Raw genomic sequence first — 113,677 nt, forward strand, 5'->3', positions numbered from 1 at the left:
GATCAAGAGGCCCAGCGACGGCTCGGTGATCGGTACGCCGACGCCCAGGAAGGACAGCGTGGCTTCCAGCGCGATGGCGGTGGCGATCTGAATGGTGGCGAACACCATGACGGGGCCCAGGCAGTTGGGCAGCAGGTGAAACGCCATGATGCGCCAGGCCGGAAAGCCCAGGTTGGCGGCGGCTTCCACGTATTCTTTGCGGCGCTCTTGCAGCGCGCGGCTGCGCATGATGCGGGCGTAGTGGCCCCATTGCACCAGCACCAGCGCCAGAATCACCTTGTCCACGCCCCGCCCCAGCACCACCAGCAGCACCAGCGCCACGAGAATGGTCGGGAAACCCAGGATGAAGTCGACGATGCGCATCAGCACGGTGTCGACCAGGCCGCCGACATAGGCGGCGATCAGGCCGACCGCGCCGCCGATGGCGGTGGCCAGCACGACGGCGGACAGGCCCACCATCAGGCTGATACGCAGGCCATACAGAATGGCGCTGAGCATGTCGCGGCCCTGGTCGTCGGTGCCGAGCCAGGCGATGCTGCCGTCCATAAAAGCTTGGCGCGGCGCCAGGCGGCCGTCCAGCAGCGACAGGTTGGCCAGGTCATACGGGTTTTGCGGCGCGAAAAAGGGTGCGAACACCACCAGCACCACCAGGATGGCCAGCGCGATTGCAGAGCCGCGCACCGTGGGGCGTGCACGCAGTTTCTTCAGGATGGAGGCGCGCTGCGGCGTCTCAGCCAGGGGCTGGACGGTGCGGGTGCGGCCGGGATTGGGAGAGTTAGCCATGGCGGATTATTGAGCGGGGGTCACGAGCTGCACGCGCGGGTCGAGCGCGGCGTACAGGATGTCCACAACCAGGTTGATGACCACGAAGATCAGGGTGACCAGCATCACGTACGCGACCACCACAGGGCGGTCCAGCTGGTAGATGCTATCGATCAGCAGCTTGCCCATACCGGGCCACGCGAACACGGTTTCGGTGATGGTGGAGTAGGCGATCAGGCTGCCGAACTCCATGCCGATCACGGTCACGACGGGGATCAGGATGTTGCGCAGGATGTGGCGGCGCACGATGCGTCCGGGCTTCACGCCCTTGGCGCGCGCGAATTTCACGTAGTCCTGGCTGCGCGCTTCAACCACACCCGAGGCCGTCAGCCGCAGCACCAGCGCAATGTTCGCCAGCGCCAGGTTGATGGCCGGCATGATCAGGTGCGACCAGCCGTTGGCGGTCAGGATGGACAGGCGCACGCCCAGCACGGTGACGGTGTCGCCGCGGCCCGTGGCGGGCAGCCATCCCAGCCAGACGGCGAACAACAGGATCAGCATCATGCCCTGCCAGAAGTTCGGCAGCGAAAAGCCCAGCACCGACGTCGACATGATGCCGCGGCCCAGGTAGTCATCGCGGTACAGGCCAGCGACCAGACCCAGCGGAATCCCGATCACACAGGTCAGCATGATGGCCACGAACACCAGTTCGAACGTGGCGGGAATGCGTTGCACGATCAGTTCAACGGCGGGGATGCCGTGCACGAAAGACGTGCCCAGGTCACCGTGCAGCGCGCGCCACAGGAACCCGGTGTATTGCTGCCACACGGGCAGATCCAGGCCCAGGCGGGCGATCATCGCCTCGCGCGCGGCCTGACTGGCTTCGGGGCTGACCAGCAGTTCAATCGGGTCGCCCACGGCATACACCGCGAAGAAGACCACGACCGAAACGGCCAGCAGTACGAACAGACTCTGGATCAGTCTGCGTAGGATGAACAAGGCCACGTGATGATTTCCTTGGTGGGCTCAGGGTTGCTTGGCGCCGAGTGCTTACTTGGCGGGTTTGGCCGACATGGCCAGGGTGTACTGATCGGCCCGGCCTTCGTAGACCAGCCCCTTCTTGAACGCCCAGATGCTGCTTTCGAAATGCAGGGGAATGCTGGGCAGGTCAGCCAGTGCAAGCGTCAGCGACTGTTGCAGCAGCTTTTCCCGTTCGGCGGGGTCCACGGTGACCAGGGCGCGCTTGAACACGGCATCGAACTCGGGGTTGTCGTAACCGCCGTAGTTGCTCGTGCCCAGGCCATGCTCTTTGTCGAACCGGGTAACCCAGTATTGTAGGAAAGACGAGGCCTCGCCGGTCTCGGACGACCAGCCGCCCATCGCGAAGCTGAATTCGCGCTTGGCGCGCTTGGGGAAATACACCGAGCGCGTCATTGCGTCCACGGTCGTCTTGATGCCCACGCGCGACAGGTATTGCGCCACGGCTTGCGAGATCTGGGCGTCGTTGATGTAGCGGTCGTTGGTGGACGAGATGGCCAGCTCAAAGCCGTTGGGGTAGCCGGCGTCCGCCAGCAGCTTCTTCGCGCCTTCGGGGTCGTACTTCAGTTCCGGCGGGTGCGGCAGCGTGCCGAACATGCCGTCGGGCAGGAACTGGTTGGCGGGCGTGGCGGCGCCGTCCATGATGCGGGCGGCGATGGTCTTGCGGTCGATCGCCATGGAAATGGCGCGGCGCACGCGCACATCCTGCAAGGGGTTTTTGCCGTCGGCGGCCTTGACCGTGGGGCTGGGGCTGCGGGCCACATCAAACTGGAAATACACCACGCGCACCGACGGCGTGATCACATGGCCGAAGCCCGGCGTTTCCGAAATACGCTTCACGTCGCGCGCGGCGGGGTTTTCGATCAGGTCGAAATCACCGGCCAACAGACCCGTCAGGCGCGGGCCGGCGGCCGGCACCGGGATCAGCTTGACCGTCTGCCAGGCGGGCTTGTCGCCCCAGTAGGCGTCGTTGCGGGTGAGCTCGATGCCCGTGCCCTTCACGTAGGACTTCAGCGTGTAGGGGCCGGTGCCGATGACGTCGCGGCCATTGTTGAAGTCGGCCACCGTGGGCCAGGGGCCGGTCACGCCGCACTTGTTCTTCAGGTCGAAGGTGATGGGGCCGTGCTCGACGATGCCGCTCCACAGCATGCCCGTGCGGGTCAGGTCGTTGGGCAACAGCGGGTAGGGCTTGTGCGTCTTGATGACCAGCTTGTTGCCGTCGCGTGCTTCAACATTGGCGAATTTCTGCACGATGGCCGGGTACGAACCGCCAATGGACTGCTCGTTGTTCATCACGCGGCAGAACGTGAAGATCACGTCCTGGGCGGTGAAGGGCTGGCCATTGGAGAATTTGGCGCCGTCGCGCAGCGTGAATTCCCAGGTGGTGTCGTCAACCGACTTCCAGGCGGTCGCCAGGCGCGGAATCAGGTCCATCTTGGCGTTCTGGCCGATCAGCGTTTCGAACATGTGCGAGGTCATCGCATCGTTCGGCGTCGCCTGGTGATAGTGCGGGTCCATCGAGGTCGGCTCGGACGACAAGCCGATCTTTAGCGTGGAGCCGGCTGCGGGCGCCTGCGCCTGGGCGACGGAGGCGGCCAGCGTACAGGCCAGTAATGCGCTGCGTAGGTAAACCTTGGCGGACATGCTTTTCCCGTTGTTATGGATGTTTCCGGCGGCGCCTCGTTGGTGGGCGCCGCTCGTTTGCTTGAATCAGACGATGGGTTGCGCCAGCCGGACAACGGTCACGCCGGGCCGCAGATTCGCAGTGGACGGCATGATCAGGACGCAGTTGTCATAGGGCGTGACGACGGGCTCGCCTTCGGACCAGCCGATGACGGTGCCGGCGGCGGCCAGCGTTTCCAGGCCCTTCCAGGGCTGGGCGAAACGGAAGTCGGCGCTTTTGGCGGCGACGGCATGCGTGACGCGCAAGGCGCGCTGGGTGGAGGCGGCGGGCACGAACCAGTCCGCGGGCAAGTCTTCGCTGTCCAACGTGCCAGCTTCCACCAGGAAGCGCGCCATCTGGTCGACCGCCACGCCGCGCGCTTCGGGCGCGCCGTGGAACCCGCATTCGATCAGCAGCGAACGCGTGCCGTTGTCGCCGGCTTCGCCAAAACGGCCGTAGTCGCGCATGCGCACGCCCGCAGCGTGGCCCGCGTCAGCAATGATGGTGGCGGGGTTGCCCAGCGCCAGGGCGAGGTCGATGTTGCGTTGTTCCATGCCGGTCAGTTGCAGCGGCACATCGGAATTGCTCATCGAATGAAAGTCCAGCAGCCAGTCGGCCTGTTCCACCCAGGGGCGAATTTCGGCGGCGCGGCGGCGTTCCTGGCTGATCGGCAGGCTGAGCTTGTCGTCGCTCCAGACGCGGTTCATGTCTTCGTCGACGAAGCGCGCGGGGGCGTAATTGGTGGAGTCAAAGCGGTCGAACGCCGCCAGGTTGCAGAACGCCAGGGTGAGCGCGCCGCGGCGCGGACGCAGCCCGGCGGTCAATGCTTCTTTCAGCGCCCAGGCGCCGCACAGTTCATTGCCATGAATCAGCGCGCTCAACATGACGCGCTTACCCGGCACGCCGGAGTCAAAATGCCAGACACCGGGGGTATCCGTATTGCCCGAGCGTTCTGCCGACAGATCCGGACAGGCAAGAAGAAAAGGGCGCGGATGGGCCGCGGGGGTCGACGTGGGCATGGGAACTCCGATGAAGCGAGGGGATTGTATAGGGGATAGACGTCTAGGGCTTCAATCGCGCGCCAGTAAGACGCGGTCCCGGCGAATTCTAGGAGCTTGGGAGCTTTCTCTACAATTAGAATATTTATCGGCGGCTTTGCATAAAAGGCAAAGCTTGAGCGTTGGATGACCTGCGTCGCAACCGAGGACGGAACGTGCACGGCATTGCCTTGAAGTATTTTCTGGAGGTGGCCCAGGCGGGCAGCCTGAGCGGGGCGTCCGAACGCCTGCATGTGGCGGTGTCGGCCATCAGCCGGCAGATCGCCAAGCTTGAGGAAGAGGCTGGCGCACCGTTGTTCGAGCGCGCCGCCCGGGGGATGGTGTTGAGCGAAGCGGGCCAACTGCTGCTGGTGCACGCCCGGCGCACCATGCTCGAGGCCGAGACGGTGCTGCAAGAGATAGCGGCGACCAAGGGCGTGGCCCGCAACGAAATCCGGGTGGCGGCGGTAGAAGGCGTGGCGCGTATTTTTGTGCCGTCGGTGATGGCGCGTTTCCGCCAGGAACGGCCCAACATCCGCTTCGACCTGTTCGTGGGGTCGCCCGCCGAAGTCAGCCGCAAGGTGGCCGAAGGCAGCGTCGAGCTGGGCATGACCTTCATCGCCGAGCGCACAGAAGGGGTCAGCGTCCGCTATTCGCGCCGCGCGCCGGTGCACGCGGTGATGGCGGCCGACCACCCGCTGGCGGGCCGGCGCAGCGTCAGCCTGCAAGATCTCAGCCAGTTTCCGCTGGCGCTCACCGGGCCAGGCACCACCACGCGGCAACTGTTCGACATGGGCTGCGCGCTGGAATCCGTGCAGATGGAGCCCGTGCTGACGTGCAACGATTCCTCGCCTTTGCACGGCTTCGTGTTCGGATCGGACGCCATCATGTTGAGCGGCTATATCTCGGTGGCGTGGAGCTTGCGGCGCGATGAGCTGGTGGCCGTGCCCATTTCCAACGCCGAATTGCAGTCGCGCACCTTGCAGATCCAGGTCATGCCGGGCCGCGTGCTGCCGCCGAAGGCGGAGGCGTTCATTGATCTGCTGTCACGCGAGCTGGACCAGGCCCTGGCGGCCGGCCCGGTAGCGGCGAAGGCATAAAAAAACGGCTGCCCGAAGGCAGCCGTTTTTCGTTCAGGCGGACCTGATTACTTCTTGTCGGGCGTCACCGAGGTGGCCAGCGTGTACTGGTCGCGGCGGCCTTCGTACGTGATGCCCTTGCGGAAAGCCCAGATGCTGCTTTCGAAGTGCAGCGGGATCAGCGGCACGTTGTCCAGGGCGATCTGCGTGGATTGCTGCAACAGCTTCTCGCGCTTGGGCGCGTCCACGGTCACGATGGCTTCCTTGTAGACCTTGTCGAAATCGGCATTGGAGAAGCCGCCATAGTTGCTGGTGCCCAGGCTGGCGGGCGAGTCGAGCGACGCCACCCACAGCTGGAACAGCGCCGAGGCTTCACCCGTTTCCGCCGGCCAGCCACCCATCGAGAAGCTGAACTCGCGCTTGGCGCGCTTGGGGAAATAGATGGAAGCCGTCATGGCGTCCACGTTGGTCTTGATGCCGACGCGGGCCAGGTACTGGGCCACGGCTTGGGCGACTTGGCCGTCGTTGACATAGCGGTCGTTGGTGGACGACAGCGTCAGTTCAAAGCCATTCGGGTAGCCGGCTTCGGCCAGCAGCTTCTTGGCGCCTTCCGGGTCGTACTTGATTTCCGGAGCCTTGGGCAGCGCGCCGAACATGCCGTCGGGCATGAACTGGTAGGCCGGGGTGGCCATGCCGTCCATGATGCGGGCGGTGATGGTCTTGCGGTCGATGGCCATGGAAATAGCCTTGCGCACACGCAGGTCCTGCAGCGGGTTCTTGCCGTCGGCGCTCTTGACGAATGGGCTCGGGTTGCGGCCCACGTCCGGCTGGAAGAACACCAGGCGGGTGGACGGCGTGGCCACGAAACCGAACTTCGGGTTGTCCTTCAGGCGCGGCAGGTCGCGGGCGGCGGGGTTTTCGATCATGTCGAAGTCACCGGACAAGAGGCCAGTCAGGCGCGGGCCGGCGGACGGCACCGGCACAAACTTCACTTCCTTCCAGTACGGCTTCTCGCCCCAGTATTGTTCATTGCGGACCAGCTCGATGCCGGTGCCCTTCACGTAGGACTTCAGGGTGTACGGGCCGGTGCCGATAGCGTCTTTGCCGTTGTTGAAGTCAGCCACGGTGGGCCAGGCGCCCGTCACGCCGCAACCCTTCTTCGGGTCGAACGTCAGCTTGCCGTGTTCGACGATGCCGTTCCACACGATGGGCAGCGAGCGGGCCAGCTCGGCGGGCATCAGCGGGAAGGGCTCGCCAGTCTTGATGATGACGGTGTGCGCGTCCGGCGTTTGCACGTCGGTGATGCGCTTGGTCATGTCCATATAGGACTGCGACACGTTGGTTTCGTTGTTCAGCGTGCGGCAGATCGTGAACAGCACGTCTTCGGACGTGAACGGCTTGCCGTTCGAGAACTTGACGTCATCACGCAGCTTGAATTCCCAGGTCAGGTCGTCCAGGTTTTTCCAGGACTTGGCCAGTTGGGGCGTCAGTTTCATGTCGGCGCTACGGCCCACCAGAGAACTGTAGACGTGCGCGGAGAACGCGTCGTTCTGCGTCATCTTGTGATAGTGGGGGTCTGCCGAAGTGGGTTCGGCCGACAGGCCGATCTTCAGCGTCTGGGCTTGGGCGGCAGCCAAGGGGATGGCGGCGGCCACAAGGGCCAGGGTGGTGCGCAACTTCATGGTGACAACTCCGGATGGATAACGAACCGGATCGTGCTTGCGGGAAAACCACCGGGGCCGGGCGGACAGCGGGTGTCGGCCACAGAGCTCAGGGTGTGTTGGCGCCAGGCACGACGGCAAGGGGCCGATTATCGGTAGGGGCTTCGCGCGCTGTCAATGAAGAATGGCAATCCGGGCGCTAGGGAAAACGCCGAGAGGATGCGGGGATTGCGGGGGAAGTGAGGGCGCCGCGGGGGCCTCGCAATGCTTCAAAGCGAGGCCGGCGCGGCGCGATGGCGCCAGGTGAGGGTCGGGCGCCGAAGGTTCGTTGCAAGGGGCGCTTGGGCCAGCAAGCGGGCGTTGCAACGGCAGCGCGCCGGGCGAAATCGCGGGAGATCGTTCGCGATTCAGCCCAGCGCAGCTGTGCTTACCACTGAGAGCCGGAGAAGCGCGAGCTGGCGGCGCGGGCCTTGTTCATCGATTCGTTCACTTCGTCGATGAAAGCAAAGACGCCAGCAACAGCGGCGATCACGGCTTGGCCAGCCTTCTTCAGGTTGGTCAGCGGGTGGGAATTCGGTTGATTTTCGAGGGCGCCGCGAAGCAGGTCACGTTCGAGGGCGTCGGTCAGGCGGGCAGTGTGGTTCAAGGTCAGTTCGCTCATGGTCTTCTCCAGTCCGTTTCGTCTTGGGGTAATCCATTATAGGGATAACCCTAAATAGAAAGCAACGACCATTTCAGGGAAAACCCTAGTATGTTGTAAAAATGTTTATTTGGCAGGGACTTAGCGCGGGTTCCGCAGGGCGCGGGCGGCATCTGCGAGCTCGCCTGCCGTCAAACCGATAGGGCCGATGCCTTGTGCGACCAGGGCGTCGGCGGCGGCGCCATGCAGCCAGACGGCGCCCGCGACCGCCTGATCCCAGGGCAGCTTTTGCCCAATCAACGAACCCAGCATGCCGGCCAATACGTCCCCGGTTCCGGCGGTGGCCAGGCCCGGGTTGCCACTGGTATTGATGCGCGTGGAGCCATCCGGCGCGCAGACGATCGTGCCCGCGCCCTTCAACACCACCCAGCACTGATAGCGCTGAGCCAGCTTCCACGCCGCGCCCGGCCGGTCGGCCTGGACGTCGGCGGTGCTGATACCTAATAGGCGGCCGGCTTCGGCAGGGTGGGGGGTGAGCACGACGGGGCCCTCGCCCCAGTTGGGCTGGACATCCCCCCAGGCCAGCAGGTTTAGCCCGTCGGCGTCCAGCACCAGCGGCGCCTCCCGGCGCAGCACGAACAGTTCGGACAGCGTGTTGGCCGCCAGCGCGCCCGTGCCGATGCCGCAGCCCGCGACCCAGGCGGTCACGCCCAGGTCTTCATCCAGCAATGAGCGCGCATCCCGCAGCATCAGCTCGGGCTGCTGCGGGTCGCAGGGCAGCGGGGATGTTTCCTGCGCAAAGCCGACCAGCACCTTGCCCGCACCGATCTTCAAGGCGGCGCGTGCCGCCAGCAACGCCGCGCCCGCCATGCCCGGCCCGCCGCCCACCACGCCAACCGTGCCAAAACTGCCCTTATGCGTGTCCGCCTCCCGGGGGGAGAACAGGGCAGAAAGCGCGGCGCGGTCGATGGGGGCGGGGGTGTTCATTGGCTGAGGCTCCGAAGGGACAACGGCAAGGTGGGGGCCGATCTATCCACTATAGTGCGCAAAAACACGCCGGCCTTCAGGCCCGCCCCACTGCGAAAGACAATGCGGAGAAGACAATGACAGATATCACGCTGCAACATTATTCGGCTTATGAATCCCTGAAGTTGCGCCGGCATCCCGGGGGCGTTCTGGAGCTGATCATGGGCGCCAAGGGCGGCCAGCCGGGCAAGTTGTCCACGGCCGATGACCGCATGCACCGCGAGCTGGCCGACATCTGGCGCGACATCGACACGGACCCGGACACCCGCGTGGTGGTGATCCGCGGCGAGGGCAAGGGCTTCTCGGGCGGGGGCGACCTGGACTTGGTGCAGCAGATGGCGGATGACTTCGACGTGCGCACCCGTGTCTGGCGCGAGGCCCGCGACCTGGTCTACAACATCATCAACTGCAACAAGCCCATCGTGTCCGCCATGCATGGCGCGGCCGTGGGGGCGGGGCTGGTGGCGGGCTTGCTGGCCGACATCTCGATTGCCGCACGCGACGCGCGCATCATCGACGGCCACACCCGCCTGGGCGTCACGGCAGGCGACCACGCCGCCATCGTCTGGCCGCTGCTGTGCGGCATGGCCAAAGCCAAGTACTACCTGATGCTGTGCGAAACCGTCACGGGCGAAGAGGCCGAGCGCATCGGCCTGGTGTCGCTGTGCGTGGACGAGGCCGAACTCATCACCCGCGCGTTCGAGGTGGCCAACAAGCTGGCCGCGGGTTCGCAGACGGCGATCCGCTGGACGAAGTATTCGCTGAATAACTGGTTGCGCATGGCCGGGCCGACGTTTGATACGTCGTTGGCGCTGGAATTCATGGGCTTTGGCGGGCCGGACGTGAAGGAAGGAGTGAAGTCCTTGCGCGAACGGCGTGCGCCGAATTTCCGGCCGGATTCGCCGTTTTAAGGTGATGGGTTGCGCGCCTCAGGCCGCGCGCAACCCATCATCACTTCGCCATCATCACTTCTTAAAGAACTTCGCAAACGCCGCTTGCGCTTCGTCCGTTTGCAAGCGGGCGCGGAATTGCTGGGCTTCGTAGTCCAGCGTTTCCTGAATCGCCTGGCGATCCGCCCGTTTCATCATGGCCTTGGTCAAGCGCAGCGCGGCGGGCGGTTGGCGGGCCAGATCCGCAGCGGTCGCCTGAGCGGCCGCCAGCGCCTGGCCTTTTTCCGTGACCGACGTGGCCAGCCCGGCCTCGTGCGCGTCTTGCGCGGTAAAGGCCTTGCCCTGCAACAGCCATTCGGCTGCGCGGCGGCCCACCAGTCGAGGCATCAGCAGGCTGGATGCGCCTTCCGGGCACAAGCCCAGCGCCACGAACGGCATGCGCAAGGTGGCGCCGTCGCCGATGTGAACAAAATCGCAGTGCTGCAATAAGGTCACGCCAATGCCGATCGCGTAGCCCTCGACCGCGGCGACGACCGGCACCTCGGCCGTGGTCAGTGCGCGCAGGAACGTCAGGCCGGCGCTGTCGCCCGCGCCGCGCTCCGCCTGGAAGTCGCGCAGGTCGTTGCCGGCCGTGAAGTGTTCGCCCGCGCCCGTCAGGATCACGGCGGATACGGACTGATCCGCCGATGCCTGCACGATCTGTTCTGTCAGCGCGGCGTAGGTCGCCGTGTCCAGCGCGTTACGGCGGTCCTGGCGGTCGATCGTGAGAGTCAGAACGGCGCCGTCGCGGGCAAGCTTCAGGCCCGCGCTCATGCGTACGTCCGGCTAGCCAGCCGGGCCTTTGCGTCGTCGTACTCGCGGCGCAGCGTGTCGACGATCTTGCGGGTGGGTTCCACGCTGGCGATGCCGCCCACGCCCTGGCCCGCGCCCCAGATGTCCTTCCAGGGCTTCACGCGCGAAGATCCGAAGTTGGACGCGCCGCTGTCCGGCTGCGGCAGGTTGGCCGGGTCCAGCCCCGATGCGGTTATGCTGGCCTTCAGGTAGTTGCCCGGGATGCCGGTGAAGAAGGGCGTGTACAGAACGTCGGACGCGCTGGCCTCGACGATGGCTGACTTATAGCCTTCGCTGGCGTTGGCTTCCTCGCTGGCGATGAAGCGCGTACCCATATAGGCGAAGTCCGCGCCCATGGCCTGCGCGGCCAGCACGTGCTCGCCGGTGGTGATGGCGCCCGACAGGATCAGCGGGCCGTCGTAGAAGCGGCGCACTTCGGACACCAGCGCGAACGGGCTCAGCGTGCCTGCGTGGCCGCCGGCGCCCGCGCACACCAGGATCAATCCGTCGACCCCCGCTTCCAGCGCCTTTTCGGCGTGGCGCAGGGTGGTGACGTCGTGGAATACCTTGCCGCCCCAATCGTGCACGCCTTTGACCAGGTCGCCGGGCGCGCGCAGGCTGGTGATGATCAGCGGCACGCGGTGGCTGGCGCACACGGCCAGGTCTTGCTCCAGGCGGTCGTTGGACTGGTGAATGATCTGGTTGACGGCAAACGGCGCCACAACGGCGCCGGGGTTGGCTTCGCGGTGCGAGGCCAGACCCGCCTGGACTTCATCCAGCCAGTCGGTCAGCAGGCTTTGCGGACGTGCGTTCAGCGCGGGAAATGACCCGACGATGCCGCTCGTGCACTGGGCGATGACCAGTTTCGGGTTGGAGACGATGAACATGGGGGCGCTGATGACCGGCAGGGACATCTGGCCATACAAATCTGTCACGAGAGAGTGGGGCATAGCGTCGTCGCGTTGTGTCCAGGTCAGTCCAGAAAAGGCGGGCCTGCATTCAGGCTTGAGCACCCAAGGCGGATGTGCCTATAATTACCTACCGACCGTCCGGTAATTAATTAATCTTTATTTAACGGCATGCGCCGAACCGCTGTCAATCCACGCCGTGTGCTGGTTGACCGCTTCCGTCGCAGCCCCCTGTAAAGGCTGTCATGGCGACCTCCGCCCCTCCCGCCCAGAAGCGCGCCCGCGCCGGCCGGCCCCCCACGCTGGTCGCGCCGCGCGAACGCATTCTGGAAGAAGCCGCCAAGCTGTTCGCCCAAAGCGGTTACGACGGCAGTTCCGTGTCGGACCTGGCCGCCGCCATTGGCGTGTCCAAGGCGGCCATCTATCACTACTACACCACCAAGCAGGACATTTACGACGCCATCATCCTGGGCGTGCTAAGTGGGCTGACGCAGAACGTGGGCCAGGATGTGGCCGCTGCCGACGGCGCCGCCGCGCGCTTGCGCGCCTTCATGGTGGGCCACGCCCGCTACTTCGAACAGCACCATGCTGAATTCGTCACGATGCTGATTGGTTATTCCGGCATGGCCCTGCCCGAACGCGAAGACGCGGCCCGGCTGCGCGACGGCTACGAAAAGCGCCTGCGCGAACTGATTGCGCAGGGCGTGGCCGACGGCGTATTCCGGCCGCTGGATGTGGCCGCCACGGGCCGCGCCGTGTTGTCCATGCTGAATTGGATGGTGCGCTGGTACAAGCCCGGCCAGGGCGACAGCGCCGAAACCATTGCTGCCGGTTATTTCGATTTATTGGTTGGCGGCATGCGCGCCTGACGCGCCGCCGCCCATGTTCCGTACTGAACCTTCCGTACCTGTCCCCCCAATTCGCTCCTCTTCCTGAGACTTCCATCATGGCCCTCGACACCGAAACCCTGAACCTGTTGCTGGACGCCGTGCGCCGCTTTGTGCACGAACGCCTGATCCCCGCCGAAGACGAGCTTGCCGAGAGCGGCCAGGTTCCGCCGGCCATCGTCAACGAAATGCGCGAACTGGGTTTGTTCGGCCTGTCGATCTCGCCTGACTTCGGCGGCCTGGGCCTGACGATGGAAGAGGAAGTACGCGTGGTGTTCGAACTGGGCCAGACCTCGCCCGCGTTCCGTTCGCTGGCCGGCACCAACATCGGCATCGGCTCGCAAGCCATCGTGCTGGCGGGCACCGACGAGCAACGCGCGCGCTACCTGCCCAAGCTGGCCAGCGGTGAACTGATTGGCTCGTTCGCCCTGACCGAGCCGGACGCCGGTTCCGACGCCATGGCGCTGCGCCTGTCCGCCGAACGCGACGGCGACAGCTACGTGCTGAACGGCACCAAGCGCTACATCACCAACGCGCCCATCGCGGGCTTGTTCTCGGTCATGGCGCGCACCGCACCCGAGCGCCGCGCCAATTCGATTTCCTGCTTCCTGGTTGAAGCGGGCACGCCCGGTCTCATCATCGGCAAGCCCGACAAGAAGATGGGCCAGGCCGGCGCCTTGACCAGCGACGTCGTGTTCGACAACTGCCGCGTGCCCGCCAGCGCGTTGTTGGGTGGCGAAGAAGGCAATGGCTTCAAGACGTCGATGCGCGTGCTGGACAAGGGCCGTCTGCATATCTCGGCGCTGTGCGTGGGCATTGCCGACCGCCTGCTGTCGGACGCCGTCAAATACGCCATGGACCGCAAGCAATTCGGCCAGCCCATTGCAGAATTCCAGCTGATCCAGGCGATGATCGCCGACAGCCAGGCCGAACTCTATGCCGCACGTTGCATGGTGCTGGACGCCGCCCGCATGCGTGACCGCGGCGAGAACACCACCATGCAAGCTGCATGCTGCAAGCTGTTCTCGACCGAAATGGTGGGCCGCGTGGCCGACCGCGCCGTGCAGATCCACGGCGGCGCGGGCTACATGTCCGAGTACGCCGTTGAACGTTTCTACCGCGATGTGCGCCTGTTCCGCATCTTTGAAGGCACCTCGCAAATTCAGCAGCTGGTGATCGCCCGCGAGACCATCAAGGCGCATTCCTGAGGCGGCAGCACGCGGAAATCCGGGTTTAGTGTCCAAACGGCTAATATCCGGATTGACGAATTGGTGCTCCGGGCGCGACCCTAGCGGTCCGCCGTTTTCATTTCTCATCTAGCGAAAAGAACACAGATGTCGCAACGTCCCGCTCCCCTTACCGGCATACGCGTGCTGGACCTGACCCGCGTGCTGGCGGGCCCCTGGTGCACTCAAAACCTGGCCGATCTTGGCGCCGAGGTGATCAAGATCGAACGCCCCGGCTCGGGTGACGACACGCGCGCCTGGGGGCCTCCGTACCTGAAGGACGAAGCGGGCAACGACACCACCGAAGCGGCGTACTACCTGTCGGCCAACCGCAACAAGATGTCGGTGGCGCTGGACATCGCATCGCCGCGTGGCGCCGAGCTGGTGCGCGAACTGGCGCTGCAAAGCGACATCCTTGTTGAGAACTTCAAAGTTGGCGGCCTGAAAAAATACGGGCTGGACTACGAAAGCCTGAAGGCCATCAACCCGCGCCTGATCTACTGCTCGATCACCGGCTTCGGCCAAACCGGCCCCTACGCCAGCCGCCCCGGCTATGACTTCATGATCCAGGGCATGGGCGGGTTGATGAGCATCACCGGCGAACGCGATGACCTGGCTGGCGGCGGCCCGCAAAAGGCGGGCGTGGCCGTGGCCGATCTGATGACCGGCATGTATTCCACCGTGGGCATTTTGGCTGCGCTGCTTGAGCGCGCCAACAGCGGCCAGGGTCAGCACATCGACATGGCTTTGCTGGACTGCCAGGTCACGATGCTGGCCAACCAGAATCTGAACTTCATGACGTCCGGCGTCGCGCCCAAGCGCGCGGGTAACGCGCATCAGAACCTGGTGCCGTATCAGGTGTTTGCGGCGGCCGATGGCCACCTGATTGTGGCGGTCGGCAACGACAGCCAATTCCGCAATTACTGCGGTGCGATCGGTCTGCCCGAGTTGTCGGCGGACCCGCGCTTTTCAACCAACCCGCAGCGCGTGAAGAACCGCGCCGAGCTCGTGCCGCTGTTGGCCGAGCGCATGGCCACAGGCGCGCGCGACCACTGGCTGGCTGCGCTGGAAGGCGTTGGCGTGCCGGCCGGCCCGATCAATACGCTGGACCAGGTCTATGAAGACCCGCACGTGCTGGCGCGCGGCATGAAGCGCGAGCTGGCGCATCCGGCCGCCGGCCGCGTGCCGATGGCGTCGAGCCCGCTGAAGTTCTCGGACAGCCCGGTGGAATACCGCCGTCCGCCGCCCATGCTGGGCGAACACACCGCACAGGTCCTGGCTGAAAAGCTGGGCCTGTCGGCCGAAGAAATCCAGGCGCTGGCGCAGACCCAGCCCTGACCGGAGACGGGGCGGCCAGACGCCGCCCCGTTTTCCTTGCGCCCCGCCACGGCGCGCACGATCCATTCCAATACAGGCAGGAGAGAGTTGATGACGGAGATTCAAACCATCGGCGTCGTAGGCGCCGGGGCCATGGGGCGCGGCATTGCGCAGATCGCGGCGCAAGCCGGCCTGCGCGTGCGCTTGTACGACACCAGCGCGGATGCGGTTGCCGCCGCGCGCGAGTCGTTGCGCCAGACCTGGGACAAGCTGGCTCAAAAGGGCAAGCTGACCGCCGCCGACGCGCAAGCCGCGTTGGAACGCGTGGAATCCGCCACGGCGCTGACCGACATGTCGGCGTGCCAGTTGGTGGTGGAAGCCATCGTCGAACGCCTGGACGTCAAGCGCGACTTGTTTGCCGCGCTGGAAGGCGTGGTGTCGGAAGACTGCATCCTGGCGTCGAATACGTCGTCGCTGTCCATCACCGCCATTGCCGCTGCCTGCAAGCATCCGCGCCGGGTGGCGGGCTACCACTTCTTCAACCCCGTGGCGTTGATGAAGGTGGTTGAGGTGATCGACGGCCTGCGCAGCGCGCCGGAAGTCGGCGACGCGTTGGCCGCGCTGGCCCGCCGTATGGGCCATACCCCCGTGCGCGCCAAAGACATGCCGGGCTTCATCGTCAACCACGCCGGCCGTGGCATGAATACCGAAGGCTTGCGCGTGGCGCAGGAATCGGTCGCGACCTTTGCGCAAGTGGATGCCGTCATGCGCGAGCAGGCGGGCTTTCGCATGGGCCCGTTCGAGCTGCTGGACCTGACGGCGCTTGACGTGTCGCACCCGGTGATGGAATCCATCTACCGCCAGTTCTTCGACGAGCCGCGTTTCCGCCCGTCGCCGATCACGACCGTGCGTCTGGCCGGTGGCCTGATCGGCCGCAAGGTGGGCGAAGGTTTCTACGTTTACGCTGACGGCCAGAAGCAGGTGCCGGCCGAGCCGCCCGTGCCGGCGCTGCCGGAAGGCCTGAAGGTCTGGGTCAGCCCCAAGCACGCGGAAGGGTATGCGCGTGCGTCGGCGCTGGTCGAAAAGCTGGGCGCAACGCTCGTCACCGGCGCCACGCCGGATGCCGACGCGCTGATCATCGTCACGCCGTTTGGCGACGACGTGTCGACGTCGGTGTCCGCACAAGGCTTGAACGCGGGCCGCACGGTGGGTCTGGACACGCTGTACGCATTCGATAGCGCCAAGCGCCGCACCATCATGGTGTCGCCCGCTACCGACGCCAAGTGGCGCGACGCCGCCCACGCGCTGCTGGCCGCCGATGGCGTGCCGGTGACGGTGATCGAGGACTCGCCGGGCTTTGTCGCACAGCGCATCGTGGCCATGATCGTCAACATCGCCAGCGACATCGCGCAGCAGCAGATCGCGACGCCGGAAGACATCGACCAGGCCGTGACGTTGGGCTTGGGCTATCCGGTTGGCCCGCTGGCCTTGGGCGACAAGCTGGGCGCCGAGCGCATTCTGGAAATCCTGAAGAGCATGCAGCGCGTGACGGGCGACCCCCGCTATCGCCCCAGCCTGTGGCTGCAACGCCGCGTGCAGTTGGGCATGTCGCTGCTGAAGTCGTCAGCGGAATAAGCGCTGAACATTCTGCGGTGATAAAAAAAGCCCCTTGAGCAATCAAGGGGCTTTTTGTTTGAGCGCCGGATTTATTTCGCGGCGTCCACCATGTATTGCACGGCGGCGCGGATGTCGTCTTCCGAGGCGTTGGCCGCGCCACCCTTCGGGGGCATCGGCGGCTTGCCTTGCATGGCGACCTTCACCATGGCGTCCATGCCGGTCTTGATGTACGGGTCCCACGCGGCCTTGTCGCCGAACTTGGGCGCGTTGGCCACGCCGGTTGCGTGACAGGCGAAGCAGACGCTCTTGTAGAGCTTTTCACCAGCCGGGTTGACGGCGGCGGCCTGTTGAGGCGCGGCGGCGGGCGCGGCAGGCGCGGCAGCAGCAGGAGCCGCCGCCGTGGGTGCTGCGGCGGCCGGTGCTGCGGCAGCCGGAGCAGTTGCAGCGGCAGGCGCGGCATCCGCTTCCTTCTTCGCGCCTTCTTCCGCGGGAGCGGCGGGTTCGGGCAGCGAGGCGCCGGACTTGTTGGCCATATAGACCACGGCGCGCGCGACTTCGTAGTCGGACAGCGTGGGGTTGCCGCCCTTGGCAGGCATGCCGCCCTTGCCGTGCAACGCCACGTTCAACATCGTGTCGTAACCGGACTTGATGAAGGGCGCCCAGGCCGCGTTGTCGCCCATCTTGGGTGCGCCGGCCACACCGGCGGTGTGACAGGCCGTACAGACCGCGGCAAAGACCTGCTCGCCCGTCTTGAAGACCTTGGGCGCGTTGGCGTCAACCAGTTCAAAACCCGCGACGGGTGCAATACGTTTGGTGATGGCTTCTTGCGTCAGCGTGTCAGAGCCGGCGCCGACCTTATTGCCGGAGACCACCATGTTCACCAGGAGGATGATGATGGCGATTGGGATCACGAAAGATAGAACGATCGTGACGACCAGTTGCTTGGGGGTCTTGATGGGGGAGGAGTGCTCTTCTATGTGTTCCTGCTCGTTGCTCATGACCAAATCCTGCTAACGGGTGGGGCGCCTGGCGGCGGCAACAGAAAATCAGTAACTGCACAAATCGGCGGACCATTGACGCATCCGCCTGCAAGCAAACGCTGGATTATATAACGGTGTCAGGGACGCACGTCCAATGCCTCTGCCGGGGTTTTCGATGAGATTGCAGGAGGTTTTGATCCACTTCATGCACGCTAGCGAAAACTAGGTACAATGTCGCCTCCTTGCGCTGCGCCCGTAGTTCAATGGATAGAATGAGAGTTTCCGAAGCTCTTGATACAGGTTCGATTCCTGTCGGGCGCGCCACTTGAAACCAGCCTCTGATGGTTTTACGCGCAACGGCCAGCCAGCCTCTTGGCAATATTTCCCGATATTCAAAAAGAAAAAATCACGCGCTGAGTTTTCTCATTGCGCAATAGCCGTGCGCGGTCGTGCGTGGTCGTGCGCGAAAATGACAACGCCCGCTTCCGGATTTGAACGGCAGCGGGCGTAATCCAAGCAAACAACGCAAACAACGCAAAAAGCACAACCAACGCAAACAGCACAACCAACGCAAACAGCACAACCAACGCCATCAGCGCAAAGATTGCCAATCAGCGATCAACGCAAACCCGGCAATCAACGCAACAGCAGATCAATCATCCAGCGACGGCACCGTGCCGATTTGCGTGAGGATGCGCGGCGACTCCATGTCGCCGGTTTCTTTGTCGATCCAGACTTCGTAAGCGGCGACGCCTGCGAATTTGGAGGCCATGGAATTGGCGATTCGGATGGCTCCGAATTCGCTGCTGGCCGGACGGATTTCCCCGGGCGCCACGCCATTGGCGGCGGCGCGATAGGGAACGACGATGTACTGAACGAGATGAGCGGCTTCGGACACAGGATTCTCCCTGGACGACAGTTTTTCGGGCGAGCGAAATGTATCACGTCGCACTGTGTTTTTGTACAGTATTTTTTGACGTTGCGCCAACAAAATCCTTCGCACGGGAAAACCCCTAGCGGGCAATCGTTGCTCAAATTCTGGCCCGCCTCTAATATTTTCGAAAATCCACAAAGTTTTATAAAAAACGAGGCAAGGGATGGAAGCGAACCGGTACGACGCCTATCGCGAGGACACCGCAGGCCGCGCCAATGTGGCCGACTCGCCTGAGCGCATCGCCTATTACCAGGAGCTTGCGCGCCTGGAAACGGGCGCCTTGTGGACGGTGGCGAACAAGATTGAGCCCTGGGCGCCGCGCTCGGCGTCGGTGCCAGTGGTGTGGCGCTACCAGGAGTTGCGCGGCCATGTGCTGCGCTCGGCCGAACTGGTGTCGCCCGAAGAGGCCGGCCGGCGCGTCATCTATCTGAACAACCCCGGCCGGCGTGATGTGGCTGCCGCCGTGGGTTGGCTGTATTCGGGCTTGCAGGTGATGCAGCCCGGCGAGCTGGCCTCGGCGCACAAGCATTCGCATTCGGCGTTGCGCTTCATCATGGAAGGCCAGGGCGCGTACACCGTCGTCGACGGCCACAAGATGACGCTGGGCGCGAACGATTTCGTGTTGACGCCCAACGGCACCTGGCACGAGCACGGCGTGGCCGAAGACGGCACCACCTGCATCTGGCAAGACGGGCTGGACATTCCGCTGGTCAACGCGCTGGAAGCGGGCTTCTACGCCGTGCATCCCGACCTGAACCAGACGGTGACTTATCCCGTGGATGACACCAGCGCCGCATGGGGCAACGCGGCATTGCGCCCGCAGGTGTCGGGCTGGACGAAGCCGTATTCGCCGCTCTTCAAGTACGAATGGGAACCCACCTACGACGCGCTGCGCCGTTACGCGCGCACCACCGCGGGCAGCCCCTTTGACGGCATCCTGCTGGAATACGTGAACCCGGCGACAGGCGGTTCGGTCATGCCGACCATCGGCGCCAGCATGCAGCTGTTGCGCCCCGGTGAACATACCAAGGCGCATCGGCACACCGGCAGCTTCATCTATCAAGTGGCCAAGGGCAGCGGCTTTTCCATCATTGATGGCAAGCGCTACGACTGGACCGAACGCGACATTTTCTGTGTGCCGTCGTGGGCCATCCACGAACACGTCAACCTGTCGTCCAACGACGACGCCTGCTTGTTCTGCTTCAACGATCTGCCCGTGATGCGTTCGCTGGCGCTATACCGCGAAGAAGCGGTCAAGGAAAACGACGGCCATCAAGTGCTGATCTAGCGTCGCCTGATTCCCCTTTCATTTTTATTCGCCGCGCGGGCCTGGCTCGCGCGTTGGCTCAACTCGTCCTGATTCAATGGAGTTCCTATGCGCTTGGTGACTTTTCGCGCTCATCCCACGGCCGCCGCAAGGCTTGGCGCGCTGGCCGAAGGCTATGTGATTGACCTGGCTTTGCTGGGGCAAGCGGGCGGCGTGGACCTGCCCGACGACATGCTGGCGTTCATCGACTTAGGCCCCGTGGCCGTTGCGCAAGCCACGCGCCTGATGGACGCGTATCGCGGCGAATGGCCCGTTGGCACGGCGCTGCCGCAGGAAAACGTGAAGCTGCTGGCGCCCATTCCGCGCCCGCGCAAGAACATCTTCGGCATCGGCCTGAACTATGTGGAGCACGTCGCGGAATCCAGCCGCACGCTGGACACGTCCGCCGACTTGCCCAAGCAGCCGGTGATTTTTTCCAAGCCGCCCACCACCGTCATCGGCCCGGGCGACGCCATCGAACACAACGCCAAGATCACGCAACAGCTGGACTGGGAAGTGGAACTGGCCGTGATCATGGGCCGGCGCGCGTCCCGCGTGGCCGAGGCCGACGCCTTGTCTTATGTGTTCGGCTACAGCGTCATGCTGGACATGAGCGCGCGCGATTGCCGCCGCGCGGGCCAGTGGATTTATTCCAAGGGCCAGGACACGTACGCGCCGTTCGGCCCGTGCATCGTCACCGCCGACGAAATCCCGGACCCGCAGGTGCTGGACTTGTGGCTCACCGTCAACGGTGAGAAGAAGCAGGGCTCCAACACGCGCCACATGCTGTTCAAGGTGCCGTTCCTGATTTCGGACATCAGCGCCGGCATCACGCTGGAGCCGGGCGACATCATCGCCACCGGCACGCCCGAAGGCGTGGGCGCGGGCCGCAAGCCGCAGGAATGGTTGTGGCCGGGCGATGTGGTGGTGGCGTGCGTGGAAGGCATCGGCACGCTGCGTCATCCGGTGGTGGCGGTGTAGGCAACGCCCGGCCGCAAGGCGGGCAACGCAGTCTTCAAGGGGAAAACATGATCAAGAAACAAACACTGGGCGGCGTGGCCGCCGTGTTGTCCGTCGCCGTTGCCATGGGCACGGCAGTTGCCGCCGAACCCGTCAAGATCGGCTTCATCGCCACCTTGTCCACGCCGGCGGGCTACATCGGCGAAGACGAGCGCGATGCGTTCAACCTGGCGATCAAGCAGGGCGATGGCAAGCTGGGCGGCGTGCCTGTGCAGCTGGTCATCGAAGACGATGGCTTGAAGCCCGCCAACGCCAAGCAGGCCGCCGACCGGCTGCTGCAATCGGGCGTGAAGCTCTTTACCGGCGTGAACTTTTCCAACGTGCTGGCGGCGGTGGTGCCCAGCGTGGTGAAGTCGGGCGCGTTCTACGTGAGCTTGAACCCCGGCCCGTCGAACTTTGCGGGCGAAAAGTGCGACCCGAACTATTTCGTGGCGTCGTATCAGAACGATGCCTTCCACACCGCGGGCGGCGTGGCCGCCAATGAGCTGGGCTACAAACGTGTGGTGCTGCTGGCGCCGAACTATCAGGCCGGGCGCGACGCCATCGAAGGCTTCAAGCGCACGTACAAGGGCGAGGTCGTGGCCGAGATCTACACCAAGCTCGATCAGTCTGATTTTTCTGTGGAGCTTGCGCGCCTGCGCTCGCTGGCGCCGGAAGCCATCTACCAGTTTCATCCCGGCGGAACCGGCATCAACTTCGTCAAGCAATATGCGGCGGCGGGCCTGAACAAAACCATCCCGATGCTGATGCCCAGCTTCTCGATGGATGCGCGGATGATCCAGGCAACGGGCGACGCTTCCGCCGGGTCTTACACCACCGGCATCTGGTCGCAAGACCTCAATAACCCGCAATCGCAGGCCTTCGTGAAGGCGTTCAAGGATGCTTACGGACGCGTGCCCACCGACTACGCGATGCAAGCCTACGACACCGCGCAACTGATTGGCGTGGGGCTGAAGGCAACGGGTGGCGACTTGTCCAAGGCGGCGGAATTTCGTGCGGCGTTGCGCAAGCCCGAGTTCACGTCGTTGCGCGGCAAGTTCAGCATGAACACCAATCAGCATCCCATTCAGGACCTGTACCTGATGCGTATCGAAAAGGACAGCGCGGGCGGCTTGTCGCCGCATCTGGTGCGCAAGCTGGTGTCTGACGACAAGGATGCCTACGCCCAATTTTGCAAGATGCCATCATGACGCTTCTGTTTGAACAGCTGCTCAACGGCTTGCAGTTCGGCGCCATGCTTTTCATGCTTGCGGCCGGACTGACGCTGATCTTCGGGATCATGGGCGTCGTGAACCTGACGCACGGTTCCTTCTACATGGTGGGCGCGTACTGCGCGGCCTACGCCATCGGCACCACGGGTTCGTTTCTGGCGGGCGTGCTGGCTGCGCTGCTAGGCGCGGGCCTGTATGGCATTTCGGTAGAAGTGCTGGTGATACGCAAGCTGTACAAGCGTGATCACCTGTACCAGGTGCTGGCAACTTTTGGGCTGCTGCTGTTTTCGAACGAAGCGGTCAGCCTGATCTTTGGCCGGCGTCCGCCGCTGGTGGGCATTCCGTCTTTTCTGGAAGGCGCGGTGACGCTGGCGCCGGGCTTTCAGTATCCGCTGATCCGCCTGTCGTTCATCGCCATTGGCGCGTTGGTGGCGGTGGGCTTGTGGTGGCTCGTCAACCGCACGCGCATCGGCATGTTGATCCGCGCAGGCGCTGACGACCGCGAGATGGTGGACGCCCTGGGCGTCGACATCCGCAAGCTCTACACGCTGGTGTTCGGCCTGGGCGCTTTGCTGTGCGGGTTGGCCGGCGTGATGGCCGCGCCGCTGTTGGCCGTTGAAATCGGCATGGGCGAACGCATCCTGATCACCACCTTTGTCGTCATCGTGATTGGCGGGGTGGGCTCGGTGCGCGGCGCGCTGGCGGGCGCCTTGCTGGTGGGCATGGTCGACAGCCTGGGGCGCGCGTTCCTGCCGCAACTGCTGTCCACGATGTTCTCGCCCGCCACGGCAGACCCGCTGGCGGCCGGCATGGCGTCGGCCAGTATCTATGTGTTGATGGCGATCGTGCTGATCGCCAAGCCCGGCGGCTTGTTTCCGGCGCGAGGATGATGATGACAAACACGCTTTCAAATCGCGCCCGCTGGGGCTTGGGCGGCCTGGTGGTATTGATCCTGCTGCCCGCGGCCGCTGTGGCGTCGGGCTCGCCGTTCCTGATCGGCGTGGTGACGCGCTTTCTGATCTACGGGCTGGCCGCGGTCAGCCTGGATCTTGTCATTGGCTACGGCGCCATGGTCAGCTTCGGCCACGCCATGTTCTTCGGCCTGGGCGGTTACGCCGTGGGCATCATCGCGTTTCATACGGCCGAGGCCGGCCCGATCTTCGGCTGGGCGGGCAGTAACGCGGCGCTGGTGGTGTGGCCGATTGCGCTGGCGGTGTGCGCGCTGGCTGGCTGGATCTTCGGCTATCTGGCGCTGCGTACGCGCGGCGTGCAGTTCATCATGATCACGCTGGCGTTCGGGCAGATGGTTTATTTCATTCTGGTGTCGTTGCAGTTTTACGGCGGCGACGACGGCTTGATGATTCCGCAACGCAACGTGCTGCCGGGCGTCAATCTGGAAAGCCCCATGGCCTTTTACTACGTGTGTCTGGCGTTGCTGACGGCGTGGACGCTGCTGTGCATCCGCGTCACGAACTCGCGCTTTGGCATGGTGCTGCAAGCGTTGCGCCAGAGCGAGCGGCGCGCGCTGAACTTGGGCGTTGCGCCCACGCCGTACCGGCTGAGCGCGTTTGTGCTGTCAGCGGTGGGCACAGGCCTGGCGGGCGTGCTGTGGGCCAACTACGCCGGGCTTGTCACGCCGGATATGGCGGCGTGGACCAAGTCGGGTGAGCTCATGGCCATCGTGATTCTGGGCGGCGTGGGCACCTTGCTGGGGCCGATTGCGGGCGCTGCCGTGTTCCTGGGGCTGGAGCAGATGTTGTCGTCGCTGACCGAGCATTGGCTGCTGTACATGGGGCCGATTCTGGTGCTGGTGGTGTTGTGGGGGCAGAAGGGCCTGTTCGGAAAACTGCTGGAGACGCGCCATGCCGACTGACCCCCGTACGAGCTTGCTGCAACTGACGCAGCTGCGCAAAGCGTTTGACGCGGTGGTGGCCACCAACGGCGTCGACCTGGACGTACAGGCAGGCGAGATCCACGCCATCATCGGCCCGAACGGCGCGGGCAAGTCGACGTTGATTGCGCAGATTTGTGGCGAGATCCGGCCGGACTCGGGCACGATTCATCTGGACGGGCGCGACGTGACCGCGCTGCGCGCTTTTGAACGCGCGCGGCTGGGCCTGGGCCGTTCGTTTCAGATCACCGAGCTTTGCCACGAATACACCGCGCTGGAAAACGTGATTCTGTCGCGCATGTTGAAAGGCGGCCGCGCGTTTGGCGCGTGGTCTGATCCGCGCCGCGATGCCGGGCTGAAGGCCGAAGCCATGCAATGGCTGACGCACGTCGGGCTGGAAGACCGCCGCCATGTACGGTCGGCAGACCTGGCGCATGGCGAAAAGCGGCAGCTGGAACTGGCGGTGGCGCTGGCGCGTTCGCCGCGGCTGTTGCTGTTGGACGAACCCATGGCCGGCATGGGGCCCGAGGAATCGGCGCGCATGACGCGGCTGCTGCAAGGCATGAAGGGCGACTACGGCATCTTGCTGGTCGAGCACGATATGGACGCCGTGTTTGCGCTGGCGGACCGCATCAGCGTGCTGGTGTATGGGCGCGTGGTGTTCAGCGGGCCGCCCGACGAGGTGCGCCGCCATCCGGATGTGCGCGCGGCCTACCTGGGAGAAGAACATGTTGAAGGTTGATGGGCTGACGGGCGGCTACGGGTCGAGCAAGGTGCTGTTCGGCATGTCGTTCGAAGCCAGCGAAGGCGAGGTGATTTCGCTGATTGGCCGCAACGGTATGGGCAAGACCACCACGGTGAAAACCGTGATGGGCATGTTGCCGGCAACGGGTGGCGCGGTGCAGTTTCGCGGGCAGACATTGGGCCGGTCTGCGCCCAGCACCGTGGCCCGCCTGGGCGTGGGGCTGGTGCCGGAAGGGCGGCGCGTGTTCGGTTCGCTGACGGTGCAGGAAAACCTGGTGGCGACGTCACGCGCGGCGCCGGGCGGGTGGGACCTGGAACGGGTCTACACCTTGTTCCCGCGCTTGAAGGAACGGCGTGGGCAGTCGTCGCGCACCTTGTCGGGTGGCGAGCAGCAGATGCTGGTGGTGGGCCGCGCGCTGATGACCAACCCCAAGCTGCTGATTCTGGACGAGGCCACCGAAGGGCTGGCGCCGCTGATTCGCCAGGAAATCTGGCGCTGCCTGCGCGCGCTGAAGTCCGAGGGACAGACCATTCTGGTCATCGACAAGAACCTGCCCGAGATGGCGACGCTGGTCGACCGCCATTACATCGTCGACAAGGGGCGCGTGGCCTGGTCGGGCAAGCCGGCCGAGCTGTCTGCGCAGCCCGAGCTGGCGCATCGGTATCTGGGCATCTGACGGCGACGCCGCGCGGGTAGAATGGGCCGCCTGTGCGCGGATCGGCGGACAAGCCGCTGACATCTGGAGAGCATGTTGAAGCCAAGAATCAAAGCTTCCCGCCAGGACGATCCCGGATCGGACGGGAATGCTGACGTGGAAGAAATTACGCTGTCGGAGCAGGTGTATCGCCTGCTTCGGCGCGACATCATGAGCGGTGCGTTCGCGCCGGGCCAGTCGCTGCGGCTGGAGTTGCTGAAGCAGCGCTACGGCAGCAGTTTTTCGCCCATTCGCGAAGCGCTCAACCGCTTGCGCAGCGAACGCATGGTGGTGAACACCACATCGCGCGGTTTCAGCATCGCGCCCTTGTCGGTCGAGGAAATGTGGGACGCCTGTGAAACGCGCATCCTGATTGATTGCGATGCCCTGCGCCGCTCGCTGGCCAATGCGGACGATGCCTGGGAAACGCGGCTGGTGGGGGCGTATCACGCGCTGACGCTGGCGGCGCAGCGCGCGGGCGAGGCCTCACCGCCGTCGGAAGAACGGGAAGAACTGCTCGAAGCGCGCCATCTGGATTTCCACCATGCCTTGATTGGCGCGTGCCGGTCGCACTGGCTGCTGGACTTGTCTACGCAGCTGTATGCGCAAACCGAGCGTTACCGCCGCCCTGCGCGCGCGGGCGCCACGGCCTACGGGCCGGAACGCAACGTGGATGACGAACACCGCCAATTGCTTGACGCGGCGATTTCGCGCGACGCGGATCGTTCCGTCGCCATGCTGGCGGCCCACTACCGCAAGACCGCGCAATTCATCGAACGGATCATTTCACAGCCCGACTCGCAGGCACGACATGCATAACGCCGACATCGACCTTTTCTTTCCCACCATCGCCGAGCGCGAGGTGCAATACAACGCGCGCGAATCGGTGGCGGATTTTGACGCCTGCGTGCGGCGCTACGCGGAATCGTCCGCGCGGGTGCGCACGCGCCGCCCCGGCGTGCTGGACTTGCGCTACGGCATGGGCCAGGACGAGCGGCTGGACTTGTTCCTGCCTGCCGCGTCGCGCGCCCCGGCGCCGCTGTTTGTGTTCATCCACGGCGGTTACTGGCGTGCGCAGCGCAAGGAAGATGCGCCGGTCATGGCCGAAGCCTTCAACGCCGCGGGCGCCGCCGTGGCCACGCTGGAATACACGCTGGTGCCGGAAGCCACGTTGGGCGAAGTGGTGCGCGAAGTGCGTTCCGCCGTGGCGTGGCTGTACCAGAACGTGGCGGCCTATGGCGTGGACCCTGACCGCATCTATGTGGGCGGCAGCTCGGCAGGCGGCCATTTGGCCGGCATGCTGGTCGCGCCCGGCTGGCCCGCGCGCTATGGCGTCCCGGACGACGTCATCAAGGGCACGCTGGCGCTAAGCGGGCTGTTCGACTTGCGACCGCTGTGCGACATCCTGCCGAACACGTGGCTGCGCCTGACGCCGGAGCAAGCCGCGCATCAAAGCCCCATCTTCAACCTGCCCGAACACGCGGGGCCGATGCTGCTGGCAGTGGGCGGCCTGGAGACGCAAGGGTTCAAGAATCAGACTTCCGCGTTCGAAGCCGCCTGGAACGCCGCGGGTCTGGCGTCCACCCGCATCCCCACGCCGCATTGCAATCACTTCGATCTGGTCAACGAGCTTGAAGACCCGGACAGCGACCTGACGCGTGCGACCTTGGCGATGATGGGGCTGGCGGCGCGCTGAGCGACGGTCTGATTGGCCGGTCAACCCAATGGCCAGCCAATCTACGGGACGGTCAATCGCTTAAACGGGACGGTCAATCGCTTAAGCTACTGCCTTGTGCTTTCGTACGCTCGCCTTATGGCCGACCTGAAACTCCTTGAAGACCTGATCGCGCTGGCGCGTACCGGCAGCTTTGTGCGCGCGGCCGAGCTGCGCCACGTCACGCATCCCGCTTTCGGGCGGCGCATACGCGCGCTGGAAGTTTGGGCCGGCGCGCCGCTGGTCGAACGCCAGCATTTGCCCGTCACCCTGACGCCCGAAGGCGAAGCCCTGCTGAAGACGGCCACCCAGGTGGTCGAGCAGATGGGGCTGGTGCGCCATCGCATCCGCAGTTCAGGGGCGGGCGGCGAAGCGGTGTTGCGCATCGCCACCGGCCGCAGCCTGGCGCGCACTTTGGTCGCGGACTGGATTGCCCGGCTGCGGCATCGCACGCCCAAGGTGCTTACCGAGGGCACGCAAGTGGAGCTGTCCACCGGCAAGGCGCAGGATCTGGTGGTGCGGCTGGAGCAGGGCAAGGTGGATTTGCTGTGCTGCTACGAGCATCCGGCGCTGTCCGTGCCGCTGAGTCCGGCGCGCTATCGCTACATGACGCTGGCCACCGACAAGCTGGTGCCGGTCAGCCAGGTGGATACGCGCGGCCGCGCCCGCTACACGCTGCAAGATGGCGGGCCGCCGGTGCCGCTGATTACCTATACGGGCGGGCTGGCGATGGAACGCATCGTTGGCGACCGCCTGGAAACCACGCCTTATGCGCTGACGCCGTTCGTGCGCAGCGATTCGCTGGACGCCGCCCATGGTGCGGTTGCCAAGGGGGTGGGGGTGGCGTGGTTGCCGTGGTCGATGGTGGCGGCGGATTGCCGGCGAGGCGTGTTGGCCGCGCTGGGTGGCCGCAGCGAGGAAATCGCTTTTGAAGTGCGCTTGTACCGGCCGCGCGCGCGCTTGACGGATTTGGCGGAAGCCGCCTGGGAAGCCACCGCCAATCGCAAGGCCTGATCGCCGTTCTGCGGCTGCCCATCATTATCGAAAAACAAGATAAGCACGAAGATGTGCCGTTTTGGCACGGATGACGTGCGTGCGCGCCACGAAAATGTGAGCCGAAACCTCAAATGAGACGGCCACGCCGTCCACCCCCAGCACCCCAAGGAAGAAAACCATGAAGTCCATTCTGCATCCGCTGCGTGCAGCGCTTGTTGCGTTGTGTGCCGCCTCGGCCCTGGCTGCCGCCCCGGCCGCGTCTGCCGCGGATTACCCCGCCCGTACCATTTCGCTGATCGTCGGCTACCCCGCCGGCGGCAGCCTGGACCTGACCGCGCGCCTGTTGGGCGAAGAGCTGGGCAAGCGCCTGGGCCAGACCGTGGTGGTCGAAAACGTGGGCGGCGCCGGTGGCACAATCGGCGCGCAACGCGTGGCGCGTGCGGCCCCCGACGGCTACACCATCTTTCTGGGCTCGACCAATGAAATGGTGATTGCCCGCATGATCAACACGGCGGTGAAGTACGACAGCGCCAAGGATTTCACGGCGCTGGGCCTCGTGGCCTCGCAACCGATGCTGCTGGCCGCCAGCAAGAATTCCGGCGTGAAAACCGCCGCCGACTATCTGAAGAAGCTGCGCGGCGCTGACGCGGGCACGTTCAACTACGGCTCGTCGGGCGTGGGCACCACGCTGCATCTGGCGGGCGAAATGATCAACCAGGCCACCGGCACGCGCGCCGAACACGTGCCGTACCGCGGTGTGTCGCCGCTGGTGACGGACCTGATGAGCGGCCAGCTGGACTACGGCATGCTGGTGCTGTCTTCGGGCCTGCCGCAAGTGCGCAGCGGCAACATCGTGGCGCTGGGGCTGACCGAGAACAAGCGTTCGCCGGCCGCGCCCGAGATCGCGCCGTTGGCCGCTACCCCGGGCTTTGAATCCGTCGATATCAACCTGTGGTTCGCGCTGTATGGCCCGGCGGGTTTGCCGGAGCCGGTGGTCACCAAGCTGCGCACCGTGCTGGATGAAACGCTGAAGTCCGAACCGTTCCGCAACAAAATGCAGGACGCAGGCGGCGAAGTGGCCAAGCCGGGCGTGGACATGGTGGCCTATCAGGCCGAAGAGACGAAGAAGTACGGCGCGCTGGTCAAGGCCGCCAAGATCGAAGCACAGTAAACGTGCAGAGTAGACGTGCACTAAAACCACAGCCATCAACCCCATCGCATCACCAGGCAACACAGCGGATCACACCATGGAATTCAAGCTTCCCGTTCCCGACCTGAGCGCCGAGCGCGCCGGCAACACTGGCACGCCGGGCGTGTGGCATTTTGATTCGGGCGTGCCGGGACGCACGCTCATGGTGTCCGCGCTGGTGCACGGCAACGAGCTGTGCGGCGCGTGGGCGTTGAAAGACTTGCTGGCCGCTGGCGTGAAGCCGCGCCGCGGCAGCCTGACGCTGGCGTTTTGCAACCTGGACGCGTTCGACCGCTTTGATCATGCCAACCACGATGCCTCGCGCTTCGTGGCCGAAGACATGAACCGCGTCTGGAGCGCCGAGCGCCTGGACAACCCGACCACGCCCGACCGCCAACGCGGCGCGGCCCTGCGCCCCTTCGTGGAGCGCGCGGACTGGCTGCTGGATTTGCATTCCATGCATGAGCCGGGCGCGCCCTTGTTGTTGACGGGCGTTTTGCCGCGCAACATCGCGTTGGCGCGCCGCCTGAAGGCGCCGCAACACGTGATCGTTGATGCGGGCCACAAGGACGGCGTGCGCATGCGTGACTTTGCGCAGTTCGGCGACCCGGCGCGCGAAGACGCCTGCGCCTTGCTGATCGAATGCGGTTTCCACGGCGAGCTGGCCGCGCGCGATGTGGCGCGCGACATGGTGGCGCGCATGCTGGTGGAGTCGGGCGTGCTGGATGCGGCTGACCTGCCGGCGGGCTGGCTGATGCCCGCTCCTTCCGTGCAACGTGTGCTGGAAGTGACGAATGCCGTCGTTGCACCGTCGATGGACGTGCAGTTTGCGCAGGGCTGGACAGGGCTGGAAACACTGGAAGCAGCGGGTTCGGTGATCGGCTGGGCAGATGGCCAGCCCATCGTGACGCCGTACGATCACTGCACGCTGATCATGCCGTCGTTGCGGCAGTTGAAGCCCGGCGTGACGGTCGTGCGTCTGGCGCGAGACTACGCGGGCTGACCTGTCGTGGGCTGATACCTGGCCAAATGATGACCGGCGCAATCATGCGCCGGTTGTGTCATTGCTGAGAGACTGCTGAGCGGCTGCTGAGTTACAGCTGCGTCAGTGCTGCGTCACTTCTGCGGTGTGTAGCGCAGTTCATCCAATTGATAGCCCTGAGCCGTGGCCGCGGCCAGGGCTTTGTCCAATTCTTCCTTGGGCAGTTGCGGCGAACGCGACAGAATCCACAGGTACTTGCGGTCGGGCGTGCCCACTACCGCCCAGCGGTATTCCGGGTCCAGGCCGATGACCCAGTAGTCGCCCTTGAAGGGTTTGACGAACGTGACTTCAAGCTTGGCGTTGTTGCTGCCTTCCACGACAGTGGCGGTACCGGAGGCGGAATCGATATCGCCGTCCTTCGTGCGGCAGCGATTGTTCACGCCTATCGTGCCATCGGGATGCGCGGTGTATTCCGCCGTGGTGTCGCCGACGCAGTTGCGCTGGAAGAACATCGGAAAATTCGCGATCTCGTACCACATGCCTGCGTAGCGTTTTAGGTCTACCGATTCCACGGTCTGCATGGCGGGCGGCGCGGCATGGGCGATACCCGCCATGCTGGCTGCCAAGGCCAGCAAGAGTGTTGCAGTGCGGCGCATGGAAAAAACCTCCTGAGTGACTGACGTGATTCGCGGCGCCCAGGAACGGGCGCCGCAAAACCAAACCCTAACGATACGCCTTATTTGCGCGGCGCTTTCAGCGCCTCGTGGTAGCGGGCGACATAGGTGTCGAAATCCACCGTGTCGGATTGCTCCAGGCGTTGTTGTTCCACCGTGGACTGCGCGGCGGCTTGCTCATAGGCGGCCGCCAGATCTGACGGCAGCGCTTGCGCGCGCAGCGTGTCTGCGTGTTGGCGGCTTTGTTGCAGCGAATAATCATGGAACGACAAGCCGCTTTGCGTCAGCGCTTCAAGCAAGCGCGCCGACGGCGTGGTGTCGGGGTGATCAAGCTTGGCGCGCTGCGCGGACAAGGCTTCGGCATAGGCGTTGCCGCCCAGCGCGGAATCGAACAACGCGGCGTACGGCGCGATCTGGTCCAGCAGTTCGTGGCCCCATTGCGTGAGCGATACGGCCTGGCCTTCGCGGTCGAGCATCAGGCCGGGCTTGCGGCCTTCCTTGACGACGGTCGAGAAGTTGTCGGCGCTGCGCTGGCAGTAGCCGCTGGCGGGGAAGAACGGGCTGTCGGACGTGGTGCAGAACAGCAGGAAGGCGTCGACGAAGCGGCTGGTGCTGGCGTCGATGCCCACGGGCGAGCTGGGGTCGATATCCAGGCAGCGCACTTCCACGTACTGCACGCCGCGTTCCGCAAGCGCCGTGATGGGGCGTTCGCAGCGGCCGGTGGCGCGCTTGGGGCGGATGCTGGAGTAGTACTCGTTTTCGATCTGGAGCACGTTGGTGTTCAGCTGAATCCATTCGCCGTTGCGATGCGTGCCCAGCTTTTGGTAGTCGGGCCAGGGCTGCGTCACGGCGTCGTACAAACGGCCCAGGAACGTGTCCAGGTCGTTGTAGCAAAGCTTCAACTGCGACTGCGCCTTGTTCTGGTAACCCAGGTCGCTCATGCGCAGGCTGGTGGCATGCGGCAGGTAGAGCGTGTGGTCGCCCAGGCGATTCAAGGGATGCTCGCGGCCGCGCAGGAAGTCACTGGCCAGCGCGGGGGCCGCGCCGAACAGATACATCAGCAACCAGGAATAGCGCGTGAAGTTCCGGATCAGCCCGATGTAGCCGCGCGAACGGCGGTCTTGCACCGAGCCAGGCTGCGTATCCAGCACCGACCACAAGTCTTCGGCCAGCGAGAAGTTGTAATGCACGCCGGCGATGCATTGCATCGTCTTGCCATAGCGTTCGGCCAGACCCCGGCGGTAAACATGCTTGAGCATGCCGGTGTTCGACTTGCCGTACCAGGCGATGGGAATGTCGGCTTCTGCGGGCAGCGTGGCCGGCATCGACTGATTCCAGATCAGCTCGTGGTCCAGCACGCTGTAGACGTGGCGGTGGGTATTGGTGAGCTCGGCCAGCAGCGCGTCCACATCCGTGTGGGTGCCCGTGATCAGTTCGAGCAGCGACTCGGAATAATCGGTGGTGACGTGTTCGTTGGTCAGTGCCGAACCCAGGCCAGCGGGGTGCGGGGTGCGCGACAGGATGCCCTGTTCGTCCACGCGCAGGCCTTCTTTCTCAATGCCTCGCAGCGTCTGGGTCAGCAGCGGGCGGTTGGCCTCTAGGCGGGAGAGGCGGTTGGCGGCGGTATCAGTCACGGATTCTTCTCGTATGGGTCTGTCGCCGGATTTTACGGGGTGCCGGCTTCCTGTGCCGAGGGAGCCAATACTGGGCGCAGGGACAATGCCTGAGCCGTACGCGCCAGCCACTCGTCCAGGTCAGCATAAACCGGATCGGAAATAGGGGCCGTTTCATTGAAAATCTCGTGCCAGGCGGTGTCGTACCAGCGCAAAGTCAGCAATTCGGCGGGCGCCCGCTGTGCGAATTGGCGGCTGCCTTCGGCCGCGACGATGGAATCGTCGCCCGCCACCATCAGCAGGGTGCGGCAGGGCAGCAGCCCGGCCTCGCGCAGGGCTTCCTGGCCGCCTTCGTCCACGAAGCGCGCCAGCCGGCCTGTCATGCGGCGCCGCACCAGCGGGTCGGACCGGTAGGCTTTGACGACCGCCCGGTCATGCGAGATACGGGCGGGCGCCAGCCCGTGGGGCACCCGCAGGTCCGGGGCATGCAGGGACATCCATGTCAGCGTGCGGCGCACCCATAGCGGGACGTTGACCACGAAAGGCGGCGAACTGAGCACCAGCGCATCCAGTTCGGCCATGCGGCGCAGCGCAATGCGCACCGCCACCAGCGCGCCCAGACTGTGGGCCAGCACGATGGGCGGGCGGCCTTGGGCTTGCGTCCAGGCGGTCAGCCGTTCGACGGCGTCAGTGACCAGGTCTTCCTGGTGGGCGAGCGTGGCGGGGGCGCCGCCCGAGCGGCCGTGGCCGCGGTGATCGTGCGCGCCCACCGTCCAGCCGCGTGCGGCCAGCCAGCGGGCCAAGCGGTCATAGCGCCCGGCGTGTTCGCTCAGCCCGTGCAGCAGGTAGATGCCGGGGGTGCCCGCGCCGGTAATCGGCGGGGGCACATTGGGGGCGGCGGGCCAAAGATAATTGGCCAGTGGCGTGCCGTCAGGCGCAGGGGTCATCGAAATCGGCGACAATTTCCAGATTCCTCGAAATGATTAGGCGTCACGGGCCTCGGGTAATGACGATTTCATCGCTGTTTCGTTTCATGTTCAAGAAAGCCGGCGTGATTGTGGGGTTGGCGCTGCTGGTAGCCGCCTGCTCGCCCCGTTACAACTGGCGCGAAGTGGACGTGGCCGACGGGCATGTGCGCGCCGCGTTCCCCGATCGCGTGTCGACGGAAACCCGCGACTTGCGCCTGGATACCCATACCTTGCGTTTTACCCTGGCCACGGCCACGGTGGGTGAAGCGGTGTTTGCCATAGGCAGCGCGCCGCTGCCGCCCGACATTGCGGCGGACCCGGTGGCCAAGCAGGCGTTGGGCGTGGCGCTGATGCATTCGCTGTACGCCAACATGCAGGCCCCCCCGCCTATGGCGTGGCCGCCCTACGGCCAGGAAATCGAGGTGCACGGCAAAGCCATGGGCAAGCCGGGATGGTTGCAGGCGAAGGTCTGGGTCACTGACACCATGCTGATCGAAGCGGTGGCGGCGGGCACGACGGAAAGCCTGCCCGCCGAACGCGCGCGGGAATTCCTGCGGTCGGTGGTGGTGAACCCGGCCAAACCCGTCAAACCATGACGGTGTCCAGCAGCCCCTGGCGTATTGCCGCCACCACGGCGGCTCGCCGGCCCCGGACGCCGAGCTTTGTGCAGGCGTTGCGCAGGTGGAAATTCACGGTGCTTTCACTGACATCCAGGATGCGGGCCGTTTCCCAGCTGGTTTTGCCTGCGGCCGACCAGAACAGGCAGATGGCCTGGCGGTCTGACAGGGGCTTGGCGGCCGACATCTCGCTGGGCAAGGGCGCCGACAGTGAGGTCAGCGGCGAAATCGGCGGGTGCAAGCGGGACAGGGGCGGGTTGCTGGGCAACAGGTCGGGGCAATATGCGGACAGCGGACGATTGACGGACATGGCGGCAATGGGCGGTGCGCCCTGTAGTTGACAAGGTGCCCCCATGCTGCGGCCCACATCGCCCCTGGGCAAGCATTGATGCCTTGGCGCATCAATCTCTTTATCTCTGACGGAATAGTTGTATGTTTGCCATTGCCCAGTTTTACCTGTCAGCCATTGTGCTGATGCTGCCTTTGTTGTCGTGCGTCGGCATCGGGGTGTTGTGGGGCAAGCGCGATATCCCTTTTGGCGGGGCGTTCATCACCACGCTCGTCACCTCCGTGACCACGCCGGCCCTGGTGTTCCACACCTTTGTCACGACCCACCTGGACGATCGCGCGTTGGCCGACGTGGCGGCGGCCACGTTGCTGGCGCTGCTGCTGTGCGCCGCGGTTGGCGCGCTGCTGCTGAAATTGTGGAAGTTGCCGGTGCGCACGCTGCTGCCCACGGCCTTCCTGCCCAACGCCGGCAACCTGGGCCTGCCCATTTCGCAACTGGCGTTTGGCGATGCGGGCCTGTCGGTGGCCGTGGCATTCTTTGCCGTGAATTCCTTTGTCATGCACACAATCGCCGTGCGGCTGCTGCCGGGCGTGAACACCAAGGGCAGCTGGAAAAGCCCCATTCTGCTGGCGTCGGTGGTGGCGGTGGCGTTGCGCATGCTGCATATCCCCGTCCCGGAATGGATGATTGAAACGGCCCGCATGCTGGGCGCGGTGACGGTGCCGCTGATGCTGCTGAGCCTGGGCCATGCGCTGGCGCTGATTCCGTCCAACGGCCTGCGCGATGGCGCGAAAGTCGCGGCGATCCGGCTGGTGGTGGGGTTGGCGGCAGGCTTGGCCGTGGTGTGGGCGCTGGACCTGGAGCCCGTGCTGGCCGGCGCGCTGAGCCTGCAAATGGCCATGCCTTGCGCCGTGGTCAGCTACATGTACGCCAAGCGTTATACGACGCTGGGCGACACCGCCGCTGGCGCGGTGCTGGTGTCGACGGTGGTGTTCCTGTTGCTGGCGCCCTTGATGTTGTGGTTCACCCAGGGCGCCTAGCGCGCTAGGCCACGCCCGCCATCTCGCGCAGTTGCGCCATGAGCGGGTCGGGGATGTCGACCCCGTGCTTCACGGCTTCGTCGCGCAGCTTGCGGCGGCGGTCGCCGGGCAGGCGCACGCCGTCGTCTTCCAGCATGGCGTCAACCAGGGTTTCGACGCGTTCCAGGTAGGTGTTGTTGCCCGCCAGCGCGCCCGGGTCGATCGCCATGAAGGCCTGGCCCAGCTGCGCGGGGCCGCCTGCGTCGACAAAGAACGATTCCGTTTCGAAACCGAAGTGCGCGCCGGTCAGTGCGCACGCCAGCAGTTCGACAATCAGCGCCAGCATCGCGCCCTTGACGCCGCCTGCGGGCAGCATGCTGCCTGCGAGCCCGGCCTTGGGGTCAGTGGTGGGCTGGCCGTCGGCGTCCAATGCCCAGCCCAGCGGAATGGGCTGGTGGTCGCGCGCGGCGATCATCAGTTTGCCGCGCGCCACTTGCGACAGAGACAAATCAATCACCAGCCGCGCGCCATTGCGGCGGGGAAAGATGGCGGCGATGGGGTTGGTGCCAAACAGCGGACGCTTGCCGCCCCAGGCCGGCATGGCGGCGGGCGAATTGCTCAGCGCCAGCGCCACCAGCCCGGCATCGGCCAGCGCTTCCAGGTGGTAGGCGGCTTCGCCGAAATGATGGCTGTTGGCCACGCCGATGAAGGCGATGCCGTGTTCGCGGGCGCGCAGGGCGGCTTGCTCGACCGCCATGGCGCAGGCGGGATAGGCCAGGCCCGAACCCGCGTCGATCAGCGCTGCGCCGCCGCGCTCGTGCACGATGCGCGGCACGGCCGAGCCGATGGCGCGGCCGGCGCGCAGATGGCCGGCGTAGAACGGCACGCGCGACAGGCCGTGGGAACTGATGCCCTGGCTTTCGGCAAAGACCAGCGCGCGGGCGGTGCTGTCCGCCATCGCCGGATTGGCGCCGGCGGCGGCCAGGGCGGCGGCCGCCAGGTGTTGAAGTTCGTCCAGATAGATGTGAGCCATATCCTTCCTGTCAGGGGGGCGCGCCGCGCGAAATGGGTGGGGGCTGGCGAAGCGCGCCGCCGGTAAGCGCTATTGTCACACCGGCGGCCCGCTTCAGCAGCCCCGCCAAGCAGTGCTAGAATTCTTTCCGCTGTACCTGAGTGCAGTACCCATATTTCGGCGCCGATTTGCCTGATCCGCTTGCGGGCGCCTTCCAATAAATCCAGCTAAAGAGGTCCGTATGACCACTCCTGCCCAACATTTGGCCGGTGATTCGGCCAGCGGGTTCGTCCCCGCCACCGTCACGACGTCCGACTCCGCTGATCCCGGTTCCGTCGGTCTTGTCGCACCCACCTTCATCCGCTTCGATGAGCCGCTGCCCTTGCTTAGCGGCCAGTCGCTGGCTGCGTACGAACTTGCCGTGGAAACCTACGGCACGCTCAACGCGCAGCGCACCAACGCGGTCCTGATCTGCCATGCGCTCAATGCCTCGCACCACGTGGCGGGCCTGGCGGCAGACAACCCCAGCGATGTCGGCTGGTGGGACAACATGGTCGGCCCCGGCAAGCCGGTGGACACCAACATCTTCTTCGTCATCGGCGTGAACAATCTGGGCTCCTGCTTCGGTTCGACGGGTCCGGCCAGCGTCAACCCCGAAACCGGCAAACCCTGGGGCGCCGCGTTCCCGGTGCTGACCGTGGAAGACTGGGTGCGCGCGCAGGCTCGCGTGGCCGATCACTTCGGTATCGATCGCTTTGCGGCGGTGATGGGCGGATCGCTGGGCGGCATGCAAGCGCTCAGCTGGGCCATTACCTTGCCCGACCGCGTGGCCAACTGCGTGGTCATTGCCAGCACGCCGCGCCTGTCGGCGCAGAACATCGGCTTTAACGAAGTGGCGCGCCGCGCCATCATCACCGACCCGGATTTCCACGGCGGCGACTACTACGCGCAAGACACCGTGCCGCGCCGCGGCCTGTCGGTGGCGCGCATGATTGGTCACATCACCTACTTGTCCGATGACGACATGGCCGAAAAGTTTGGCCGTGCGCAACGCGCGCCCGCCGAAAACGGCGCCTACCACTACGGCTACGACGTCGAGTTCGAAGTGGAGTCGTACCTGCGTTACCAGGGCGAGAAATTCACCCGCTATTTCGACGCCAACACCTATCTGCTGATCACGCGCGCGCTGGATTATTTTGATCCGGCCCGCACGACGGGCGGCGACTTGGCGCGTGCGCTGGCGCCCGCCAAAGCCGACTTCCTGCTGGTGTCGTTCTCGACTGATTGGCGCTTCCCGCCCGAGCGCTCGCGCGAAATCGTGCGCGCGCTGCTGAAGAACGCCAGCCCCGTCACCTATGCCGAAATCGACGCGCCGCACGGGCACGACGCCTTCCTGCTGGAAGACGCGCGCTACCATGCCGTGGTTCGTGGCTACTACGAACGTATCGCGCGCGAGCTTGGGCTGGCGGGCGATACCGCCCTGACCGAAGGACGTTCCGCATGACTCCTGTCACCCCCCGCTATGCCCATAACGCGCTGCGGCCCGACCTGGCGCGCATCGCGGGCTGGATCGAACCCGGCAGCCGCGTCCTGGACTTGGGCTGCGGCGACGGCGCGCTATTGGCGCACTTGCGCGACAACCGCCAGGTGCGCGGCGCAGGCGTTGAGCTGGACGACACCTGCGTGATCGCCTGCGTGCGGCGCGGGGTGGAAGTCATCCAGCAAAACCTGGAAGACGGCCTGGCGCTGTTTGACGACAAGCAGTTCGACACGGTGGTGCTGTCGCAGACGCTTCAGTCCATGCACCGCACCGAACACATCCTGCGTGAAATGGCGCGGGTGGCGCGCCACGGCATCGTGTCGTTTCCCAACTTCGGTTACTGGCCGCACGGCTGGGCCATCCTGCGTGGCCGCATGCCGGTCACGGGCCAGATGCCGTACCAGTGGTACAACACGCCGAACATTCACCTGTGCACGCTGCGCGACTTCGAACAGCTGGCCGGTGAGCTGAAGCTGCGCATTCTTGAACGCGCCACGTTCAACGAAGGGCACGAGGTCAAGCTGTTCCCCAGCTGGCGCAGCACGCTGGCGGTGTATCGCTTCGCGACGCCCTGACATTCCGACACCGATCGCCCTGACGGCGCGGCCGAACAGGCCCTAAAATGCCGCAAGCCTCGCGGCGCAACGCCTGTTGCGCCGTGCTGGCGCGTTTCAGGAGACCGTCATTACCGCTGTATCCAACGTCTACACCAGCCCCCGCGTGGCCCCCTTGCTGGTCCTGGGCTTTGCCAGCGGATTGCCTCTGGCCTTGACCGGCGGCACCTTGCAAGCCTGGGCCACCGTGGAAGGCGTCCCGCTCCAGGAAATCGGTTTCCTGACGCTCGTAGGCACGGCCTACACCATCAAATTCCTGTGGGCGCCGCTCATCGACCGCTACGTGCCGCCGCTGCTTGGCCGCCGCCGCGGCTGGATGCTGGTCACGCAAGTGCTGCTGGGCCTGGCCATCATGCTGATGGGGCTGATGTCGCCCTCTACCGCGCTGATGCCGCTGGCGATGCTCGCCGTGGGGGTGGCGTTTCTGTCCGCCACCCAGGACATCGCGTTCGACGCGTATTGCACGGACGTGTTGCGCAAGGAGGAACGCGGCGCCGGCGTTGCCATGAAGGTGATGGGGTACCGGCTGGCCATGATTGCCTCAGGCGGGTTGGCGCTGATCCTGGCGGACCAGTGGATCGGCTGGGGCAACACCTATGTGCTGATGGGCGGGCTGATGCTGCTGTGCGTGCTGGCCACGCTGTGGGCGCCCGAGCCGGAACATGTCGCTCGCGCCCCGCGCAATCTGGGGCAGGCGGTGGGCGAGCCTTTGGTCGAATTCTTTACGCGGCCGGGCGCTATCTCCATCCTGCTGCTCATCGTGATGTACAAGCTGGGCGACGCGTTCGCGGGCGCCTTGTCCACCACCTTCCTGATCCGCGGCGCGGGCTTCACGCCCACCGAAGTCGGCACCGTGAACAAAGTGCTGGGGCTGGCCGCCACCATCGTGGGCGCGCTGGCCGGCGGCACGCTGATGTCGCGCTGGGGCCTGTACCGGTCGCTGATGGCGTTCGGGCTGCTGCAAGCGGTGTCGAATCTGGCGTACTGGCTGATTGCGGTCAGCCCGAAAAATATCTGGCTGATGGCCACCGGCGTGGGGATCGAAAACCTGTGCGGCGGCTTGGGCACCGCGTCGTTCGTGGGCCTGTTGATGGCGTTGTGCCGGCAGCGGTTTTCGGCCACGCAGTTTGCGCTGCTGTCGGCGCTATCTGCCGTGGGGCGCACGTATCTGGCGGGGCCGCTGACGCCGCCGCTGGTGGCGTACCTGGACTGGCCGGGGTTTTTCCTGCTGACGGTGGTGATTGCCGTGCCGGGGCTGGTGCTGTTGAAAATGCTGCGTGGCACGATTGAAACCATGGAAAAGCAGGGCGACGAGGCGTAATCGTTTCCCAGACACATCGCAGCACAGCAAAAAGCGGCGCCAGAAGCGCCGCTTTTTCATGGGGCCGTGCCGATCCTGCCGGCCCGCTTATTCGCCGTCGATCAGCCGGACGATCAGCACGTCGCTCGGCAGGGATTCCAACAGGCGCTCAGCCACGCTGCCGATGGCGGTGCGCAGGATGCCGGTGCGGCCGTGCGTGCCGGTCACGACCAGGTCGGAGCGATGGTTGAACGAATATTCCGACAGCACGGTTTCGGGTTGGCCGGGTTCCAGCACCACCTTGGGCGGCGTCAGCCCAGCCAGTTCCGGCGTTTGCGCCGTGAATTCCTGCGCGCTTTGTTCCGCGCCCTTGTAGAAGCTGCGCGTGACGGCGTCGTCAGGCACGGACTTGCCCTGGAACGGCACGTCGTATGCATGGAACAGTGTCAGGTTGGCGTTGGGCACCAGTTGCAGCGCGGCGCGCAGGGCCTGACGCGAGCCGGGCGAGAAGTCGGTGGCGACCAGCACGTCGCGATACGGCTTGCGCGGGCGGGTCTTCACGACCAGCACCGGCTGGCGCGCTTGCCGGGCCAGCTTCTCAACGGTGGTGCCCAGCAGCAGCCGGCCCAGCGTTTCGTCGCGGGCGATGCCGGTGACGATCAGCGAGCAACCATAGCTGTCGGCGGTTTCCATGATGCGCGTCAGCGGATCGCCCGACACCACCACCACTTCCGACGGCACGTCAGCCGCAGACAGGTCTTCAGCCAGCTCGCGTTCGGCCAGCGACTTGTGGTCGGACGACAGGCGCCGCCAGACCGGCGTGGTCAGGCGCGCAGGCGTGGCATGGCTTTCCATGACATGCAGGACGATCAGCTTGGTATTGAGTTCCTTCGTGAGCTGTAGCGCGCGGTCCAAGGCGCGATCGCCGCGCGCGCTCAGGTCAGTCGCCAGAAGGATGGGGCCTGTTTGCTGTGTCATACGTTATCTCCCGGTTGTGGCCAGAGTGGCGACTCCCGCGTCCGCGCAGCCTGGCTTGTACTGCCCTGTCAGGGCGTTATCCCATTGTCTCGCCGCGACGCAGACAGGGGATTGATCGATGTCAACGCACGGTCCAGCGTAAGGGACGCGCCGCAACCAGGCAATGGCGGATTGCGCAATATCAGCGTCAATACAATGTGGGGTTGGCCGCGCCGGTTTCCCTGGCCCCTTTTTTCTATAACTGTTATCTCCATGTTCTCCGACATTTCCCCCGCCTTGCTGCACACGCTGTATTTAGTCGCCATCGTGGCCGAAGCCATGACGGCGGCGCTGTCGGCCGGCCGGCGCGACATGGACTGGATGGGCGTCTGCATCATCGCCTGCGTCACCGCACTGGGCGGCGGGTCGCTGCGCGACGTGCTGCTGGGTCATTACCCGCTGACCTGGGTCATCCATCCCGAGTACCTGTGGATGACCGGCGGGGCCGCCATTCTCACGGCCTTGATCGCGCCCGTGATGCGGCGCTTGCGCAGCGTGTTCCTGCTGGCCGACGCGCTGGGCCTGGTGGCGTTCACCGTCATCGGCTGCCAGGTGGCGCAGATGATGCAGCTGCCGGTCACCGTCGTCTTGATCAGCGGCATGATCACCGGTTGCGCAGGCGGGGTGCTGCGCGATGTGCTCTGCAACGAAGTGCCGCTGCTGTTCCGCAAAGAGCTGTACGCCAGCGTATCGGTATTGACCGGCGCCTTGTACCTGGGCGGCCAGTCGCTGGGCTTGTCGGCCAATGCCGCCGTACCGCTGGCGTTGGCGGTGGGGCTGGCCATGCGCCTCTTGGCTCTGCGCTTTAACTGGCAGATGCCAAAGTTCGTCTATCGGGATGATTGGGATTGAAAGGCGGGGACTGAGACAAACCCGTTTTGACCTCTGCAACAATTTTCCTATTTGTGTTTCAAGAGATTTCTAGTATCTTCTCGGTGTCTCATACCATGCCTCGCGCAGTACAAGGGGAGCCGATTGGACGTCAAAGCGCCCGCCACGATTCCGTATTTCCTTCAGGAACAGATTCGTGAGTTGATAGTGGATGGCACTATCCGGCCCGGGCAGCCCTTGCGGGAGCAAGAACTAGAGCAGCGTTTCGGCACCAGCCGCAGCCCGATCCGGGAAGCACTGCGTTTGCTGGAGTTGAGCGGCCTGGTCACGCATATCCAACGCAAGGGCTTTCGGGTCACCCTCTATACCGAAACGCAAATCCGCCACCTGTACATGTTGCGCGCGGAGCTGGAGGCGTATTGCCTGCGCCAGCTGGCCGACGTGACGGATCTGTCGCCGCTGGTGGCCGAGCTGCGCAGCTACGACGAAGCGATTGCGTCGTCGATGGCCAAGCGCGACGTGCGCGCCAGCATCGCGGCATGCCGCGAGTTCTATCTGGCCAGCGCCCGCTACACCGGCAACACGCCGCTGACCAGCATGCTGAGCAAGCTCTACGAACAGCTGGAGCCGCTGCGCTTCCTGCTGGCCCGGCGCTCGATTGAAACCAACACCATCCAGACCTACACGCACGGCATCACGCAGGCCGTGGCAGTGCGCGATTTTGAGCGCGCTGCGGGGTTGACGCGCACGTACGTGCTGGAAGTGCTGCCGAGCATTGTGCAGGTGTATCGCGACGCCATTGAACCCGTAAGGCAAGAGGCGGCGCCGCGCTACGGCCGGGCCTGACCCCTTGCTTTAAGGGGCTGCGCGTTCAGCCGCGCGCAGGCGTGCGGACTTCAATGCCCGCCTGCTCCAGCGCCTGGCGGATGCCGTTGGCGAACAACAGGGCGTTGGGCTGGTCGCCATGAATGCAGAGCGTGTCGGCTTGCACCGGCACGTCGCGGCCATCCACCGAACGCACCTTGCCTTCGCGCACCATGCCTATGACTTGCGCCACCGCTTGCTCCAGGTCTTCGATCATGGCGCCCGCGCGGGTGCGCGGCGTCAGCGAGCCGTCGTCCTGGTAAGAGCGGTCGGCGAACACTTCGCTGGCGGCCGCAAGCCCAATGGCGCGCGCGGCGTCGATCAGCTTGCTGCCGGCCAGCCCATACAGAATCAGTGACGCGTCCACATCCTTGACCGCCTGGCAGATGGCGCGCGACAGGCCTTCGTCTTTTGCGGCCATGTTGTACAACGCGCCGTGCGCCTTCACGTGATGCAGCCGCGCCCCTTGCGAGGCGGCCACACCGGCCAGCGCGCCAATCTGATAGACCACGATGTCATAGGCTTCATCGGGCGTGGTCGGGATGCTGCGGCGGCCAAAGCCCGCCAGGTCCTGCAAGCTGGGGTGGGCGCCCAGCGCCACGCCCTGCTTGAGGGCGGCCGCCACCGTCTTGCGCATGGTGGCCGGGTCGCCGCCATGAAATCCACAGGCGATGTTGGCGGAGCTGACGTATTGCAGCACCGCCGCGTCGTTGCCCATGGTCCACGCGCCATAGCTTTCGCCCATGTCGCAATTCAAATCGATGCGGGTCGTCATTGCAGGTTCCTTTATGCGGGGGTCAACAAGGCGCGCAGCGGGGCCAGCGCGTCGTGCAATTGCGTGAACGCGCGTTCGCGGTCGGCATCCAGCCGCTGCGCATCGTCCAGGCTGATCAGGGCAAAGCGCAGCGTGTCGCCGGGGGCGGTCTGCGCCAACGCGGGCAGGTCCACCGTGGCAATCTGCGCAATCTTGGGGTAGCCGCCCGTGGTTTGGCGGTCGGCCATGAGGATGATGGCTTCGCCGCCCGACGGCACCTGCACGGTGCCGAAACAGGCGGCTTCCGACAGCATCTGGCGCGGCTGTTCCAGCGCCAGCGCCGGGCCCGTCAAACGATAGCCCATGCGGTCAGACTGCGGGCTGACGCGAAATTCCGCGCCGCTGAACGCGTCGCGCGTGGCGTCCGAAAATTCGTGCCAATGCAGGCCGGGCAGAAAGCGGATGACGGCGCGGCGCGTGTTGCCCAGCGTGCCGGGCAGATAGATGCGCAGGTTCCACAACGCGTCGCGCAGCGCCTTCAGGTCCCGGTGCGCGGCAAGCGGGGTCCGCAGGGCAATGCAATCGCCCTTGGCCAGCGCGCGCCCTTGGAAGCCGCCAAAGCCGCTGCGCAAATACGTGGATTCGCTGCCCATCACCGCAGGCAAGGCAAAGCCGCCATGCACCGCCAGGTAGGCGCGCACGCCGGTGGCCGGGCGCGCGCCGAAGGCCAGCGTATCGCCCGCGCAGGCCACTAGCGGCCGGTGCGGGGCAATGTCTTGTCCGTTCAGCGTGGCGCCAAGATCTGCGCCGGCCAGCGCAAAGCAAGCCGGCGCATCGAAGCGCAAGGTCGGCCCGGTCAGCGTTATTTCCAGCGTGGCGGGGTCGCCGGCGTTGCCCGCCAGCGCATTGGCCAGCCGGTGCGCGCGTTCGTCCATGGCGCCAGCGGCGGGTATGCCTTGATGCTGATACCCGTTGCGGCCGGCGTCCTGGAAGCTGGACAGCATGCCGGGCTTGATCACGGTCAGGCTCATGGCTGTGCCTTCCGGATGCGGTTGAACTCGTCGGCGCTGATGGGCACGAAGCGCACCGAATCGCCCGGTTGCAGCAGCGAGGCCGGTTCGCGGGTCGGGTCGAACAGCGTCAGCGGCGTGGCGCCGATGATGTTCCACCCGCCGGGCAGCCGGTTCGGGTAGATCACCGTCTGCCGGTTGGCGACCGCAACGGAACCGATGGGCACCACGGTGCGCGGCGACGGCCGGCGCGGAATGTTCAGTTTTTCGTCGTGCAGGCCCAGGTAAGGGTGGCCTGGCGCAAACCCCAGCATGAACACCATGCTGCGCGGTCCGCTGTGCAGGGCGATGACATCGTCGGGCGTCACGCCAGCGGCGCGCGCCACGTCTTCCAGGTCGGGGCCATGTTCGCCGCCGTAGCAAACCGGGATATCAATGTCACGTTCGGCCGAGGCGTCGGCAGGGATGCCATCGGCAAGCAGCGCGTTGACGCGGGCGGTCAGCGCGGAACAGGTGGGGCCGCCGCCGACGCCGTCGGGCCGGTAATGCACGGCCACGGCGACGAATGACGGCACCACGTCGGTCACGCCGGCCAATTGCGCGTCGCGCAGTTTGCGCGCCGCGGCCAGACAGGTCTGGCCGACCGACGCGTCAATCCGGTCGCCAAAGGTGATGATCAGGCAGCGATCACCCTGGGGCTGGATGCGCCAGGAGGGTTCGGCCGGAGAAGGGGGTTCGGAAGAAGCGTTCAACGGCGCGACACCTCTGGCGGCGGATTACTTGGCGAACAAGGAATCCATGTTCTTGAAGGCTTTGAATTCCAGCGCGTTGCCCGACGGGTCCAGGAAGAACATCGTGGCCTGTTCGCCGACTTCGCCCTTGAAGCGGATGTAGGGTTCGATGACGAATTCGGTGCCGGCGTCGATCAGGCGCTTGGACATGGCTTCCCATTGTTCCATGGAAAGAACCGCGCCGAAATGGCGCACGGGCACGTTGTGCGAGTCCACGGCGCTGGTGGCCTTGTGGCCGCATTCGCTGGGCGCCAGGTGGGCGACGATCTGGTGGCCGTAGAAGTTGAAGTCGATCCATTCGGACGAGCTACGGCCTTCCGGACAGCCCAGCTTTTCGCCGTAGAAGGCGCGGGCTTCGGCCAGGTCGCGAACCGGGAAGGCCAGGTGGAACGGCGGCAGGTTGGTTTGAGCGGTCATGAGAATTTCCGGGTCATTCAAAAGAGGGTGATCGGCATGCGGGCTGCCGCGGGTGCAAAACAGCGCTAGCACCAGCCCCTAGTTTAGGTATTGTTTTTTTGATTGAAAAACGATATTTTTTGTGTCTTAGCATCAAAAATATTGATCGTGATCAAAGAGTTCAAAACCTTCATCGCCGTGGCCCGTGATGGCACCTTTACCGGGGCGGGCACGCATCTGGGGCTGACGCAGTCGGCGGTCAGCGCGCAAATCAAGCGCCTGGAGGAATACCTGGGCGTGGAATTGTTCGACCGCAGCGCGCGCGCCGCGGTGTTGAACGCGCACGGCCGAGAGATGCTGCCGCAGGCCGAAGAATTGGTCGCCATGGCTGAACGCATGGTCACCACGGCGGGGGCGGGGCATGTCAGCGGTTCGTTGCGCATTGGCGCAATCGCCTCGGTGCAGCAAGGCCTGCTGGTGGATGCGCTGGGCCGCTTTCGCGCGGTGTATCCCGATGTGCGGGTGCGGATTGTGCCGGGGGTGTCGCTGTCGCTGCTGGGTCAGGTGGACGCGGGCGAAGTGGACATGGCCGTGCTGATCCGCCCGCCGTTCACGCTGCCGCCGGAGCTGGGCTGGCAGCCGCTGTTAAGCGAACCCGTGGTGCTGGCCATGCCGGAATCCATGCCGGCCGCGCCTTGGCGCGACGTGCTGGCGACGCAGCCCTTCATCCGCTATGACCGGGCGTCATTCGGCGGGCGGGTGGTGGATATTTTCTTGAAGAAGCACCGCTTGAATGTGCACGAAGCGGTGGAGCTCGATGAAATCGAAGCCATCGCCAATTTGGTGCGTCACGGGCTGGGGGTGGCGCTGTTGCCGCGCCTGCGCGGGCTGGACATGACGGGCTTGCGCCTGGTGCCGTTGGGCGACCAGGCGTTTCACCGCGACATCGGCATCATCGGCCGGTTGCCGTTCGACGCGGGCAGCGTGCGGGAAAAGATGGCGGAATGCCTGGTGGCGGCAGCCGGTGAAGGCGTGCCATAAACAAGAATGGCGTCATGGCAAATTCAGCCACAACGCCATCCGCAATCAAGCGATCAACCTCGCCCGGTTTACAGCCGGTCGCAACGCACCGTGATCGGGTGGCTGCGCAGCGTGGACATCACCACGTCATCCACCTGGCCTTCCACGTCCGTAATCACGTAACCGATCTGGCCCTTGGTTTGCAGCGTCTGGCTGACGATGTTCAACCCGTGTTGCGCCATCAGGTTGTCCAGCGTGCCCAGCGCGCCCGGGGCGTTGCGGTGCACGTGCAGGATACGGGTGGCGCCCGCCGGTTCCAGATACGGCAGTTCGGGGAAGTTGACCGCGCCCTTGGTCGTGCCGGCCTGCATGAAGCGCACCAGCTTCTCGGCCACTTCGCGGCCGATGTTCTCTTGCGATTCCTGCGTGCTGCCGCCAATGTGCGGGGTCAGGATGACGTTGGGCAGGCCGATCAGCGGGCTTGCCAGCGGCTCGTCCGCGCCCTTGGGTTCAGTCGGGAATACATCCAGCGCAGCGCCCGCCAGGTGGCCGGACTTCAGCGCGGCGTGCAGCGCGTCGATGTCGACCACGGTGCCGCGCGACGCGTTGATCAGGATGGCCCCGCGCCGCATGCGCGCGATGGTCTCTGCGTTCATGATGTTTTCGGTGGACTTGCCGCCCGGCACGTGCAGCGTCACCACGTCGGCCTGCTCCAGCAGGTCGTTCAGCGTTCCGGCCGGACGCGCGTTGCCCAGCGGCAGCTTGGCTTCCACGTCGTGATAGATGACGCGCATGCCCAAGCCTTCGGCCAGCGTGCTGATCTGCGAGCCGATGTTGCCGTAGCCCACGATGCCCAGCGTCTTGCCGCGCGTTTCAAACGCGCCTGACGCGCTCTTGTCCCAGTGGCCCAGATGCACGCGGGCGTTCTTTTCCGGAATCCGGCGCAGCAGCAGGATGGCTTCGCCCAGCACCAGTTCGGCAACGGAACGGGTATTGGAGAAGGGCGCGTTGAACACGGGAATGCCGCGCTGCATGGCCGAATCCAGGTCGACCTGGTTGGTGCCGATGCAGAAGCAGCCCACGACGCGCAGGTCGGGGCTGGCCAGCAAGGCGGCATCCAGGTGCGTGCGAGAACGAATCCCGGCCACGTGCACGCCACGCAGGGCGTCGTGCATCTGCGCCGGCGGCAGGGCCGCGGCGTGCGTGACGATATCGGTGTAGCCGGCGGCTTCGAAGACCGCGCGGGCACTCGGGTGGATGTTCTCGAACAGGACGATTTTTGCCATGACTGCCAGGGGGTGGGTGAGGAATGCGTGTTATTTATTGTGGCGCATTTTTGCTGCAGTGCAAGGAGTAGCCATTGAGACGGTGTGGATGAATTGTTTCAACGGCTTTCCCACCCCCGCGCCCTAGCGATACGCCTGGAACACCTTGGCGCCGCCCTGCTTGTCGACCAGCATCACGTCGTGCGGCGTCTTGCGGCCGCCGTACTCCGGGCCGTCCATGCCGGGCGAACCCAGCGGCATGCCGGGGGCGGCCAGGCCCGCTGCGTCGGGCTTTTCAAGCAGCAGACGCCGCACATCGCTGGCCGGCACATGGCCTTCGACCGCATAGCCGTCAACCATGGCGGTGTGGCAGGAACCGTAGTCCGCCATGCCCGCGTTGCGGCGGATAGGGCCGGTGTCTTGCACATCGTGCGTGGTCACGGTGAAGCCGTTGTCACGCATGTGCTTGACCCAGTCTTCGCAACAGCCGCAGGTGGGCGTCTTCCAGACTTCCACCTTGACGGGCGTTTGCGCCGCCGTGATCGCGGGGGCGAATAGCGGGGTGAACAGCGCCGCGGCAATAACCAGGCGGCGCGTAACTCGGGATGCGTTCATGATGCTCCGTAGGGTAAATGTCGAAAAGGCGGGGGGTGTCAAAACCAGAACCGCACACCGGCCATCACGGCCGTCTGCGAGCGGCTGGCCCCGGCGTCCGAGGCGTAGCTTGCCGTCTGGCCAAACTTTCGCTCAAAGGATACGCCGATGTAGGGCGCGAATTCCCGCGTGACTTCATAACGCAGCCGCAACGACAGTGAGCCCGTCGACAGCCCCGACCCGATCCCGCGTTCGGGGTCGGATTTTCCGTACAGGCTGGCTTCGAGTTCCGGCGTGAAGATCAGCCGTTGCGTCAGCAGCAGGTCGTACTCGGCCTTCAGCGCCAGCGCCGTGCGGCCCGACGAACCCACATAGCCGGTCGTCTCCAGTTCGATGTTGTACGGCAGGACGCCTTCAATGCCAATGGCGGCCCAGTTGCGCTTGGGGCCCGTGCCGATGTCGCGGCGCGCACCCAGTTGCAGGTCCCAGAAGGGCGAGACCGCGTGGCTCCAGAACGCTTCAACCTTTCCGTCCGAGCCGCCACCGTTTTCGCGTTCGCCTTCGCTCTTGACGACGAGCCGGTCGGTGGCCGTGCCGAACCAGAAGCGGCCATCCCAATCCAGCGCATTCTGCCCATCGCGGTTGCGCGACATGCCGAACTTGTCGAACAGCACTTGCCACGTGGGGTCGTTGTCCATCATGTGCGGATGGATACCGTAGCTGTCGTAGCTGCGATCGCCCGCGCCATCGCTGGACGGCAGGCTGCCGATGGGGGGCGGCACATTCGATGCTGCGGAGTCGCCGTGACCCATGCTGGCATGGTCTATGGCGGCTGGCGCCGGACGCGTCGCGCTGTGAGCCATGCCCGGCATGCTGGCATGGTCCATCGCGCCGTGATCGGTCGCTGCGGTTTGCGCGTGCGCGCCCGCAGCCACCAGCATCATCGCCAGGGCGCAGGCGCCCAATCGTTTTGTCTTAGGCGTCATCGCTTACTCCACCACGACCGCTCTGAACATGCCGGCCTCCATGTGATACAGCAGGTGGCAGTGGTAGGCCCAATGCCCGCGCGCATCGGCGCTGACGCGGTAGCTCAGCCGCTGCGCCGGGTTGAGCGTGATTGTGTGCTTGCGCACCTGGAACGCGCCGTCGGGCGATTCCAGGTCGCTCCACAGGCCGTGCAGATGGATGGGGTGCGTCATCATCGTGTCGTTGACCAACACGAAGCGCACGCGCTCGCCGTAGCGCAGCACGATGGGTTTTGCGTCCGAGAACTTCACGCCATTGAACGACCACATGTAGCGTTCCATGTTGCCCGTCAGATGCAGTTCGATCTCGCGCGAGGGCGCGCGGTTGTCGGCGGGTTCGCGGATGGAATGCAGGTCGGCGTATGTGAGCACGCGGCGGCCGTTGCCGCGCAAGCCCACGCCCGGATCGTCCAGACGCGTTGACACCACGTCGGGCAGCATCGAATTGCCCACGCCGCGCTCGGCGGGGTAGGGATGCTTCACTTCGACCATGCCGCCCTGGCCAGCGCCGGAACCGTGCTGCATGCCATGGTCCATGCCGGGCATGGCGCTGTGGTCCATCGCGGCTGCGTCTGCCCCTGCCCCCGCATTGGCAGCCGCGCCCGCACCGGCATGGTCTCCACCGCCCATGTCGTGCGCCATGCCCATGTCCATCATGCCCAGCAGCTGCACGCGGTCCAGCGCCGGCACGTCTGCCTGCATGCCGGCGCGTGGGGCCAGCGTGGCGCGGGCGTAGCCGGAACGGTCCATGGCCTGCGAGAAGATCGTGTAAGCGCGGTCGTCTTGCGGCTCGACGATCACGTCATACGTTTCCGCCACGCCGATGCGGAACTCTTCCACATCCACCGGGCGCACATCCTGCCCGTCCGCCGCCACCACCGTCATCTTCAAACCTGGAATACGCACGTCGAAGTACGTCATCGCCGAGCCGTTGATGAAGCGCAGCCGGATGCGTTCGCCCGGCGCGAACAGCCCGGTCCAGTTGCCCGCGGGCGTCGCGCCGTTGGTCAGGAAGGTGTAGGTTGCGCCCGACACATCCGCCAGGTCCGACGGGTTCATGCGCATCTGTTCCCACATCAGGCGTTCAGACAGCGCAGCGCGCCAGCCACGGCCGTCCGCGTCGGCGCGCAGGCTTTGCACGCTGGGCTGAATGCCGTTGTAGTAGTCGGGCATCACCTTCAGCTTGTTGAAAAGCCGCATCGGATCTTCGTCTGTCCAGTCGGACAGCAGCACGGTGTAGTCGCGGTCGGACGCGATGGGGTCGCGGCGGCGCGGGTCGATGACGATGGCGCCGTACAGGCCCGTCTGTTCCTGAAAGCCCGAATGGCTGTGATACCAATACGTGCCGCTTTGGCGCACGTCGAAACGGTAGGTGAAGGTCTGGCCCGGGTCGATGCCGTCAAAGCTCAGGCCCGGTACGCCATCCATGTTCGACGGCAGCAGAATGCCGTGCCAATGAATCGACGTCTGCTCGCGCAACCGGTTGGTGACGTGCAGCGTGACTGTGTCGCCTTCGCGCCAGCGCAGGATGGGCGCGGGCAGTTGGCCGTTGACGGTGGTGCCGATGCGGGCCGCGCCCGTGAAGTTGACCGGCGTTTCGCCAATTTCAAGATGAAACTCGGTGCCGCGTAATTCGGTGGCGGAGGCAGGGTGCGATGGCGACTGCAGCGGGGACAGCGACGGCGATTGCGCCAGCGCCGCGCGCCAGCCGCCAAGCGCCGCCAGCGCGCCGCCGGCCGCTAAGCCCTGCACGAATCGCCGGCGGGCAAGAGGGGGAAGTGTGCGCATGGGTAGTCTGTGCCGGGCGTCAAAGCACCGACACCGCTCCCTTCATGCCGGCCGAGTAATGGCCGGGTTCCAGGCAGCCGAAAGACACCGTACCCGCCTTGTCGAAGCGCCAGACGATCTGCCCGGACTTGCCCGCCTCCAGCGACACCGCGTTGGCTTCCTCGTGGCGCATGCCGGGGTCCTTCATCATCATGTCGTAGTGCGCTTTCAGATCGGCGTCGGTGCCCAGCACCAGCTCGTGCCGAATCTTGCCGACATTGCGCACCGTGATGCGCACGGTCTCACCGGCCTTGACCTCGATGCGGTCGGGCGTGAAACGCATGGCGTCGTTCATGTCGATATTGACGGTGCGCGTGGCGCGGGCGGCGTCGCCCGGCTTGCCGATCGGGGCCGTTGCGGCCGGCATGGTCATGGACGGCATGTTGTGGCCATCGTGGCCGCCTGCGGCTTGCGCGGCGCCGGTGAACAGCAGGGCCAGGGCAGCAGCCTGGCTAAGGCGAATCAGAGCGTCTTTCACGAAAATCCTTACAGGAGTGACCGTGATGACACTGTAGAAAAGCCGGGGTGACCCGATTCTGTCGCCTGGATTACGGTTTTGTAATGTTCGGCGGGCGCGGGGACGTTTCCGGCCCGCGCAACGTGATGCCCACCACCGTGCCGGACGCATCCGACACCGCGTCCACATCGCCGCCATGCATGCGGGCGATGGCGCGCACGATGGCCAGCCCCAGCCCGTGCCCTTCGCTGCGCGGCGCGCGGGTATGCCCAGACCGGAAGAAGCGGTCGAAGATGCGTGGCAGGTCGGCGGCCGGAATGGGCGTGCCGGGGTTGCGCACTTGCACCCGCGCGCCTGCCGCCGACGCTGAACACGTCAGCACGATTTCGCGCCCCGCGGGCGTAGCCTTGATGGCGTTGGAGATCAAATTGGCCAAGGCGCGGCGCACCAGCCCCGGGTTGGCGGCCACCGTTGCATCGCCCTCGCAGCGCAGATGCACACCTTGGGCTTCCAACGTGGCTTCGTAGTATTCCGCCACGCGCCGGGCTTCGGCCGCGAGCGACACCGGCGCCAGGTCCGCCGCCCGTTCCCCGCGGTCCGCACGCGCCAGGAACAGCATGTCGTTGACCAGCGTCTTCAGGTCTTCGAGCTCTTCCAGATTGGATTCCAGCGCGTCGCGCAACTCGGCGGCGTCGCGCGGGGATGACAGCATCACCTGCGTGCCGTTGATCAGCGTGGCAAGCGGCGTGCGCAGTTCATGCGCAACGTCGGCGTTGAACCCTTCCATCTGCTGATACGCCGATTGCAGCCGTTCCAGCGTGCGGTTGAAGGACCGCACCAGGTCGTGCAGTTCGCGGTCGGTGTCTTCCAGCGGCAGGCGGCGCGCCAGATTGTCGGGCTGGATGCGGGCGGCCTGCTCCGACAGCCGGCGCGTCGGGGCCATGCTGCGGCGCACGGCCCAGGCGGCCAGCACCACGGTCGCGCCCACCCAGAGCGCGCAGATCAACACCAGCGCGGTGCCATAGGCGTATAGAAACTGCGAGCTGGTGCGCGTGCTGACGGCCACGGTCAGTTCGGCGCCCGGCAGGATGCGGTCATTCATGGCCACGCGCAAGCCGCGCATGCGCCCGCCATCGGCGGTTTGCAGCACCACTTGTCTGCCGTCGTCAGCCGTGCCCAGCGTTTCCGGGGCGGGGCCGCCGTACACGGCGTGGCCCTGCGCGTCCACGATCCAGATGCCCAACTGGCCTTGGCCGGCGCGCATCTCGTCAAACGTGGCGGCCAGATCGTGCAGGCCGCTGGCGCTGTTCTGCATGTCGATCAGGTGGTTGATCAATTCCAGCTTGCCGCTGACCTCGGTGATTTCCTGGCGCTCGACTTCGCGCTTGAGCGCCCAGAACAGCGTCGCCCCGGCCAGGCTGGATACCAGCAACGCAATGGCGCCCAACAGCAGCGTCAGCCGCGCCTGCATCGAACGCATGCGCGGCGGCTTCATGCCGGTTTGGGCTCGGGGCGCGACTCCAGCACATAGCCCATGCCGCGCACGGTGTGCAGCAGCTTGGCGTCGAACGGGTCGTCCAGCTTGCCGCGCAGGCGGCGCACGGCGACGTCGATGACATTGGTGTCGCTGTCGAAATTCATGTCCCACACCTGTTCGGCCAGCGTGGTGCGCGACAGCACCTGCCCCTGGCGGCGCAGCAGCAGGGCGAGCAGGTTGAATTCCTTGGCGGTCAGGTCCAGGCGGCGGCCGCCCCGCTGGGCGCGGCGGCGCGCCAGGTCCAGCTCCAGGTCGGCCAGGCGCAGCAGCGTGGGTTCTTGCGTGCGGCCCCGGCGCAGCAGCGCCTGCACGCGCGCCAGCAGCTCCGAAAACGCAAAGGGCTTGACCAGATAATCGTCGGCGCCGCCTTCCAGGCCGCGCACGCGGTCTTCCACGGCGTCGCGCGCCGTCAGCATCAGGATGGGGGTGTCTTTTTGTGCGCGAACCGATGCCAGGATGCCGAAGCCGTCCACGCCGGGCAGCATCACGTCCAGCACGATCAGGTCATACGCGCCTTCCAGCGCCAGATGCAGACCGTCGACGCCGTCGCGCGCCAGATCCACGATATGGCTCTGTTCCGACAGCCCCTTCTTAAGGTAGTCGGCCAGTTTGGGTTCGTCTTCGATGACCAGGATGCGCATGGCCGGAAATTTACCACCCGCGCCGGCTGTGCGGCGCGGGTGATACGAGCAAACCGGTCAGGCCGGTTCGTCGATGGCGATACGTTCGAAGGGGAAGCGCAGCGCAAAGACGCTGCCTTTGCCGGGCTCGCTCGTGATGAGCAATTCGGCATCGTGGCGCATGGCGATGTGCTTGGTGATCGCCAGGCCCAGACCCGTGCCGCCCACGGCGCGCGAGCGCCCGCGGTCCACGCGGTAGAAACGTTCGGTCAGGCGCGGCAGGTGGCGGGCGGGGATGCCGATGCCGGTGTCCTGCACGCTGTAGCGCGCGCCGCCATCGGGCTCGCGTTCCCAGCGCACGGTGATCGTCCCGCCGTCGGGCGTGTAGCGCACGGCGTTGGTCAGCAGGTTCGACAGCGCAGAGGTCAGCTCGGTTTCGGCGCCCAGCACGTCCAGCGTTTCGTCGATGTGCCATTCCAGCACATGACGTCCGCCCGACAAGGCTTCGATCTGCTGACGCGCCTTTTGCAGCAGCGCGCTCATGTTGATCGCGCGCGGGTCGCTGCCCGGCGACGATTCCAGCGTGGACAAGGTCAGCAGGTCTTCGACAATGGCCTGCATACGCTGGGCCTGCTCATGCATCATGTCGATGTACTGCGCGCGCTGTTCTTCGGGCAAGGCATCGGCCGGCATGTCGCGCAGCGTTTCCAGAAAGCCCGCCAGCACGGTCAGCGGCGTGCGCAGCTCGTGCGAGACGTTGGCCACGAAATCGCGGCGCGTGGTTTCCAGGCGTTCAATCTGCGTGACGTCGCGGGTAATAAGCAGGCGCTGATTACTGGCGTAAGACGTCAGCTGCATCATCATCAGCCGTTCCTGGCCTTGCTGGCCCAGGCGCACCAGGATCGGGTCGGGCCAGGACGAGCGGTGCGCGTATTCCACGAATTCCGGCGCGCGCAGCAGGTTCAGCAGATTGTGGCCACGGTCGGCCGGCAGGCGCAGGCCCAGATGCTGGCGCGCCATGCGGTTGCACCAGTCGATCTGGAATTCTTCATTCATCGTGACCGCGCCGTCCGGCAGCGCCTGGGCGGCGGCCAGCATGCCTTGCATGGTGTCGCGGGTTTCAGCCAGTTCCCGGGCGCGGGCGCGGGTGTAGCGGTAGAGCGGGGCGAGGATGTCGTCCCAAGGCCCGACGGAGGCGGGAGGAGAGGTGTCCGGGTGATTGGCCCAGTGGGAAACCAGCGTCAGGCGCCAGCTGCGCCAGAGCAGCATGGCGGCCAACGCGGCGGAAAACACGATCCAGCCGAATGGATCACCTATGAGCCATTGCGCCAGTAGTGAAATCACCGCCCACAGGGCGACCAGGAAAAGGGTGCGCAGCCAAATCATCGTGCGGGAGTTTTACCGCGTCGGAAGCTGTGCCGTAAACCGGTATCCGCTGCCGCGCACGGTTTCAACGTGCGCATCGTGGCCGCTGGGTTCCAACGCCTTGCGCAGGCGGCGGATGTGGACGTCAACGGTGCGCTCTTCCACAAACACGTGGTCGCCCCAGACCTGATCCAGCAGTTGCGAACGCGAGAACACGCGCTCGGGGTGGGTCATGAAGAAGTGCAGCAGACGGAACTCGGTGGGACCGATCTGCAAAGACTGGCTATTGCCCGACAAGCGGTGCGTGACCGGGTCCAGCTTCAGGCCGCCCACGTCGATGACGTCATCGGTCAGCTGGGGCGCGCGGCGGCGCAACACGGCCTTGATGCGGGCCATGAGCTCTTTCGGCGAGAACGGCTTGGTGATGTAGTCGTCGGCGCCGGCTTCCAGGCCGTCTACCTTGTCTTGCTCGGAGCCCTTGGCGGTCAGCATGATGACCGGGACGGCGCGGGTGCGCTCGTCGTTGCGCAGCTTGCGCGCCATGGCCAGGCCGGACGTGCCGGGCAACATCCAATCCAGCAGGATCAGATCGGGGAGTTCGGCGCGAATCAGGGTCTGGGCCTGGTCGGCGTCGAACGCGCGCAGCACTTTATGCCCCGCGAAGGACAGGTTGACGGCGATCAGTTCCTGGATTGCGGGTTCGTCTTCGACGACGAGGATGGTGCTGGACATGGCGAATTTGGCACACTTCTGAGCGCCGGCGCGGCGCGAACATTGCGATAGTATGGCCGCAATATTTCAGGTATGTGACCGCAGGGTGCTTCCGGGGAAGGTTCTCTGCCCGCCGGCGCGTGGCCGATAGGCTACCATTGCCAGGATATATCGGGAATTCACCATGCAAAACCCCTCCGAATCGCAACATTCCGCCGACTCCAACGCCCAATCCACGCATTTCGGCTTCCAAACGGTGCCGGAAGGCGAAAAAGCCCGCAAGGTCGCTGAAGTCTTCCATTCGGTCGCCCAGCGTTACGACGTCATGAACGATTTCATGTCGGCCGGCCTGCACCGCGTCTGGAAGGCCTTCACCATTGGCCGCGCCGCCATCCGCCCCGGCATGAAGGTATTGGACATCGCCGGCGGTACGGGCGACCTGGCCAAGGCCTTCGCCAAGCGCGCGGGGCCTACCGGCGAGGTCTGGCTGACCGACATCAATGATTCCATGCTGCGCGTGGGCCGCGACCGCCTCACTGACGCCGGCCTTTTGGTGCCCACCGCCGTTTGCGACGCCGAGCGCCTGCCGTTCCCCACGGGTTATTTCGACCGCGTCAGCGTGGCCTTTGGCCTGCGCAACATGACGCACAAAGACCGCGCGCTGGCTGAAATGACCCGCGTGCTGAAGCCGGGCGGCAAGCTGCTGGTGCTGGAATTCTCGCGCGTGGCCAAGCCGCTGGCGCCCGCCTACGACTGGTATTCCTTCAACGTGCTGCCCTGGTTGGGCAAGAAGGTCGCCAAGGACGAAGCCAGCTACCGTTACCTGGCGGAATCCATCCGCATGCATCCCGACCAGGAAACCCTGGCCGACATGCTGCGCACCGCCGGTCTGGAACGGGTTCAGTATTTCAACCTGACTGCCGGCATCGCCGCCTTGCACGAGGGCGTGCGCCTGGGCTGAAACCCGGCCTGTCCACAGGATATTTCTTCACCCCACGGGGAACTTGTGGGGCGGCGTCTTGTCCGTTATTCTTACGACGTTCAGATTACTGTAAGAAAAGTCGCGATTAGGTCCCGCTGTCCGTGGGACTCCCAGCTGCTCGGGGCAGCGGGGGCGCGAGTACGAGGGAGCAAACTCTATGACCAAATTCTGTCTTTCGCGGTTTGTCGCCGCGGCGCTCATCGCCGTTTCCGGCGCGGCGTTGGTGACGGCGTCGTTTGACGCCGAAGCCCGTCGTGCAGGTGGTGGCAGCAGCGTCGGCCGTCAATCCTCCAATGTGACCCAGCAGCGCCAGGCGACCACGCCGCCGGCCGCCGCGAACAACACGGCTGGCGCCACCGCCGCTCCGGCAGCCGCCGGCGCAGCCACGGCCGGCGCCGCGGGCGCTGCCGCCAAGAGCGGCGCGTCGCGTTGGCTCGGCCCCATCGCCGGCATCGCTGCTGGCCTGGGTATCGCCGCCTTGCTGTCCAGCATGGGCCTGTCGGGCGCCTTCGCTGAATTCCTGGGCTCCGCGCTGCTGATCGCCGCCGTTGTCTTCGCCGTCATGTTCATCATCCGCCGTCTGCGTGGCGCCGGTCCGCGTACCGCGACGCAAGGTGCCTTCAATGGCGCCAACAACGCACCGGGCCAGCAACCGCAGCCGATGTGGCGTGAAGCCCTGAAGCCGGCTGCCGCCGCACCCGCCGCTGCTGCCGCCCCTGTGGCTGCCGCCGCACCGGTCGCGCCTCCGGCAGTTCTGCCCAAAGCGGGCGAGGACAACAACTGGTTCGTGCCGGGTGATTTCGATACGCCCAACTTCCTGAAGCAAGCCAAGGAGCAGTTCGTTCGCATCCAGGCTGTGTGGGACAGCGGCAGCACCGATGGCCTGCGCGACTTCCTGACCGATGACCTGATCACCGAACTCAAGCCGCAGCTGGCTGAGCGCGGCGCGGCTCCCAACAAGACCGAAGTGGTGCTGTTGAACGCCGAAATGCTGGGCATCGAATCCGTGTCCGACGGCCACCTGGCCAGCGTGCGCTTCTCCGGCATGCTGCGTGAGGCCCCCGGCGCCGAAGCCTTCCGCTTCGAAGAAGTCTGGAACCTGTTCAAGCCTGCCAATGGCGGCTGGCTGTTGGCTGGCATTCAGCAGATTCCGGTGGATCTGGCCAGCTAAACGCTGGCTGGCCGGGACTGCCTCTGTCCTCCGTTGCCGGATGCCCGAAAGGGCATCCGCTTGAACCGGCCCCACAAGGGCCGGTTTTTCCATGTGCCTTTCGCACTAAACACGCGCCCATCTAACCCGTTACACTCCCGATTTACCTACTAATTCCGGCAACCCCGCCACGCGGTGTTGCAGACCGTCATGCTGCCTTTTTCGTTCCTGCCCACTCCCTCGCGGTTGGCTGTAAGCGCGCTCAACGCCCTGTTGCGGCGTGAGGACTGGGCGCGCGAGCGTCTGGCGCGGCATGCCGGCAAGACCGTGCGTTTTGCGTTGGGCGGTTTCACGCTGGGCCTGACGATCGACAGCGAAGGCCTTGCGGCGCAGGCTGACCCCGCCGTCGTGCCCGACGTGACGCTGACCGTGGCCCCTGAAAAGCTGCCGTTGCCGCGCCTGGGCGCTGACCGTGAAACCCCTGACTTCGCCGAAGCCACCCATATCTCGGGCGACGCGGCATTGGCCCAAGTGGTGGCGGACCTGTCCAAGCAGCTTCGCCCGGACCCCGAAGACGCGCTGGCCCGCGTGGTGGGCGATATCGCCGCACTGCGCATCGTGGGCGGCGCGCGCGCCGCGGCCAATGGGGCGCGCACGGTGGGCACGCGCCTGGCCGAAAACGTCTCGGAATACCTGGCCGAAGAAAGCGGCGTGCTGGTGGGCCGCCCCGCGCTGGAACAATGGCGCCTGGACTTAGCCGAGCTGAACGCTCGCACTGATGCCTTGACGCGTTCGGCCACCGCCCTGCAAACCCGTCTGGCTTCGGCCAGCGCAAAGCGGGGCGCCTGATCCATGTTTCCCCTGCTGCGCCTGCTTCGCATCATCGTTGTTTCCTTGCGCTATGGCCTGGATGAGCTCGTGCTCTCCAGCCTGAACCATCCTCTGGCGACCTGCCTGTTGCGCGTCATCCGCCTGGGCACGCGGCCGCGTCAGCCGCGCGGGCAGCGTCTGCGGATGGCCCTGGAATCGCTGGGCCCCATCTTCGTGAAGTTCGGGCAGGTGCTCTCCACCCGCCGCGACCTGATCCCCGCCGACATCGCCAACGAGCTCGCGCTGCTTCAAGACCGCGTGCCGCCGTTCCCGTCCGCGCAGGCCGCCGCCTGCATCGAGGCCGCGCTGGGTGCGCCGCCCGAAAAACTGTTCGCGCAGTTCGATGTGGACCCGGTGGCCTCGGCGTCTATCGCCCAGGTTCACTTCGCCGTGCTGCATGATGGCCGCGAAGTGGCCGTCAAGGTGCTGCGTCCGGGGATGCTGAGCATCATCGAAAAAGACTTGTCGCTCTTGAAGATCGTGGCGCGCATCATCGAGCGCCTGGGCGACGATGGCCGCCGCCTGAAGCCGCGCGAAGTCGTGGCCGAATTCGACAAATACCTGCACGACGAGCTGGATCTGGTGCGCGAAGCGTCCAATTGCAGCCAGCTGCGCCGCAACTTCGGCCCTGAATCGGGCCGGGGCGACATGCTGATCGTGCCCGAGGTCATCTGGGAATACACGGCGTCCACGGTGTTCACCATGCAGCGCATGTACGGCATGCCGGTGGGCCAGGTTGAACGCATGCGCGAAGCCGGCATCGACATCCCGACGCTGGCGCGCACGGGCGTCGAAATCTTCTTCACGCAGGTGTTCACCGACGGCTTCTTCCACGCCGACATGCACCCGGGCAACATCTACGTGTCGGATCGCCCTGGGACGCTTGGCAGCTATATCGCGCTGGACTTCGGCATCGTGGGTTCGCTGTCCGAGTTCGACAAAAATTACCTGGCGCAGAATTTCCTGGCCTTCTTCCACCGCGATTACCGGCGTGTGGCGCAACTGCACATCGAGTCAGGCTGGGTGCCCGCCGACACGCGCGAAGAAGAGCTTGAAGGCGCCGTGCGCGCCGTTTGCGAACCGTACTTTGACCGGCCGTTGTCCGAGATCTCGCTGGGGCAGGTGTTGCTCCGCCTGTTCCAGACCTCGCGCCGGTTCAATGTAGAGATCCAGCCGCAGTTGGTGCTGCTGCAAAAGACGTTGCTGAACGTCGAGGGGTTGGGCCGACAGCTCGATCCCAACCTGGATCTCTGGAAGACCGCCAAGCCCTATCTGGAACGTTGGATGCGCCAGCGTGTCGGACTCAAGGGCTTGCGGCAAAGCCTGGAAAAAGAAGCGGTGCAGTGGTCGCAAATGCTGCCCGCTTTGCCCAGGCTGGTCCATGACCACCTGAGCCGCCCGAACGTTTCGCCCGCCCTGCTGGCCGAAATGATTCACCTGCGGCGCGCCCAGGAACAGAACAACCGGCTGGTTGCAGCGCTGGTTGGGGTGTTGGCTCTTGCGATTGGGGTCGCAATATGGGCCTTGACCCGATAGGCGGCGCGATGATCTAGACGAACCTTGTCATGTTTCATTCATGAAACGGTCATCATAGCTTCGCGGGAGACGGCGAAAAATAGCGCTGCGGTGGATGAATGCAGCGTCACGCCGAAGAGACGCGCGCGCCATTCATTAATTTCTATCGCCCCACAAGCGGGACGAATACAAGGGCAGACCCATGCTTTATCCTGAACTCTTCAAGACCATGGAAGCCGTGCGCTGGAACATGGCGCATGACATCCCCTGGGGGGATTTCGATCGCAGCAAGCTCTCTGACGAGCAGGCTCAAACGATCAAGATGAACGCCATCACCGAATGGGCGGCTCTGCCGGCCACAGAAATGTTCCTGCGCGACAACCGCGGCGACAGCGATTTCTGCGCATTCATGTCGGTGTGGTTCTTCGAGGAACAAAAGCATTCGCTGGTGCTGATCGAGTATCTGCGCCGTTTCCGCCCGGATCTCGTGCCCACCGAAGAAGAGCTGCACAACGTGCGCTTTGAATTCGACGCGGCTCCCGAACTGGAAACGCTGATGCTGCACTTCTGCGGCGAAATCCGCCTGAACCACTGGTACCGCCGCGCCGCCGAATGGCACACGGAACCCGTCATCAAGGCCATCTACAAGACCGTGGCGCAGGACGAAGCCCGCCACGCCGGCGCCTACCTGCAATACATGCGCCGCGCGCTGCATGACCGTGGCGAGGACACCAGCGAGCAAGCTCGCCTGGCGTTCTCGAAGATTGGCGTGTTGATGGCCTCGGCCGGCCGCACGCAGCAGGCGCTGCACCCGACCAACCTGCACGTGAACAAGGACTTGTTCCCGAATGACACGGTGCAGTCGCGTCTGCCCGAGCCGGGCTGGCTGGAGCATTGGCTGGACACCCAGATCCGCTTTGACGGCATCTGGGAACAGAAGGTCGCCTCGCGCATTCTGCACATCTTGTCCAAGCTGATGGACCGCAGCTTCGAAACGGTGAAGGACCTGAACCGCTACCGCAAGGAAATGACGGCGCTGATCGTTCCCAAGGAAAAGAAGATCATCCTCGGCGGCGCCTGAGTTTCAGGCGCTATTGCCGGCTATCGGGCTGCCGATGGGCCGGCAATCAGGCTGCCATCGGGCGGCGGACGGGCGGATATAATCGCCGCATGTCCGCCGCCCGTTTTGAATCCAAAGTCCTTTCCCGCGATGAATGCGTCGCCGCCGTCGCTGCTGGCCGCTTGCCGCGGCCGCTGGTGTTTACCAATGGCGTGTTCGATATCCTGCATCGCGGGCACGCGACGTATCTGGATCAAGCGGCGCAACTGGGCGCGACGCTGGTGGTGGCGGTGAACACCGACGAATCGGTGCGCCGCCTGGGCAAAGGCGCCGAGCGCCCGCTGAACCGCATGGAAGACCGCGCCGCACTGCTGGCCGCGCTGGGCTTTGTGACCGTCGTCACGTCATTCCACGAAGACACGCCCGAAGCGCTGATCGGCGAGCTCAAGCCCGATTTGATCGTCAAGGGTGGCGACTACGACATGGAAAAGCTGCCCGAGACCGCGCTGGTCAAAACCTGGGGCGGCCGCGCAGTGGCGATTCCATTTGAATTCGAACGGTCAACGACGGCGCTGGTGAAGAAGATTCAGGGCGCCTGACGGGCGTTCAACGCGGTTCCCGAAGCAAGCGGTTAATCGCTTCCAGATCCGTTTCCGCCAGAATCCCGCTGGTGGCTTTCAAACGCAGCCCTGACAGCACCGTACTGTAGCGCGCCAGCGCCAGATCCCGCTGCGTGGCGTATAGCTGCTGCTGGGCGTTCAGCACGTCCAGGTTGATGCGCACGCCCACTTCGTAGCCCGTGCGGTTGGCTTCCACAGAAGCGCGGCTGGATTTTTCGCCGGCTTCCAATGCCTGGATGCGCGCCAGCCCGCTGGTGACGCCGGTGTAGTACTGGCGCGCGGCCTGAACGGCTTGGCGCCGCGCGGTTTCAAAATCGTAGCGGGCCTTCTGTTCCAGCTGCACCTTCTCGGTCACTTGCGACGACACGCCGCCACCCGAATACAGCGGAATCGACAGCACCACGCCTATCGTGTTGTCGATCGGCTTGCCCGGCGCGGCGTTACGCATGACGGCGTCGCTGGCGCTGCCGCTGGTGGCGCGCAGGTTCAGGCTGGGGTAGTGGCCGCTCTTGGCGATCTGGATTTCACGGCCCGCGATGCGGGTCAGCAGCTGCGCGCGCAGCACTTCCAGGCTGGAGGACTCGGCCTGGGTGCTCCAGTCATTCACGCGGGCGGGTTGGGGCGACGGCAGTTGCACGCCATACGGCAGTTCGGCCAGTGCGCCCGGCTGCGTGCCGATGATTTTGGCGAGCTCATCGCGGCGCACGTCCAGGTCATTCTGCAACCGCAATTCCTGCGCCACCACCAGGTCGTAGCGCGCCTGCGCCTCGAAGGTGTCGGTGGCGGTGGAATTACCCAGCTCGAAATTGCGCTTGGCGGACTCCAGCTGCCCGGCAACGGCGGCCTTTTCGGCCTCGGTGGCGGTCAGCGTGTCTTGCGCGTAGAGCACGTTGAAGTAGGCGTCGGCCACGCGCAGCAGCAGGTCCTGGTAGGACTGCTGCAATTGCACTTCGACGTCGGCCACGATCAGCTTGGATTGCTCGTAGTTCTGCCAGCGGCCCCAATCGAACAGAGGCTGGGTCAGCGCCAGATCCCATACGCCGCGCCCGCCGCTGTAGGACACGCCCAGCCCACGGGTGCTGCGGGTTTCCTGGTAGGCGCCGCCGGCTTCGGCGGAAATCAGCGGCAGCAGCAGCGCGCGCGCTTGCGGCTCTTTTTCCAGGCCCGCGCGGTAGTTGGCGCGGGCGGCGGCGTAAGTCGGATCATTGCCCAGGGCGGCTTGCCAGACCTGGATCAGGTTCTGCGCAAACGCGGGCGACGGGCCGACGCTTGCGGCGCAGGTAAAAACCAGTAAAGCCGTAAGCAATCGGACGCGCATGATTTTCAACGATACGCCGGACCACCCCGTTGATGCGCCACGCCCCGGCTGGGGGCAGGCGCGGGGCGGCAAGCTAGGGGTTTAGAACTTGAACTGGGATACCGTGGCGCCGCGCAGCGGCTTCACCACGGTTTCGAACAGGTTCACCGTTTCGAAACTGGCAGCGGTGGTGCGGGTGATGCGACAGGCCGTCATGACGGGGGCCTGGCCCACGATGACAACCAGGCGGCCGCCCACGCGCAGCTGGTACTTGAGCGCGTCGGGCACAACCGGCACCGAACCCGTCACCAGGATGGCGTCATATTCGGTGGAGCCCCAGCCATTGCGGGCGTCGCCGGTTTCGACCTTGACGTTGGTGACGTTGTTCATTTGCAGGTTTTGCTGCGCGAACGTGACCAGGCGGCTGTCGATTTCGACCGAGGTCACTTGTTGGGCCAGATAGCCCAGCAGCGCAGCCTGATAGCCGGAGCCGGTGCCGATTTCCAGCACGCAGTCGGACTTGGTCAGTTGCAGTTCTTGCGCCAGGCGGGCTTCAACCTTGGGGGCCAGCATGGTCTGACGCGTATTGACCGCGTTGATTTCCAGCGGCAGTTCCAGGTCGGAAAACGCCAGGGCGCGCAGGGCCGGCGGAACAAATTGTTCGCGGCGCACATCGAACAGCGCTTGCAGCACGTTGGCGTCCAGGACGTCCCACGGGCGGATCTGCTGTTCCACCATATTGAAGCGGGCTTGTTCTACGTCGGGCAGGGTCGAAGCGTTCATGACGGTCAGGAAAAAACAGAGGAATCAGCCGGCCATTGTACCGATTCGTAGCGTCCTGTGACGGCGGCTCCATTCGGCAGATGTTTCAACGGCGGGAATCGGTCTGATTCGCGGGCCGGAAACGACAGCGGCGCTCCGTAGAGCGCCGCGTTTCACCCGCGTCTAGCCAGCGCAGTTGGCGTTCACCACCACGCGTGGAAGTGGTGGACGGGGCCGTGGCCGGACCCGACCGACAGCCGCTCGGCGTGGCGGATGGCTTCGGTCAGATAGGCCTTGGCGCGGCGCGCGGCCTCGGGTACGTCCCCGATTTGCGGCAGCAACGCGGCCAGCGCGGCCGACAGCGTGCAGCCCGTGCCGTGCGTGTTGACGGTCTCGATGCGATGGCCGGGCAGTTCGATCATGCGGTCGCCGTCGTGCAGCAAGTCGATGGTCTCGTTGCCGGGCAGGTGGCCGCCCTTGACCAGCACCCAGCGTTCGCCCGAATGGGCCAGCTTGTTGCGCAGGCGCTCGGCCACGCGGCGCATTTCCTTGACGGTCTCAACCGGCCGCTCTTCCAGCAGCACGCCGGCTTCGGGCAGGTTCGGGGTCAACATCGTGCACTGCGGCAGCAGCGCTTCGCGCATTGCGCCCACGGCGTCGTTCTCAAGCAGCAGGTCGCCGCTTTTGGCGACCATGACCGGGTCCAGCACCACATGGGCCGGGGTCCACTTGGCCAGCTTTTCGGCCACGACTTCAATGACCGGGTACTGGCCCAGCATGCCGATCTTGACGGCGTCGATGCGCACGTCGGCGAACAGGGTGTCGATTTGCAGGCCCACGAACGCGGGCGGCACGGCCGAGATGCCGGTGACGCCCTTCGTGTTCTGGGCGGTCAGCGCCGCGATGATGGCGCAGCCGTAGGCGCCCAGCGCGCTCATGGCCTTCACGTCGGCCAGGATGCCCGCGCCGCCGGACGGGTCGACGCCGGCGATGGTCAGCGCGTTGGGAATGGGACGGGCGCTGCCGTCCTGTTGGCGCGAACTCATTTCGCCGCGCCCGGGCCGCCGGTGATCAGCCCTTCGGTGGGCGAGCTGGGCGCGCCGCTGTACAGCTTCTTGGGCATGCGGCCGGCCAGGAAGGCTTCGCGGCCGGACTCCACGCCCTTCTTCATGGCGCTGGCCATCAGGATCGGGTCGCGCGCGGCGGCGATGGCGGTATTCATCAGCACGGCGTCGCAGCCCAGTTCCATGGCGATGGCCGCATCCGACGCGGTGCCCACGCCCGCGTCCACCACGACCGGCACGCGGGCCTGGTCGATGATCAAACGCAGGTTCCACGGGTTCAGAATGCCCATGCCCGAGCCAATCAGCGATGCCAGCGGCATCACGGCCACGGCGCCCATGTCTTCCAGCATGCGGCACTGGATGGGGTCGTCGGTGCAATAGACCATGACCTTGAAACCTTCGTCGACCAGCGTCTTGGTGGCCTTCAGGGTTTCGGGCATGTTCGGGAACAGCGTGTGCGGGTCGCCCAGCACTTCCAGCTTGACGAGCTCATGGCCGTCGAGCAGTTCGCGCGCCAGGCGCAAGGTGCGGATCGCGTCGTCGGCGGTGTAGCAGCCGGCGGTATTGGGCAGCAGCGTGAATTTGGACGGCGGGACGTAGTCCAGCAGGTTCGGTTCGCCCGCGTTCTGGCCGATGTTGGTGCGGCGGATGGCAACCGTGACGATCTCGGTGCCGCTGGCGTCCAGCGCCGCGCGGGTCTCTTCGAAGTCCTTGTACTTGCCGGTGCCGACGAGCAGGCGCGACGAATAGGCGCGCCCGGCGATGGTGAGGGTGTCTTGTGTGGTCATGGCGGTGTTCAAAGGGCGGGGGCGCAAGAGCGGAGCCCGCGGAGGCTGACTGATTTTGCTATGCGAATGATAAAGCACGATGCCCTGCGGCAGGCGCGGCCGGTGAAATGGGGCGTTCCACTATTTGCAGATCGCGTGCAAAGCGGGCGATGCGTCAGCGCAAACGGTCCCTGTCAGCCAAGCGTGTTTTGATCAGCACAACCGGTCAGAGTCAGCCGAGCATGGTTCGATCAGCGCAACCGGTCCAGGTCGGCGCAGATTGCCTCTGCGGCGTCGATCAGGCGCGGACCGGGGCGGTACAGCGCGTCGGCGTCCACGCCGTACACATGGCCGGCACGGGCGGCGGGCAGCCCCAGCGCCTGCCAGGCGGCCAGATTCTTCGCGGTGTCTTCGGGCCGGCTGACGCCCGCCAGCACCGCTTCCGGCCTGGCGGCCAGCACATTTTCCAGCGTGACCTGCGGGGCGACGACAGGCGCCAGGCCAAAGACGTTGATGCCGCCGCACAGGCGCAACGCGTCGCTGACGATGCTGCTGTTGTTCAGGGTGTAGATGGGGTCCAGCCCGGCCTGCACGAAGACGCGCACGGGACGGCGGCCGGTGTAGCGCGCGCTCAAGGCAGCCAGCCGGTCGCGCAAGGATTGCGCCGCCGGCCGCGCGTGTTCCTCAGTGCCGAACAGCACACCCATGCGTTCGACGGCGTCAGGAATGGCGGCGAGCGTCAGCGGGTCGCTGTAGAAGACGGGCACGCCCAGTTTGTCCATGACGCGCACCAGCGGTTCGGCGGCGGTGGGCTGCCAGGCGATCAGCAAGTCGGGGCGCACGCCGGCCACGCGCTCGGCGTCGGGCTGCATGCCGTCGCCGATAACGGGCAATTGGCGGGCGGCGGCGGGGTAGTCGCTGCCGCGTATGGTGGCGATGAGAAAGCGGCCTGCGCCGGCAGCGTAGACGAGTTCGGTCGCGTGGGGGGCCAGGGTGACGGCGCGGCGTGCGGGTGCGGCCAACAAGACCGTGTGGCCCTGGTCATCCCGGACTTGAATGTTCGGGTTCTGGTTCTGGTTCTGGTTCTGGCTCTGGCTCTGACTTGGCTGAACTTCCAGCGGCGCGCGGTTGCCGTCCACAGCCGAAGCCGCCAGCACCGGGCCTGCCAGCAGCGCACCCAGGGCAATCAACAGCCCCGGGGCGATGCGTGGAAAGGCGCGTGAGTCAGTCATGCAGGGGCCGATACCGTCAGCGAAGAACGCCGACTATATCGGATGTCCGCGATCAATAGCGCAGCGTGAGCGACGCGTAGAAATTGCGGCCCGGCGCGGGGTACAGGTTGTAGTTGGCGACGGGGCCCAGCATTTCGAACGACGCGTTGCCGCCACGGATGCCGTAGGTGGCGTACTGGCGATCAAAGATGTTGTTCACGCCGATGGCGCCTTCGATGTTGCGCGTGAACTTGTACGCAACCTTCGTGTTGAACAGCACGTAGGCGTCCAGCTCCTTGTCGAACTGGTTGGCCTGGTCGTTGTCCATGCGCGACTTGCCCACATATTGCGCCGACACGTTCCACAGGAACGCATCGGTGGGGCGCCAGGTCACGCCGGCGTTGGCCAGCCACTTGGGCGCCAGCGGCACGGTCTTGCCGGCCAGGTCCACGCCTGCGTAGTTGCCCGAGCGGAATTGCGCTTCCATCCAGGTCAGGTTTGCATCCAGCGTGATGCTGCTGGAAAGGGCGGTGCGGCCTTCCAGTTCGATGCCTTGGCGGCGGGTCGGGTCCAGGTTGGTGTTGGCGCCGGTGCCCGGGCCCCACATGCCGTCGGCCAGCGGGTTGTACTGGATTTCGTTGGTCAGGTCATAGCGGAAGTACGACAGGCGGGCGCTGCTTGCGGCGCCTTGCCACGTCACGCCGATTTCTTTGTCGGTGGACGTTTGCGGGGCTAGCGGCTGTTGCACCGACAGCAGTTCGTCGGCATTGGGCAGACGGAAGCTGCGGCCAACCTTGCCGTACAGGCCGAAGCCGGCGGACAGGTCCTGGCGCACGCCCAGCTGCCAGGCGGTCAGATGGTTGCTGCGGTCGGACGCGGTGCCTGAACCGCTCAGCACGTCCAGGTCGTCAGACGCGTACTGGCGGCGCACGCCGGCGGTCACGTAGGTGCTGTCGGTGGCGCGGATCTGGCCTTCGGCAAACAGGCCGTACTGGTGCTGGCGCGACTGCCACTTCGACGGTTCGAAGTCGTAGTAGGCGTTCTGGTCAGCGGTGGTCTTGGATTCTTGCGCGTCGGCGCCGAAGACGATGCTGTGGCCGCCGTTGATCGGCAGGCGATAGCGCACGCTGGCGATGTTCTCTTCCAGCTTCTGGTCGCGCAGGGTGTCGCCAAAACCGTCATACGACAGGCCGTTCAGCTTCTTTTCGCGGGTCGACAGGTCGGCGTACAAGGTGCCAACGCCAATCGCCTGCTCGACTTGCAGGCCGAAGGTGGTGGTCGTGGTCTTGACGAAGTCGACGTCGTTCTTCGAACCGCGTGGGTCGTCCTGGAATTCGTTCACGCCGGTCGACGGGCTGATCAGGCGCGGGCCGGGCAGCTCCAGCTTTTGCGTCGTGGTGCGGCCGTACAGGCGGATCGAGCCGTCGCTGTGGCGCAGGGTGATGCCGCCGCCGCCACCTTCGCGGCGCTCGCCGCTGTGGTCGCGGTAGCCGTCGGAGTGCAGCGACTGCATGTAAGCGTCAACGCCAACCTTCTCGTTGTTCATCGCCACGGCGGCGTCGTACTGGCGCAGGCCGTAGCTGCCGAACGTGGCGGTGGCGCGGGCAGTGACCGGCTCCTTCGAGAAATCGGACTTGGTGATGATGTTGATCACGCCGCCGGTCGTGCCGCCGCCGTATTGAACGGAGCCGCTGCCGCGCACGATTTCAATGCGTTCCACCTGGTCCAGGGGCACCACGCCCAGGCTGGGGGCCGACAGGTCATTCGTGTTCTGCTTCACGCCATCGATCAAGATCAGCGTGTTGCTGGCGCCGGTGATGCCGAAGCCGCGCAGGTCGACGATCGCGTTGTCGCTCGAGCTGCTGGTGTTGATCAGGTTGATGCCGGACTGGGTCGACAGCAGGTCCTGCATGGTGCGGGCGCTGCTGGCGGCGATGTCTTCGGCCGTGATCACCGAAATGGACACCGGCAGCGTGCGGCCGTCGGTCGGCACGCGCTGGGCGGTGACGGTGACCGTGTCGAGTTCGGGGGCGGGGGAGGCAGCTTGCTGGGCGGCGGCGATGGCCGGGGCGGAACAGAGCAGGGCGCCGGCGTAACGCCGGATGGAGCGGGCTTTCATCTACGTAACCTCGATGCGACCCGCGACCCCGCAGGTCATTCACGATGGGGAGGGCGCCCACGCGCCGCGGCGGGCCGGTTCAGGCCTGGCGGCATTGCATGGACTTCCTGGCGATCGAACTGGCCGGTATCGGGCTGCCATGGGCGCAAAGCGCGCATGGGGACCGTTGCGGGGGCAGCACAGGCTGGACGCCGGGACGTGTGCGGCCGCCTTGTGGGCGGCGCGGCAGCCCTGGCGGGCGTCTTCCTGTTTCCCGTTTACCTTTCGCACGCAGACAGGCAAGTGTTGTGTTCTTGCCAGCAAGATGCGCCGAAAGCACCGGTTCGGGGCCGAAACTGTATCACCCGAGGGCGCGAGACAGCCCGTTTTGTTACGATCAGGGCTTGTTTTTTCGGCGTTTTTCGCTTTTTAGCCACATCCACGCCGCCGTTGGCCACCTTTATCTGGACCTGCCCGTGTCGTATCCCCGTTTGCCGTACCCGCCCGAAGCCTATACCCAAGGCGGTGAATTCGCCCGCCTGCTGGGCAAGCGCATCCTGATTCTGGACGGCGCCATGGGCACCATGATCCAGCGCTACAAGCTGGGCGAGGCGGACTTTCGCGGCGAGCGTTTCGCCGGCCACGGCAAAGACGTCAAGGGCAACAACGAACTGTTGTCGCTGGTGCGCCCCGACGTCATTTCGGAAATCCACCGCCAGTATCTGGAAGCCGGTGCCGACGTCATCGAGACCAACACCTTTGGCGCCACCACCATCGCGCAGGGCGACTACGACCTGCCGGAACTGGCCTACGAACTGAATCTGGTGTCGGCGCAATTGGCGCGCGAAGCCTGTGACGCCTACAGCACGCCGGACAAGCCGCGCTTCGTGGCTGGCGCCCTGGGCCCGCAGCCCAAAACGGCATCGATCTCGCCCGACGTGAACGACCCGGGTGCGCGCAACGTCACGTTCGACGAATTGCGCGTGGCTTATATCGAGCAGTTGAACGGCCTTCTGGACGGCGGCATCGACATCGTCCTGATCGAAACCATCTTCGACACGCTGAACGCCAAGGCCGCCATCTTCGCCACCGAAGAAGTGTTCGAGACGCGCGGCATCCGCCTGCCCGTCATGATCTCGGGCACCGTCACCGACGCGTCGGGCCGCATCCTGTCGGGCCAGACCGTGGAAGCCTTCTGGAACTCGGTGCGCCACGCGCGCCCGGTCACCATCGGCCTGAACTGCGCGCTGGGCGCGGCGCTGATGCGCCCCTACGTGGCCGAACTGTCCAAGATCTGTGACACCTACGTCTGCGTCTACCCCAACGCCGGCCTGCCCAACCCGATGGCCGAAACCGGCTTTGACGAAACGCCGGCCGACACGTCGGCGCTGCTTGAGGAATTCGCCCGCGCCGGGCTGGTAAACATGTCGGGCGGCTGTTGCGGCACCACGCCCGACCACATCCGCGCCATTGCGGACAAGGTCACGTCGCTGACGCCGCGCGTCGTGCCTGACATCCCGGTCAAGACCCGTCTGTCGGGCCTGGAACCGCTGAACATCGACGAAGACACGCTGTACGTTAACGTGGGCGAACGCACCAACGTGACGGGCAGCAAGATGTTCGCCCGCCTGATCCGCGAAGAAAAGTACGACGAAGCGCTGGCCGTGGCCCGCCAGCAGGTCGAGAACGGCGCGCAGATCATCGACATCAACATGGATGAAGCCATGCTGGATTCGGTGGCCTGCATGCACCGCTTCCTGAACCTGATTGCGTCCGAGCCCGACATTGCCCGCGTGCCGGTCATGATCGACAGCTCGAAGTGGGAAGTCATCGAGACCGGCCTGAAGTGCGTGCAGGGCAAGCCGGTGGTGAACTCCATTTCCATGAAGGAAGGGATCGAGCCGTTCCGCCATCACGCCCGCCTGTGCCGCCGCTACGGCGCGGCGGTGGTCGTCATGGCGTTTGATGAACTGGGTCAGGCCGACACGCTGGAACGCCGCAAGGAAATCTGCGGCCGCGCCTACAAGATTCTGGTCGAAGAAGAGGGCTTCCCGCCGGAAGACATCATCTTTGACCCGAACGTCTTCGCGGTCGCCACCGGCATCGACGAACACAACCACTACGCGGTGGACTTCATCGAAGGCACCCGCTGGATTCGCGACAACCTGCCCCACGCCCGCATTTCGGGCGGCGTGTCGAACGTCAGCTTCTCGTTCCGCGGCAACGAGCCCATGCGCGAAGCCATCCACACCGTGTTCCTGTATTACGCGGTCAAGGAAGGCATGACGATGGGCATCGTCAACGCCGGCCAGCTGGGCGTGTACGCCGACCTGGACCCCAAGCTGCGTGATCTGGTCGAAGACGTGGTGCTGGACCGCCCCAACCCCGTGGGCAAGACGGAAGCCGACGATGAACGCACGCCTACCGAACGCCTGGTGCAGTTTGCCGACAGCGTGAAGGGCTCCGGCGCCAAGCGCGAAGAAGACCTGACGTGGCGCAAGGCAGAGGTCGAGCAGCGCCTGTCGCACGCGCTGGTCCACGGCATCACGACGTTCATCGTCGAAGACACCGAAGAAGTCCGCCAGAAAATCTTCAACCGCGGCGGACGCCCCATTGAAGTCATCGAAGGCCCGCTGATGGACGGCATGAACGTCGTGGGCGACCTGTTCGGCGAAGGCAAGATGTTCCTGCCGCAGGTGGTGAAGTCGGCGCGCGTCATGAAGCAGGCCGTGGCCCACCTGATTCCCTTCATCGAAGAAGAAAAGCGCCAGATCGCGGCGGCCGGCGGCGACGTGCGCGCCAAGGGCAAGATCGTCATCGCCACCGTCAAGGGCGACGTGCACGACATCGGCAAGAACATCGTGTCGGTGGTCTTGCAGTGCAATAACTTCGAAGTCGTGAACATGGGCGTGATGGTGCCCTGCGCGCAGATCCTGGAAAAGGCCAAGGAAGAAAACGCCGACATCGTCGGCTTGTCCGGCCTGATCACGCCCAGCCTGGAAGAGATGGCGTATGTGGCCAGCGAAATGCAGCGCGACGACTACTTCCGCAGCCGCAAGCTGCCGCTGATGATTGGCGGGGCCACCACCAGCCGCGTGCACACCGCCGTGAAGATCGCGCCGAATTACGACGGCCCGGTCATTTACGTGCCGGACGCGAGCCGCTCGGTGGGCGTCGCCACGAATCTGATGTCGGACCAATCCGAGACCTACCTGGCCGAACTGGCGCAGGAATACGAAGACGTGCGCCGCCGCCACGCCAACCGCAAGGCCACGCCCATCTTGCCGCTGGCGGACGCGCGCGCCTCGCGCCCCGTTATCGACTGGGACAACTACACGCCGCCGCGCCCGAAGTTCATCGGCCGCCGTACGTTCAAAAGCTATGACCTGGCCGAGATCGTCAAGTACGTGGACTGGGGCCCGTTCTTCCAGACGTGGAGCCTGTTCGGCCCGTTCCCCGCCATTCTTGATGACAAGGTCGTGGGCGAACAGGCGCGCAAGGTCTACGCCGACGGTCTGGCCATGATGAAGCGCATCGTCGAAGGCCGCTGGCTTACCGCCAACGGGGTCGTGGGCTTTTACCCGGCCAACAGCGTCAACGACGAAGACATCGAAATCTACAAGGACGAAACGCGCAGCGAAGTGCTGTTCACGTATCGCAACCTGCGCCAGCAGGGCGCCAAGCGCGAAGGCGTCAGCAACAAGTCCTTGGCGGACTTCATTGCGCCCAAGTCGTCCGGCAAGCTCGACTACATCGGCATGTTCGCCGTCACGGCGGGCATCGGCATCGAGAAAAAGGAAGCGGAATTCGAGAAGGCGCTGGATGACTATTCCAGCATCATGTTGAAGTCGCTGGCTGACCGCCTGGCCGAAGGTTTCGCCGAATGCCTGCACGCCCGCGTGCGCCAGGACTTGTGGGGCTACGTGCCCAACGAGGCGCTGACGAACGAAGACATGATTGCCGAAAAGTACGTGGGCATCCGCCCTGCGCCTGGCTACCCGGCCTGCCCGGAGCACGTGGTCAAGACCGACATGTTCCGCGTGCTGGACGGCAGCGACATCGGCATGATGCTGACCGACAGCTACGCCATGTACCCGGCGTCCAGCGTGTCCGGCTTCTATTTCAGCCACCCGGACTCGCAATACTTCAACGTAGGCGTGATCGGCGAAGACCAGCTTGAAGACTACGCCAAGCGCAGCGGCCGCAGCATTGAAGACCTGAAACGGACGTTGGCGCCCAATTTGGGGTGACGCGGGCGGCGCGGGTATTGAAACGGCTCGGACCGTAAAGCCGCCGCCGGGCATGGGCCGCGTCACCTTTTTGGGGCGCGGCCCTTTTTACGGCCAGCGTGGCGGATTCAATTGGACGCCGTCACATAGATGCCGTCGAACAGACGTCTTCAAACGCGCGGCGGTGCAATGCGCCCCAGCACGCCTTCGATCATCACGCCAATTTCCAGCACCTTGCGGTCGGCGCCCGGCAGACCATCGATTTCCAATCCCACCGGCAAGCCTTCCGCGGACAACCCCGCCGGCACGCTCAAGCCGGGCAGGCCGGCGTTGCTGCCGGGGTCCACGTTGCGGGTCAGACGGCTGAAGCTTTCGAAGCTGCTGGCCTCGGGGGTGGCGGCCATCGGCAGGATCGGCAGCGTTGGAAACAACAGGCCGTCCAGGTTGTGCGCCTGAAACGCTCGCTGATAGACGTTGATCAGTTCGTCACGCTGTTCCGCGATGACGCGTTCGTAGAGCGGTTGCAGCGCCAAGACTTGACCGTCAGGGGTCGGCAGCACGCCCGGCACGATCAGGCCATCGAAGATGGCTTTGACGTCGGGGCTGGAGATTTGCGCCACCACCTCGTCAAAGCTCACGCCCACGTTGTAGCGTTGCAGATAGGCGGTCAGATCGGGCTTTTGCTCGTACAGGCACAGCGGCATGCCGACGGCGGCGTTGGCGGCGGGCAGGTCAGGCATGTCGATATCAATCAGCTGGACCCCCGCTTCGCGCAGCTTGGCCAGCGCGGCGTCCATGACGTCGCGCACCTGCGGTTCCAGATCCGTCCAGAAATAGGTGGCCAGCCCCAGACGCACGTGCGCGGCGGGCAAGGCCCGCAACGGTTGCGCGTCGCCGGCAAGGATGCCGTCCAACAGCACGATGTCTTGCATGCTGTTGGCGATGGGGCCCGGGGTGTCGCGCGTGTGCGAGATAGGCGTGATGCCCGAGCCGTCGTAACGGCCCACCGACGGGCGGAAGCCGGCCGCGCCATTGACGGCGGCGGGCAGGCGCACCGACGCGCCCGTGTCCGTGCCCAGCGCGGCGGGCGTCAAGCGGGCGCCAACCGCCGCGCCGCTGCCCGATGACGAGCCGCCTGCAATACGGGTGCTGTCGTAAGCGTTGCGCGTGCCGTCGCCCTGCGGGCCGGGAAACGCGGTGTTGTAGCCCGACACGCCAAACGCCAATTCGTGCATGTTGGTCTTGCCGATGATGATGGCACCGGCGGCACGCAGGCGCTGCACGACGGGCGCATCCTGGGCGGGACGGAAATGCTTCAACGCGGGTGTGCCGGCCGTATTGGGCAGGCCAGCCACGTGGATGTTGTCTTTGATGGCGATGGGCACGCCGCCAAGCGGGGCGTATCCATCGCCGCCTTGGGCGCGCGCTGCATCGTAAGCGCGGGCCCGGGCCAGCGCGCCCGCGCGGTCCACGGTGATGAACGCGTTGAGGACTTGTTGGGCGTCGATGCGGTTCAGGCAGGCTTCGGTGAGCGCCACGCTGGTCAGCCGGCCATCGACAATCAGGGCCGCCGCTTCGGTGACGGTGAGATCCGTGGGCAATGTCTGTTCAGACGCTTCGGGCATGACACTTCCTTTTCGTGTGCTCTGGCAAAGGGGGACAGCCATCTATACAGGGTTTTTGCTGGGGCTGTCGGGCGTGGTGACCGCAAGTGACACCGGACAGGTCCGTCGCCACTGATAGTGGTAAACCATGATGGTGAAAATTGGTGAACCAAATACGATTTGGTCTAACCAATTTAGGCCGTGACGATGCTGCAACTGCTTCCCCAACCTGTCGAACCTGCCGACGAACCCGCCGTGAAGACCGCGCCCGACCGCGCCTATGTCAGGCTGGCCGCGCAGATTCAGGCCCTGGTGACGCAAGGCGAATTCGCCGTTGGCGGGCGCTTGCCGGCCGAGCGGGCGTTGGCTGAACGCTTCGACGTCAGCCGCACCGCGCTGCGCGAAGCCATCATCGCGCTGGAGCTGCAAGGGGTGGTGGAAGTGCGCGGCGGGTCCGGCATCTATGTTTGCGAACCCAAGCCCGGCGTGGCCCGGCTGCCCGCGGCGCAGGAAGCGGGGGCTGGCCCGTTCGAACTGCTGCGGGCGCGTTCGCTGATTGAATCCGAGATCGCGGCGCTTGCCGCCACCACCCGCACCGACGCCGATCTTGACCGCATATTCGAAGCGCTGACGACGATGCGCGACCAGGTCACCGACAAATCCGCCAACGAAGCGGCCGACCGCCGGTTTCATCTGTATATCGCGCAGTCCACCGGCAACAGCGTGCTGCTGGCCACGGTGACGTCGATGTGGGATCAGGCGCGTGGCCCCATCTGGGACAAGATCGAACAGCATTTCCATACACAGGCATTGCGGCAGGCGTCGCAGGAAGACCATCAGCGCATTTTCAGCGCGCTGGTGGCGGGCGACGCCCACGCCGCCAGGCAGGCGATGCGCGCTCACCTTGAGCGCGTGATCGGCGAATTCGCGCAGGGGTGGCGATAGCGCGGCAACACCTAACGGGGGCTGGCAAGCATGTTGAATTGCGCAATTCATGGCGCGGACGATCTGCGCCTGGACGAACAGACGCCCGAGCCCTTGGGGCCGGCACAGGTGCGGGTGGGCATCAAGGCGGTGGGCATCTGCGGGTCTGACCTGCACTACTACCGCCACGGCCGCGTGGGCGACTTCGTCATCCGTGAACCGCTGACGCCCGGCCACGAAGCGTCCGGGCGAGTGCTGGAAGTGGGCTCGGAAGTGACGGCCGTCAAGCCCGGCGACCGCGTGGCGCTGGACCCCGCGCGCACCTGTGGCGTGTGCCGCTATTGCCGCCAGGGCGATTCCAATCACTGCGAGGCCGTGCATTTCTTCGGCAGCGCCAGCCGCTATCCCCACATGCAGGGCGCGATGCGCGAACAGGTGGTGGTGCAGGAAAAGCAGTGCCTTCCCGTGCCGGACAGTTTGTCTTTCGAGCTGGCCGCATTCGGCGAACCGCTGGCCGTGGCCCTGCACGCGGTGCGCAGCGCGGGAAGCTTGCTCGGCAAGTCGGTCATGGTGGTGGGCGCGGGGCCAATCGGCGCATTGATCCTGATGGCGGCGCGCCTGGCCGGCGCAAGCCAGGTGACGGTAGTGGACATCGTGGACGAAACGCTCGCCACCTGCACGCGCGTCGGCGCGACGCGCACGATCAACGTGGCGGCAGACCCGGCCGCCATCGAAGCGCTGGCGGCGGGCAAGGGCTCAATTGACGTGTGCTTCGAAGCGTCGGGCCATTACGCCGGGCTGGCCAACGCCATCCGCGTGACGCGTCCGCGCGGCGTCATCGTTACCGTTGGCACCTTGAGCGGCAGCAGCGACGGGTGTCCGTTCAACCAGATCATGGTGAAGAGTTTGTCCGTCATCGGCAGCTTCCGTTTTGTCGATGAATACGCGTGGGCCGTGGATTATCTAAGCCGCGGCCTGCTGGACGTATCGCCCTTGTTGACGGCCGCCGTGCCGGTGGCGAACGTGCATGACGCGTTTGCGCTTGCGGCCGACCGCCATCAGGCCATGAAAGTGATGGTGACGTTCTGAACCACGGAAACCCACGATGAAAATTACGAATGCACGCGTGATTGTCTGTTCGCCGGGCCGCAATTTCGTGACCCTGAAGATTGAAACCGATCAGGGCCTGACCGGCATTGGCGACGCCACGCTGAACGGGCGCGAGCTGGCCGTGTCGGCATACCTGACCGAACACGTCATTCCCTGCCTGATCGGGCGCGATGCGCATCAGATCGAAGACATCTGGCAGTACCTGTACAAGGGCGCGTACTGGCGGCGCGGGCCCGTCACCATGACGGCGATTGCCGCAGTGGACACTGCGCTGTGGGACTTGAAAGCCAAGGCGGCCGGCCTGCCGCTGTACCAGCTGCTTGGCGGCAAGAGCCGCAGCGGCGTCATGGTCTACGGACACGCCAACGGGTCTGACATTGAGCATACCGTTGACGAAGTGCTGCACTACGCCGACATGGGCTACCGCGCCATCCGCGCGCAAAGCGGCGTGCCGGGTCTGGACAAGGTGTATGGCGTGGGGCGCGGCAATCTGTTCTACGAACCGGCCGATGCCGACTTGCCCAGCGAACACGACTGGTCCACCGAAAAATACCTGCGGCACACGCCGCAACTGTTTGAACGCATTCGCGAAAAGCTCGGCTTTGATCATCACCTGCTGCACGACGTGCATCACCGTCTGACACCCATCGAAGCCGGGCGGCTGGGCAAGTCGCTGGAGCCCTACAACCTGTTCTGGATGGAAGACGCCACGCCCGCTGAAAACCAGGACGCCTTCCGGCTGATCCGGCAGCACACCACCACGCCGCTCGCGGTGGGCGAGATTTTCAATTCCATCTGGGACTGCAAGGACCTGGTGCAGAACCAGTTGATCGACTACATCCGGACCACCGTCGTGCACGCAGGCGGCATCACGCACCTGCGCCGCATTGCGGACCTGGCGTCGCTGTATCAGGTGCGCACGGGTTGCCACGGCGCGACCGATCTGTCGCCCGTGTGCATGGGCGCGGCGCTGCATTTTGACTTGTGGGTGCCGAACTTCGGCATCCAGGAATACATGCGCCACACCGAAGAAACCGACGCCGTCTTCCCGCACGCGTACACGTTTGATCAGGGCATGCTGTATCCGGGCGACGTGCCGGGGCATGGCGTGGATATCGACGAAGCGTTGGCCGCCAAGTATCCGTACAAGCGCGCGTACCTGCCGGTGAACCGCTTGCAGCAGGACGGGACGCTATGGAATTGGTAGCGGACGGCGCGGCGCGTTTGACGCCCGCGCGTCTGGGTCTGCTGCCGCCCGGCGTGGCGCGCCCTGCGTACGACCGGAGCGCGCTGCGTGTCGGCATCGTGCATCTGGGGCTGGGCGCGTTTGTGCGCGCGCATCTGGCTGCGGTCAATGAGGCGGCCATTAATGAATCCGTCATTCACCCCGCCGCGCCGCTTGCCGGTGCGGAGCTTTGTTGGGGCATCTGCGGCGTATCGTTGCGCCATGCCGATACGCGCGATGCCCTGGCGCCGCAAGACGGTCTGTACACGTTGGCGCTGCGCAGCGCCGACGCAGACGGGCGGCTGCAACAGACGATGGCGGTGATCGGATGCCTGCGGGAAATGCTTGTTGCACCTGAAGACCCGCCTGCCGTGCTGGCGCGCATTGCGCACGCGGACACGCGGATTGTCAGCGTCACCGTCACCGAGAAAGGCTATTGCCATGATCCGGCCAGTGGCCTGTTGAACCTGAACCACCCCGATATCCAGCATGATCTGTCGCACCCGCGTGCGCCGCGCAGCACTATCGGGTTCATCGTGCGGGGGCTGCAACAACGCTACGCGGCGGGGCGCAACGGCATCACGTTGATGTCGCTGGATAACCTGCCCAGCAATGGCCATTTGTTGCGCGGCATGGTGGTCGCCTTCGCGCAGAAAATCGATTCTGCATTGGCGCAATGGATCGCATCGCATTGCACCTTTCCCTGTTCGATGGTGGACCGCATCGTGCCGCGCACAATGGACGACGATCGGCGCGATGTGGCGCACGTGCTGGGCGTGCATGACGCGTGGCCGGTGGTGGCCGAGCCCTATCTGGAATGGGTGGTGGAAGACCACTTTACCGCGGGCCGGCCAGACTGGACGGCCGGCGGCGCGCGCTTTGTGGCACACGCCGCGCCCTTTGAAACGCTGAAGCTGCGCACCGTTAATGGCGCGCATTCGGCGCTGGCGTATTTGTCAGTGATGGCCGGTTGGGACACGGTCGACCAGGCGATGGCGCAGCCCGCATTGAAGGCTTATTTGGCCGCGTTGTTGCGCGAAGACATCGTGCCGACCTTGCCGGAATTGCCCGGTCTGGACCTGACGCAATACCAAGCGCGCCTGTTGCAACGCTTCGCCAATCCGGCGTTGAAACATCAGACCCGGCAGATCGCGATGGACGGCTCGCAGAAATTACCGCAGCGCTTGCTGGACACGGTGCGTGCGCGCTTGGCGCAAGATTTGCCGATCAATGGATTGGCGCTGGCCGTGGCGGCGTGGCTGCATTTTTTGAGTGGTGTCGATGAAGCGGGGCGACGCTACGATATTCAAGACCCGATGGCCGATGTGCTTGCGAAGCGATACGCCCAGGCCGAGCAGGCGGTGGCCAATAGGAAAGTCGATAGGCAAAGCGATAGGCAAAGCGATAGGCAATGCGGCCAGGACCATGCCAATCAAGGTGGCAATAGCCGCCCCGACGATAGCGCCGAAGCGGATGCAACGCGGGTCTGGGTGCAAACGTTGACCGGCCTCGCGCCCGTCTTCGGAGATGATCTGGGCCAGGACCCGCGCTTTGTGCGCGCCGTGGCGCTAGCGGTGCACTCCCTACGTGCGCGGGGCGTGGCGGGGGCGCTGGCAGCGTTTACCGCCAGCCCCACAAGCTGAATCAGCCCGGCTTCTTCACCACGATGGTCGCCGTGTCGCTGGTGAAAGAGCTGTCTTCCTTCACGTCGAAGTGCGCACGCACCACGTCAGGCGCAATGCCGAACATATGGCGCAGCGCGGCCACCAGCGTGTCGGGCGTGCGCATGCGCGTGACCCAGGTCTGGAATTCCAGCGGCAGGCGGCGCGGCGACAAGCCTTGCAGCGTGAAGCCGGCCTCGGTCAGCATGCGGGTCCATTCGGCCACCGAGTAGTCGCGCACGTGCGAGGTGTCGCGCAACACTTCGATGGTCTGCAACCACGTGTCCAACAACGGTTCGCCCGGCGACACCACATCGGCAAACACAGCGATGCCGCCCGGCTTCAGCACGCGAAACGCTTCGCGCAGGCCGCGGCCGGCGTCTTGCCAGTGATGCGTGGAATAGCGCGACATCACCAGGTCGAACTCGCCGTCGGCAAACGGCAGGTACTCGGCCTTGCCCTGACGGGTGACCAGATTGTTCAGGCCGCGCTTGGCGGCTTCGCCCGCGACCACGTCCAGCATCTGCGGCGACAGGTCATACGCGGTGACGTGCTTCACTTCGGGCGCCACGTGAAAGCTCACGTGGCCGCCACCACAGCCCAAGTCCAGCACGCGCGCATCGGGGTGCTGGCGGGCGACGTCTGCCATTTGCAGCAGGTCTTCGCCTTGGGCGTGGACGGCGCTGGTCAGGTAGGCCGTGGCGCGCGGGCTGAACTGGCGGTCGACGGCGGCGTCGTGGGTGCTGGCGGTCATGAATGTCCTTTAGGGGCGTTGTGGGGCGTTGTGCGAAAAGTCAGGTGCAGGCGCTAAGATAGGCCGACCCTTATACACGTACAAGCCCATTGCTTATCCTGGTATGACTACTTCCCCCCATGGCGCCGCCAGCCAAGACGGTTCGCCCTTGCGCCGTCAGGCATTGGGCGAATTTGTGCGCAGCGCCCGTTCCCGCATCACGCCGCAGATGGCCGGACTACCCGAAGGCATGCGCCGCCGCACGCCGGGCCTGCGCCGCGAAGAGGTCGCGCAACTGTGCGGCATCAGCGTCACCTGGTACACGTGGATCGAGCAGGGGCGGGAAGTCTCCGTGTCGCCGTCCGTGTGGTCGCGCATTGCGGGCGTGCTGCAACTGGCGCGCGCCGAACGCGCCTACTTGTTCGACTTGGCCGACTGCGCCGATCCTCAACATGCGCGCGACGATGCGGGCGGCGCGCCCGGCCCCTTGCAAGAATGCGTGAACGCGATCAACGCGCCGGCCTATGTGCTGGACCGCGCCTGGAACGTGCTGGCCTACAACGAGCCGCTGCGCGACCTGTTCGACGATTGGCCTACGCGCGACCCCGAACCGAACCTGCTGCGCTACATCTTCATGGACCCCGCCGCGCGCGATCTCGTTGTGGACTGGGACCAGCGTGCGCGCCGTGTGGTGGCGGAATTCCGCGCCGACGCGGGCGCGCATCTGGACGAGGCCGCCGTGCTGGGTTTGCTGGATACGCTTAGCCGCCAAAGCCCCGTCTTCGCCCACTGGTGGACGCGGCATGCCGTGGTGGAGCGCGAAGGCGGCTTGCGGGAATTTCAGCATCCGCGCGACGGCAAGCTGGCGTTTCAGCAGATCACGTTCCGGCTGGCGACGCATCCGGATCTGAAGCTGGTGATGTTGTTGAGCGGTGCGGTGCAAGCCGAGGCGTGATCACGCCCCGGCCAGCCTGCGCCTCAGGGCTTGGCTGAAGAAAACAGGCTGTCCTGCATGCCGGCATCCACCAGGCCTTGCAGCAATTTCTTCACCGGTGCGGGTAGCGCCATCGTCGCCAGCTTGTCTGCATGCACCCATCGTTCAGGCAGTGCGGATTCGCGCAAACCGGCTGCGCGCACGGGCACCAGCCAAGGCCGGATGTGCAAGCGGTAGTGCGTGAAGGTGTGGGCGAACGCCGCGAGTTCGAAGCGTTGTTCGGGCTCCAGGCCCAGCGCGCGCGAGGCGGCGTCGGGGTCGCCCGCGATGTCGAATTCCGGAAGGCTCCACAGCCCGCCCCAGATGCCGGGCTCGGGCCGTTGCTGCAACAGGAAAGCGCCCTGGTGTTGGAGCACGAGCATACAGGTCTCGCGTTCCGGAATGGCCTTGCGCACTTTCGGCGTGGGCAGTTCAGTCTGGCGGCCTTCGCGGCGGGCGACGCAGCCGCCGGCCACCGGGCATTTGTCGCAAGCGGGTTTGCCGCGCGTGCAGAGCGTGGCGCCCAAGTCCATCAACCCTTGCGTGTAGGCCGCCATGTCCAGGCCCGGCGCGGCGTCGACTTGCGCGTCAGCCAGCGCCCATAACCGCGTTTCGACGTCGCGCTTGGACGGGTCGCCGGCAATGCCGAAGTGGCGGGTGAAGACGCGTTTGACGTTGCCATCCAGGATGGGAGACCGCTCGCCATACGCGAACGCCGCAATGGCCGCCGCCGTGGACCGGCCAATGCCGGGCAGGGTGGCGATGTCTTCGGCGGTGGGCGGGAAGCGGCCGTTCCAGTCGCGCGCGATTTCCTGCGCGCAGCGATGCAGGTTGCGGGCGCGCGCGTAGTAACCCAGGCCGGCCCAGTACGGCATCACGTCTTCCTGGGCGGCGGCGGCCAGCGCGGCAACGTCCGGGAAGCGTTGCAGGAAGCGGTCGTAATACGGGATGACGGTGGCCACTTGCGTCTGCTGCAACATGATCTCGGACAGCCAGATCCGATACGGGTCACGTGTGTTTTGCCAGGGCAGATCGTGGCGGCCATGCTGGCGTTGCCAGGCGACGATTCGAGGGGCGAAYTCCATGGCGCACATTATCGCATCGCCCTATTGCCGGGGTGTGGGCAAGCGGTTACAACTGGCAGAGCTAAGCGCGCGAGCGCATCACTTCACTTTCACGGCCCTTGTTGGCCCGCGTGCGCCCAAGCGCGCGACGCGAAGCTGGTGGGGGCATCCAGGATCTTGGAGTAGACATGAATGCCCCCCTTACGCCCGCACTGCGCGCGGCGCTTGAATCCGTCCAACTTGACGACAAGTACACACTGGAATCCGGCCGCGCCTGGATGAGCGGCATCCACGCCCTGGTCCGCCTGCCCATGATGCAGCGGGTGCGCGACGCACGCGCGGGCTTGAACACGGCGGGCTTTGTGTCGGGGTATCGGGGGTCGCCCTTGGGCGGCGTCGACCAGAACATGTGGAAGGCGGCCAAGTACCTGAAGGCCCATCACGTAGAGTTTCAGCCCGGCATCAACGAAGACCTGGCGGCCACCGCCGTCTGGGGCTCGCAGCAGGTCAACCTGTTTCCGGGCGCGAAGTACGACGGCGTCTTTGGCATGTGGTACGGCAAGGGTCCAGGCGTGGACCGTTGCGGCGACGTCTTCAAGCACGCCAACGCGGCAGGCACGTCGCGCCACGGTGGCGTGCTGGTGGTGGCGGGCGACGACCATCCGGCCAAGTCGTCGACCTTGCCGCATCAAAGCGACCACATCCTGAAGGCCTGTATGATCCCGGCGCTGTTTCCGGCCAGCGTCCAAGAGGTGCTGGATTACGGATTGCACGGCTGGGCCATGAGCCGGTACGCGGGCGTGTGGGTAGGCATGAAATGCATCACCGACATTGTGGAAGTGTCGGCCTCGGTGGACGTGGACCCGCATCGCGTGCGCATTCAGCTGCCCGAAGATTTTCTGATGCCGCCCGACGGCTTGAACATCCGGATTCCCGACACGCCGCTGCAACAAGAAGCGCGCCTGCTCGACTACAAACTTTACGCCGCGCTGGCCTACGCCCGCGCCAACAAGCTCAACCGTGAACTCTGGCACGTGCCCGAGCGCGATGCGCGCTTTGGCATCATGACGTCCGGCAAGGCGTATCTGGACACGCGCCAGGCGCTGTCCGACCTGGGCTTGTCGGAAGACGTATGCCGGCGCATCGGGCTGCGTCTCTTCAAGGTGGGCATGGTCTGGCCGCTGGAGTCCACCGGCATGCAGCAATTTGCCGAGGGGCTGGACGAGATTCTGGTGGTCGAAGAAAAGCGCCAGGTGCTGGAGTACCAGCTGAAGGAAGAGCTGTTCAGCTGGATCGGCAGCGGCAAGAAGATTCCGCGCGTGGCGGGCAAGTTCGATGACAAGGATGGTGGCGAATGGTCGGTGCCGCAGGGCAACTGGCTGCTGCCCGCGCATTACGAGTTTTCGCCCGCGATGGTGGCGAAAGCCATCGCGTCGCGTTTGCTGCGCTTTGAACTGCCCGCCGAAGTGCGTGCGGGCATCGAGGCGCGGCTGGAGTTCATCCGCGGGCGCGAACAGTTGCTGGCGCGGCCGCGCGTGGTGGAAGAGCGCAAGCCGTGGTTCTGTTCGGGCTGTCCGCACAATACGTCGACGCGTCTGCCAGAGGGTTCGCGCGGCATGGCGGGCATCGGCTGCCACTACATGGTGCGCTGGATGGATCGCAACACCGAGGTCTATACCCAGATGGGCGGCGAGGGCGTGCCGTGGGTAGGCCAAGCGCCGTTCACCGAAGAAAAGCACGTCTTCGCCAACCTGGGGGATGGCACGTATTTCCATTCCGGCCTGCTGGCCATCCGCGCGGCGGTCGCGGCCAAGGTGCCGATCACCTACAAGATCCTGTTCAACGATGCCGTGGCCATGACGGGCGGACAGCCCGTGGACGGCCCCATCAGCGTGCCAATGATCAGCCGGCAGATGGCGGCCGAGGGCATCGAGAAAATCATCGTGGTGACAGACGAGCCCGACAAGTACAAGAGCATGTCCGGCCTGGCGCCAGGCGTGCCGGTGATGCACCGCGACGAGCTTGACGCCGTCATGCGCGACCTGCGCGAACACCCCGGCGTGTCGGTGCTGATCTATGACCAGACCTGCGCCACCGAGAAGCGCCGCCGCCGCAAGCGCGCCGCCTACCCAGACCCCGCGCGCCGCGTCGTCATCAACGAACGCGTGTGCGAAGGCTGTGGCGATTGTTCGCAGAAGTCGCATTGCTTGTCGGTCGAGCCTTTGGAGACCGAGTTCGGCCGCAAGCGCACGATCAATCAATCCAGCTGCAACAAGGACTTTTCCTGTCTGAAGGGCTTTTGCCCCAGCTTCGTTACGGTGGAAGGCGGCAAGCTGAAAAAGCCCAAGGCTTTGTCGCAGGAAGGCGTGATCGATGAAGGCGTGCCGCCGCCGCGTGAGCGTGCGTTGGATGAACCGTATGGCGTCTTCATCGCGGGCGTGGGCGGCACGGGTGTCGTCACTATCGGCCAGTTGCTGGGCATGGCGGCGCACCTGGAAGGCAAGGGCTGTTCGGTGCTGGACATGGCTGGCCTGGCGCAGAAGGGTGGCGCTGTGTATTCGCATGTGGTGCTGGCGAAGTCGCCCGACGACCTGATGAATACGCGCGTGGCGATGGGCGAGGCCGACTTGCTGCTGGCGGGCGACCTGGTGGTGGCCACCAGCGCGGAAAGCATGGCGCGGCTGCGTCCGGGGCGCACCCACGCGCTCTTGAACCGCGACAACGCACCCACCGCCGCGTTCGTGTCCAACCCGAACTGGACCTTGCCGGGCGCCAACCTGACGGCGGATCTGCAAGCGGCCTGCGGCAAGGAAAACTTGCACACGGTGGACGCCGCGGCGATGGCGGTGGTGTTGCTGGGCGACGCCATCTACGCGAACCCGTTGATGATGGGATACGCCTATCAAAAGGGCTGGATTCCGCTGTCGCAAGCTGCGCTGTTGCGCGCGATTGAGTTGAACGGGCAGCAAGTGGCCAGCAACATCGCCGCCTTCGCCTGGGGCCGCCGCGCCGCGCACGACATGGCCGATGTGGCACGCGTGTTGGCCAACGGCGGCATGCCGATAGCGCCGCCCGAAGACATCATCGAAATCAAGCGCCCTCGCACCGCCAGCCCGGTGACCGAGCTCAAGAAACCCGCCGGAGAACTGGCGCAGATCGTGGCGGTACGCAAGGCGTTCCTGACGCAGTACCAGAATGAGGCGTATGCAAAGCAGTACACGGATCTGGTCGACAAGGTGACGCACGCCGAGCACGAGGCCACCGGTACAAACCGGCTGGCGATTGCAGTCGCGCGTTACTACTTCAAGCTGATGGCCTACAAGGACGAGTACGAGGTGGCGCGCCTGTATTCAGACGGCGAGTTCGTGAAGAAGGTGAGCGCGCAATTCGAAGGCGACTGGAAGCTGCACTTCCACCTGGCCCCGCCGCTGTTCGCGCGGCGCGACAAGCAGGGGCATCTGATCAAACGCAGCTATGGGCCAGGGATGTTGCGGGTGTTTGGAATGCTTGCGAAGTGGCGGCGCTTGCGGGGGACGAAGCTTGACGTGTTCGGGTATACGGCGGAACGGCGAGCGGAGCGCGAGCTGATTCGCGAATACCGGGAGACGATGACGGCGATCTTGTCGAAGTTGAATCGCGGAAATCTGGACCGCGCAGTGGCGTTAGCAAGCGTGCCGGAGGAGATTCGAGGGTACGGACACGTGAAGGAAGAGGCGATGGCTCGGGCGGGGAGGGTGCGGGAGGAGTTGTTGAAGGAATTTAGTGCGAGGGTTGTGGCGATTGGGGTTAGGGCGGCTTGATGGTGTTTAGTTGGGTTCTTTAGACGCCCGTGGGTTCGGGGGCCTGGGGTGCGCGGGGCAACGATTGCGGTCCGGAGCCTTCGCTCCGGACTGCCCCGTCGTCATCTTCGTCCAGGCCTTCGGCCTTCCCTTCAGATTCCCTCGGGCTTATCGACGCCCCGCGCACTCCAGGCCCCCGACCCCACGGGCTCTGAAAGTTGCAATCTCACGTCAGCGGGGGCGAACGGTTTTCTTAGGGTTCTCTCCACCGGTTTTGGGTGGTGGAAGATCTTGCGGGGCCCGCTCCATGCCGGCCGCGCGGGCGGCCTCGTGGAGCTTACGCGTGGTGGTGCGTCGTCGCGGTGTTCGCTTCGCGTGTGGCTACTTTGCTCGGGTTCTTCTTGATGGCTTGCCGCGCTTCAATCATCCCTCGGGGCACAGTCACCCGTTGAACCCCGGTGCGGTGGCGCGCGACGGGTCGGCACGCGCAAAGTAGTGCGGGACGCGCGCCACCCCTTTACCCCCCCAAAAAACGTGGGGGCCCTTTAGCAAACCGTTCTCAATATGCGCGAAAGCGAACATCGCTCAAACGACCGCTAACGCGTATGCCGATCGTGGCCGCCCGCGCGGCCGCGATTCGGCGGGCCCCGACGCACTCGTCACTAAGGCACCCCCTAACAGCGCCACGACCCAAGACAATGGCAGCCCGTCGGCGCGGTGGCCCTGACTGCGCGCAACCTCGATGCGCCCGAGGGAATCTGAAGGGAAGGCCGAAGGCCTGGACGAAGATGACGAGGGGGAAGTCCGGAGCGAAGGCTCCGGACCGCAATCGTGGGCGCGCGCAGTCAGGGCCACTGCGACGATGGGCGACCTACGAAGATCTTCGACCGCCCCAAAAACACGGACCTACAAAAACACGGACCTACAAAACACCAATCGCCCCAAACAAAACTACGCCTTCCCACTCCCCGCAGCCCACCCCTTAGACAACTCCACCGCCTGTCTCCACCGCTTCATCCGCGCCGCTCGAACTGACTCCGGCCACGTCGGCTCGAACGTCCGTTCCGCCTGCCACTTCGACGCGAATTCATCCAGTCCAGACCAGAACCCCACCGCCAGCCCCGCCAACCCAGCGGCCCCCAACGCCGTCGACTCCGACACGCGTGGACGCACCACCGGCACTCCTAGTAGATCTGCCTGCATTTGCATCAGCAGGTCGTTGCGGGCGGCGCCGCCGTCTACGCGTAGTTCGGTCAGCGCGATGCCGCTGTCGCCGTTCATGCAGGTCAGCAGTTCGGCGCTTTGCAGTGCGATGGATTCCAGCGTTGCGCGTGCGATGTGGGCGCGGGTGGTGCCGCGCGTCAGGCCGACCAGTGTGCCGCGCGCGTACGGGTCCCAGTGCGGAGCGCCCAAGCCCGCGAAGGCCGGCACCATGAACACGTCGTCAGTATCTGACACGCTTGCGGCCAGGGACTCAATCTCTTCAGAACGTTGGATGATTCCCAAGCCGTCGCGCAGCCATTGCACCGCCGCGCCCGCCACGAACACGCCGCCTTCCAGCATGTACGTCGGCTTCCAGCTGTCAGCGCCAGACAAAGGCAAACCCCAGCCCACCGTCGACAACAGATGGTTTTTCGATTGCACCGGCTTGTCGCCCACGTTCATCAGCATGAAGCAGCCGGTGCCGTAGGTGTTCTTTGCCATGCCTGGCGTGAAGCAGGCCTGGCCGAAGGTGGCGGCCTGCTGGTCGCCAGCCACGCCTGCGATCGGGATCGAACCGCCCAGCCATTCCGGCAGCGCGTTGCCCACCACCGCGCTGCTGGGCGCGATCTGCGGCAGCACGCTGCGGGGAATTTTCAGCAGGGCCAGGATCTCGTCGTTCCAGTCTTGCGTGTGCAGGTCGAACAGCATCGTGCGCGAGGCGTTGCTCGGGTCGGTACTGTGCACCGCGCCGCCGGTCAGTTGCCAGATCAGCCAGGTGTCGACGGTGCCGAACGCCAGTTCGCCGCGCTCGGCCATCTGGCGCGCGCCGGGCACGTGGTCCAGCAGCCAGGCGAGCTTCGTGCCTGAGAAGTACGCATCCAGCACCAGCCCCGTGTGCGATTGCAGGAAATCGGCATGGCCGTCCTGCCGCAGCTGATCGCACATTGGCGCGGTGCGGCGGTCTTGCCAGACGATGGCACGCGCCAGCGGGCGGCCCGTCGAGCGCTCCCAGATCAACGTGGTTTCGCGTTGGTTGGTGATGCCGATGGCGGCGATGTCGGCGGCGGTTGCCGCGGCGTTGCGCAGGGCTTCGCGCGCCACGTCCAGCTGGCTGTGCCAGATCTCGCTCGCGTCATGTTCCACCCAGCCCGGACGCGGGTAGTGTTGGCGGAATTCACGCTGGCCGACGCCGCGCACCACGCCTTCGCGGTCGAATACGATGGCTCGGGAGCTGGTCGTGCCCTGGTCCAGGGCTAGAACAAATTCATTCGTCGTCACTTTGTTTGGCGCCGTTCAGGTGTGCCCCGGCCAGCGGCTCAAGGCGTCTAAAGGAGAAGGTCGAGGCCATGCACATGAGGCCGATGACGATGAAGCCGGCGACGACGTCGCTGACCGCAAGCGTCTCGGCGCCGCGCAGGGTCATGCTGACATTCAGCGTAACCGCGGCCACCCCCACGCCCAGACTGATGCCCAGTTGCTGCGCCATGGCGGCGAAGCTGCTGGCGCGGCTCATTTTGGCCGGGGGAATATCGGCATAGGTTAGCGTATTTACCCCCGTGAACTGCAACGACCTGAAGAAGCCGCCCACGAGCAAAATCGCGATCATCAGCCACACTGGCGTGGCGGGCGTGAACGTGGCGCACACCATGATGAACACGCCCGTCAGCAGCGCGTTCACGGTCAGCACGCGGCGGAATCCGAAGTGGCGCACGATGGGCGTGGCCACGAACTTCATCAGCAGCGCGCCCGCGGCGCTGGCGAAGGTGATCAGCCCGGCCGAAAAGGGGCTCAGGCCAAAGCCCACTTGCAGCAGCATGGCCAGCAAAAACGGGGTGGCGCCCACGGCGAAGCGGCACAGATTGCCGCCCAGCGTGGAAATGGCGAAGGTGGGGATACGCATCAACGACAGGTCGATGATGGGATGTTCAATACGGCGGGCGTGCCACGCATACAAAAAGCCGCAAGCCGCGCCCACGGCGATCAGGCCCAGCAGCATCGGCAGCGGCATGATGTCTCGGCCAATCGCCTCGAAACCGCTGACCAGCGCCGCCAGGCAAACGGCGCTAAGCAGAAAGCCCAGCCAGTCCAGGCGCGGGGCGGTCTCTTCCTTGATCTCGGCCACGTAGCGCAGCACCAGCGCAATGCCCAGCACGCCGATGGGGATGTTGATCAGGAAAATCCAGTGCCACGACATATACGTCACCATGAAGCCGCCCAGCGGCGGCCCGATCACCGGGCCAAGCAGGGCCGGGATGGACAAAAACGACATGGCTTTGAGCAAGTCCTGCTTGGGCACCGTGCGCAGCAGGATGATGCGGCCCACCGGCACCATCATCGCGCCCGCCATCCCCTGGATGACCCGGGCGGCGACCAATTGGGGCAGGTCTTGCGAGATTGCGCAGGCGACCGAGCTGAGCGTGAACAGGCCGATCGCGGCCACGAACACCCGGCGGGCGCCGTAGCGGTCGGCCGCCCAGCCGCTGACCGGCACGAACACGGCCACCGACAACAGGTAGGACGTAATGGCCACATTCAGCCGTACGGGTGTGGACCCCAGCGCGCGGGCCATGGCCGGCAGGGCGGTGGCTACGACGGTGGCGTCCAGCATCTGCATGAACAGCGCACAGCCCACAATAAAGGGGATCATGCGAGCCGCACGCACCGCGTCCGGGGTTGAGGGCGGAGCGGGATTGGCGGCTGCTGCGGATTCGGCTGACATGGCGGGAGGGGGCGTTGGATGCCTGACGATTGTAACGCCGGGGGATTGGCCCCGCGTGAAGTAAACTCCCCAGATCTGCAACCTACTGAAATTGGTGCCATGGCGACCAACTACGAATCCGAGATCACCCTTTTCCTTAAAGACTTCAAGCAGTCGCACCCTGGCACGGAAGAACGCCAGCGCGAAGGCCGCGCCCGTCTTTGGGATAAACCGCAAGATTCGGAGCTGCTGGAAGGCTTCCGCGCCGCCCGCGTGCCGCAAAAACCCTACGTGTATTCGGCAGACTGATCGCATTGCGGCAGACATGTCCCAAAACCCTTCAGTTCCTGGCGAGGCGTTAGCCAAGCTGGTGGCGCCGCCTGTGGACAGCACGCCTGACACCGTCGATAGCGTGGCGTTCGCGCGCCTGTACGGTGAACCGCTGTTCCAGATGCCGACGGATCTTTACATTCCGCCGGACGCGCTGGAAATCTTCCTGGAAGCGTTTGAAGGGCCGCTGGACCTGCTGCTGTACCTGATCCGCAAGCAGAACTTCAACGTTCTGGACATCCCGATGGCGGATGTCACGCGGCAGTACCTGTCATATGTGGACCAGATCCGCATCACCAATCTGGAGCTGGCGGCCGAATATCTGCTGATGGCCGCCATGCTGATCGAGATCAAGTCGCGCATGCTGCTGCCGGTGAAAAAGACCGACACCGGCGAAGAGCCCGAAGATCCCCGCGCTGAACTGGTTCGCCGCCTGCTCGAATACGAACAGATGAAGCTGGCCGCCCAAAAGCTGGACAAGCTGCCGCAGTTGGGCCGCGACTTCGTTAGCAGCCAGGCCGTGGCCGACCTGAGCGTCGAGCGCATGATGCCCGAAGTCAGCGTGGACGACCTGCGCCAGGCGTGGGCCGACATCATGAAGCGCGCCAAGCTGAACCAGCATCACCACATCACGCGCGAACAGCTGTCCGTGCGCGATCACATGACGCATATCCTGCGGCGCCTGAACGATGTGCGCTTCATGGAATTCGGCGACCTGTTCATGGAGCGGGTCCGCGAAGGCGCGCCCGCGGCGGTCGTCGTTGTGCATTTCATCGCCATGCTGGAGCTGGCCCGCGAATCCCTGCTTGAGATCACGCAGGCCGAGCCCTATGCGCCCATCTACGTGCGCCTGGCCTATACCAGCGTGGCGGCGGTCGCGGCCTGATCCTGACCGGGCTGCCCCCAACCCCGGAGAGTCCCCTTGAAAGTCGTACACACCATCCAGGAATTGCGCGATCACCTGCGCGGACAGAACCGCGTGTCGTTCGTGCCTACGATGGGCAACCTGCACGAAGGCCACCTGTCACTGATGAAGCTGGCGCGCCAGCACGGCGACCCTGTCGTGGCCAGCATCTTCGTGAACCGCCTGCAATTCGGGCCCAACGAAGACTTCGACCAGTACCCGCGCACGCTGGCGGCCGACATCGAAAAGCTGGAGCAGGCGCGCGACGTTTACGTATTGTTCGCGCCGAACGAGCGCGAGATGTATCCCGAGCCGCAGAACTACCGCGTCCAGCCGCCTGACGATCTGGGCGACATCCTGGAAGGCGAGTTCCGCCCGGGCTTCTTCGAAGGCGTCAGCACGGTGGTGTTGAAGCTGTTCTCTTGCGTGCAGCCGCGTGTGGCCGTGTTCGGCAAGAAGGACTATCAACAGCTGATGGTGGTGCGCAACATGTGCCGCCAGTTCCAGCTGCCCGTGGAAGTGCTGGCGCACGAGACCGTGCGCGCTGATGATGGCCTGGCGCTGTCGTCGCGCAACCGCTATCTGACCGAAGGCGAACGCGCCGAGGCGCCGGCGCTGTATGCCGCGCTGCAAAACATCGGCCATCGGTTGGCGCAAGGCGAGCGCGACGCGCTGGCCCTGGAACGCGACGCCGCTGCGCACCTGACCCAGCGCGGCTGGAAGGTGGACTACGTGGCGCTGCGCCGTCAACGTGATCTGAAACGCCCCGAGGCCGCTGACTTGCAAGCCGGCGAACCCGTGGTGGTGCTGGCGGCTGCGAAGCTGGGCGCCACGCGGTTGATCGACAATCTGGAACTGGTCTACAAGGCCTGATATCCGGTTCAGGGCGGGGCGCGCGAGGGTCTTTTGGCCATTGCGGCGGCCCGACCCTGACAGAATTGCTAGCTTCCGCCGTTTTAGGGGGCCGGGCAGACTTCTTGTAATCCTACATTGCAAAAATGAGTCGCCCATGCAAGTTCCCCGTCACGATCTTGAATCGGTCTTGTCCGCACTGACGCCTCGCGAAAGAGAAATCGTCGGCCTCGTGGCGGCGGGCCGGCCCAACAAGGTCATCGCCATCGACCTGGGCATTTCGCTGCGCACCGCCGAAGCCCATCGCGCCCGCATCTTCGCCAAGCTCGACGCCCGCAATGCCATGCAGCTGGCGTGCCGGCTGTGCGCCCACGGGCGTTCAGGGTCGTCGCCGATTCTGAATGCAGTGGAATTGGACGCCGCGGGTGACGATGTGGCGGATGGGGCGGGGGCTACTGCTACTGCTACTGTCACTGCTGCTGCCACTGCCAATGCTGGTGCCACTGCCAATGCTGCTGCCACTGGTGCTGCTGCTGCTGCTGCTGCTGCTGCTGCTGCTGCTCATGCTGCTGTTCCTGCTCCCGCTGCGATCCCTGTCCAGTCCGCCGCAATGGCCCGCCATGTGCTGCACGAACCGCCGGCGGAATATGGCGCGTGCCCCGCTGAATCAGGAGCCCAGAACCATGATCCCTGAATGTGTTCGCGCCAAAAGAATCGGGCCCGCCGAACAGGGAGTTCGGCGGGCCCGGCGGATACTGGCTCAGGCAAGCGCTGATTCAGCCAAGCTGCCAGATTGCTGGCGGCTGGCCGTCAAGCCCTCAAGGGCACTGCGGCGCTTGTGCCTTGGCCAACTCGTCAATCGGGTCAAGGTCCGGCTGGCGGGTCAGGTTGTAGTTCAGGTTCGGCGTCTGGCCCGCGATGGAACGCACGCGCAGCACGTTGTTGGCGGCCACCAGGAATTCCGCGCGGGCGTTGCCCTTGCCGTCCATCAGGATGACGCGCGGCGGGCGCTCGTCGGTGGCGTCCCAGCAGCCTTGCTCGGTAACGGCGGGGCCCTTGTTAGGGTCATTTTCCAGATAGGCCGTGCGGCCACGCCACCGGCCATTGGGCGCCAAGGTCAGCGTGACGCGCTGCGCCGTGCATTGCATGGCCGGCGAGAAACACGGCAGCGTGCCCATGTAGGTTTGCGGCTGCGGCACCAGGCTGTGCGCGGCGGCATTGGGTGCGGCGGCCGGAGCCGGGGCGGGGGAAGTATTCGAGCTGGTGTTCTCCGCGCCTTCCGGAACGGCCTGGCCGTCTTCGGTGGTCTGAGCGCCAGCGGCGGGTTGGCCAGACTGGTTTTGCGGCTTGCGCGCATCAGGCTTCAGGGCGATTTGCACTTGCGACGGCGCGCGGATGACGCTGCGGTAGCCAGCGCCCGAACCCTGGTATTGGGCATCGGTCACTGTGCTTTCAACGGGCGGGTCGTAATACCCTTCGCTTTTCTGCTGGGCGCAACCTGCGGCGCCCAGTACGGTACCTGCCAGCAGCAGCCCCATGACGCTAAGTTTGCGGGATCGGGTAACGATGTCGACGCGGGCGGTCATGGCAGCTTATCCGTGAATTGAGTCTGTCTCCGATTTTACGCACTTATGCGAAGATTCGATACGTTCCCTTAGCCACTCTTGGGTGTTGTCAGCACTTTATGCACAATTTACGACAAGGCCGTGGTCAGGCCGCCTGCCTTTTGGTTATCAGTCCAAGGGTTGAGCCGAGCGCGCGCGCGCGTTCGGCCGGAGCATGAGCATCGTGCATCAGGTCTTTGATATGCCCTTGGGGCTCTTCATTGGTATCGCGGCGCTGGCAGGGCTGGCCGTGGGCAATTGGCTGACTGTGCTGACGTATCGCTTGCCGCGCATGATGGAACGCGAATGGCAAGCGCAATGCCTGGACGCGGTGGGCAAGGCGCGTCCCGACAGCCCCGATGGTTTGTTTCGGCCAGCGTCGCATTGTCCTGCTTGCCACGCACCCATTACCGGTTGGCGCCGGCTGCCGCTAGTGGGCTGGTTGATACTGCGCGGCCGATGCGCGGCTTGCGGGGTTGCCATCAGCTTGCGGTATCCCGCCATCGAACTGCTTACCTGCATCTTGTTTGCCGCCTGTGCATGGCGCTACGGCGCAACGCCCATCGCGCTCTTCGCCATGGGCTTGACGGCGATGCTGGTGGCGCTGGCATGGATCGATTTCGAAACCACGCTGTTGCCCGACGTGCTGACGCAGCCGCTGGTGTGGGCGGGCCTGCTGATCAATCTGTTCGACACGTTCACCACGCTGCCGCTAGCCGTCATCGGTGCGGTCGCGGGCTATGTTTTCTTGTGGGTTATCTTCCATGTGTTCCGCCTGCTGACGGGGCGCGAGGGCATGGGCTATGGCGACTTCAAACTGTTGGCGGCGCTGGGCGCATGGTTTGGCGTTGAGTCCCTGCCCATGTTGTTGTTGGCCGCATCGCTGGTGGGCGTGGTGATCGGGGGCGCCTTGACGTTAAGCGGCCGCGCCAGCCGGGGGCAGCCTTTACCGTTCGGGCCTTATCTGGCGTTGGCCGGTATCGTGATGCTGCTGCTGGGCGGCGATCAAGGCATATGGCAATTCCTGCGCTAGGCAAACGCGGCATCGCCAAGAACGGGCAGCAAGAACGGGCAGCAAGAACGGGCAGCAATAACGGGCAGCAATAACGGGCAGCAATAACGGGCAGCAATAACGGCTGGCAAGAGCGGCTGGCAAGAACGGCCGGCAGTAACGGCTGGCGACAACGGATAGCAAGACTGATAGCAAGACGGATACCAATAAAGGAATGAATGGCATGTTCAAGATTGGTCTGACGGGGGGCATCGGCTCGGGCAAGTCCCGCGTGGCGGACATGCTGGGCGAATGGGGCGCGACGCTGGTCGACACCGACGAAATCGCGCGGACGTTGACCGCTGCGCGCGGCGCGGCCATGCCCGCGATTGAACGTGAATTCGGCCCCGATGCCTTGACGCCCGATGGCGCCTTGAACCGCGAATGGATGCGCGAGCGCGCGTTCGCTGACCCGCAAGTCCGGTTGCGTTTGGAAGCGGTTTTGCATCCTGCCATTACTGAAGAAACCAAGCGTCAGGCAGCGGCTGCAACCGGATCGTATCTGGTGTTTGTTGTGCCGCTTTTGGTGGAGTCCTTGCCGCGTTGGCGAGGGCGTGTGGATCGCATCTGCGTGGTGGACTGCGACCCCGACACACAGGTCGCGCGCGTGCAGTCGCGTAGCGGGCTGACGGAGCCAGCCATCAGGCGTATTATGGCGGCACAGGCTGCGCGGGCAAGCCGCCTGGAGGCTGCAGACGACGTCATCACGAACGACGGCGCAACGACTCCAGAGCAATTGCGCGCGCAGGCGAAGACCTTGCATGACCGCTGGCTGTTGCTGGCGACCACAACGGGCCGGTAAGCGACAAGCTTGGCCGGCACCCCTGAATCTCTCGGCCGCTTGGCCGACCACTGATGGGCCTGTCAAAAAGCGTGATCGTTTACGAATATCCCTTCAATGAGCGCATCCGCGCTTATCTGCGATTGGAATACCTGTTCGACAGGTTGTTCTTCTTTGCTCGCGAGGGAGACTCACGCCAACATCAGGTTGCCGTCACATCCCTGTTCGATCTGCTCGACGCGTGTGAACGCACCGACGTCAAAGGCGCCGTGCTGCAAGACCTTGAGCGCCAGCGCATGGCGCTTGTTGGGTTGCGCGACCACCCCGGCGTGGCGCAAGACGCATTGGAAGGCATGTTGCGCGAACTGGAGAGAGTGGCCAGCGCGTTGGCCGCACCCGGCAAGACCGGCCAGTCTTTGCGCGAAAACGAATGGTTGACCAGCTTGCGCGGCCGCCTGTCGGTGCCAGGCAGCGCCACCCAAGTGGACATGCCTTCCTATTTCGCCTGGCAGAACAAATCCGAAGCCGCCCGCTGCGCGGACTTGCAGGCCTGGCTCTCGCCCTTCACCGCCCTCTACGACGGCCTGACCCTGGCCTTGCGTCTGTTGCGCGAGTCCGGCCGCAAGACCGATATCGTCGCCGAGCAGGGGGCCTACCAGCAGATGATGGGTGGCAAGCAGTTCCACCTGTTGCGGGTGTGGGTTGACCCCACCGAAGGCGTATTTCCCGAGATCAGCGCCAATAAGTACATGATCTGGATACGTTTTTCCACGCAAGACGGCGAATTCAAACCCCAGCAAGTCGCCCGTGATGTGGCGTTTCAAATGACGCTGTGTAGTTCGTAGGGTGGGTCCCAGCGCTTATCCCCCCAGTTCTTGAGACCGATTCCTGTTGCGGCCAGTTTCAACTCGGCCTCGCAATGGTAGAAATCCCGACCGACTAGTAGACAATACGGCTTTCCTCCGTCAGTGCCCGGAACCGTTCCATGTCCGAAAGTCGTCCTGTTTCCCCGCCCTCCCGCTGGACCCGCCGCCGCATCGTGGTGTGTGTGGTGTTGCTGCTTGTCGTGGCGGGCATTGCCTGGCTGGTGCTGCGGCCCTCAGCCAAGCAAGGCGGCCCGGCTGGCCCAGGCGGGCGCGCTGCGGGCGGGCGGCCCCCGATGGCTGCCATGGCCAATCTGCCTGTGCCGGTTCGGATTGCGACCGCGTCCACGCAGGACATCGACATCTACCTGAAGTCCCTGGGCACCGTCACTGCCTACAACACCGTTACCGTGCGCAGCCGCGTCAGCGGCGAATTGGTCGACGTGGCGTTCCAGGAAGGCCAGCAAGTCAAAGCAGGTGACCTGCTCGCCCAAGTCGACCCGCGCGCATTCCAGGTGGCGCTGGATCAGGCGCGCGGCACGCAGATGCAGAATTTGGCGCAGCTGGAAAACGCGCGCCGCGATTTGCAACGCTATCAGGCCCTGTTCAAGCAGGACTCCATCGCCAAGCAGCAGGTCGATACGCAAGCCGCGCTGGTGCGCCAGTATGAAGGCACCGTCAAGAGCGATCAGGCCAACGTCGACAACGCTAAGCTGCAACTGGACTACGCGCGCATCACCGCGCCGATCAGTGGTCGGCTGGGCCTGCGTCAAGTTGACCGTGGCAACCTCGTGTCCAGCGCCGACACCAATGGCCTGGTCGTGATTACGCAGACGCAGCCGATTTCCGTGGTGTTCACGCTGCCCGAAACCCAGTTGCCTGAAGTGCGCGGCGAAATCGCGGCCGGCCAGACCCTGAAGGTTGACGCCTATGACCGTGCCGACACCCGCCGCATCGCCACCGGCGTGCTGGAAACGCTGGACAACCAGATCGACGTCACGACCGGCACGTTGAAGCTCAAAGCCAAGTTCGACAACGCCGACGACGCGCTCTTTCCGAACCAGTTCGTCAACGTGCGCCTGCATGTGTTGACGCGCAAAGACGTCACCGCCATTCCCACCGCCGCCATTCAGCAGGGTTCGGCCGGCGCGTTCGTATTCCTGGTGCAGCCTGACAACACGATCGTGGTGCGGCAGGTGAAGCTGGGCGCCATCAACAACGGCATGGTGGCGGTCAACGAAGGTTTGCAGCCGGGCGACCGGGTTGTCACCGAAGGCACCGACCGCCTGCGCGCAGGCGCCAAGGTGGAAATCGTGGGCGGCGCCGAAGTCATTCCCGCCACGCGTGACAAGACGCTGGGCGCGGGTGCGCCGGCCGGCACCACGCCCGCCACCAAGTAAGCCGAGACCATCGTGAGCCCGTCGCGTCTGTTCATCCTCCGCCCCGTGGCCACCACCCTTGCGATGGTGGCCATCCTGATCGCTGGCTTCATCGCGTACCGGATGCTGCCCGTGTCGGCGCTGCCCGAGGTGGACTACCCGACGATTCAGGTGGTGACGCTGTACCCGGGGGCGAGCCCCGACGTCATGACCTCGCTGGTCACCTCACCGCTTGAACGCCAGTTCGGGCAGATGCCGGGCTTGAACCAGATGTCGTCCACCAGTTCGGGCGGCGCGTCGGTCATCACGATGCAGTTCAACCTGACGCTGCCACTGGATGTGGCCGAGCAGCAGGTGCAGGCCGCCATCAACGCGGCATCGAACCTGCTGCCCAGCGACCTGCCCGTGCCGCCCACCTACAACAAGGTGAATCCGGCTGATGCGGCGGTGCTGACGCTGGCCATCACCTCGCCCACCATGCCTTTGCCGCAGGTGCGCGATCTGGTCGATACGCGGGTGGCGCAGAAGTTGTCGCAGATTCCGGGCGTGGGCCTGGTCAGTGTGGCGGGCGGGCAGCGGCCGGCAGTGCGGGTGCAGGTGAATCCGCAAGCGTTGGCGGCCAACGGGCTGGCCTTGTCTGACCTGCGCACCGCCATCGTGGGCGCCAACGTCAACCAGCCCAAGGGCAATCTTGACGGCCCGCAGCGCTCCACCACCATCAACGCCAATGATCAGCTGAAGTCGCCCACCGACTACAACGACCTGATCATCGCCTACAAGAACAACGCGCCGCTGCGTTTGTCTGACGTGGCGCGCGCAGTCGAAGGCGCCGAAGACACGCGGCAGGCGGCGTGGGCCGGCGACAAGCCCGCCATCCTGCTGAACATTCAGCGCCAGCCGGGCGCCAACGTCATTGACGTGGTCAACCGCATCCAGACGCTGCTGCCCCAGCTGCGCGCAGCCCTGCCGGCCACGCTGGACGTGACCGTGGTGTCTGACCGCACGCAAACCATCCGCGATTCGGTCGAAGACGTGAAGTTCGAAATGCTGCTGGCCGTGGCGCTGGTGGTCATGGTGACGTTTGTGTTCCTGCGCAGCCTGACCGCCACGCTGATCCCCAGTGTGGTGGTGCCGCTGTCGCTGGTGGGCACGTTCGGCATCATGTATTTGGCGGGTTTCTCGATCAACAACCTGACGCTGATGGCGCTGACGATCGCCACCGGCTTCGTCGTGGACGACGCCATCGTCATGATCGAGAACATCGCCCGCCACATCGAAGAGGGCGAAAAGCCGTTGCAGGCCGCGCTGAAAGGCGCATCCCAGATCGGCTTCACGCTGATCTCGCTGACGTTCTCGCTGATTGCCGTGCTGATTCCGCTGCTCTTCATGACGGAAGTGGTGGGCCGTTTGTTCCGCGAGTTCGCCATTACGCTGGCTGTGTCGATTCTGATTTCGCTGGTCGTATCACTGACGCTCACGCCAATGATGTGCGCCCGTTTGCTGCGCGCCGAATCGGAACAGAAGCACGGCCGCTTTCATACGGCCACGGGCAATTTCATCGACCGCGTCATCGCCGGCTATGACCGCATGCTGCAAGTGGTGCTGCGCCATCAGCCGCTGACGCTGCTGGTGGCGTTGGGCACGTTCGCGTTGACGGTGGTGCTGTATATGGTCGTGCCCAAGGGCTTCTTCCCGCAGCAGGATACCGGCTTGATCCAGGCCATTACCCAGGCGCCGCAGTCCATCTCGTTCCCCGCCATGGCCGAACGCCAGCAGGCTGCAGCGCGATTGGTGCTGGAAGACCCAGACGTGCAGGCCGTGTCCTCGTTTATCGGGGTGGATGGCAGCAACGCCACGCTCAGCGCCGGCCGCATGCAGATTTCGCTGAAACCCCAAGCCGAACGCAGCGGCAACTTGCGCGCGGTGATGGCGCGCTTGCAGGAATCGCTGTCTAAGCAAGACGGTCTGACCGTCTATATGCAGCCCGTGCAGGACTTGACGATCGAAGACCGCGTCAGCCGCACGCAATATCAGATGACGCTGTCCAACCCCGATCTGAAAGTGCTGAGCGAATGGACGCCCAAGCTGGTGGACCGGTTGCGCCAGGTGCCGGGCTTGAAAGACGTGACCGACGATCTGCAGGACGACGGCTTGCAGACCTGGGTTGAAATCGACCGCGATGCGGCGTCCCGCCTGGGCATTACGGCCGCGGTGATCGACGAGGCGCTGTACGACGCCTTCGGCCAGCGGCTGATCTCCACCATCTTCACGCAGTCCAACCAGTACCGCGTGGTGCTGGAAGTGCAGCCGCAGTTTCAGATGAACCCGTCGTCACTCGGCCAGATTCATGTGCCAACGTCGTCTGGCGGGCAAGTGCCGTTGTCGTCGGTGGCGCACATCAGCGAAGGCCGCACCGTACTGGCCGTGAACCGGCTGGATCAATTCCCCATGGTGACGGTGTCGTTCAACCTGGCTCAGGGCGCGTCCTTGTCGAATGCGGTTGAAGCCATCACCGCGGCCGAAGCCGAAATCGGCATGCCGGCCGGCGTGGAAACGCGCTTCCAGGGCGCGGCGCTGGCGTTCCAGAATTCGCTGACCAGCACGTTGTGGCTGATCCTGGCGGCTGTCGTCACCATGTACATCGTGCTGGGCGTGCTGTACGAAAGCTATATCCACCCGATCACGATCCTGTCCACCTTGCCGTCGGCCGGCGTGGGCGCGTTGCTGGCGCTGTTGATCAGCGGCACCGAGCTCGACATGATCGGCATCATCGGGATCATTCTGCTGATCGGCATCGTGAAGAAAAACGCCATCATGATGATCGACTTTGCGCTGGACGCCGAGCGCAAGCGGGGCTTGAGCCCGCGCGCGGCCATCCACGAAGCGGCGTTGCTGCGCTTTCGCCCGATTCTGATGACGACGCTGGCTGCGCTGTTCGGCGCCTTGCCGCTGATGCTGTCCACCGGCACGGGCGCTGAGCTGCGCCAGCCGCTGGGCCTGGTGATGGTGGGCGGCCTGCTGCTCAGCCAGGTGCTCACGCTCTTCACCACGCCGGTCATCTATCTGATGTTCGACCGCATGTCGCGCCGCTGGCGTGGCGTGCGCGAACCGGCCGCCGGGGACGCGTCATGATCCTGTCGGCGCCCTTCATCGTCCGGCCAGTGGCGACCACGCTGCTGAGCGTGGCGGTTGTGATGGCGGGAATGCTGGCGTTTTTCCTGTTGCCGGTGGCGCCGTTGCCGCAGGTGGACATCCCCACGATCTCGGTGTCGGCCAGCCTGCCGGGCGCCAGCCCTGAAACCATGGCCTCCAGCGTGGCCACGCCGCTGGAGCGGTCGTTGGGCAGCATTGCGGGCGTGACGGAAATGACGTCCAGCAGCTCGCAGGGGTCCACCCGAGTCACGCTGCAATTCGATTTGTCGCGCGACATCAACGGTGCGGCGCGCGACGTGCAGGCCGCCATCAATGCCGCGCGTTCGCTGTTGCCTAGCGGCCTGCGCAGCAACCCCACGTATCACAAGTCCAACCCGTCCGACGCGCCCATCATGACGCTGGCGCTGACATCTAACACGCTCAGCCAGGGCCAGCTGTACGACATCGCGTCCACCATCGTGGCGCAGAAACTGGCGCAAGTGGATGGGGTGGGCGAAGTCACCGTGGGCGGCAGTTCGCTGCCAGCCGTGCGCGTGACCGTGCTGCCGGGGGCGCTGGCCAACCGCGGCGTGTCGCTGGACCAACTGCGCGCCACGCTTGCCAACGCCAATGCGAACCGGCCCAAGGGCGTGCTGGAGAACGACCGCTACCACTGGCAGATCATGGTCAGTGATCAGTTGAGCCGCGCCGAGCAATACCGGCCGCTGATTGTGGCGTGGAACGACGGCGCGCCGGTGCGCGTGTCGGACGTGGCCACCGTGGAAGATTCCGTCGAAGACCTGTACCAGACCGGCTTCTACAACGACCGCAACGCCATCCTGATGATCGTGCGCCGGCAGGCCGACGCCAACATCATCGAAGCCGTGGACGCCGTGCGCGCGCAGCTGCCCGTGTTGCAAGCGCTGATGCCGGCGGATGTGAACATGACCGTGGCGCAAGACCGCACGCCCAGCATCCGGGCGTCGCTGCACGAGGCCGAACTCACGCTGATCATCGCTGTGGGGCTGGTGGTGCTGGTGGTGCTGCTGTTCTTGCGGCGGTGGCGCGCGGCCATCATTCCCAGCGTGGCTGTGCCTGTGTCGCTGATCGGCACGTTCTGCATCATGTACCTGTGCGGCTTCACGCTGAATACGATCTCGCTGATGGCCCTGATCGTGGCCACGGGCTTTGTCGTGGACGACGCCATCGTGGTGCTTGAGAACATCATGCGCCACGTTGAGAACGGGATGTCGCCGATGCGCGCGGCCTTGCGCGGCTCGCGCGAAGTCGGCTTCACGGTGCTGTCGATGAGCTTGTCGCTGGTGGCGGTGTTCATTCCCATCCTGTTGATGGGCGGCGTCGTCGGCCGCTTGTTCCGCGAATTTGCCGTGACCTTGTCGGCCGCCATCATGGTGTCTTTGGTTGTGTCGCTGACCTTGACGCCGATGATGTGCGCGCGTCTGCTGCGGCCCGAACCCAAGGAGCAGAAGCCGCCCGGACGGCTGTCGCGCTGGTCCGAACGCGGCTTCGACGCCATGCTGGATGGCTACCGCCGCAGCCTGCGCTGGGCGCTGGCGCACGGCCGGCTGATGATGGTGATTCTGGCCGTGGCCGTGGGCTTGAACGTTTACCTGTACATGGTGGTGCCCAAGGGCTTCTTCCCGCAGCAGGACACGGGCCAGTTGCTGGGCTTTTTCCGCGTGGATCAGGGCACGTCGTTCCAGGCCACGGTGCCGAAACTGAACGCCTTGCGCAAGATCGTGCTGGCGGACCCGGCGGTGCAGAGCATGACGGGGTACGCGGGTGGGCGGGGCGGCAGCAACAGCAGCTTCATGCAGATTCAGTTGAAGCCCTTGGAAGAACGCAAGGTGTCGGCCGATGTCGTCATCAACCGCCTGCGCGGCAAGCTGCAAAACATGCCGGGCGCGCGCATGTTCCTGGTGTCGCAGCAAGATATCCGCATCGGCGGGCGGCAAAGCCAGGGCTCGTATGACTACACGCTGATGTCGGGCGACCTGCAATTGCTGCGCACGTGGATGCCGAAGGTGCAGCAGGCCATGGCCAAGATTCCCGAAATTACCGACGTGGATACCGACGTCGAGGACAAAGGCCGCCAGATCAATCTGGTGATCGACCGCGAGGCCGCGACACGCCTGGGCGTCAGCATGTCCACGATTTCGACGGTGTTGAACAACTCGTTCAGCCAGCGTCAGGTGTCGGTGATGTACGGCCCGCTGAACCAGTATCACGTGGTGCTGGGGCTGGCGCCGAAGTTTGCGGAAGACATTGAATCGCTGAAGCAGGTCGAGGTGATTACGTCGACGGGCGCGCGCGTGCCCTTGCTGTCATTCGCCACGCTTGAAAACGGTAACGCGCCGCTCAGCGTGCAGCACCAGGGCTTGTTCGTGGCCGACACCGTGTCTTTCAGCCTGGCGCCCGGCGTCTCGCTGGGCCAGGCCACCGCCGCCATTGATGCCGCCGTGGCGCGCATCGGCTTGCCGTCGGATCAGATCCAGGCGGGCTTCCAAGGCACCGCCGCCGCCTTGCAGCAGACCTTGGCGCAGCAGCCCTGGCTGATTCTGGCCGCGCTGGTCACGATGTATATCGTGCTGGGCATCCTGTATGAAAGCTTCGTGCATCCGCTGACGATTCTGTCGACTCTGCCGTCCGCCGGCTTGGGCGCGTTGCTGGCGCTGCTGCTGGTGCGATATGACTTCACGCTGATCGCGCTGATCGGGGTGTTCCTGCTGATCGGCATCGTGAAGAAGAACGCCATCATGATGGTGGACTTTGCGCTGGATGCCGAGCGCAACCAGGGCATGGCCCCGCGCGACGCCATCTTTCAGGCGTGCCTGACACGCTTTCGCCCCATCATGATGACGACCATGGCCGCTATTTTCGGCGCGCTGCCGCTGGTGCTTGCCACCGGCGCAGGTGTTGAAATGCGCCAGCCCCTGGGCATTACCATCGTGGGCGGCCTGGTGCTAAGCCAGATCCTCACGCTGTACACCACGCCTGTGGTCTATCTTTACCTGGACCGTTTCCGTCTCTGGGCCGCGCGCGGGCGCGGCACGCGGAACGCCGCCCCTGATTCCATAGAACACACATGATCCGCATCACGCCTTTGCACGCCTTCTTTCCTCGCAGCGCCGCCACGATCGCGCTGTGCGCGCTGTTGGGCGCCTGCGCGGTTGGCCCCGACTACCAACGCCCCGAGCTTGATGTGGGCGCGTCCTATAAAGAAGCGCAAGGCCAGGATCAGGTGGAAGGCTGGAAGCGCGCGCAACCGCGCGATGACGCAGACCGTGGCGCCTGGTGGCTCGTCTATGACGACGCCACCTTGAATGGGCTGGTCGACCGCTTGAATACGTCGAACCAGACCATCGCCCAAGCCGAAGCGAATTACCGTCAGGCGCTGGGTTTGGTGCGCGCCGCACGCGCTGGCTTCTACCCCACGGTGGGCGCAAGCGCCGGCATGTCGCGTGCGGGCGCCGGCAGTGGCAACGGCTCATCGTCGGTGTCCAACGGCAGCAATGTGTCGAACCAGTACACGGTGACCGGCAGCGTCAGTTGGGAATTGGACGTGTGGGGCCGCGTGCGGCGCAGCACCGAATCGTCTGAAGCCAGCGCGGCCGCAAGCCTGGCCGACCTGGCCGCCACGCGCTTGAGCGCGCAGGCGGCGCTGGTGCAGACCTATCTGCAACTGCGCGTGCTGGATGAACAAAAGCGCTTGCTGGACGCCACGGTGGCGGCGTACGAGAAGTCATTGCAGCTGACGCAGAACCGCTATGCCGTCGGTGTGGCGGGGCAGGCCGATGTGGCCGTGGCGCGCACGCAGGTGGAAAGCACGCGCGCCCAATCGATCGACCTGGATTGGCAACGCGGCCAGTACGAGCACGCGATTGCGGTGCTGATGGGCCAGGCGCCGTCGCACTTCAGCCTGCCGCCCGCCGTCTTCGCGCTGCAACTGCCGCAGATTCCGGTGGGCCTGCCGTCTGAACTGCTGGAGCGCCGTCCTGATGTGGCGGCAGCCGAACGCCGTGCGGCGGCGGCCAATGCGCAGATCGGCGTGGCCGAGGCCGCGTGGTTCCCGTCGCTGACCTTGTCGGCCGATGGCGGTTTTCGCAACGGGCAGTTTGCCGAGCTGCTGACCGCGCCCGCGCGCTTCTGGTCCTTGGGGCCAGCGCTGGCCATGACGATCTTCGACGGCGGCGCGCGCGCGGCGCAAGTCGAACAGGCACGCGCGTCCTATGACTCGCAGGCCGCCGCTTACCGCCAAGCCGCATTGGTGGGCTTGCGCGAAGTTGAGGACTATCTGATCCAGCTGCGGGTCATGGAGAACGAACAGGTCGTGCAACGCCGCGCGCTGGAGTCCGCACGCGAATCGCTGCGTTTGATCCAGAACCAATACCAGGCCGGGCTGGTGGATTACCTGAGTGTGGCGGTGGTGGACGCCACCGCGCTCAACAGCGAGCGCAACGCGCTGAGCCTGTTGGGCACGCGTCTGGTGGCCAGCGTGAATTTGATTGTGGCGTTGGGCGGGGGGTGGGATGGCCTGCCGGCGGTGCAGCAGGCCGATGCAGCGCCTGCGCCTGCCTCGACGACAGCCCCTGTGAACTGAACGCGCAGCGGGTCACACGACGGGTTCGCCGGACGCCGCGCTGCTTTGGCGGCGCGCTTCTAATGCCGATAACGCTTCGGCATTGAGCTCATCCGGAAAGCTGTGCGCAACCAGGTATTCCAGCGCTTTGTCGATGCGCGCCCAGCCTTCCGGCTCATGCAGCGGCAAGCCTAAAAAATGCGTGGCGGTTTTGGCGCGCAATGTCAGGTACACCGCCCCGGCCAGTATCACGCCCGCCACAGCAGGCACGTCTACGTCAGGCGCAAGTTCGTCAACGCGCTCGATGAATCCGCGCGCGGCATTTTCGCGGCGTTCGGCAAGCGTTGCGGTGACGTCGTTCTGTTCGATCAGTTCCCAGCGCCGCACTTCGCGCAGGGTTTCATTGCCTAATAGCGTTTCGATCTGCGCGCGCAGCATCGTCAGAATCAGATCGGCCGGCGTGCGCTGGCTGGATTCCTCTGCGGCCAACAAGCCGGGGTCGCGTGTCCAGAAATCTTGTTCTTTCATCCACGCCAGCAGCAGGCCCGGCATGCCGTCGAAATAGCGGTAGATGAGTTCTTTGCTGACGCCTGCGCGTTTGGCGATGGCGTTGATGCCGACTCCGCCCATGCCTGTTTCCAGGATCTGGGCTTCAAGGGCTTGGAGTATTTGGCGCTCGGTATTCGCACGGCGGGACATGACAGGTTCCTTCATGACGAGAGAGCTGTCGTGGCCCGTCACGCGGGACACCCGGCTATCAGGACCGGAGCGGCGCCGGAGGAGCCGGCGGCGGGGCCGATAAGACTTACATCTTGCCAGACTTCCGGCCCCGCAGGGTAGTTAGATCACGCCACGTATACCCGCGATGCCGTGCGCACCATGACGTAGTGCGTGCGACACGGTGGTGGTGGACTGGCCACCCAACGCGAAGACGGGAATGCCCGCATCGCGATTGCCCGCGACAAAGCCTTCCCAGCCGAGCGTTGCGGCGCCAGGGTGGCTGGGCGTGTCCAGCACGGGGCCAAGCACCGCAAAGTCGGCGCCGATTTCACGGGCGTGGACGACTTGCGCGTTGTCGTGCGCGGACACGCCAACCAGCGCGCCGGCCGGCAATTCGGGCCGTGCGTGCAAGCGGGCGGCGTCGGCCGTGCGCAGGTGCACGCCATCGGCTTCTTTCCACCATGCCGCGGGGTGCGCGCTGTTGACCAGCACACGCGCGCCAGCGGCGTGGCAGCGCTTGATCACTTGCTGAAAAACTTCATGCAGCGATGCCGCGCCGGCGCCATCGGGCCATTGCGGTTCACGCAGTTGCACGAGCTTCACGCCACGCGCAAGCGCCGCGTCCAGCCGGCCCAGGAACGCGGCCACGCCGGCACGCGAGCCGATCGAGCTGATGCCATAAGTGGTGGGCAGTTGCAGCCAGCGCAGCGGGGGCAGGGTGGCGGGAAGCAGATCGCCGACCGATGCCGCGTTGGCGGGGTTGACCCATTCCAGGCGCTGGTTTTCCAGCCCTTGCGGTTCGCCTTCCCACGCCGTGACATGGCAGAACGCCAGGCGCACGGTGGTGTGCGGATAGACGTGCACATAGGTCACCCACGGACGCGATTGCGTGACGCGGATGCCCAGTTCTTCCTGCAACTCGCGCGCCAGCGCTTCCAGCACGGTCTCGCCCGGCTCCAGCTTGCCGCCCGGCAATTCCCACCAGCCCGACCACGGCTTGCCTTCAGGGCGTTGGCCCAGCAGCAGCATGCCATCGGGGCGCAGGATCAAGCCGGCGGCAACGTCGACGATTTTTTCAGACATGGCGGGCCGCCCAATCGCGTGCGAACTGATACGCCACGCGGCCGGAACGCGAACCGCGTTCGATCGTCCATTGCAGCGCTTCGGTGCGTGACGGCGCGATATGCGCCTCCGGGCAACCCAGCTCGCGCAGCCAGTGGTAGACGATGTCCAGATAGTCGTCTTGCTTGAAGGGGTAGAACGATAGCCACAGGCCGAAGCGCTCGGACAGCGAGATCTTCTCTTCGACCGTCTCGCCCGGATGGATTTCGCCATCGGGCTGATGCTTGGCCTGCAAGTTTTCGCTCATGTATTCCGGCATCAGGTGGCGCCGGTTGGACGTGGCGTAGATCAGCACGTTGTCGCCCGAGGCCGACACCGAACCATCCAGCACCGACTTCAGCGCCTTGTAGCCGGGTTCGCCTTCTTCAAACGACAGGTCGTCGCAGAAGACGATGAAGCGTTCGGGGCGCGCGGCGACGAGTTCGACGATGTCGGCCAGGTCGCCCAGGTCAGACTTGTCGACTTCGATCAAACGCAAGCCGCGCTCGCCGTAGGCGGCCAGCATGGCCTTCACCAGCGAACTCTTACCGGTGCCGCGCGCGCCAGTCATCAGCACGTTGTTGGCCGGTTTGTGTTCCAGGAACTGGACCGTGTTGCGGTCGATGGTGGCCTTCTGGCGCTCGATGTGCTGAAGGTCTTCCATGTCGATGCGCGCCACGTGGCGCACCGCATCCAGCCAGCCGCGCGCGCCCCGCTTGCGCCAGCGGAACGCATGCGCGCTCCAGTCGATCTCGGGCGTGGCGGGCGGCAGAAAGGCTTCAAGCTGCGCCAGCACGCGCTCGGCGCGCTGGATAAGGGTGGTGAACTCGCTAGCGCTCATGGCGGATCAAGAACGGTAGTCGGCGTTGATCGACACGTACTCGTGCGAGAAGTCGCAGGTGTAGACCGTGTCCGACACCTGGCCGCGGCCCAGCGCAATGCGCACCGAAATCTCGGCCTGCTTCATCACGCGTTGGCCGTCGGCTTCCTGGTAGTCGGGGTTGCGGCCGCCGTTCTTGGCCACCAGCACATCGTCCAGCCACAGGCGGATGTTGGACACGTCCAGATCGTCGATGCCGGCGTAGCCGACGGCGGCCAGGATGCGGCCCAGGTTGGGGTCGGATGCGAAAAAGGCGGTCTTGACCAGCGGCGAGTGGGCCACGGCATAAGCCACCTTCAGCGCTTCTTCGGTGGTGCCGGCTTCTTCGACGCGGATGGTCATGAACTTGGTGGCGCCTTCGGCGTCGCGCACGATCTTCGTAGCCAGTTCCAGCGCGGCGGCGGTCAGCGCATCGCGCACGGCGGCGTAGGCGGCGTCGGATTCGCTGTTGACGGTCACGCCCGACTTGCCGGTGGCGGCGATGATGAACGAGTCATTCGTGGACGTGTCGCCGTCAACGGTGATGCGGTTGAACGACGCGTCAGCGATTTCGACGGCCAGCTTGCGCAGCAGCGGCTGGGCGATGCCGGCATCGGTGGCCAGGAAGCTGAGCATCGTCGCCATGTTCGGGCGGATCATGCCCGCGCCCTTGCTGATGCCGGTGAAGGTGACGGTCTTGCCGTCGATCTGCACCTTGGCCGACGAGATCTTCGGCAGCGTGTCGGTCGTCATGATGCCGTGGGCGGCGCTGGACCAGTGGTCGGCCGCCAGGTTGGCGATGGCGCCCGGTAGGCCGGCGACCAGGCGGTCAAGCGGCAGCGGCTCCAGGATGACGCCGGTTGAGAACGGCAGGATCTGGCTGGCGGGCACGCCCAGCAATTTGCCCAGCGCGTCGCAGGTATCTTTGGCTTTCTTCAGGCCTTCTTCGCCGGTGCCAGCGTTGGCGTTGCCGGTGTTGATGACCAGCGCGCTGATGGGGCCGCCAGCGGCCAGATGGGCCTGGCAGACCTGCACCGGGGCGGCGCAGAAGCGGTTGCGCGTGAACACGCCCGCCACGCTCGTGCCTTCGGCTAGACGGAAGACGGTCAGGTCACGTCGGTTGGCTTTGCGGATGCCGGCCTCGGTGACGCCGATTTCAACGCCGGCAACAGGAAAAATTTCGGACTCGGAGGGGATCTGCAAATTAACGGCCATGACTTCGTCTCTTGAGTAGGCAGGACGGAATCGCCGCCCGAAAATAGGCGGCGGGTGGGGGAAAGCTTCGTATTATCCCACCGCTTTGCGGCAGGGGTTTGTCAGGGGGGCGGCCAGGGGCATGCCCTGGGGGCATCCGCGGCCATCATCGGTAATCAGGGGGCCATTCGCATGGCGGCCACGTCCAGGACGCCCGCTTCGCGGTTGCTCAACACGCTGCGCACGGTGCCGTCCGGCGCTTGCAGCACCGAATTGCCTGCTGAGACTTCTTCACCGCCCTCGCGGCGGGCCGTACGGCCCCGAGACGGGGAAAACAGCAGGTCGCCTGGCTGCGCGCCGGGCAGGCGAGGGGGCGCGGACAGCACGCGGGTGCCGGGCGGGTAGGTCATGCTGCCCAGGATCGCTTCGCGCGCCAGCAGGCCTTCGAAATTCAACATCCGGCGCTGGGCGTCCAGCCGCATGTCGACTTTCAGCAGCGGCATCTGGTGCAGGCTCAACGCGTCGCTGCCCTCGGTGCGCAGCAGCCAGCGCGGCGACGTGGCGGTGGTGTCGGTGTTGGCGTTGGCGTTGGCGTTGGTATCCAGCGGCGTGCCGCGCGCCGCCTCGTCAACTTTCAGCCAGGCGCCGGCCGGTACGGGCTGCTTGTCCAGCGTGTTGCCAATCGCCAGATGGCAGCTGGAAAAGCGGGGCTGGCCGCCCTGCATCACGAATTCAAGCCGATGGCCATGGGCGCACAGCCAGCCTTCCTGCGCCTGGTCGCGGGCGATTTCAACGGACAGGGTTTCGGGCTGCTTGGGCGTGGCGGCGTAGCGGAAGAGCTGCGTGGCGTTGACCCCGAGCACGGGCGCAGGATGGGTCTCGGGGAAGACGGCGCGATCGAACGACGCCAGCTCGCCTGCGCGCGTCAGGCTGAGCACAGTGCCAGCCGGCATGTCCACGCCCGCCAGCCGGGTCGCGTGCGGCAAGGTCGTCTTGCGGTCGGCGTCGGCCTGGGCATCGCGCTGGGCGGCAAACCACAGGCTGAACTGCTGATAGGGAAAGATGGCGCCGATAAGCGCCAGGAAGGTCATCAGCGTGGTGCCGACGCGGCGGTGGTCGCCCAGCCAGAGCCGGGCGCTGCGGGTGGTGGCCAACACCGCCAGCCAAGTCAGCAACGTGGCCAGGCAGGCCAGCGAGGCCGCCATCAGCACATAGAAATTACCGCCAGGAAGAGATACCGGAATCATGGCGGCAATTATGCGCCAAACCGGGCGCGGATTTCAGCGCCCGGGGCGTCTCTTCACAAGCGTTAGCCCTTGGCCGATTCCGACCGGGTGGCGACCACCTGGAGCTTGAGTTCGCCCAGCGCCTGGAACAGCGCGTTGCGGGTGGATTCGGGCAAGTCGCCGAACATGGACTTGACCCAGGTTTCATGTGCGCGCGCCATGCGGGCAAAGCTCTTCTTGCCCTGAGGCGTGAGCTTGATCAGCGAGCTGCGGCGGTCGGACTCCACTTTGGTGCGCACGACCAGGCCTTCTTTTTCGAGCTGGTCGGTGATGCCGGTGATATTGCCGTTGGTGACCATCATGTGGCGCGACAATTCGCCCATCTTCATGCCTTTGGGCGCGCGCTGCAATTGCGCCATCAGGTCAAAGCGCGGCAGCGTGGTGTCGAACTCATTGCGCAACCGGCTGCGGATCTCGCTTTCGACGAGATTGGCGCAGGTGAGCATGCGCAGCCACAGACGCAACGCGTGGTGGTCATCGGGCGCGGCGCGGGATTCCAGATCGGGAGCGTCAGTCATCGTCGGTTTTCTTGAGGTTCGGCGGGATGTCGGGTACTGTCGCGTGCGTTGCACCGGGCGACCCATCCGACGCGGTCATCGTTGAGGTGGAGGGAAAACCCTTCGGTAAAAACCCTAGTCTTGTTTTGAAGAATACTTTAAACCTAAACTATGAACCACGCCAGTTTTCCCTATGCTGCACAAGGGGATTGTGGTGTGGCAAGCAATATCTTGCCGCACGCGTTTGACGGCGGCGCAATGGCGCCGGCAGGCCGGGCATAGAAGTCTTTCGAATCGCACCCTCAAAAAGAACACCCTCTGCGCGGGCTCGCGCACGGAGCACACCACCATGCGTTTGATCACTTCCCTTATCGCCGCCGCCGCACTGGTTCCGGCCGTGGCCCTGGCCGACGCCGTTAAGGTCGGCATCGCCAACGATATCTCCGGCCCGTTCTCGGCCTTGGGCGCTGAAGCCCGCGACGGTTTCAACCTGGCCATCAAGCAACTGGGCAGCAAGCTCGGCGGGCAGCCCGCCGAATTCGTGCAGACCGACATGGGCGGCAACCCGGATCAGGCCCGCCAACTGGTCACGCGCTACATCCAGCGCGACAAGATTGATTTCTTCACCGGCCCCATTGGCTCCAACGTGGCGCTGGCCGTCGGCCCCGCGCTGTTCGCCGCCAAGGTGCCGTACCTGTCGAACAACCCCGGCCCCAGCCAGTTCGCTGGCGCCCAGTGCAATAACTACTGGTTCGGCACGTCCTACCAGAACGACGCCTTCCACGAAGCCGCCGGCAAGGTCGCAGCTGACCGTGGCTTCAAGAAAATGTTCATCATGGCCCCGGACTACCCGGCCGGCAAAGATGCGCTGACGGGCTTCAAGCGCGGCTACAAGACCGCCCCGGGCGACGAGGTCTACACCAAGCTCGGCCAGATCGACTACGCGGCGGAAATCGCCCAGATCCGCGCCGCCAAGCCGGACGCCGTCTACATCTTCCTGCCGGGCGGCATGGGCATCAACTTCGTCAAGCAGTTCGTGTCCGCCGGCCTGTCGCAAAACGTCAAGCTGATCGGCCCGGGCTTCTCGGCTGACGAAGACGTGATCCAGGCCGTGGGCGACCCCATGCTGGGCATGTACAACACGGCGCAATGGGCGCATGACCTGGACGTGCCGCAGAACAAGATCTTCGTTGACGCCTTCCGCAAGGAATACAACGGGCGCTACCCGTCCGTGTACGCCGCCCAGGCCTACGACGTGATCATGGCCATGGACGCCGCCGTCAAGCAGGCAGGCGGCAAGGCCTCTGACCGCGACGCCATCATCAAGGCGCTTGAGAAGGCCGACTACCCGTCGGTGCGCGGCAGCTTCACCTACGGCAAGAACCACTATCCGATCCAGGCCTACTACCTGCGCGTGGTCGACAAGGACGGCAACGGCCGCATCACCAACAAACTGGTGGGCAAGGTGTTTGACAAGTACCAGGACGTCTACGTCGGCGAGTGCAAGCTCTAAGGTAAGACGCTACGCGTGCGTGGGGGCGTCCGGCCATGCCGGACTGACCCGCCCCGCGCCGCCAGCCATCGCAGGTTCGAATCGCACGCGCACCGCTCGCAAGGTCCGCGGCAGGGGGAAGTGTTCATGACGTTTACGCTGATCGTCGAGCAATTGCTGAACGGTCTGCAGTTTGGGTTGATGTTGTTTCTGATCGCGGCCGGGCTGACCCTGGTCTTCGGCATCATGGACATCATGAATCTGGCTCACGGCTCGCTCTACATGGCCGGCGCCTATGTCGCCGCCGAAACCATGCAGCGCACAGGTTCATTTACCGCCGCCGTTCTGGTGGCGGCCGTCGCCACCGGCCTGGTTGGCGTGGTGTTGGAACTGACGCTCATCCGCCGCCTGGCGCTGCGCGACCACCTGGCTCAGGTGCTGGGCACCTATGCCGTCATC

Annotated in this window: 101 protein-coding genes, 1 tRNA gene and 1 riboswitch (2 of these 103 only partly in view); of the genes, 53 read left to right on the forward strand and 49 right to left on the reverse strand. The window is 65.0% G+C overall.

Annotated elements, in window-relative coordinates; translation table 11 throughout:
- The 4 genes from AC1DSJ_RS10740 to AC1DSJ_RS10755 form a co-directional block, all read right to left on the reverse strand.
- Window positions 1-783, reverse strand: partial view of an ABC transporter permease gene (locus AC1DSJ_RS10740; RefSeq protein ID WP_054421237.1) — the 5' portion only. 138 nt of this gene lie to the left of the window's left edge; only the first 783 of its 921 coding nucleotides appear in the window; it begins with the start codon at window positions 781-783; its stop codon lies off the left edge, out of view.
- A 6-nt stretch (window positions 784-789) separates the two neighbouring features.
- Window positions 790-1,767, reverse strand: coding sequence for an ABC transporter permease (locus tag AC1DSJ_RS10745; RefSeq protein WP_054421238.1), 978 nt, complete (start codon window positions 1,765-1,767; stop codon window positions 790-792).
- A gap of 45 nt (window positions 1,768-1,812) precedes the next feature.
- On the reverse strand, window positions 1,813-3,444 hold the full coding sequence (locus AC1DSJ_RS10750; protein WP_441371416.1) for an ABC transporter substrate-binding protein: 1,632 nt from the start codon (window positions 3,442-3,444) through the stop codon (window positions 1,813-1,815).
- A gap of 66 nt (window positions 3,445-3,510) precedes the next feature.
- A complete protein-coding gene (locus AC1DSJ_RS10755) occupies window positions 3,511-4,482 on the reverse strand; it encodes a M14 family metallopeptidase (protein ID WP_441371417.1) in 972 nt (323 codons plus the stop codon).
- Window positions 4,483-4,676: 194 nt separating this feature from the next.
- Here AC1DSJ_RS10755 and AC1DSJ_RS10760 point away from each other — a divergent pair, with 194 nt between their 5' ends.
- Window positions 4,677-5,600 carry a LysR family transcriptional regulator gene (locus tag AC1DSJ_RS10760; RefSeq protein ID WP_054421408.1) on the forward strand — a complete coding sequence of 308 codons (924 nt, stop codon included), beginning with the start codon at window positions 4,677-4,679 and terminating at the stop codon, window positions 5,598-5,600.
- 47 nt (window positions 5,601-5,647) lie between these two features.
- On the opposite strand, the gene AC1DSJ_RS10765 is transcribed toward AC1DSJ_RS10760, so the two are convergent.
- The 3 genes from AC1DSJ_RS10765 to AC1DSJ_RS10775 form a co-directional block, all read right to left on the reverse strand.
- Entirely contained in the window at window positions 5,648-7,261 is a 1,614-nt protein-coding gene (locus AC1DSJ_RS10765) for an ABC transporter substrate-binding protein (RefSeq protein ID WP_054421241.1), read from the reverse strand.
- A 406-nt stretch (window positions 7,262-7,667) separates the two neighbouring features.
- The gene (locus AC1DSJ_RS10770; protein WP_054421242.1) at window positions 7,668-7,901 is read right to left on the reverse strand and encodes a hypothetical protein; all 234 of its coding nucleotides are present in this window, start codon (window positions 7,899-7,901) and stop codon (window positions 7,668-7,670) included.
- A gap of 120 nt (window positions 7,902-8,021) precedes the next feature.
- Window positions 8,022-8,867 (reverse strand): NAD(P)H-hydrate dehydratase, encoded by an 846-nt coding sequence (locus tag AC1DSJ_RS10775; RefSeq protein ID WP_441371418.1) that lies wholly within the window; start codon window positions 8,865-8,867, stop codon window positions 8,022-8,024.
- Window positions 8,868-8,983: 116 nt separating this feature from the next.
- Here AC1DSJ_RS10775 and AC1DSJ_RS10780 point away from each other — a divergent pair, with 116 nt between their 5' ends.
- The gene (locus AC1DSJ_RS10780; RefSeq protein ID WP_054421244.1) at window positions 8,984-9,817 is read left to right on the forward strand and encodes an enoyl-CoA hydratase/isomerase family protein; all 834 of its coding nucleotides are present in this window, start codon (window positions 8,984-8,986) and stop codon (window positions 9,815-9,817) included.
- A 54-nt stretch (window positions 9,818-9,871) separates the two neighbouring features.
- Here the strand turns inward: AC1DSJ_RS10780 and AC1DSJ_RS10785 are convergent, their stop codons facing one another.
- A complete protein-coding gene (locus AC1DSJ_RS10785; protein ID WP_346553418.1) occupies window positions 9,872-10,609 on the reverse strand; it encodes an enoyl-CoA hydratase-related protein in 738 nt (245 codons plus the stop codon).
- The gene (locus AC1DSJ_RS10790; RefSeq protein WP_441371419.1) at window positions 10,606-11,577 is read right to left on the reverse strand and encodes an NAD(P)H-dependent flavin oxidoreductase; all 972 of its coding nucleotides are present in this window, start codon (window positions 11,575-11,577) and stop codon (window positions 10,606-10,608) included. Before AC1DSJ_RS10790 ends, AC1DSJ_RS10785 begins: the two co-directional genes overlap by 4 nt.
- A 203-nt stretch (window positions 11,578-11,780) precedes the next feature.
- Between AC1DSJ_RS10790 and AC1DSJ_RS10795 the strand changes: the two genes are divergently transcribed.
- The 4 genes from AC1DSJ_RS10795 (at window position 11,781) to AC1DSJ_RS10810 (ending at window position 16,600) form a co-directional block, all read left to right on the forward strand.
- Complete coding sequence (locus tag AC1DSJ_RS10795) at window positions 11,781-12,404, forward strand: TetR/AcrR family transcriptional regulator (RefSeq protein ID WP_346553419.1); 624 nt, start codon at window positions 11,781-11,783, stop codon at window positions 12,402-12,404.
- Between the two features lie 77 nt (window positions 12,405-12,481).
- Window positions 12,482-13,630, forward strand: a complete 1,149-nt coding sequence (locus AC1DSJ_RS10800) for an acyl-CoA dehydrogenase family protein (RefSeq protein WP_054421248.1) — start codon at window positions 12,482-12,484, stop codon at window positions 13,628-13,630.
- Window positions 13,631-13,756: 126 nt separating this feature from the next.
- Window positions 13,757-14,986: a CaiB/BaiF CoA transferase family protein gene (locus tag AC1DSJ_RS10805; RefSeq protein WP_441371420.1), complete on the forward strand. Its 1,230-nt coding sequence runs from the start codon at window positions 13,757-13,759 to the stop codon at window positions 14,984-14,986.
- Between the two features lie 90 nt (window positions 14,987-15,076).
- Window positions 15,077-16,600 (forward strand): 3-hydroxyacyl-CoA dehydrogenase, encoded by a 1,524-nt coding sequence (locus tag AC1DSJ_RS10810; RefSeq protein ID WP_054421250.1) that lies wholly within the window; start codon window positions 15,077-15,079, stop codon window positions 16,598-16,600.
- A 71-nt stretch (window positions 16,601-16,671) separates the two neighbouring features.
- Here AC1DSJ_RS10810 and AC1DSJ_RS10815 read toward each other — a convergent pair whose 3' ends face one another.
- Window positions 16,672-17,580, reverse strand: coding sequence for a c-type cytochrome (locus AC1DSJ_RS10815; RefSeq protein ID WP_441371421.1), 909 nt, complete (start codon window positions 17,578-17,580; stop codon window positions 16,672-16,674).
- Between the two features lie 231 nt (window positions 17,581-17,811).
- Here AC1DSJ_RS10815 and AC1DSJ_RS10820 point away from each other — a divergent pair.
- Window positions 17,812-17,886: transfer RNA gene (locus AC1DSJ_RS10820), tRNA-Arg, on the forward strand.
- A 68-nt stretch (window positions 17,887-17,954) separates the two neighbouring features.
- On the opposite strand, the gene AC1DSJ_RS10825 is transcribed toward AC1DSJ_RS10820, so the two are convergent.
- Window positions 17,955-18,173 (reverse strand): hypothetical protein, encoded by a 219-nt coding sequence (locus AC1DSJ_RS10825; protein ID WP_175170553.1) that lies wholly within the window; start codon window positions 18,171-18,173, stop codon window positions 17,955-17,957.
- Window positions 18,174-18,214: 41 nt separating this feature from the next.
- Window positions 18,215-18,460, reverse strand: coding sequence for a hypothetical protein (locus AC1DSJ_RS10830; protein WP_006217094.1), 246 nt, complete (start codon window positions 18,458-18,460; stop codon window positions 18,215-18,217).
- Window positions 18,461-18,659: 199 nt separating this feature from the next.
- Between AC1DSJ_RS10830 and AC1DSJ_RS10835 the strand changes: the two genes are divergently transcribed.
- The 12 genes from AC1DSJ_RS10835 (at window position 18,660) to AC1DSJ_RS10890 (ending at window position 30,265) form a co-directional block, all read left to right on the forward strand.
- Window positions 18,660-19,784: a cupin domain-containing protein gene (locus AC1DSJ_RS10835; protein ID WP_175170552.1), complete on the forward strand. Its 1,125-nt coding sequence runs from the start codon at window positions 18,660-18,662 to the stop codon at window positions 19,782-19,784.
- A gap of 87 nt (window positions 19,785-19,871) precedes the next feature.
- Window positions 19,872-20,783 (forward strand): fumarylacetoacetate hydrolase family protein, encoded by a 912-nt coding sequence (locus AC1DSJ_RS10840; RefSeq protein ID WP_054421254.1) that lies wholly within the window; start codon window positions 19,872-19,874, stop codon window positions 20,781-20,783.
- A 47-nt stretch (window positions 20,784-20,830) separates the two neighbouring features.
- Complete coding sequence (locus tag AC1DSJ_RS10845) at window positions 20,831-22,012, forward strand: ABC transporter substrate-binding protein (protein ID WP_441371422.1); 1,182 nt, start codon at window positions 20,831-20,833, stop codon at window positions 22,010-22,012.
- Window positions 22,009-22,923: a branched-chain amino acid ABC transporter permease gene (locus AC1DSJ_RS10850; protein ID WP_054421256.1), complete on the forward strand. Its 915-nt coding sequence runs from the start codon at window positions 22,009-22,011 to the stop codon at window positions 22,921-22,923. The genes AC1DSJ_RS10845 and AC1DSJ_RS10850 overlap by 4 nt, the downstream gene beginning before the upstream one ends.
- Complete coding sequence (locus tag AC1DSJ_RS10855) at window positions 22,920-23,906, forward strand: branched-chain amino acid ABC transporter permease (protein ID WP_441371423.1); 987 nt, start codon at window positions 22,920-22,922, stop codon at window positions 23,904-23,906. The genes AC1DSJ_RS10850 and AC1DSJ_RS10855 overlap by 4 nt, the downstream gene beginning before the upstream one ends.
- A complete protein-coding gene (locus AC1DSJ_RS10860) occupies window positions 23,896-24,666 on the forward strand; it encodes an ABC transporter ATP-binding protein (RefSeq protein ID WP_441371424.1) in 771 nt (256 codons plus the stop codon). The genes AC1DSJ_RS10855 and AC1DSJ_RS10860 overlap by 11 nt, the downstream gene beginning before the upstream one ends.
- A complete protein-coding gene (locus AC1DSJ_RS10865; protein WP_054421259.1) occupies window positions 24,653-25,345 on the forward strand; it encodes an ABC transporter ATP-binding protein in 693 nt (230 codons plus the stop codon). Before AC1DSJ_RS10860 ends, AC1DSJ_RS10865 begins: the two co-directional genes overlap by 14 nt.
- Window positions 25,346-25,420: 75 nt before the next feature.
- Window positions 25,421-26,182 carry an FCD domain-containing protein gene (locus AC1DSJ_RS10870; RefSeq protein ID WP_054421409.1) on the forward strand — a complete coding sequence of 254 codons (762 nt, stop codon included), beginning with the start codon at window positions 25,421-25,423 and terminating at the stop codon, window positions 26,180-26,182.
- Window positions 26,175-27,059 carry an alpha/beta hydrolase gene (locus AC1DSJ_RS10875; RefSeq protein WP_054421260.1) on the forward strand — a complete coding sequence of 295 codons (885 nt, stop codon included), beginning with the start codon at window positions 26,175-26,177 and terminating at the stop codon, window positions 27,057-27,059. Before AC1DSJ_RS10870 ends, AC1DSJ_RS10875 begins: the two co-directional genes overlap by 8 nt.
- A gap of 117 nt (window positions 27,060-27,176) precedes the next feature.
- Complete coding sequence (locus AC1DSJ_RS10880) at window positions 27,177-28,091, forward strand: LysR family transcriptional regulator (protein WP_054421261.1); 915 nt, start codon at window positions 27,177-27,179, stop codon at window positions 28,089-28,091.
- 160 nt (window positions 28,092-28,251) lie between these two features.
- Window positions 28,252-29,244 (forward strand): Bug family tripartite tricarboxylate transporter substrate binding protein, encoded by a 993-nt coding sequence (locus AC1DSJ_RS10885; RefSeq protein ID WP_175170548.1) that lies wholly within the window; start codon window positions 28,252-28,254, stop codon window positions 29,242-29,244.
- A 76-nt stretch (window positions 29,245-29,320) separates the two neighbouring features.
- Entirely contained in the window at window positions 29,321-30,265 is a 945-nt protein-coding gene (locus tag AC1DSJ_RS10890; RefSeq protein ID WP_441371425.1) for a M14 family metallopeptidase, read from the forward strand.
- A 113-nt stretch (window positions 30,266-30,378) separates the two neighbouring features.
- On the opposite strand, the gene AC1DSJ_RS10895 is transcribed toward AC1DSJ_RS10890, so the two are convergent.
- The 3 genes from AC1DSJ_RS10895 to AC1DSJ_RS10905 form a co-directional block, all read right to left on the reverse strand.
- Window positions 30,379-30,900 carry a lipocalin family protein gene (locus tag AC1DSJ_RS10895; RefSeq protein ID WP_054421264.1) on the reverse strand — a complete coding sequence of 174 codons (522 nt, stop codon included), beginning with the start codon at window positions 30,898-30,900 and terminating at the stop codon, window positions 30,379-30,381.
- An 80-nt stretch (window positions 30,901-30,980) separates the two neighbouring features.
- Window positions 30,981-32,552, reverse strand: a complete 1,572-nt coding sequence (gene gshA / locus AC1DSJ_RS10900) for a glutamate--cysteine ligase (RefSeq protein WP_342067206.1) — start codon at window positions 32,550-32,552, stop codon at window positions 30,981-30,983.
- A 32-nt stretch (window positions 32,553-32,584) separates the two neighbouring features.
- On the reverse strand, window positions 32,585-33,478 hold the full coding sequence (locus AC1DSJ_RS10905) for an alpha/beta hydrolase (protein ID WP_175170546.1): 894 nt from the start codon (window positions 33,476-33,478) through the stop codon (window positions 32,585-32,587).
- Between the two features lie 59 nt (window positions 33,479-33,537).
- On the opposite strand from AC1DSJ_RS10905, the gene AC1DSJ_RS10910 reads away from it, so the two are divergent.
- Complete coding sequence (locus tag AC1DSJ_RS10910) at window positions 33,538-34,095, forward strand: hypothetical protein (protein ID WP_054421266.1); 558 nt, start codon at window positions 33,538-33,540, stop codon at window positions 34,093-34,095.
- Here the strand turns inward: AC1DSJ_RS10910 and AC1DSJ_RS10915 are convergent.
- A complete protein-coding gene (locus tag AC1DSJ_RS10915) occupies window positions 34,085-34,303 on the reverse strand; it encodes a LuxR C-terminal-related transcriptional regulator (RefSeq protein ID WP_054421410.1) in 219 nt (72 codons plus the stop codon). The two genes, AC1DSJ_RS10910 and AC1DSJ_RS10915, sit on opposite strands and share 11 nt — an antisense overlap.
- 245 nt (window positions 34,304-34,548) lie before the next feature.
- Between AC1DSJ_RS10915 and AC1DSJ_RS10920 the strand changes: the two genes are divergently transcribed.
- Entirely contained in the window at window positions 34,549-35,445 is an 897-nt protein-coding gene (locus tag AC1DSJ_RS10920; protein ID WP_054421267.1) for an AEC family transporter, read from the forward strand.
- 4 nt (window positions 35,446-35,449) lie between these two features.
- Here AC1DSJ_RS10920 and AC1DSJ_RS10925 read toward each other — a convergent pair whose 3' ends face one another.
- Window positions 35,450-36,457 (reverse strand): Ldh family oxidoreductase, encoded by a 1,008-nt coding sequence (locus tag AC1DSJ_RS10925; RefSeq protein ID WP_054421268.1) that lies wholly within the window; start codon window positions 36,455-36,457, stop codon window positions 35,450-35,452.
- Window positions 36,458-36,606: 149 nt separating this feature from the next.
- Window positions 36,607-36,688: riboswitch (SAM riboswitch) on the forward strand.
- Between AC1DSJ_RS10925 and metX the strand changes: the two genes are divergently transcribed.
- The 3 genes from metX to AC1DSJ_RS10940 all read left to right on the forward strand — a co-directional run bounded on the left by metX (window position 36,678) and on the right by AC1DSJ_RS10940 (window position 39,911).
- Window positions 36,678-37,940: a homoserine O-succinyltransferase MetX gene (metX, locus tag AC1DSJ_RS10930; protein WP_054421269.1), complete on the forward strand. Its 1,263-nt coding sequence runs from the start codon at window positions 36,678-36,680 to the stop codon at window positions 37,938-37,940. It overlaps the preceding riboswitch by 11 nt.
- Window positions 37,937-38,551, forward strand: a complete 615-nt coding sequence (metW, locus tag AC1DSJ_RS10935) for a methionine biosynthesis protein MetW (RefSeq protein WP_054421270.1) — start codon at window positions 37,937-37,939, stop codon at window positions 38,549-38,551. The genes metX and metW overlap by 4 nt, the downstream gene beginning before the upstream one ends.
- Window positions 38,552-38,627: 76 nt before the next feature.
- Window positions 38,628-39,911, forward strand: a complete 1,284-nt coding sequence (locus tag AC1DSJ_RS10940; protein WP_428980508.1) for a muropeptide transporter — start codon at window positions 38,628-38,630, stop codon at window positions 39,909-39,911.
- A gap of 87 nt (window positions 39,912-39,998) precedes the next feature.
- On the opposite strand, the gene AC1DSJ_RS10945 is transcribed toward AC1DSJ_RS10940, so the two are convergent.
- On the reverse strand, window positions 39,999-40,868 hold the full coding sequence (locus tag AC1DSJ_RS10945; RefSeq protein ID WP_054421271.1) for a universal stress protein: 870 nt from the start codon (window positions 40,866-40,868) through the stop codon (window positions 39,999-40,001).
- A 252-nt stretch (window positions 40,869-41,120) separates the two neighbouring features.
- Between AC1DSJ_RS10945 and AC1DSJ_RS10950 the strand changes: the two genes are divergently transcribed.
- Both AC1DSJ_RS10950 and AC1DSJ_RS10955 read left to right on the forward strand, forming a co-directional pair.
- A complete protein-coding gene (locus tag AC1DSJ_RS10950; protein ID WP_054421272.1) occupies window positions 41,121-41,759 on the forward strand; it encodes a trimeric intracellular cation channel family protein in 639 nt (212 codons plus the stop codon).
- 123 nt (window positions 41,760-41,882) lie between these two features.
- Window positions 41,883-42,584, forward strand: coding sequence for a GntR family transcriptional regulator (locus AC1DSJ_RS10955; protein ID WP_441371426.1), 702 nt, complete (start codon window positions 41,883-41,885; stop codon window positions 42,582-42,584).
- A gap of 25 nt (window positions 42,585-42,609) precedes the next feature.
- Here the strand turns inward: AC1DSJ_RS10955 and AC1DSJ_RS10960 are convergent, their stop codons facing one another.
- The 4 genes from AC1DSJ_RS10960 to AC1DSJ_RS10975 are packed head-to-tail and all read right to left on the reverse strand — an operon-like array spanning window position 42,610 to window position 45,574.
- On the reverse strand, window positions 42,610-43,377 hold the full coding sequence (locus AC1DSJ_RS10960; protein WP_175170543.1) for a LamB/YcsF family protein: 768 nt from the start codon (window positions 43,375-43,377) through the stop codon (window positions 42,610-42,612).
- Between the two features lie 11 nt (window positions 43,378-43,388).
- Window positions 43,389-44,387, reverse strand: a complete 999-nt coding sequence (locus AC1DSJ_RS10965; protein ID WP_441371427.1) for a 5-oxoprolinase subunit C family protein — start codon at window positions 44,385-44,387, stop codon at window positions 43,389-43,391.
- Window positions 44,384-45,118, reverse strand: a complete 735-nt coding sequence (gene pxpB, locus AC1DSJ_RS10970) for a 5-oxoprolinase subunit PxpB (RefSeq protein WP_441371428.1) — start codon at window positions 45,116-45,118, stop codon at window positions 44,384-44,386. The genes AC1DSJ_RS10965 and pxpB overlap by 4 nt, the downstream gene beginning before the upstream one ends.
- 24 nt (window positions 45,119-45,142) lie before the next feature.
- Entirely contained in the window at window positions 45,143-45,574 is a 432-nt protein-coding gene (locus AC1DSJ_RS10975) for a VOC family protein (RefSeq protein WP_054421277.1), read from the reverse strand.
- 147 nt (window positions 45,575-45,721) lie between these two features.
- On the opposite strand from AC1DSJ_RS10975, the gene AC1DSJ_RS10980 reads away from it, so the two are divergent.
- On the forward strand, window positions 45,722-46,594 hold the full coding sequence (locus AC1DSJ_RS10980) for a LysR family transcriptional regulator (protein ID WP_054421412.1): 873 nt from the start codon (window positions 45,722-45,724) through the stop codon (window positions 46,592-46,594).
- 68 nt (window positions 46,595-46,662) lie between these two features.
- On the opposite strand, the gene serA is transcribed toward AC1DSJ_RS10980, so the two are convergent.
- The 9 genes from serA to phoB all read right to left on the reverse strand — a co-directional run bounded on the left by serA (window position 46,663) and on the right by phoB (window position 55,995).
- The gene (gene serA / locus AC1DSJ_RS10985) at window positions 46,663-47,859 is read right to left on the reverse strand and encodes a phosphoglycerate dehydrogenase (protein WP_054421278.1); all 1,197 of its coding nucleotides are present in this window, start codon (window positions 47,857-47,859) and stop codon (window positions 46,663-46,665) included.
- A 123-nt stretch (window positions 47,860-47,982) separates the two neighbouring features.
- Window positions 47,983-48,453 carry a DUF411 domain-containing protein gene (locus AC1DSJ_RS10990; protein ID WP_441371429.1) on the reverse strand — a complete coding sequence of 157 codons (471 nt, stop codon included), beginning with the start codon at window positions 48,451-48,453 and terminating at the stop codon, window positions 47,983-47,985.
- Window positions 48,454-48,491: 38 nt separating this feature from the next.
- Window positions 48,492-49,418: a copper resistance protein B gene (locus AC1DSJ_RS10995; protein WP_441371430.1), complete on the reverse strand. Its 927-nt coding sequence runs from the start codon at window positions 49,416-49,418 to the stop codon at window positions 48,492-48,494.
- A 3-nt stretch (window positions 49,419-49,421) separates the two neighbouring features.
- The gene (locus AC1DSJ_RS11000; protein WP_441371431.1) at window positions 49,422-51,245 is read right to left on the reverse strand and encodes a copper resistance system multicopper oxidase; all 1,824 of its coding nucleotides are present in this window, start codon (window positions 51,243-51,245) and stop codon (window positions 49,422-49,424) included.
- 19 nt (window positions 51,246-51,264) lie between these two features.
- Window positions 51,265-51,762: a cupredoxin domain-containing protein gene (locus tag AC1DSJ_RS11005; protein WP_441371432.1), complete on the reverse strand. Its 498-nt coding sequence runs from the start codon at window positions 51,760-51,762 to the stop codon at window positions 51,265-51,267.
- 70 nt (window positions 51,763-51,832) lie between these two features.
- Window positions 51,833-53,236 (reverse strand): heavy metal sensor histidine kinase, encoded by a 1,404-nt coding sequence (locus tag AC1DSJ_RS11010; protein WP_441371433.1) that lies wholly within the window; start codon window positions 53,234-53,236, stop codon window positions 51,833-51,835.
- Window positions 53,233-53,919: a heavy metal response regulator transcription factor gene (locus AC1DSJ_RS11015; RefSeq protein WP_054421283.1), complete on the reverse strand. Its 687-nt coding sequence runs from the start codon at window positions 53,917-53,919 to the stop codon at window positions 53,233-53,235. Before AC1DSJ_RS11015 ends, AC1DSJ_RS11010 begins: the two co-directional genes overlap by 4 nt.
- Before the next feature lie 57 nt (window positions 53,920-53,976).
- Window positions 53,977-55,284 carry a phosphate regulon sensor histidine kinase PhoR gene (gene phoR / locus AC1DSJ_RS11020; RefSeq protein ID WP_054421284.1) on the reverse strand — a complete coding sequence of 436 codons (1,308 nt, stop codon included), beginning with the start codon at window positions 55,282-55,284 and terminating at the stop codon, window positions 53,977-53,979.
- A gap of 12 nt (window positions 55,285-55,296) precedes the next feature.
- Entirely contained in the window at window positions 55,297-55,995 is a 699-nt protein-coding gene (gene phoB / locus AC1DSJ_RS11025) for a phosphate regulon transcriptional regulator PhoB (protein ID WP_006227196.1), read from the reverse strand.
- A gap of 163 nt (window positions 55,996-56,158) precedes the next feature.
- Here phoB and ubiE point away from each other — a divergent pair, with 163 nt between their 5' ends.
- The 6 genes from ubiE to AC1DSJ_RS11055 all read left to right on the forward strand — a co-directional run bounded on the left by ubiE (window position 56,159) and on the right by AC1DSJ_RS11055 (window position 62,150).
- Window positions 56,159-56,935: a bifunctional demethylmenaquinone methyltransferase/2-methoxy-6-polyprenyl-1,4-benzoquinol methylase UbiE gene (gene ubiE / locus AC1DSJ_RS11030; RefSeq protein WP_054421285.1), complete on the forward strand. Its 777-nt coding sequence runs from the start codon at window positions 56,159-56,161 to the stop codon at window positions 56,933-56,935.
- A gap of 178 nt (window positions 56,936-57,113) precedes the next feature.
- A complete protein-coding gene (locus tag AC1DSJ_RS11035; protein ID WP_054421286.1) occupies window positions 57,114-58,127 on the forward strand; it encodes a Tim44 domain-containing protein in 1,014 nt (337 codons plus the stop codon).
- Between the two features lie 189 nt (window positions 58,128-58,316).
- Entirely contained in the window at window positions 58,317-58,955 is a 639-nt protein-coding gene (locus tag AC1DSJ_RS11040) for a ubiquinone biosynthesis accessory factor UbiJ (protein ID WP_054421287.1), read from the forward strand.
- 3 nt (window positions 58,956-58,958) lie between these two features.
- The gene (ubiB, locus tag AC1DSJ_RS11045) at window positions 58,959-60,512 is read left to right on the forward strand and encodes a ubiquinone biosynthesis regulatory protein kinase UbiB (RefSeq protein ID WP_054421288.1); all 1,554 of its coding nucleotides are present in this window, start codon (window positions 58,959-58,961) and stop codon (window positions 60,510-60,512) included.
- Between the two features lie 181 nt (window positions 60,513-60,693).
- Window positions 60,694-61,572, forward strand: a complete 879-nt coding sequence (locus AC1DSJ_RS11050; RefSeq protein ID WP_441371434.1) for a ferritin-like domain-containing protein — start codon at window positions 60,694-60,696, stop codon at window positions 61,570-61,572.
- An 89-nt stretch (window positions 61,573-61,661) separates the two neighbouring features.
- Complete coding sequence (locus AC1DSJ_RS11055; RefSeq protein ID WP_315139681.1) at window positions 61,662-62,150, forward strand: adenylyltransferase/cytidyltransferase family protein; 489 nt, start codon at window positions 61,662-61,664, stop codon at window positions 62,148-62,150.
- Window positions 62,151-62,157: 7 nt separating this feature from the next.
- Here the strand turns inward: AC1DSJ_RS11055 and AC1DSJ_RS11060 are convergent, their stop codons facing one another.
- The 6 genes from AC1DSJ_RS11060 to AC1DSJ_RS11085 form a co-directional block, all read right to left on the reverse strand.
- Window positions 62,158-63,489: a TolC family outer membrane protein gene (locus AC1DSJ_RS11060; RefSeq protein WP_441371435.1), complete on the reverse strand. Its 1,332-nt coding sequence runs from the start codon at window positions 63,487-63,489 to the stop codon at window positions 62,158-62,160.
- Window positions 63,490-63,570: 81 nt separating this feature from the next.
- On the reverse strand, window positions 63,571-64,251 hold the full coding sequence (locus AC1DSJ_RS11065) for a protein-L-isoaspartate O-methyltransferase family protein (RefSeq protein WP_054421292.1): 681 nt from the start codon (window positions 64,249-64,251) through the stop codon (window positions 63,571-63,573).
- Between the two features lie 182 nt (window positions 64,252-64,433).
- Window positions 64,434-65,276 carry a bifunctional hydroxymethylpyrimidine kinase/phosphomethylpyrimidine kinase gene (gene thiD, locus AC1DSJ_RS11070; RefSeq protein ID WP_054421293.1) on the reverse strand — a complete coding sequence of 281 codons (843 nt, stop codon included), beginning with the start codon at window positions 65,274-65,276 and terminating at the stop codon, window positions 64,434-64,436.
- Window positions 65,273-66,082: a thiazole synthase gene (locus AC1DSJ_RS11075; RefSeq protein WP_054421294.1), complete on the reverse strand. Its 810-nt coding sequence runs from the start codon at window positions 66,080-66,082 to the stop codon at window positions 65,273-65,275. Before AC1DSJ_RS11075 ends, thiD begins: the two co-directional genes overlap by 4 nt.
- A gap of 230 nt (window positions 66,083-66,312) precedes the next feature.
- Entirely contained in the window at window positions 66,313-67,293 is a 981-nt protein-coding gene (locus AC1DSJ_RS11080) for a cobalamin-binding protein (RefSeq protein WP_441371436.1), read from the reverse strand.
- Between the two features lie 52 nt (window positions 67,294-67,345).
- The gene (locus AC1DSJ_RS11085; RefSeq protein ID WP_175170534.1) at window positions 67,346-69,391 is read right to left on the reverse strand and encodes a TonB-dependent receptor; all 2,046 of its coding nucleotides are present in this window, start codon (window positions 69,389-69,391) and stop codon (window positions 67,346-67,348) included.
- Between the two features lie 455 nt (window positions 69,392-69,846).
- Between AC1DSJ_RS11085 and metH the strand changes: the two genes are divergently transcribed.
- A complete protein-coding gene (gene metH / locus AC1DSJ_RS11090) occupies window positions 69,847-73,620 on the forward strand; it encodes a methionine synthase (RefSeq protein WP_175170533.1) in 3,774 nt (1,257 codons plus the stop codon).
- A 149-nt stretch (window positions 73,621-73,769) separates the two neighbouring features.
- Here metH and iaaH read toward each other — a convergent pair whose 3' ends face one another.
- Window positions 73,770-75,224: an indoleacetamide hydrolase gene (iaaH, locus tag AC1DSJ_RS11095; protein WP_441371437.1), complete on the reverse strand. Its 1,455-nt coding sequence runs from the start codon at window positions 75,222-75,224 to the stop codon at window positions 73,770-73,772.
- A 186-nt stretch (window positions 75,225-75,410) separates the two neighbouring features.
- On the opposite strand from iaaH, the gene AC1DSJ_RS11100 reads away from it, so the two are divergent.
- The 4 genes from AC1DSJ_RS11100 to AC1DSJ_RS11115 are packed head-to-tail and all read left to right on the forward strand — an operon-like array spanning window position 75,411 to window position 80,105.
- The gene (locus tag AC1DSJ_RS11100) at window positions 75,411-76,148 is read left to right on the forward strand and encodes a FadR/GntR family transcriptional regulator (RefSeq protein WP_427947791.1); all 738 of its coding nucleotides are present in this window, start codon (window positions 75,411-75,413) and stop codon (window positions 76,146-76,148) included.
- A gap of 30 nt (window positions 76,149-76,178) precedes the next feature.
- Window positions 76,179-77,216 (forward strand): L-idonate 5-dehydrogenase, encoded by a 1,038-nt coding sequence (locus tag AC1DSJ_RS11105; protein ID WP_054421298.1) that lies wholly within the window; start codon window positions 76,179-76,181, stop codon window positions 77,214-77,216.
- 16 nt (window positions 77,217-77,232) lie between these two features.
- A complete protein-coding gene (manD, locus tag AC1DSJ_RS11110) occupies window positions 77,233-78,444 on the forward strand; it encodes a D-mannonate dehydratase ManD (RefSeq protein ID WP_441371438.1) in 1,212 nt (403 codons plus the stop codon).
- Window positions 78,432-80,105: a mannitol dehydrogenase family protein gene (locus tag AC1DSJ_RS11115; protein ID WP_441371439.1), complete on the forward strand. Its 1,674-nt coding sequence runs from the start codon at window positions 78,432-78,434 to the stop codon at window positions 80,103-80,105. Before manD ends, AC1DSJ_RS11115 begins: the two co-directional genes overlap by 13 nt.
- Window position 80,106: 1 nt before the next feature.
- Here AC1DSJ_RS11115 and AC1DSJ_RS11120 read toward each other — a convergent pair whose 3' ends face one another.
- Window positions 80,107-80,877, reverse strand: a complete 771-nt coding sequence (locus tag AC1DSJ_RS11120; RefSeq protein ID WP_441371440.1) for a class I SAM-dependent methyltransferase — start codon at window positions 80,875-80,877, stop codon at window positions 80,107-80,109.
- 103 nt (window positions 80,878-80,980) lie between these two features.
- On the opposite strand from AC1DSJ_RS11120, the gene AC1DSJ_RS11125 reads away from it, so the two are divergent.
- The gene (locus AC1DSJ_RS11125) at window positions 80,981-81,811 is read left to right on the forward strand and encodes a helix-turn-helix transcriptional regulator (RefSeq protein ID WP_054421302.1); all 831 of its coding nucleotides are present in this window, start codon (window positions 80,981-80,983) and stop codon (window positions 81,809-81,811) included.
- Between the two features lie 23 nt (window positions 81,812-81,834).
- On the opposite strand, the gene mutY is transcribed toward AC1DSJ_RS11125, so the two are convergent.
- On the reverse strand, window positions 81,835-82,923 hold the full coding sequence (gene mutY, locus AC1DSJ_RS11130; protein ID WP_441371441.1) for an A/G-specific adenine glycosylase: 1,089 nt from the start codon (window positions 82,921-82,923) through the stop codon (window positions 81,835-81,837).
- A 158-nt stretch (window positions 82,924-83,081) separates the two neighbouring features.
- Here mutY and AC1DSJ_RS11135 point away from each other — a divergent pair, with 158 nt between their 5' ends.
- Window positions 83,082-86,693, forward strand: coding sequence for an indolepyruvate ferredoxin oxidoreductase family protein (locus AC1DSJ_RS11135; RefSeq protein ID WP_441371442.1), 3,612 nt, complete (start codon window positions 83,082-83,084; stop codon window positions 86,691-86,693).
- A 930-nt stretch (window positions 86,694-87,623) separates the two neighbouring features.
- Here the strand turns inward: AC1DSJ_RS11135 and glpK are convergent.
- Complete coding sequence (gene glpK, locus AC1DSJ_RS11140) at window positions 87,624-89,153, reverse strand: glycerol kinase GlpK (RefSeq protein ID WP_175172046.1); 1,530 nt, start codon at window positions 89,151-89,153, stop codon at window positions 87,624-87,626.
- Window positions 89,140-90,594 carry a DHA2 family efflux MFS transporter permease subunit gene (locus AC1DSJ_RS11145; RefSeq protein ID WP_175172045.1) on the reverse strand — a complete coding sequence of 485 codons (1,455 nt, stop codon included), beginning with the start codon at window positions 90,592-90,594 and terminating at the stop codon, window positions 89,140-89,142. Before AC1DSJ_RS11145 ends, glpK begins: the two co-directional genes overlap by 14 nt.
- 99 nt (window positions 90,595-90,693) lie before the next feature.
- Here AC1DSJ_RS11145 and AC1DSJ_RS11150 point away from each other — a divergent pair, with 99 nt between their 5' ends.
- The 4 genes from AC1DSJ_RS11150 to AC1DSJ_RS11165 all read left to right on the forward strand — a co-directional run bounded on the left by AC1DSJ_RS11150 (window position 90,694) and on the right by AC1DSJ_RS11165 (window position 93,353).
- A complete protein-coding gene (locus tag AC1DSJ_RS11150) occupies window positions 90,694-90,882 on the forward strand; it encodes a DUF3460 family protein (RefSeq protein ID WP_050447026.1) in 189 nt (62 codons plus the stop codon).
- 16 nt (window positions 90,883-90,898) lie between these two features.
- Complete coding sequence (locus AC1DSJ_RS11155) at window positions 90,899-91,789, forward strand: segregation and condensation protein A (RefSeq protein ID WP_054421308.1); 891 nt, start codon at window positions 90,899-90,901, stop codon at window positions 91,787-91,789.
- A gap of 36 nt (window positions 91,790-91,825) precedes the next feature.
- Window positions 91,826-92,680: a pantoate--beta-alanine ligase gene (gene panC, locus AC1DSJ_RS11160; protein WP_054421309.1), complete on the forward strand. Its 855-nt coding sequence runs from the start codon at window positions 91,826-91,828 to the stop codon at window positions 92,678-92,680.
- A gap of 136 nt (window positions 92,681-92,816) precedes the next feature.
- A complete protein-coding gene (locus AC1DSJ_RS11165; RefSeq protein ID WP_441371443.1) occupies window positions 92,817-93,353 on the forward strand; it encodes a response regulator transcription factor in 537 nt (178 codons plus the stop codon).
- A gap of 124 nt (window positions 93,354-93,477) precedes the next feature.
- Here the strand turns inward: AC1DSJ_RS11165 and AC1DSJ_RS11170 are convergent, their stop codons facing one another.
- Window positions 93,478-94,245, reverse strand: a complete 768-nt coding sequence (locus AC1DSJ_RS11170) for a copper resistance protein NlpE N-terminal domain-containing protein (RefSeq protein WP_054421311.1) — start codon at window positions 94,243-94,245, stop codon at window positions 93,478-93,480.
- 193 nt (window positions 94,246-94,438) lie between these two features.
- On the opposite strand from AC1DSJ_RS11170, the gene AC1DSJ_RS11175 reads away from it, so the two are divergent.
- From AC1DSJ_RS11175 to AC1DSJ_RS11205, 7 genes are all read left to right on the forward strand, one after another.
- Window positions 94,439-95,296: a prepilin peptidase gene (locus tag AC1DSJ_RS11175; protein WP_054421312.1), complete on the forward strand. Its 858-nt coding sequence runs from the start codon at window positions 94,439-94,441 to the stop codon at window positions 95,294-95,296.
- A 202-nt stretch (window positions 95,297-95,498) separates the two neighbouring features.
- On the forward strand, window positions 95,499-96,116 hold the full coding sequence (gene coaE / locus AC1DSJ_RS11180; RefSeq protein WP_054421417.1) for a dephospho-CoA kinase: 618 nt from the start codon (window positions 95,499-95,501) through the stop codon (window positions 96,114-96,116).
- Window positions 96,117-96,187: 71 nt separating this feature from the next.
- Window positions 96,188-96,940 carry a cell division protein ZapD gene (gene zapD, locus AC1DSJ_RS11185; RefSeq protein ID WP_054421418.1) on the forward strand — a complete coding sequence of 251 codons (753 nt, stop codon included), beginning with the start codon at window positions 96,188-96,190 and terminating at the stop codon, window positions 96,938-96,940.
- Between the two features lie 140 nt (window positions 96,941-97,080).
- A complete protein-coding gene (locus AC1DSJ_RS11190; RefSeq protein WP_054421313.1) occupies window positions 97,081-98,358 on the forward strand; it encodes an MdtA/MuxA family multidrug efflux RND transporter periplasmic adaptor subunit in 1,278 nt (425 codons plus the stop codon).
- Window positions 98,359-98,370: 12 nt separating this feature from the next.
- Window positions 98,371-101,469: an MdtB/MuxB family multidrug efflux RND transporter permease subunit gene (locus tag AC1DSJ_RS11195; protein WP_054421314.1), complete on the forward strand. Its 3,099-nt coding sequence runs from the start codon at window positions 98,371-98,373 to the stop codon at window positions 101,467-101,469.
- The gene (locus tag AC1DSJ_RS11200) at window positions 101,466-104,579 is read left to right on the forward strand and encodes a multidrug efflux RND transporter permease subunit (RefSeq protein WP_441371444.1); all 3,114 of its coding nucleotides are present in this window, start codon (window positions 101,466-101,468) and stop codon (window positions 104,577-104,579) included. Before AC1DSJ_RS11195 ends, AC1DSJ_RS11200 begins: the two co-directional genes overlap by 4 nt.
- Complete coding sequence (locus AC1DSJ_RS11205; protein ID WP_441371445.1) at window positions 104,576-106,090, forward strand: efflux transporter outer membrane subunit; 1,515 nt, start codon at window positions 104,576-104,578, stop codon at window positions 106,088-106,090. Before AC1DSJ_RS11200 ends, AC1DSJ_RS11205 begins: the two co-directional genes overlap by 4 nt.
- A 12-nt stretch (window positions 106,091-106,102) precedes the next feature.
- Here the strand turns inward: AC1DSJ_RS11205 and AC1DSJ_RS11210 are convergent, their stop codons facing one another.
- The 6 genes from AC1DSJ_RS11210 to AC1DSJ_RS11235 all read right to left on the reverse strand — a co-directional run bounded on the left by AC1DSJ_RS11210 (window position 106,103) and on the right by AC1DSJ_RS11235 (window position 111,747).
- The gene (locus AC1DSJ_RS11210) at window positions 106,103-106,768 is read right to left on the reverse strand and encodes a TetR/AcrR family transcriptional regulator (protein ID WP_054421317.1); all 666 of its coding nucleotides are present in this window, start codon (window positions 106,766-106,768) and stop codon (window positions 106,103-106,105) included.
- Window positions 106,769-106,909: 141 nt separating this feature from the next.
- Window positions 106,910-107,872: a Nudix family hydrolase gene (locus tag AC1DSJ_RS11215; RefSeq protein WP_175172034.1), complete on the reverse strand. Its 963-nt coding sequence runs from the start codon at window positions 107,870-107,872 to the stop codon at window positions 106,910-106,912.
- Window positions 107,865-108,731 (reverse strand): ATP-binding protein, encoded by an 867-nt coding sequence (locus tag AC1DSJ_RS11220; protein ID WP_054421319.1) that lies wholly within the window; start codon window positions 108,729-108,731, stop codon window positions 107,865-107,867. The genes AC1DSJ_RS11215 and AC1DSJ_RS11220 overlap by 8 nt, the downstream gene beginning before the upstream one ends.
- A 6-nt stretch (window positions 108,732-108,737) precedes the next feature.
- Window positions 108,738-109,964 carry a bifunctional glutamate N-acetyltransferase/amino-acid acetyltransferase ArgJ gene (gene argJ / locus AC1DSJ_RS11225; protein ID WP_175172032.1) on the reverse strand — a complete coding sequence of 409 codons (1,227 nt, stop codon included), beginning with the start codon at window positions 109,962-109,964 and terminating at the stop codon, window positions 108,738-108,740.
- A gap of 155 nt (window positions 109,965-110,119) precedes the next feature.
- Window positions 110,120-111,190, reverse strand: a complete 1,071-nt coding sequence (locus tag AC1DSJ_RS11230; RefSeq protein ID WP_441371446.1) for a hypothetical protein — start codon at window positions 111,188-111,190, stop codon at window positions 110,120-110,122.
- 62 nt (window positions 111,191-111,252) lie between these two features.
- Complete coding sequence (locus AC1DSJ_RS11235; protein WP_054421322.1) at window positions 111,253-111,747, reverse strand: MarR family winged helix-turn-helix transcriptional regulator; 495 nt, start codon at window positions 111,745-111,747, stop codon at window positions 111,253-111,255.
- 328 nt (window positions 111,748-112,075) lie between these two features.
- Between AC1DSJ_RS11235 and AC1DSJ_RS11240 the strand changes: the two genes are divergently transcribed.
- Complete coding sequence (locus AC1DSJ_RS11240) at window positions 112,076-113,239, forward strand: ABC transporter substrate-binding protein (RefSeq protein WP_054421323.1); 1,164 nt, start codon at window positions 112,076-112,078, stop codon at window positions 113,237-113,239.
- A 126-nt stretch (window positions 113,240-113,365) separates the two neighbouring features.
- Window positions 113,366-113,677, forward strand: the 5' end (the start) of a protein-coding gene (locus AC1DSJ_RS11245) for a branched-chain amino acid ABC transporter permease (protein ID WP_046807392.1). Its footprint extends 609 nt past the window's final position; 312 of the gene's 921 nt are visible here — the first part of the coding sequence; it begins with the start codon at window positions 113,366-113,368; its stop codon lies off the right edge, out of view.

This window comes from Achromobacter sp. 01N37, assembly GCF_056399725.1.

Bases quoted from the DNA above. Each gene is read 5' to 3' on its own strand.
- AC1DSJ_RS10855 (WP_441371423.1), top strand. From the start codon at position 22,920: ATGATGATGACAAACACGCTTTCAAATCGCGCCCGCTGGGGCTTGGGC.
- ubiE (WP_054421285.1), top strand. From the start codon at position 56,159: ATGCAAAACCCCTCCGAATCGCAACATTCCGCCGACTCCAACGCCCAA.
- AC1DSJ_RS11100 (WP_427947791.1), top strand. From the start codon at position 75,411: ATGCTGCAACTGCTTCCCCAACCTGTCGAACCTGCCGACGAACCCGCC.
- iaaH (WP_441371437.1), bottom strand. From the start codon at position 75,224: ATGCCCGAAGCGTCTGAACAGACATTGCCCACGGATCTCACCGTCACC.
- AC1DSJ_RS11065 (WP_054421292.1), bottom strand. From the start codon at position 64,251: ATGAACGCTTCGACCCTGCCCGACGTAGAACAAGCCCGCTTCAATATG.
- AC1DSJ_RS10750 (WP_441371416.1), bottom strand. From the start codon at position 3,444: ATGTCCGCCAAGGTTTACCTACGCAGCGCATTACTGGCCTGTACGCTG.
- AC1DSJ_RS10790 (WP_441371419.1), bottom strand. From the start codon at position 11,577: ATGCCCCACTCTCTCGTGACAGATTTGTATGGCCAGATGTCCCTGCCG.
- AC1DSJ_RS10865 (WP_054421259.1), top strand. From the start codon at position 24,653: ATGTTGAAGGTTGATGGGCTGACGGGCGGCTACGGGTCGAGCAAGGTG.
- AC1DSJ_RS11135 (WP_441371442.1), top strand. From the start codon at position 83,082: ATGAATGCCCCCCTTACGCCCGCACTGCGCGCGGCGCTTGAATCCGTC.
- AC1DSJ_RS10890 (WP_441371425.1), top strand. From the start codon at position 29,321: ATGGAATTCAAGCTTCCCGTTCCCGACCTGAGCGCCGAGCGCGCCGGC.
- AC1DSJ_RS11085 (WP_175170534.1), bottom strand. From the start codon at position 69,391: ATGAAAGCCCGCTCCATCCGGCGTTACGCCGGCGCCCTGCTCTGTTCC.
- AC1DSJ_RS10800 (WP_054421248.1), top strand. From the start codon at position 12,482: ATGGCCCTCGACACCGAAACCCTGAACCTGTTGCTGGACGCCGTGCGC.
- serA (WP_054421278.1), bottom strand. From the start codon at position 47,859: ATGGCAAAAATCGTCCTGTTCGAGAACATCCACCCGAGTGCCCGCGCG.
- AC1DSJ_RS10770 (WP_054421242.1), bottom strand. From the start codon at position 7,901: ATGAGCGAACTGACCTTGAACCACACTGCCCGCCTGACCGACGCCCTC.
- AC1DSJ_RS11150 (WP_050447026.1), top strand. From the start codon at position 90,694: ATGGCGACCAACTACGAATCCGAGATCACCCTTTTCCTTAAAGACTTC.
- AC1DSJ_RS10990 (WP_441371429.1), bottom strand. From the start codon at position 48,453: ATGAACGCATCCCGAGTTACGCGCCGCCTGGTTATTGCCGCGGCGCTG.
- AC1DSJ_RS11120 (WP_441371440.1), bottom strand. From the start codon at position 80,877: ATGACCGCCAGCACCCACGACGCCGCCGTCGACCGCCAGTTCAGCCCG.
- AC1DSJ_RS10810 (WP_054421250.1), top strand. From the start codon at position 15,077: ATGACGGAGATTCAAACCATCGGCGTCGTAGGCGCCGGGGCCATGGGG.
- coaE (WP_054421417.1), top strand. From the start codon at position 95,499: ATGTTCAAGATTGGTCTGACGGGGGGCATCGGCTCGGGCAAGTCCCGC.
- AC1DSJ_RS10815 (WP_441371421.1), bottom strand. From the start codon at position 17,580: ATGAGCAACGAGCAGGAACACATAGAAGAGCACTCCTCCCCCATCAAG.
- AC1DSJ_RS11075 (WP_054421294.1), bottom strand. From the start codon at position 66,082: ATGACCACACAAGACACCCTCACCATCGCCGGGCGCGCCTATTCGTCG.
- AC1DSJ_RS10895 (WP_054421264.1), bottom strand. From the start codon at position 30,900: ATGCGCCGCACTGCAACACTCTTGCTGGCCTTGGCAGCCAGCATGGCG.
- AC1DSJ_RS10910 (WP_054421266.1), top strand. From the start codon at position 33,538: ATGACGATTTCATCGCTGTTTCGTTTCATGTTCAAGAAAGCCGGCGTG.
- AC1DSJ_RS11200 (WP_441371444.1), top strand. From the start codon at position 101,466: ATGATCCTGTCGGCGCCCTTCATCGTCCGGCCAGTGGCGACCACGCTG.
- AC1DSJ_RS11230 (WP_441371446.1), bottom strand. From the start codon at position 111,190: ATGATTCCGGTATCTCTTCCTGGCGGTAATTTCTATGTGCTGATGGCG.
- AC1DSJ_RS10975 (WP_054421277.1), bottom strand. From the start codon at position 45,574: ATGACCGCTCAAACCAACCTGCCGCCGTTCCACCTGGCCTTCCCGGTT.
- AC1DSJ_RS11115 (WP_441371439.1), top strand. From the start codon at position 78,432: ATGGAATTGGTAGCGGACGGCGCGGCGCGTTTGACGCCCGCGCGTCTG.
- AC1DSJ_RS11155 (WP_054421308.1), top strand. From the start codon at position 90,899: ATGTCCCAAAACCCTTCAGTTCCTGGCGAGGCGTTAGCCAAGCTGGTG.
- AC1DSJ_RS11165 (WP_441371443.1), top strand. From the start codon at position 92,817: ATGCAAGTTCCCCGTCACGATCTTGAATCGGTCTTGTCCGCACTGACG.
- AC1DSJ_RS10880 (WP_054421261.1), top strand. From the start codon at position 27,177: ATGGCCGACCTGAAACTCCTTGAAGACCTGATCGCGCTGGCGCGTACC.
- AC1DSJ_RS11105 (WP_054421298.1), top strand. From the start codon at position 76,179: ATGTTGAATTGCGCAATTCATGGCGCGGACGATCTGCGCCTGGACGAA.
- AC1DSJ_RS11125 (WP_054421302.1), top strand. From the start codon at position 80,981: ATGACTACTTCCCCCCATGGCGCCGCCAGCCAAGACGGTTCGCCCTTG.
- AC1DSJ_RS10860 (WP_441371424.1), top strand. From the start codon at position 23,896: ATGCCGACTGACCCCCGTACGAGCTTGCTGCAACTGACGCAGCTGCGC.
- AC1DSJ_RS11055 (WP_315139681.1), top strand. From the start codon at position 61,662: ATGTCCGCCGCCCGTTTTGAATCCAAAGTCCTTTCCCGCGATGAATGC.
- metW (WP_054421270.1), top strand. From the start codon at position 37,937: ATGACTCCTGTCACCCCCCGCTATGCCCATAACGCGCTGCGGCCCGAC.
- AC1DSJ_RS11015 (WP_054421283.1), bottom strand. From the start codon at position 53,919: ATGCGCATCCTGGTCATCGAAGACGAACCCAAACTGGCCGACTACCTT.
- AC1DSJ_RS11060 (WP_441371435.1), bottom strand. From the start codon at position 63,489: ATGCGCGTCCGATTGCTTACGGCTTTACTGGTTTTTACCTGCGCCGCA.
- AC1DSJ_RS10845 (WP_441371422.1), top strand. From the start codon at position 20,831: ATGATCAAGAAACAAACACTGGGCGGCGTGGCCGCCGTGTTGTCCGTC.
- AC1DSJ_RS11050 (WP_441371434.1), top strand. From the start codon at position 60,694: ATGCTTTATCCTGAACTCTTCAAGACCATGGAAGCCGTGCGCTGGAAC.
- AC1DSJ_RS10920 (WP_054421267.1), top strand. From the start codon at position 34,549: ATGTTTGCCATTGCCCAGTTTTACCTGTCAGCCATTGTGCTGATGCTG.
- AC1DSJ_RS10995 (WP_441371430.1), bottom strand. From the start codon at position 49,418: ATGACGCCTAAGACAAAACGATTGGGCGCCTGCGCCCTGGCGATGATG.
- AC1DSJ_RS11210 (WP_054421317.1), bottom strand. From the start codon at position 106,768: ATGTCCCGCCGTGCGAATACCGAGCGCCAAATACTCCAAGCCCTTGAA.
- AC1DSJ_RS11240 (WP_054421323.1), top strand. From the start codon at position 112,076: ATGCGTTTGATCACTTCCCTTATCGCCGCCGCCGCACTGGTTCCGGCC.
- AC1DSJ_RS11170 (WP_054421311.1), bottom strand. From the start codon at position 94,245: ATGACCGCCCGCGTCGACATCGTTACCCGATCCCGCAAACTTAGCGTC.
- AC1DSJ_RS11205 (WP_441371445.1), top strand. From the start codon at position 104,576: ATGATCCGCATCACGCCTTTGCACGCCTTCTTTCCTCGCAGCGCCGCC.
- AC1DSJ_RS10905 (WP_175170546.1), bottom strand. From the start codon at position 33,478: ATGACCCCTGCGCCTGACGGCACGCCACTGGCCAATTATCTTTGGCCC.
- AC1DSJ_RS11040 (WP_054421287.1), top strand. From the start codon at position 58,317: ATGCTGCCTTTTTCGTTCCTGCCCACTCCCTCGCGGTTGGCTGTAAGC.
- phoR (WP_054421284.1), bottom strand. From the start codon at position 55,284: ATGATTTGGCTGCGCACCCTTTTCCTGGTCGCCCTGTGGGCGGTGATT.
- AC1DSJ_RS11190 (WP_054421313.1), top strand. From the start codon at position 97,081: ATGTCCGAAAGTCGTCCTGTTTCCCCGCCCTCCCGCTGGACCCGCCGC.
- AC1DSJ_RS11175 (WP_054421312.1), top strand. From the start codon at position 94,439: ATGAGCATCGTGCATCAGGTCTTTGATATGCCCTTGGGGCTCTTCATT.
- AC1DSJ_RS10755 (WP_441371417.1), bottom strand. From the start codon at position 4,482: ATGCCCACGTCGACCCCCGCGGCCCATCCGCGCCCTTTTCTTCTTGCC.
- AC1DSJ_RS11035 (WP_054421286.1), top strand. From the start codon at position 57,114: ATGACCAAATTCTGTCTTTCGCGGTTTGTCGCCGCGGCGCTCATCGCC.
- AC1DSJ_RS11145 (WP_175172045.1), bottom strand. From the start codon at position 90,594: ATGTCAGCCGAATCCGCAGCAGCCGCCAATCCCGCTCCGCCCTCAACC.
- AC1DSJ_RS10945 (WP_054421271.1), bottom strand. From the start codon at position 40,868: ATGACACAGCAAACAGGCCCCATCCTTCTGGCGACTGACCTGAGCGCG.
- AC1DSJ_RS10785 (WP_346553418.1), bottom strand. From the start codon at position 10,609: ATGAGCGCGGGCCTGAAGCTTGCCCGCGACGGCGCCGTTCTGACTCTC.
- AC1DSJ_RS10875 (WP_054421260.1), top strand. From the start codon at position 26,175: ATGCATAACGCCGACATCGACCTTTTCTTTCCCACCATCGCCGAGCGC.
- ubiB (WP_054421288.1), top strand. From the start codon at position 58,959: ATGTTTCCCCTGCTGCGCCTGCTTCGCATCATCGTTGTTTCCTTGCGC.
- AC1DSJ_RS11235 (WP_054421322.1), bottom strand. From the start codon at position 111,747: ATGACTGACGCTCCCGATCTGGAATCCCGCGCCGCGCCCGATGACCAC.
- thiD (WP_054421293.1), bottom strand. From the start codon at position 65,276: ATGAGTTCGCGCCAACAGGACGGCAGCGCCCGTCCCATTCCCAACGCG.
- metX (WP_054421269.1), top strand. From the start codon at position 36,678: ATGACCACTCCTGCCCAACATTTGGCCGGTGATTCGGCCAGCGGGTTC.
- argJ (WP_175172032.1), bottom strand. From the start codon at position 109,964: ATGGCCGTTAATTTGCAGATCCCCTCCGAGTCCGAAATTTTTCCTGTT.
- AC1DSJ_RS10795 (WP_346553419.1), top strand. From the start codon at position 11,781: ATGGCGACCTCCGCCCCTCCCGCCCAGAAGCGCGCCCGCGCCGGCCGG.
- AC1DSJ_RS11010 (WP_441371433.1), bottom strand. From the start codon at position 53,236: ATGAAGCCGCCGCGCATGCGTTCGATGCAGGCGCGGCTGACGCTGCTG.
- manD (WP_441371438.1), top strand. From the start codon at position 77,233: ATGAAAATTACGAATGCACGCGTGATTGTCTGTTCGCCGGGCCGCAAT.
- AC1DSJ_RS11080 (WP_441371436.1), bottom strand. From the start codon at position 67,293: ATGACTGACTCACGCGCCTTTCCACGCATCGCCCCGGGGCTGTTGATT.
- AC1DSJ_RS10840 (WP_054421254.1), top strand. From the start codon at position 19,872: ATGCGCTTGGTGACTTTTCGCGCTCATCCCACGGCCGCCGCAAGGCTT.
- AC1DSJ_RS10775 (WP_441371418.1), bottom strand. From the start codon at position 8,867: ATGAACACCCCCGCCCCCATCGACCGCGCCGCGCTTTCTGCCCTGTTC.
- AC1DSJ_RS10965 (WP_441371427.1), bottom strand. From the start codon at position 44,387: ATGAGCCTGACCGTGATCAAGCCCGGCATGCTGTCCAGCTTCCAGGAC.
- AC1DSJ_RS10950 (WP_054421272.1), top strand. From the start codon at position 41,121: ATGTTCTCCGACATTTCCCCCGCCTTGCTGCACACGCTGTATTTAGTC.
- AC1DSJ_RS10835 (WP_175170552.1), top strand. From the start codon at position 18,660: ATGGAAGCGAACCGGTACGACGCCTATCGCGAGGACACCGCAGGCCGC.
- AC1DSJ_RS10915 (WP_054421410.1), bottom strand. From the start codon at position 34,303: ATGTCGGCCGCCAAGCCCCTGTCAGACCGCCAGGCCATCTGCCTGTTC.
- AC1DSJ_RS10780 (WP_054421244.1), top strand. From the start codon at position 8,984: ATGACAGATATCACGCTGCAACATTATTCGGCTTATGAATCCCTGAAG.
- AC1DSJ_RS10885 (WP_175170548.1), top strand. From the start codon at position 28,252: ATGAAGTCCATTCTGCATCCGCTGCGTGCAGCGCTTGTTGCGTTGTGT.
- AC1DSJ_RS10805 (WP_441371420.1), top strand. From the start codon at position 13,757: ATGTCGCAACGTCCCGCTCCCCTTACCGGCATACGCGTGCTGGACCTG.
- AC1DSJ_RS11220 (WP_054421319.1), bottom strand. From the start codon at position 108,731: ATGAGCGCTAGCGAGTTCACCACCCTTATCCAGCGCGCCGAGCGCGTG.
- AC1DSJ_RS10925 (WP_054421268.1), bottom strand. From the start codon at position 36,457: ATGGCTCACATCTATCTGGACGAACTTCAACACCTGGCGGCCGCCGCC.
- phoB (WP_006227196.1), bottom strand. From the start codon at position 55,995: ATGTCCAGCACCATCCTCGTCGTCGAAGACGAACCCGCAATCCAGGAA.
- AC1DSJ_RS10850 (WP_054421256.1), top strand. From the start codon at position 22,009: ATGACGCTTCTGTTTGAACAGCTGCTCAACGGCTTGCAGTTCGGCGCC.
- AC1DSJ_RS11000 (WP_441371431.1), bottom strand. From the start codon at position 51,245: ATGCGCACACTTCCCCCTCTTGCCCGCCGGCGATTCGTGCAGGGCTTA.
- AC1DSJ_RS10960 (WP_175170543.1), bottom strand. From the start codon at position 43,377: ATGACGACCCGCATCGATTTGAATTGCGACATGGGCGAAAGCTATGGC.
- AC1DSJ_RS11215 (WP_175172034.1), bottom strand. From the start codon at position 107,872: ATGTCTGAAAAAATCGTCGACGTTGCCGCCGGCTTGATCCTGCGCCCC.
- AC1DSJ_RS10765 (WP_054421241.1), bottom strand. From the start codon at position 7,261: ATGAAGTTGCGCACCACCCTGGCCCTTGTGGCCGCCGCCATCCCCTTG.